Origin of the sequence: Streptacidiphilus sp. BW17 (assembly GCF_041262485.1) — a bacterium.
Lineage (GTDB): Bacteria > Actinomycetota > Actinomycetes > Streptomycetales > Streptomycetaceae > Streptacidiphilus.
In genome coordinates this window covers 1-114,141 of sequence record NZ_JBGCCR010000021.1, presented here as the reverse complement: position 1 = coordinate 114,141, position 114,141 = coordinate 1, and the positions used below count along the sequence as shown (strand labels likewise).

The 114,141-nt window shown below is 72.1% G+C and carries 96 protein-coding genes, 1 tRNA gene and 1 riboswitch (1 of these 98 only partly in view); of the genes, 50 read left to right on the top strand and 47 right to left on the bottom strand.

Annotation, left to right across the window (positions count from 1 at the left end):
* From ABH940_RS24255 to ABH940_RS24245, 3 genes are all read left to right on the top strand, one after another.
* On the top strand, nt 1–88 hold the 3' end of the coding sequence (locus tag ABH940_RS24255; protein ID WP_370106165.1) for a metallopeptidase family protein. It extends 263 nt beyond the left edge of the window; 88 of the gene's 351 nt are visible here — the last part of the coding sequence; its start codon lies beyond the left edge, outside the window; the stop codon is at nt 86–88.
* A 124-nt stretch (nt 89–212) separates the two neighbouring features.
* Nucleotides 213–707: a hypothetical protein gene (locus tag ABH940_RS24250; protein ID WP_370070434.1), complete on the top strand. Its 495-nt coding sequence runs from the start codon at nt 213–215 to the stop codon at nt 705–707.
* 198 nt (nt 708–905) lie between these two features.
* Entirely contained in the window at nt 906–3,137 is a 2,232-nt protein-coding gene (locus tag ABH940_RS24245; RefSeq protein WP_370106164.1) for a DEAD/DEAH box helicase, read from the top strand.
* Nucleotides 3,138–3,272: 135 nt separating this feature from the next.
* Here ABH940_RS24245 and ABH940_RS24240 read toward each other — a convergent pair whose 3' ends face one another.
* Complete coding sequence (locus ABH940_RS24240) at nt 3,273–4,940, bottom strand: serine/threonine-protein kinase (RefSeq protein WP_370106163.1); 1,668 nt, start codon at nt 4,938–4,940, stop codon at nt 3,273–3,275.
* A 201-nt stretch (nt 4,941–5,141) separates the two neighbouring features.
* Here ABH940_RS24240 and ABH940_RS24235 point away from each other — a divergent pair, with 201 nt between their 5' ends.
* Nucleotides 5,142–5,936, top strand: coding sequence for an FHA domain-containing protein (locus tag ABH940_RS24235; RefSeq protein ID WP_370106162.1), 795 nt, complete (start codon nt 5,142–5,144; stop codon nt 5,934–5,936).
* A gap of 71 nt (nt 5,937–6,007) precedes the next feature.
* Here ABH940_RS24235 and ABH940_RS24230 read toward each other — a convergent pair whose 3' ends face one another.
* From ABH940_RS24230 to ABH940_RS24220, 3 genes are all read right to left on the bottom strand, one after another.
* A complete protein-coding gene (locus ABH940_RS24230; protein WP_370070442.1) occupies nt 6,008–6,250 on the bottom strand; it encodes a hypothetical protein in 243 nt (80 codons plus the stop codon).
* 32 nt (nt 6,251–6,282) lie between these two features.
* Nucleotides 6,283–8,718 (bottom strand): hypothetical protein, encoded by a 2,436-nt coding sequence (locus tag ABH940_RS24225; protein WP_370106161.1) that lies wholly within the window; start codon nt 8,716–8,718, stop codon nt 6,283–6,285.
* A 78-nt stretch (nt 8,719–8,796) separates the two neighbouring features.
* On the bottom strand, nt 8,797–9,528 hold the full coding sequence (locus ABH940_RS24220) for a Crp/Fnr family transcriptional regulator (RefSeq protein WP_370070446.1): 732 nt from the start codon (nt 9,526–9,528) through the stop codon (nt 8,797–8,799).
* A 174-nt stretch (nt 9,529–9,702) separates the two neighbouring features.
* Here ABH940_RS24220 and ABH940_RS24215 point away from each other — a divergent pair, with 174 nt between their 5' ends.
* From ABH940_RS24215 to ABH940_RS24200, 4 genes are all read left to right on the top strand, one after another.
* Complete coding sequence (locus tag ABH940_RS24215; RefSeq protein WP_370070448.1) at nt 9,703–10,536, top strand: hypothetical protein; 834 nt, start codon at nt 9,703–9,705, stop codon at nt 10,534–10,536.
* Entirely contained in the window at nt 10,533–10,958 is a 426-nt protein-coding gene (locus ABH940_RS24210; protein ID WP_370070450.1) for a hypothetical protein, read from the top strand. Before ABH940_RS24215 ends, ABH940_RS24210 begins: the two co-directional genes overlap by 4 nt.
* 423 nt (nt 10,959–11,381) lie before the next feature.
* On the top strand, nt 11,382–12,092 hold the full coding sequence (locus ABH940_RS24205; RefSeq protein WP_370070452.1) for a DNA polymerase beta superfamily protein: 711 nt from the start codon (nt 11,382–11,384) through the stop codon (nt 12,090–12,092).
* Between the two features lie 391 nt (nt 12,093–12,483).
* Nucleotides 12,484–13,089 carry a DNA-binding response regulator gene (locus ABH940_RS24200; protein ID WP_370070454.1) on the top strand — a complete coding sequence of 202 codons (606 nt, stop codon included), beginning with the start codon at nt 12,484–12,486 and terminating at the stop codon, nt 13,087–13,089.
* A 131-nt stretch (nt 13,090–13,220) separates the two neighbouring features.
* On the opposite strand, the gene ABH940_RS24195 is transcribed toward ABH940_RS24200, so the two are convergent.
* The 3 genes from ABH940_RS24195 to ABH940_RS24185 all read right to left on the bottom strand — a co-directional run bounded on the left by ABH940_RS24195 (nt 13,221) and on the right by ABH940_RS24185 (nt 17,301).
* Nucleotides 13,221–14,483, bottom strand: a complete 1,263-nt coding sequence (locus ABH940_RS24195; protein WP_370106160.1) for a sensor histidine kinase — start codon at nt 14,481–14,483, stop codon at nt 13,221–13,223.
* A 261-nt stretch (nt 14,484–14,744) separates the two neighbouring features.
* On the bottom strand, nt 14,745–17,165 hold the full coding sequence (locus ABH940_RS24190; RefSeq protein WP_370070458.1) for a TOMM precursor leader peptide-binding protein: 2,421 nt from the start codon (nt 17,163–17,165) through the stop codon (nt 14,745–14,747).
* A gap of 7 nt (nt 17,166–17,172) precedes the next feature.
* A complete protein-coding gene (locus ABH940_RS24185) occupies nt 17,173–17,301 on the bottom strand; it encodes a hypothetical protein (protein ID WP_370070460.1) in 129 nt (42 codons plus the stop codon).
* Nucleotides 17,302–17,711: 410 nt separating this feature from the next.
* On the opposite strand from ABH940_RS24185, the gene ABH940_RS24180 reads away from it, so the two are divergent.
* From ABH940_RS24180 to ABH940_RS24120, 13 genes are all read left to right on the top strand, one after another.
* Nucleotides 17,712–19,409, top strand: coding sequence for an acyl-CoA carboxylase subunit beta (locus tag ABH940_RS24180; RefSeq protein WP_370070462.1), 1,698 nt, complete (start codon nt 17,712–17,714; stop codon nt 19,407–19,409).
* A gap of 32 nt (nt 19,410–19,441) precedes the next feature.
* On the top strand, nt 19,442–19,735 hold the full coding sequence (locus ABH940_RS24175) for a hypothetical protein (RefSeq protein WP_370106159.1): 294 nt from the start codon (nt 19,442–19,444) through the stop codon (nt 19,733–19,735).
* A gap of 268 nt (nt 19,736–20,003) precedes the next feature.
* On the top strand, nt 20,004–21,083 hold the full coding sequence (locus ABH940_RS24170; protein WP_370106158.1) for a 3-oxoacyl-ACP synthase III family protein: 1,080 nt from the start codon (nt 20,004–20,006) through the stop codon (nt 21,081–21,083).
* Nucleotides 21,080–23,029 carry an HAD-IIIC family phosphatase gene (locus tag ABH940_RS24165; protein ID WP_370106157.1) on the top strand — a complete coding sequence of 650 codons (1,950 nt, stop codon included), beginning with the start codon at nt 21,080–21,082 and terminating at the stop codon, nt 23,027–23,029. The genes ABH940_RS24170 and ABH940_RS24165 overlap by 4 nt, the downstream gene beginning before the upstream one ends.
* Nucleotides 23,019–23,279, top strand: coding sequence for an acyl carrier protein (locus ABH940_RS24160; protein WP_370070470.1), 261 nt, complete (start codon nt 23,019–23,021; stop codon nt 23,277–23,279). The genes ABH940_RS24165 and ABH940_RS24160 overlap by 11 nt, the downstream gene beginning before the upstream one ends.
* On the top strand, nt 23,276–24,037 hold the full coding sequence (locus tag ABH940_RS24155) for a 2-oxo acid dehydrogenase subunit E2 (RefSeq protein WP_370070472.1): 762 nt from the start codon (nt 23,276–23,278) through the stop codon (nt 24,035–24,037). The genes ABH940_RS24160 and ABH940_RS24155 overlap by 4 nt, the downstream gene beginning before the upstream one ends.
* Complete coding sequence (locus tag ABH940_RS24150) at nt 24,034–25,344, top strand: FAD-dependent monooxygenase (RefSeq protein ID WP_370070474.1); 1,311 nt, start codon at nt 24,034–24,036, stop codon at nt 25,342–25,344. The genes ABH940_RS24155 and ABH940_RS24150 overlap by 4 nt, the downstream gene beginning before the upstream one ends.
* 79 nt (nt 25,345–25,423) lie before the next feature.
* A complete protein-coding gene (locus ABH940_RS24145) occupies nt 25,424–31,762 on the top strand; it encodes an SDR family NAD(P)-dependent oxidoreductase (protein ID WP_370106156.1) in 6,339 nt (2,112 codons plus the stop codon).
* 113 nt (nt 31,763–31,875) lie between these two features.
* Nucleotides 31,876–41,049, top strand: a complete 9,174-nt coding sequence (locus ABH940_RS24140; RefSeq protein WP_370106155.1) for an SDR family NAD(P)-dependent oxidoreductase — start codon at nt 31,876–31,878, stop codon at nt 41,047–41,049.
* Nucleotides 41,050–41,057: 8 nt separating this feature from the next.
* On the top strand, nt 41,058–43,481 hold the full coding sequence (locus ABH940_RS24135; protein ID WP_370106154.1) for a beta-ketoacyl synthase N-terminal-like domain-containing protein: 2,424 nt from the start codon (nt 41,058–41,060) through the stop codon (nt 43,479–43,481).
* The gene (locus ABH940_RS24130) at nt 43,478–44,233 is read left to right on the top strand and encodes a thioesterase II family protein (RefSeq protein WP_370106153.1); all 756 of its coding nucleotides are present in this window, start codon (nt 43,478–43,480) and stop codon (nt 44,231–44,233) included. The genes ABH940_RS24135 and ABH940_RS24130 overlap by 4 nt, the downstream gene beginning before the upstream one ends.
* Before the next feature lie 220 nt (nt 44,234–44,453).
* Entirely contained in the window at nt 44,454–45,491 is a 1,038-nt protein-coding gene (locus ABH940_RS24125; protein ID WP_370070484.1) for a ketoacyl-ACP synthase III family protein, read from the top strand.
* Between the two features lie 102 nt (nt 45,492–45,593).
* Nucleotides 45,594–45,944 (top strand): YrdB family protein, encoded by a 351-nt coding sequence (locus ABH940_RS24120; protein WP_370070486.1) that lies wholly within the window; start codon nt 45,594–45,596, stop codon nt 45,942–45,944.
* An 82-nt stretch (nt 45,945–46,026) separates the two neighbouring features.
* Here ABH940_RS24120 and ABH940_RS24115 read toward each other — a convergent pair whose 3' ends face one another.
* From ABH940_RS24115 to ABH940_RS24085, 7 genes are all read right to left on the bottom strand, one after another.
* Entirely contained in the window at nt 46,027–47,658 is a 1,632-nt protein-coding gene (locus ABH940_RS24115) for an amino acid adenylation domain-containing protein (RefSeq protein ID WP_370106152.1), read from the bottom strand.
* 47 nt (nt 47,659–47,705) lie between these two features.
* Complete coding sequence (locus ABH940_RS24110) at nt 47,706–47,954, bottom strand: acyl carrier protein (protein ID WP_370070490.1); 249 nt, start codon at nt 47,952–47,954, stop codon at nt 47,706–47,708.
* A 219-nt stretch (nt 47,955–48,173) separates the two neighbouring features.
* Nucleotides 48,174–48,458 carry a DUF6059 family protein gene (locus ABH940_RS24105; protein ID WP_370106151.1) on the bottom strand — a complete coding sequence of 95 codons (285 nt, stop codon included), beginning with the start codon at nt 48,456–48,458 and terminating at the stop codon, nt 48,174–48,176.
* Nucleotides 48,455–49,558, bottom strand: a complete 1,104-nt coding sequence (locus tag ABH940_RS24100; protein WP_370106150.1) for an SRPBCC family protein — start codon at nt 49,556–49,558, stop codon at nt 48,455–48,457. Before ABH940_RS24100 ends, ABH940_RS24105 begins: the two co-directional genes overlap by 4 nt.
* A 643-nt stretch (nt 49,559–50,201) precedes the next feature.
* Nucleotides 50,202–51,023 carry a BTAD domain-containing putative transcriptional regulator gene (locus tag ABH940_RS24095; RefSeq protein WP_370106149.1) on the bottom strand — a complete coding sequence of 274 codons (822 nt, stop codon included), beginning with the start codon at nt 51,021–51,023 and terminating at the stop codon, nt 50,202–50,204.
* Nucleotides 51,024–51,296: 273 nt separating this feature from the next.
* A complete protein-coding gene (locus tag ABH940_RS24090) occupies nt 51,297–53,531 on the bottom strand; it encodes an MMPL family transporter (RefSeq protein WP_370106148.1) in 2,235 nt (744 codons plus the stop codon).
* 209 nt (nt 53,532–53,740) lie between these two features.
* Nucleotides 53,741–54,193 carry a hypothetical protein gene (locus tag ABH940_RS24085; protein WP_370070500.1) on the bottom strand — a complete coding sequence of 151 codons (453 nt, stop codon included), beginning with the start codon at nt 54,191–54,193 and terminating at the stop codon, nt 53,741–53,743.
* A gap of 279 nt (nt 54,194–54,472) precedes the next feature.
* Here ABH940_RS24085 and ABH940_RS24080 point away from each other — a divergent pair, with 279 nt between their 5' ends.
* From ABH940_RS24080 to ABH940_RS24065, 4 genes are all read left to right on the top strand, one after another.
* Nucleotides 54,473–56,233, top strand: coding sequence for a fatty acyl-AMP ligase (locus tag ABH940_RS24080; RefSeq protein ID WP_370106147.1), 1,761 nt, complete (start codon nt 54,473–54,475; stop codon nt 56,231–56,233).
* A 176-nt stretch (nt 56,234–56,409) separates the two neighbouring features.
* The gene (locus ABH940_RS24075) at nt 56,410–58,254 is read left to right on the top strand and encodes an acyl-CoA dehydrogenase (protein ID WP_370106146.1); all 1,845 of its coding nucleotides are present in this window, start codon (nt 56,410–56,412) and stop codon (nt 58,252–58,254) included.
* Entirely contained in the window at nt 58,251–59,069 is an 819-nt protein-coding gene (locus ABH940_RS24070) for a 4'-phosphopantetheinyl transferase superfamily protein (RefSeq protein WP_370106145.1), read from the top strand. Before ABH940_RS24075 ends, ABH940_RS24070 begins: the two co-directional genes overlap by 4 nt.
* A gap of 87 nt (nt 59,070–59,156) precedes the next feature.
* Nucleotides 59,157–59,229: transfer RNA gene (locus ABH940_RS24065), tRNA-Lys, on the top strand.
* Nucleotides 59,230–59,294: 65 nt separating this feature from the next.
* Here the strand turns inward: ABH940_RS24065 and ABH940_RS24060 are convergent.
* Together ABH940_RS24060 and ABH940_RS24055 are read right to left on the bottom strand one after the other, a co-directional pair.
* Nucleotides 59,295–59,831, bottom strand: coding sequence for an N-acetyltransferase family protein (locus ABH940_RS24060; RefSeq protein WP_370070508.1), 537 nt, complete (start codon nt 59,829–59,831; stop codon nt 59,295–59,297).
* Nucleotides 59,828–61,069, bottom strand: coding sequence for a hypothetical protein (locus tag ABH940_RS24055; RefSeq protein ID WP_370106144.1), 1,242 nt, complete (start codon nt 61,067–61,069; stop codon nt 59,828–59,830). The genes ABH940_RS24060 and ABH940_RS24055 overlap by 4 nt, the downstream gene beginning before the upstream one ends.
* A 208-nt stretch (nt 61,070–61,277) precedes the next feature.
* Between ABH940_RS24055 and ABH940_RS24050 the strand changes: the two genes are divergently transcribed.
* The 3 genes from ABH940_RS24050 to ABH940_RS24040 all read left to right on the top strand — a co-directional run bounded on the left by ABH940_RS24050 (nt 61,278) and on the right by ABH940_RS24040 (nt 63,028).
* Nucleotides 61,278–61,688, top strand: a complete 411-nt coding sequence (locus ABH940_RS24050) for an ATP-binding protein (RefSeq protein ID WP_370070512.1) — start codon at nt 61,278–61,280, stop codon at nt 61,686–61,688.
* An 87-nt stretch (nt 61,689–61,775) separates the two neighbouring features.
* Nucleotides 61,776–62,276: a hypothetical protein gene (locus ABH940_RS24045; RefSeq protein ID WP_370070514.1), complete on the top strand. Its 501-nt coding sequence runs from the start codon at nt 61,776–61,778 to the stop codon at nt 62,274–62,276.
* An 83-nt stretch (nt 62,277–62,359) separates the two neighbouring features.
* A complete protein-coding gene (locus tag ABH940_RS24040) occupies nt 62,360–63,028 on the top strand; it encodes a class I SAM-dependent methyltransferase (protein ID WP_370070516.1) in 669 nt (222 codons plus the stop codon).
* Nucleotides 63,029–63,088: 60 nt separating this feature from the next.
* On the opposite strand, the gene ABH940_RS24035 is transcribed toward ABH940_RS24040, so the two are convergent.
* The 3 genes from ABH940_RS24035 to ABH940_RS24025 all read right to left on the bottom strand — a co-directional run bounded on the left by ABH940_RS24035 (nt 63,089) and on the right by ABH940_RS24025 (nt 64,899).
* Complete coding sequence (locus ABH940_RS24035) at nt 63,089–63,286, bottom strand: cold shock domain-containing protein (RefSeq protein ID WP_370070613.1); 198 nt, start codon at nt 63,284–63,286, stop codon at nt 63,089–63,091.
* Nucleotides 63,201–63,722, bottom strand: coding sequence for an MmpS family transport accessory protein (locus ABH940_RS24030; RefSeq protein WP_370070518.1), 522 nt, complete (start codon nt 63,720–63,722; stop codon nt 63,201–63,203). The genes ABH940_RS24035 and ABH940_RS24030 overlap by 86 nt, the downstream gene beginning before the upstream one ends.
* A 433-nt stretch (nt 63,723–64,155) precedes the next feature.
* Entirely contained in the window at nt 64,156–64,899 is a 744-nt protein-coding gene (locus ABH940_RS24025; protein WP_370106143.1) for a DUF4236 domain-containing protein, read from the bottom strand.
* A gap of 26 nt (nt 64,900–64,925) precedes the next feature.
* Between ABH940_RS24025 and ABH940_RS24020 the strand changes: the two genes are divergently transcribed.
* Entirely contained in the window at nt 64,926–65,063 is a 138-nt protein-coding gene (locus ABH940_RS24020; RefSeq protein ID WP_370070522.1) for a hypothetical protein, read from the top strand.
* A 55-nt stretch (nt 65,064–65,118) separates the two neighbouring features.
* On the opposite strand, the gene ABH940_RS24015 is transcribed toward ABH940_RS24020, so the two are convergent.
* The 4 genes from ABH940_RS24015 to ABH940_RS24000 form a co-directional block, all read right to left on the bottom strand.
* Nucleotides 65,119–65,322: a cold-shock protein gene (locus tag ABH940_RS24015; RefSeq protein WP_042370871.1), complete on the bottom strand. Its 204-nt coding sequence runs from the start codon at nt 65,320–65,322 to the stop codon at nt 65,119–65,121.
* Between the two features lie 395 nt (nt 65,323–65,717).
* Nucleotides 65,718–65,888, bottom strand: a complete 171-nt coding sequence (locus ABH940_RS24010; RefSeq protein ID WP_370070524.1) for a hypothetical protein — start codon at nt 65,886–65,888, stop codon at nt 65,718–65,720.
* A 219-nt stretch (nt 65,889–66,107) separates the two neighbouring features.
* Nucleotides 66,108–66,521 (bottom strand): PIN domain nuclease, encoded by a 414-nt coding sequence (locus ABH940_RS24005; protein WP_370106142.1) that lies wholly within the window; start codon nt 66,519–66,521, stop codon nt 66,108–66,110.
* Nucleotides 66,518–66,787 (bottom strand): type II toxin-antitoxin system VapB family antitoxin, encoded by a 270-nt coding sequence (locus tag ABH940_RS24000; protein WP_370106141.1) that lies wholly within the window; start codon nt 66,785–66,787, stop codon nt 66,518–66,520. The genes ABH940_RS24005 and ABH940_RS24000 overlap by 4 nt, the downstream gene beginning before the upstream one ends.
* Before the next feature lie 118 nt (nt 66,788–66,905).
* On the opposite strand from ABH940_RS24000, the gene ABH940_RS23995 reads away from it, so the two are divergent.
* Nucleotides 66,906–67,109 carry a hypothetical protein gene (locus ABH940_RS23995; RefSeq protein ID WP_370070530.1) on the top strand — a complete coding sequence of 68 codons (204 nt, stop codon included), beginning with the start codon at nt 66,906–66,908 and terminating at the stop codon, nt 67,107–67,109.
* 66 nt (nt 67,110–67,175) lie between these two features.
* Here ABH940_RS23995 and ABH940_RS23990 read toward each other — a convergent pair whose 3' ends face one another.
* A complete protein-coding gene (locus ABH940_RS23990; protein WP_370070532.1) occupies nt 67,176–67,376 on the bottom strand; it encodes a cold-shock protein in 201 nt (66 codons plus the stop codon).
* 207 nt (nt 67,377–67,583) lie between these two features.
* On the opposite strand from ABH940_RS23990, the gene ABH940_RS23985 reads away from it, so the two are divergent.
* Nucleotides 67,584–68,153 carry a Uma2 family endonuclease gene (locus ABH940_RS23985; protein WP_370106140.1) on the top strand — a complete coding sequence of 190 codons (570 nt, stop codon included), beginning with the start codon at nt 67,584–67,586 and terminating at the stop codon, nt 68,151–68,153.
* A 51-nt stretch (nt 68,154–68,204) separates the two neighbouring features.
* On the opposite strand, the gene ABH940_RS23980 is transcribed toward ABH940_RS23985, so the two are convergent.
* From ABH940_RS23980 to ABH940_RS23960, 5 genes are all read right to left on the bottom strand, one after another.
* Nucleotides 68,205–68,348 carry a hypothetical protein gene (locus ABH940_RS23980; protein ID WP_370070536.1) on the bottom strand — a complete coding sequence of 48 codons (144 nt, stop codon included), beginning with the start codon at nt 68,346–68,348 and terminating at the stop codon, nt 68,205–68,207.
* A 91-nt stretch (nt 68,349–68,439) separates the two neighbouring features.
* A complete protein-coding gene (locus ABH940_RS23975; RefSeq protein ID WP_370070538.1) occupies nt 68,440–68,643 on the bottom strand; it encodes a cold-shock protein in 204 nt (67 codons plus the stop codon).
* 270 nt (nt 68,644–68,913) lie between these two features.
* Nucleotides 68,914–69,186: a hypothetical protein gene (locus ABH940_RS23970; RefSeq protein WP_370070540.1), complete on the bottom strand. Its 273-nt coding sequence runs from the start codon at nt 69,184–69,186 to the stop codon at nt 68,914–68,916.
* Between the two features lie 129 nt (nt 69,187–69,315).
* Nucleotides 69,316–70,080: a glucose 1-dehydrogenase gene (locus tag ABH940_RS23965; RefSeq protein ID WP_370070542.1), complete on the bottom strand. Its 765-nt coding sequence runs from the start codon at nt 70,078–70,080 to the stop codon at nt 69,316–69,318.
* A gap of 95 nt (nt 70,081–70,175) precedes the next feature.
* Nucleotides 70,176–70,820, bottom strand: a complete 645-nt coding sequence (locus ABH940_RS23960; protein ID WP_370070544.1) for a TetR family transcriptional regulator — start codon at nt 70,818–70,820, stop codon at nt 70,176–70,178.
* A 103-nt stretch (nt 70,821–70,923) separates the two neighbouring features.
* On the opposite strand from ABH940_RS23960, the gene ABH940_RS23955 reads away from it, so the two are divergent.
* The 4 genes from ABH940_RS23955 (at nt 70,924) to ABH940_RS23940 (ending at nt 74,685) form a co-directional block, all read left to right on the top strand.
* Nucleotides 70,924–71,466, top strand: coding sequence for a pyridoxamine 5'-phosphate oxidase family protein (locus ABH940_RS23955; RefSeq protein ID WP_370106139.1), 543 nt, complete (start codon nt 70,924–70,926; stop codon nt 71,464–71,466).
* A gap of 185 nt (nt 71,467–71,651) precedes the next feature.
* A complete protein-coding gene (locus ABH940_RS23950) occupies nt 71,652–72,104 on the top strand; it encodes a hypothetical protein (protein ID WP_370070550.1) in 453 nt (150 codons plus the stop codon).
* 50 nt (nt 72,105–72,154) lie between these two features.
* On the top strand, nt 72,155–72,412 hold the full coding sequence (locus ABH940_RS23945) for a hypothetical protein (protein ID WP_370106138.1): 258 nt from the start codon (nt 72,155–72,157) through the stop codon (nt 72,410–72,412).
* Nucleotides 72,413–72,540: 128 nt separating this feature from the next.
* Nucleotides 72,541–74,685, top strand: coding sequence for a prolyl oligopeptidase family serine peptidase (locus ABH940_RS23940; protein WP_370106137.1), 2,145 nt, complete (start codon nt 72,541–72,543; stop codon nt 74,683–74,685).
* Nucleotides 74,686–74,707: 22 nt separating this feature from the next.
* Here ABH940_RS23940 and ABH940_RS23935 read toward each other — a convergent pair whose 3' ends face one another.
* Nucleotides 74,708–75,046: a cupin gene (locus ABH940_RS23935; protein ID WP_370070556.1), complete on the bottom strand. Its 339-nt coding sequence runs from the start codon at nt 75,044–75,046 to the stop codon at nt 74,708–74,710.
* Nucleotides 75,047–75,596: 550 nt separating this feature from the next.
* On the opposite strand from ABH940_RS23935, the gene ABH940_RS23930 reads away from it, so the two are divergent.
* Entirely contained in the window at nt 75,597–76,232 is a 636-nt protein-coding gene (locus tag ABH940_RS23930; protein WP_370070558.1) for a DedA family protein, read from the top strand.
* Nucleotides 76,233–76,251: 19 nt separating this feature from the next.
* Here ABH940_RS23930 and crcB read toward each other — a convergent pair whose 3' ends face one another.
* Genes crcB through ABH940_RS23910 form a run of 4 tightly spaced genes read right to left on the bottom strand, consistent with a single transcriptional unit; the run spans nt 76,252 to nt 79,266 of the window.
* On the bottom strand, nt 76,252–76,620 hold the full coding sequence (gene crcB / locus ABH940_RS23925; RefSeq protein WP_370070560.1) for a fluoride efflux transporter CrcB: 369 nt from the start codon (nt 76,618–76,620) through the stop codon (nt 76,252–76,254).
* Nucleotides 76,620–77,042 (bottom strand): DUF190 domain-containing protein, encoded by a 423-nt coding sequence (locus ABH940_RS23920; protein ID WP_370106136.1) that lies wholly within the window; start codon nt 77,040–77,042, stop codon nt 76,620–76,622. Before ABH940_RS23920 ends, crcB begins: the two co-directional genes overlap by 1 nt.
* Nucleotides 77,039–77,521: a CrcB family protein gene (locus ABH940_RS23915; RefSeq protein WP_370106135.1), complete on the bottom strand. Its 483-nt coding sequence runs from the start codon at nt 77,519–77,521 to the stop codon at nt 77,039–77,041. The genes ABH940_RS23920 and ABH940_RS23915 overlap by 4 nt, the downstream gene beginning before the upstream one ends.
* 23 nt (nt 77,522–77,544) lie before the next feature.
* Entirely contained in the window at nt 77,545–79,266 is a 1,722-nt protein-coding gene (locus ABH940_RS23910; protein ID WP_370106169.1) for an LCP family protein, read from the bottom strand.
* Between the two features lie 272 nt (nt 79,267–79,538).
* Between ABH940_RS23910 and ABH940_RS23905 the strand changes: the two genes are divergently transcribed.
* Genes ABH940_RS23905 through ABH940_RS23895 form a run of 3 tightly spaced genes read left to right on the top strand, consistent with a single transcriptional unit; the run spans nt 79,539 to nt 82,053 of the window.
* Nucleotides 79,539–80,732: an ABC transporter ATP-binding protein gene (locus ABH940_RS23905; protein ID WP_370070566.1), complete on the top strand. Its 1,194-nt coding sequence runs from the start codon at nt 79,539–79,541 to the stop codon at nt 80,730–80,732.
* Nucleotides 80,729–81,388, top strand: a complete 660-nt coding sequence (locus ABH940_RS23900) for an ABC transporter permease (protein ID WP_370070568.1) — start codon at nt 80,729–80,731, stop codon at nt 81,386–81,388. Before ABH940_RS23905 ends, ABH940_RS23900 begins: the two co-directional genes overlap by 4 nt.
* Complete coding sequence (locus tag ABH940_RS23895; protein WP_370070570.1) at nt 81,385–82,053, top strand: ABC transporter permease; 669 nt, start codon at nt 81,385–81,387, stop codon at nt 82,051–82,053. Before ABH940_RS23900 ends, ABH940_RS23895 begins: the two co-directional genes overlap by 4 nt.
* A 139-nt stretch (nt 82,054–82,192) precedes the next feature.
* On the opposite strand, the gene ABH940_RS23890 is transcribed toward ABH940_RS23895, so the two are convergent.
* The 4 genes from ABH940_RS23890 to ABH940_RS23875 are packed head-to-tail and all read right to left on the bottom strand — an operon-like array spanning nt 82,193 to nt 86,343.
* Nucleotides 82,193–82,825 carry an ATP/GTP-binding protein gene (locus ABH940_RS23890; protein ID WP_370070572.1) on the bottom strand — a complete coding sequence of 211 codons (633 nt, stop codon included), beginning with the start codon at nt 82,823–82,825 and terminating at the stop codon, nt 82,193–82,195.
* On the bottom strand, nt 82,764–83,204 hold the full coding sequence (locus tag ABH940_RS23885; RefSeq protein WP_370070617.1) for a DUF742 domain-containing protein: 441 nt from the start codon (nt 83,202–83,204) through the stop codon (nt 82,764–82,766). The genes ABH940_RS23890 and ABH940_RS23885 overlap by 62 nt, the downstream gene beginning before the upstream one ends.
* A 53-nt stretch (nt 83,205–83,257) precedes the next feature.
* Nucleotides 83,258–83,698: a roadblock/LC7 domain-containing protein gene (locus ABH940_RS23880; RefSeq protein WP_196193584.1), complete on the bottom strand. Its 441-nt coding sequence runs from the start codon at nt 83,696–83,698 to the stop codon at nt 83,258–83,260.
* A complete protein-coding gene (locus ABH940_RS23875; protein WP_370106134.1) occupies nt 83,695–86,343 on the bottom strand; it encodes an ATP-binding protein in 2,649 nt (882 codons plus the stop codon). Before ABH940_RS23875 ends, ABH940_RS23880 begins: the two co-directional genes overlap by 4 nt.
* 391 nt (nt 86,344–86,734) lie before the next feature.
* Here ABH940_RS23875 and ABH940_RS23870 point away from each other — a divergent pair, with 391 nt between their 5' ends.
* Nucleotides 86,735–87,724, top strand: coding sequence for an ABC transporter substrate-binding protein (locus ABH940_RS23870; protein ID WP_370070576.1), 990 nt, complete (start codon nt 86,735–86,737; stop codon nt 87,722–87,724).
* 147 nt (nt 87,725–87,871) lie between these two features.
* On the opposite strand, the gene ABH940_RS23865 is transcribed toward ABH940_RS23870, so the two are convergent.
* On the bottom strand, nt 87,872–88,432 hold the full coding sequence (locus ABH940_RS23865) for a MarR family winged helix-turn-helix transcriptional regulator (protein WP_196193587.1): 561 nt from the start codon (nt 88,430–88,432) through the stop codon (nt 87,872–87,874).
* A gap of 188 nt (nt 88,433–88,620) precedes the next feature.
* On the opposite strand from ABH940_RS23865, the gene ABH940_RS23860 reads away from it, so the two are divergent.
* From ABH940_RS23860 to ABH940_RS23840, 5 genes are all read left to right on the top strand, one after another.
* On the top strand, nt 88,621–89,916 hold the full coding sequence (locus ABH940_RS23860; protein ID WP_370070619.1) for an MFS transporter: 1,296 nt from the start codon (nt 88,621–88,623) through the stop codon (nt 89,914–89,916).
* A 150-nt stretch (nt 89,917–90,066) separates the two neighbouring features.
* Entirely contained in the window at nt 90,067–90,993 is a 927-nt protein-coding gene (locus tag ABH940_RS23855) for an undecaprenyl-diphosphate phosphatase (protein WP_370070579.1), read from the top strand.
* Nucleotides 90,994–91,048: 55 nt separating this feature from the next.
* A complete protein-coding gene (locus ABH940_RS23850) occupies nt 91,049–91,594 on the top strand; it encodes a thioredoxin family protein (protein ID WP_370070581.1) in 546 nt (181 codons plus the stop codon).
* Nucleotides 91,595–91,693: 99 nt separating this feature from the next.
* Entirely contained in the window at nt 91,694–92,797 is a 1,104-nt protein-coding gene (locus ABH940_RS23845; protein WP_370070583.1) for a bile acid:sodium symporter family protein, read from the top strand.
* Between the two features lie 31 nt (nt 92,798–92,828).
* A riboswitch (cyclic di-AMP (ydaO/yuaA leader) is annotated at nt 92,829–92,956 on the top strand.
* A gap of 12 nt (nt 92,957–92,968) precedes the next feature.
* Nucleotides 92,969–93,718 (top strand): M23 family metallopeptidase, encoded by a 750-nt coding sequence (locus ABH940_RS23840; protein ID WP_370070585.1) that lies wholly within the window; start codon nt 92,969–92,971, stop codon nt 93,716–93,718.
* A gap of 291 nt (nt 93,719–94,009) precedes the next feature.
* On the opposite strand, the gene ABH940_RS23835 is transcribed toward ABH940_RS23840, so the two are convergent.
* The 6 genes from ABH940_RS23835 to ABH940_RS23810 form a co-directional block, all read right to left on the bottom strand.
* Nucleotides 94,010–94,309 carry a hypothetical protein gene (locus ABH940_RS23835; protein ID WP_370070587.1) on the bottom strand — a complete coding sequence of 100 codons (300 nt, stop codon included), beginning with the start codon at nt 94,307–94,309 and terminating at the stop codon, nt 94,010–94,012.
* Nucleotides 94,310–94,324: 15 nt separating this feature from the next.
* Nucleotides 94,325–95,914 carry a hypothetical protein gene (locus tag ABH940_RS23830; protein ID WP_370106133.1) on the bottom strand — a complete coding sequence of 530 codons (1,590 nt, stop codon included), beginning with the start codon at nt 95,912–95,914 and terminating at the stop codon, nt 94,325–94,327.
* A 175-nt stretch (nt 95,915–96,089) separates the two neighbouring features.
* Nucleotides 96,090–97,853 carry a PrsW family glutamic-type intramembrane protease gene (locus tag ABH940_RS23825; protein ID WP_370106132.1) on the bottom strand — a complete coding sequence of 588 codons (1,764 nt, stop codon included), beginning with the start codon at nt 97,851–97,853 and terminating at the stop codon, nt 96,090–96,092.
* 111 nt (nt 97,854–97,964) lie between these two features.
* The gene (gene trmB / locus ABH940_RS23820) at nt 97,965–98,765 is read right to left on the bottom strand and encodes a tRNA (guanosine(46)-N7)-methyltransferase TrmB (protein ID WP_370106131.1); all 801 of its coding nucleotides are present in this window, start codon (nt 98,763–98,765) and stop codon (nt 97,965–97,967) included.
* A 158-nt stretch (nt 98,766–98,923) separates the two neighbouring features.
* Nucleotides 98,924–100,126, bottom strand: coding sequence for an L-2-hydroxyglutarate oxidase (gene lhgO, locus ABH940_RS23815; protein WP_370070595.1), 1,203 nt, complete (start codon nt 100,124–100,126; stop codon nt 98,924–98,926).
* 190 nt (nt 100,127–100,316) lie between these two features.
* Entirely contained in the window at nt 100,317–102,017 is a 1,701-nt protein-coding gene (locus tag ABH940_RS23810) for a hypothetical protein (protein ID WP_370070597.1), read from the bottom strand.
* A gap of 622 nt (nt 102,018–102,639) precedes the next feature.
* On the opposite strand from ABH940_RS23810, the gene ABH940_RS23805 reads away from it, so the two are divergent.
* From ABH940_RS23805 to ABH940_RS23795, 3 genes are all read left to right on the top strand, one after another.
* The gene (locus tag ABH940_RS23805) at nt 102,640–105,573 is read left to right on the top strand and encodes an asparagine synthase-related protein (RefSeq protein WP_370106130.1); all 2,934 of its coding nucleotides are present in this window, start codon (nt 102,640–102,642) and stop codon (nt 105,571–105,573) included.
* 37 nt (nt 105,574–105,610) lie between these two features.
* Nucleotides 105,611–106,126 (top strand): universal stress protein, encoded by a 516-nt coding sequence (locus ABH940_RS23800; RefSeq protein WP_370070601.1) that lies wholly within the window; start codon nt 105,611–105,613, stop codon nt 106,124–106,126.
* A gap of 156 nt (nt 106,127–106,282) precedes the next feature.
* Entirely contained in the window at nt 106,283–106,921 is a 639-nt protein-coding gene (locus tag ABH940_RS23795) for a DsbA family oxidoreductase (protein WP_370106129.1), read from the top strand.
* Between the two features lie 17 nt (nt 106,922–106,938).
* On the opposite strand, the gene ABH940_RS23790 is transcribed toward ABH940_RS23795, so the two are convergent.
* Together ABH940_RS23790 and ABH940_RS23785 are read right to left on the bottom strand one after the other, a co-directional pair.
* Nucleotides 106,939–108,870: a sigma-70 family RNA polymerase sigma factor gene (locus tag ABH940_RS23790; protein WP_370106128.1), complete on the bottom strand. Its 1,932-nt coding sequence runs from the start codon at nt 108,868–108,870 to the stop codon at nt 106,939–106,941.
* A gap of 339 nt (nt 108,871–109,209) precedes the next feature.
* Complete coding sequence (locus ABH940_RS23785) at nt 109,210–109,950, bottom strand: TetR/AcrR family transcriptional regulator (RefSeq protein WP_370106127.1); 741 nt, start codon at nt 109,948–109,950, stop codon at nt 109,210–109,212.
* A gap of 303 nt (nt 109,951–110,253) precedes the next feature.
* On the opposite strand from ABH940_RS23785, the gene ABH940_RS23780 reads away from it, so the two are divergent.
* Together ABH940_RS23780 and ABH940_RS23775 are read left to right on the top strand one after the other, a co-directional pair.
* A complete protein-coding gene (locus ABH940_RS23780; RefSeq protein WP_370070621.1) occupies nt 110,254–111,645 on the top strand; it encodes an NAD(P)/FAD-dependent oxidoreductase in 1,392 nt (463 codons plus the stop codon).
* 302 nt (nt 111,646–111,947) lie between these two features.
* Complete coding sequence (locus ABH940_RS23775) at nt 111,948–113,939, top strand: SpoIIE family protein phosphatase (RefSeq protein WP_370106126.1); 1,992 nt, start codon at nt 111,948–111,950, stop codon at nt 113,937–113,939.
* Nucleotides 113,940–114,141: the final 202 nt, after the last annotated feature.

Below are 114,141 nucleotides of genomic sequence, written 5' to 3'. Positions count from 1 at the left end.
GCGCGAAGTCGGGGTGACGGTCGTGCATGAGATCGGTCATCACTTCGGGATCGACGAGGAGCGCCTGCACGAGCTCGGGTACGGGTGAGCGGTGGGGTGGGAATCGCGCGGGCGGGTTGACGCGTGCGTGTCCTTTGGCCGGGGGGCGCGTTGGAGTGGGAAGGGATTGTCGGGGGCAAGGACGCGCAGTAGAGGAAGCGGGGCCGGACGCGGTGGGAAAGGTCGAAGTCGGGGCGCGCCGGGCGCTCGCGTTCGTGGTGGTGGCCGGGGCCGTGGTCGGTGCGGTGCCGACGCTGGCCGGGTGCATGGAGGTGGGTCCGGCGGCGACGCCCACGGGCGCCGGCGTGCCGACGGCCGCGCCGGCGGGTGCGGGCGGCTCGCAGGACGGCGTGACCACGCGGACGACGGAGCAGCCGCGCCACCGCGGCGGCGACCGTCCCAGCGCGGCGCCGGGCATGAGCGCCCCTGCCGGCGCCCCCACACCGGGCGCACGCCCCAGCGGCACTCCCTCGCCCCAGGTCGGCGGTCAGCCGGTCGGGGTCACCCCGCTGCCGAGCACCAGTGCCGTCCGGCCGACGGTGACGCCGCCCTCGCAGCCCACCCCCAGCCCCTCCCGGGTGCAGCCGTCCACTCCGGCTCCGTCCACCCCGCCGCCCTCGCCGTCGCCGAGCTCCGCCAGCCCCTCTGCCAGCGCGTCCGGGAGCTGAGGAGCGTGTGATCCGGGTCTCCACCACGTCGTTTGCTCCGCCCGTGGCGGCTGGGCTATCTTGGTAGATCGTTGTTCAATTTGCCCGGCGCTGGAAGAAAAGGCGCCCTTGGCGCGTTCCGGCACTCCGTGGCTGACCGCATAGAGGCGGTTTGGAAACCTGCGGATTTGGCGCGTGCCAATATCCGGAAGGTTTTGCATGTCCATCGTTGACGATGCCCGCTTCGCCATGCCCGAAAACACCGAGGCCGCGGAGCACGAGGCCCTCACCGAGATCCCGGCGGACGCCGCCGACATCACCAACTCCACTGTCAACACCACTGATTCCGCCGAGAACGCCGACGAGGCTGTCGAGCCCGCCGAGAAGACGCTCACCTTCGGCGACCTGGGTCTGCCGGACGAGATCGTCCGCACCCTGGCCAAGCGTGGCGTGACCACCCCGTTCCCGATCCAGGCCGCGACCATCCCGGACGCGCTGGCCGGTAAGGACGTCCTCGGCCGTGGCCGTACCGGCTCCGGCAAGACGCTGAGCTTCGGCCTGCCGCTGCTGACCCGCCTGGAGCAGGGCCGCACCCGCGCCAAGCGCCCGCGCGGCCTGATCCTGGTGCCGACCCGCGAGCTGGCCATGCAGGTCTCCGACGCGCTCGAGCCGTACGGCTCGGTCCTCGGCCTGAACCTCAAGGTCGTCTGCGGCGGTACCTCCATGCCGAAGCAGATCTGGGCCCTGGAGCGCGGCGTCGACGTCCTCGTCGCCACCCCCGGCCGCCTGCGCGACCTGATCGACCGCAACGCCTGCTCGCTCGAAGAGACCGAGATCGTCGTCCTCGACGAGGCCGACCAGATGGCCGACATGGGCTTCCTGCCCGAGGTCACCGAGCTCCTCGACAAGGTCCCGGCCGGCGGCCAGCGGATGCTGTTCTCCGCGACGCTGGAGAACGAGATCGGGACGCTGGTCAAGCGCTACCTGGTCGACCCGGTCACCCACGAGGTCGACCCGTCCGCCGGTGCGGTCACCACCATGACCCACCACGTCCTGGTCGTGAAGCCCAAGGACAAGGCGCCGGTCACCAACGCGATCGCCGCCCGCAAGGGCCGCACGATCATCTTCGTCCGCACCCAGATGGGCTGCGACCGTGTCGCCGACCAGCTGCGTGACGCGGGCGTGAAGGCGGACGCGCTGCACGGCGGCATGACCCAGGGCGCGCGTACCCGCACCCTCGCCGACTTCAAGGACGGTTACGTCCACGTCCTCGTCGCCACCGACGTCGCCGCGCGCGGCATCCACGTCGACGGCATCGACCTGGTGCTCAACGTGGACCCGGCCGGTGACCACAAGGACTACCTGCACCGCTCCGGCCGCACCGCGCGTGCCGGTCGCTCCGGCACGGTCGTCACGCTGATCCTGCCGCACCAGCGCCGCAGCACCTTCCGTCTGCTGGAGGACGCCGGTGTCGAGGCGACCCGCCACATCGTCGGCGGCTCCTTCGACGCGGACCTGGTCCGCATCACCGGTGCCCGTTCGCTGACGGAGGTTCAGGCCGAGTCGGCCGCGACCCAGGCCAAGCAGGCCGAGCGCGATGTCGCCTCCCTGACCAAGGAGTTGGAGCGGGCCACCCGCCACGCCACCAACCTCCGCGACGAGGCCGAGCGTCTCGCCTCCCGTGCCGCCTCCGAGCGTGCCGAGCTGGGCCTTACGGACGAGCCGGTCGCCGATGGGGCGGAGGGCGCGGAAGCGGCCGAGGGCACCCCGGTTGCGGTTGCCGAGGCTGCTGACGCTCCGGTCGCCGTCGAGGCCCGCGCGCCGCGTGCGGACCGAGGCTTCTCGAGCCGTGAGGAGCGCAGCCGTGACGACCGTGGCGGCTTCCAGCGTCGGGACGACCGTGGCGGCGACCGCGGTGACCGTGGTGGTTTCCAGCGTCGGGACGATCGTGGTGGTGACCGTGGTGGTTTCCAGCGTCGGGACGATCGTGGTGGTGACCGCGGTGGTTTCCAGCGTCGGGACGACCGTGAGGGCTTCCGCCGTGACGACCGTCGGGACGACCGCGGTGACCGTGGTGGTGACCGCGGTGGCTTCCAGCGTCGTGACGACCGCGGTGGTTTCCAGCGTCGGGACGACCGTGAGGGCTTCCGCCGTGACGACCGTCGCGACGACCGGGGTGACCGTGGTGGTGACCGCGGTGGCTTCCAGCGTCGCGAGGACCGTCCGTCCTTCGGCGCGGGCCGTTCCTTCGGCGGCGACCGCGACCGTCGTCCGTCCTTCGGCGCCGCCCGTCGCGACGACCACCGTCCGGCGTCCGGCAACTTCCGTCGCGACGACCGCCGTGACGACCGTGGTGGCTTCCAGCGCCGCGAGGACCGTGGCCCCTCCGGCTACCGCGCCGGCGGCTCTGCCGGTGGCTCCGCCGAGCGCAAGCCGCGCTGGAAGAACTGACCTCACTGAGGCTCGCCGACAGGCGGGCTCACCGACAGGCCGTCCCCGTTTCGGGGGCGGCCTGTCCGCGTTCCACTCAGACCTGTTGGACCTGTTGGACCTGTCGGCAGCGGCGCTCGCCGCCGTTGCGTGATTTCACTGCATGACCGGGGTGTGGCCGTTCATGCCGAAGCGCGGGGAGCACTTCTCGTCGGACTGGTCGCCCGCCTTCCAGACGCAGATCCACATCGCGTGGCCGGCGTCCGGGATGAAGTTCGTCTTCGCGGCGCCGAAGGAGGCGTAGAAGCCGTATGCCATGCCGCCGGTGCGGTAGAGCTCGGCGTCGCAGGTCTCGCCCATGGAGGTGTTCACCACGCCTGCGAGCCCGCCGGAGCCGTTGTCGTCCAACCAGGCGGAGCAGGCCGCGTCGTTGGCATACCAGTCGGTGTCCGCTTCGGAACCCCTGACCTGCGTCGTGTCGTCGCCGCCGCTGATGCCGCTGATCGACGACGCGGTGGGGCTGGGGCCGGGCGCCGCGGGTGGGGTGCTCGTGACCGGGCCGGGGGCCGGGCTCGTGCCGGGCACGCCCGGTGGGGTGGCCTGGCCGCCGGTGGCACTGCCTGTGCTGCCGCCTGTGCCGCCCGTGCCGCCCTGGGCGGTCGGGAGTCCCGCCGACGCGGAGGCGGACCCGGCGGGGGACGAGGCGTTGCGGCTCGGGCTCGCGGAGGACGACTGCGACGTCCGGCCCACGGGCTGGACGGTGTCCGTCGCGCCGCCGGACGACCGCGGACTGCCGTTGTCCGCGGGCGCGGACGGGGAGAACACGACGGCCGCGACGACGCCCAGGGCGACCAGTCCGGCGGTCGGCAGCAGGAGCAGGCGCGTGCGCCGCCGGTGCGCTGCCGTGGGGGCGTTCGGCACGGTGTCCGGTTCGGGATCCGGATCCGGCGGCGGGACGGTGTCCATCTTGCTGACCGGTGTGGCGGCGAAGTCACGTCGCGCGGCGACGCGTGCCATGACCTCCGAGGGCCAGGTCGGTGCCGGAACCGGCAGCTGCGTGCGTGCGGTGCCGGCCAACTCGCGGGCGGTGGGGCGGTCTTTGGGGGCGGTGGCGAGGCAGGACGCGACGAGGTCGGCGAGGTCGGCGTCCACGGCGCGCAGCGGTTCGACGTCGGGGACGACGCCGGGCGTGCGACCCGAGGCCGCGTAGAGCAGAAGCGCCCCGAGCCCGTACACGTCCGCGGGCGCGCCCACGTTCTCGTCCCCGGACTGCTGTTCCGGTGCCGAGAAGCCCTGAGTACCGTAGCTGCCACCGGTCTTGGTGAGCCTCGCCTGGTCCGCGGCGCGGGCGATGCCGAAGTCGATCAGCTTCACGCCGTCGCGTACCAGCATCACGTTGCCGGGCTTCACGTCGCGGTGCGTGATCCCGGCTTCGTGCACGGCGGTCAGTTGGGCCGCCGCCTCGGCCAGCAGCAGCCAGAGTGCCTCGGCGGGCAGCGGGCCGCGCAGCCGGACGGCTTCGTCCACGGTGAGTCCGGCCACGTACTCGGTGGCGAACCATGGGCGCTCCGCGGTGCCGTCGCTCGCCAGCACCCGCGGCCCGACTCCGACCGGTACGCGGTAGAGGAGCCCGACCTCGCGTTCGAAGCGCTCGCTGGAGACCAGTCGCGCCCGGACGCGCTTGACGGCGGCGTAGCCCCGGTCCGACACCCCGAGGTAGACCTCGCCCATGCCGCCGGTGCCGAGCACGCCGATGACGGCGAAGCTGCCGATCTCCTGCGGATCGTCCGCGCCGAGCGGCTCGGCGATCGTGCTGTCCATCATCAGCAGGTCCCCCGGCTGCTTGCACTGACGCCGGGCAGGCTATCAGCAAGTTGACTGCCGGCATGGCGGGTTGACGGCGAAGGCGCGGGCCTGTGCGCCGGACCTCGCACATCTGTGAGACCGGTGCTTCGCATACTGTGTGAGGACCGGTCCCCACGGTGCCTTCGTACACTGGCGCGAGCCGAGCCGGAGGTATATGACATGGCGTCAGGAAGCTTCCCACCCCAGATCCTGCCACCGGGCAGTCCCGCCGACCGAGTGCCGGCGGCGCCGCCGGGGACGATCTTCGTACTGGGTCCGGAGGGCGGGTACGCCGTGCCGCCGCGCCGGTACACGCTGCTGTTCGGGCGCGATCGTGAGGACGTGCACGTGCCGGTGGGCGTCGACGACCCGACGGTCAGCCGTCGGCACGGCGTCTTCACCTGCACGGGTGCGGACGGCGACTGGTGGCTGGTCAACACCGGAAACCTCCCTATCGAACTGCCCGACGGCGTGCTGATGCTCACCGGGCACAAGCGGATCCTCGAGGCCGGGTACACCCCGCTGGTGATCAACTCGTCCAAGCAGCGCTCCCATCTGGTGGAGGTCCGTCTGGTGGACGAGGACGACCGGCACCCCCGCTCCACGAGCAGCGCGGAGACCGTGGACCCCGAGACGGTCTACGAACTCTCCCCGCATGAGCGGCTGGTGCTCACCGCACTCGCCCGGCGTTACCTGGAGGGCCACGACGCCTTCCCGCTCCCGCTGCCGTGGGAGGACACCGCGCGTCTGGTCAACGCCTCGCCCTACGTGACCAAGTCCTGGACGTACAAGACCGTCGCGAACGCGGTCGAGGACGTGCGCGAACGACTGCACCGCCGGGGCGTACGGGGCCTCCTGCGCGACGAGGTCGGCGAGCCGGTCGGCTCGACGCTCAGCGTCAACCTGATCAGGGAGCTGCTGAAGACGGCGACGCTGAGTGCGCAGGACCTGGAGCTGTTGAACGAGCAGGACTGACTGGGTGGCCAGCACGGACAGCAAGGTGCGTGCCCCGGGCGATGGACGTCGCCCGGGGCACGCGGGGTTTCTCAGTCTTTCCCCTCAGGCTCCGGCTCGGGCTCGGCGGCAGCTGTGTGGTGGACGGTCATGTCGCCGTTGTAGACCGAGAAGACGGCCGCCTGGTCCTCCGCGGAGTTCTGTTGACGCGGGTGCGGCGGCTGCGACGGCTCGGGGTGCTGCTTCGTGGTCGTCACGCGGTTGTTGTCGCCGACGATCGCGGTGCCGGAGACGTCTCCGATGCGGACGTTCCCGTGGGTGGGATCTGCGGACATGGTTGGCCCTTCCTGGGTGGTCCCGGCTACGGTCAGCCGCCGCAGTCGGTCTGCAGGCTCTGTGCGGCGGAGTTCAACGAGGAGACCTGGCTCGACCCGTCGAACGCGTTGTTCTGCGGATCGTTCTCGTAGGCCTGATACATCTGCACCAGCTGCTGATCGGGCGTCAGGATGTCGTCGAGGTCCGTCTGCACGGAGCTGGACTGAGCCTGCCCCTGGGCCTCCTGCACCGTGGAGGCCATCGTCTGCAGGTCGTTGATCTCGCTCTGCACGTCGGAGAGCAACGTGCTGTCGTCGGGAGGAGTGGACGTCTGACCCGCGTTGTAGGAAGCCATGGCGCTGTTGTAGGCATCGAGCGCGCTGGTCGCGGTGGTGTAGTCGAAGTTGTACTGGTTGACCTCTGACGACCAGGTGGAGGCGATGGCCGTGCACGCGGGATCGACTGAGGGCGAGGTGTCGTCGGTCGGGGTCGTCGTGTCGGTGGGGTTCGTGGTGTCCGTGGGGACCGTCGAGACGACCGGGGCCGAGACCGGCTGGTTGTCCGCGTAGACCGTGACACCCACGCCTACCACGGCGGCGAGGCCGAGCGTGCACGCGAAGGCGAGCCCGGCGATTCCGCCCTTGCCCGCCACGCCGGCGACGACCACGGGCTTGCCCACGACGGTGGTCCCGAGGTGCGACGACGCGGTGGCGTGCGTGGAGGCCTGAGTGCCCGTCATGTGCGAGCCGCCGGCCTGCGACTGCGAGGCGGTCTTGGAGGCGACGTTGGAGCTGACGTTGGAGACGCCCGGCCCCGGGGACGTCGGCACGGACGGTGTCACCTGGACCGGTGGCGTCACGTGGACGGGCGGTGCCACGTGCGCGGGCGGCGGTGTAGCGGGCGGAGCGGCGGGCGGCGTGGTGGCCGGGGTGACCGGCGGGTGCACCGTGGGCACGGTGGGCGCCGGGCTGGGCGGCGTGGGCAGCAGGTGGACCGGCGGCGGGGTGAGGGCCGTCGCCGCGTTGGAGAGGTTCTGGGCCGCTGCTGTCTTCGCGTGCAGGGCGGCTAGTTCCTTCCACAGCACTTCCGCTTCGACCACCAGGGCCGTGGTCAGCGCGACGCGGGTGATCGACTTGCGGCGGGTGCGTGCCTCGCGCAGGAAGAACTCCTCGCCCTGCTTGTCGCCGACGTGCTTGGCCACGGCCCACCCGGCGCCGAGCAGGCTGCCCCAGGCGTCGAACTGCCGGGAGAGGGCCAGCTTGGGCGAGGCGGCGCGGGCCAGCGACACGCCGAGGTCGGCCTGGCCGAGTCGCTCCGCGCGTAGCACCGCGATGTCCAGGGCCTGGAAGTGCGCGGCGACGTCGTCCGGGGTGGTGGCCTGGTCGTCGACCCATGCGGTGAGCGTCCGGCAGAGCTGGTCGGCGGGGAACTCCGACTTCCGAGTGGCCAGCACGCACTCAGCGACGTCCGGTGGGCAGCTGTAGCCGGTCTCCGAGGTGAGCAGCAGGCCGTGGCGGACGAGTCCGGCGGCGAGCGTGTCGGCGTCCGTCCGACCGAGCAGGTCGTTCAGGTGGCGTGCGGCCAGCTCGGCTCCTTCGATCGAGCCGAGCAGGTGCAGCAGGTCGCGCTCCTCCAGCCGGAGTTGCTTCACCAGTGCGGGGAGCAGCTGGGGCAGCGCGGTGATGCTCGGCAGCCCGTTGCCGATCGCGGCCGACATCGCAATGCGTCGCAATTCCAGCGGATTGCCGCGGACCGCGTCGCACAGCGCCTTGACGATCCGCGTCTCGTCTCGTCCCAACTCGCGGTCCAGCAGCGTGTTCACCAGCTCCGCGGCGGCCGAGTCCGTCAGCCCGTCCAGCTGGACCGGGTGCACGTCACTGAGCACGGTCGGCTGCTGTGAGGTGAAGACGAATGTGGACTGCTCGGCCATGTCGAACAGACGACGTAGGTCCTTCTCGTCGAGTCCTGCGTCGTCCAGGTAGATCCGCAGCTTGAGCGTCTGGAGGTGCTCCTTCAGCACCTCCAGCGACGGCTTGTAGTTGAGCGTGTCGAAGCCGATGTCGAAGCTGACGTCGAAGATCGCCTGCGCGAGGTCGTCCGCCGTACGGCCGCCGGCCTCGATGTAGGCGACGCCCTCGGGCCCGCGCGGCAGCGTGCGCGACAGGTGGCGCAGCAGCGCGCTCTTGCCGACCCCGGAGACGCCCCAGAGCTGCACCAGCTGACGGGTCTCGACGGCAGCCTGCATGATCCGGACGTCGTGCTCGCGGCCGATCAGCGGATCGGCGACGGAGCGCGGGAGTTGGGCGATGGGGTGGCGCTTGGCCGGGGCCGGCCGCGGTCCCGGGTGGACGATGATCTTCGAGCCGCGGCGGGCGGTGATCTCCAGGGTGTTCACGGTGTTGTCGTGGCCGACGATCATCGTGCCGCTCACGTCACCGGCCTGCACGTGGGTCTCTTGGATCGCTTCGTTGTCAGGGTTCTCTGGCATCTGCTTCCCCCGTTTCTTCCACGCCCGGGTCCGGCGCTCGGTCATGCTGACAGCAGGACCGGCGGGCAAACCCGATGCTTATACGTGTTTGGAGAGATTCGCTTCCAGCGGGACCGCCTCGGCCGCGATGCGGGAGAGGAGGTCCAGGTCGAGGATGGTGATCCTGCGGTAGCCGGTCTCGACTGCGCCCGACTCCCGCAGTGCTCGCAGGGCCTTGTGGACCGAGGACTCCGCCGCGCCGACCAGGGTGGCCATCTCCGGCTGTGACAGCGGGAGATGGGCCTGGGTGCGACCGGGGCGTCCATAGATGACGGCCAGGTGGTGCAAGATCCTGGCCAGCCGTCCGAGCACGTCGCAGCCGGTGAAGTCGACGATGCGCCCCGTCGCTGTGCGGAGCTTGGCGACGACGCTGGCGTTGAGCGCAAGTGCTATGGCGGGGTGCTGTTTCGTGCACTCCGCCAGCTCGGAGCGCAGGATGTAGCGGGCCAGCACCTTGCCGCAGGCGGTCACGGTGCCGACGCGCGGCTGACCGTCGATCCCGGCGAGTTCGCCGACCAGGTCCCCGGCCATCCGTACGGCCAGCAGCGCCTCGCGGCCGTCGTGGGCGTGCGCGGTGACCTTCACCGTGCCGCCGACCAGGAGCAGCGCGTAGTCCGAGGTGTCGTTTTCGCGAATGGTGATCTGACCGGCCGGGTAGACCACGCCGTGGCCGAGCCCCAGCAGGATCGCGCGGTCGCGCTCGTCGACCCGCCCGAGCAGTCCCGCCGGCGGCCAGTACGTCGCGGCCCCGCGAACCCGTGCGTTGCTCATCGGCCACACCTCTCGTCCTCGTCCGGCCGAAGCCGAACAAGCCGTATTTGTAGCCGTTCTACCCGAGGACCCCTCCCCTACGATCTCGTCAATCATCTTGTCGGCAGCGGAAATCCGGTGCCGAAGGCAATCGATCTTCGACTTGCCGGCCCTCGTCGTCGTCGCGGAGGGAACGTGAATCCGAGGTACGAGTACCGAGCGCTGCTGGCGTGCGACATCGCGGGTTCCGCGGGGCGTGGCGAGCAGCGGCTGCAGGAGGTCCGCAGCGTGCTGCGTTCCGCGCTGGCCAGCGCCATGGGCATCGCGGATCTGGACGAGCGGGACTTCGCCTACGTCGACACCGGTGACGGCTGCCAGCTGGTGGCCCCGGCCGGACTGCCCAAGGCGAGACTGCTGGTCCCGCTGCTGCCGGAGCTGAACTCGCGGATCCGCGAGCACAATCGGCATGCAGCAGCGGAGTCCCGGGTGCGGGTGCGGGTCGCCGCGCACGCGGGGGAGATCCGGGTGGATCGGGAGGACACCCGGGGGATCCACGACGCCGTCTCCGGCGCTCCGTTCGAGGCGCTGGCGCGGCTGCTCGACTCGGCCCCGCTGCGGCAGGCGGCCCTGGCCGGTACCAGCGGCACCCCGGTGGCCGCGATCCTGTCGCACCACTTCCACGAGGAGACGGTCGGGCACGGCCACGAGGGGCTCGAATCCGACGCCTTCAGCGTGGCCACGGTCCAGGTGAAGGAGTACACCGCCAAGGCCTGGCTCTGGTATCCGGGCAGCCCCGTCGGGCCGCGGGTCGATGCCGACCTGGACGGCAGCGGCGACGCGGGCCGGGACGGTGGAGGCGACCCTGGTGGGGTCGCAGACCCCGGCTCCGGGGACGCCGAGCGGCCTGCGCTGCCCGAGCAGCGGGCCGCGGAGCAGTCCGTCCATGCCTCAGGACACAGCCGGGCCTATGTCGTGCACAGCGGCGTCCAGCACATCCACAACAACGAGCGGGTGGAATCGAGCCGATGAACGAGGAACTCGCCGAGCTCGCCGCCGGCGGAGCCACCGCGCTGGTCGCGGCGATGGGCACGGACCTCTGGGGTGAGGCGAAGACCCTGATGAGTGGCGTCATCGCGCACGCCCGCCGCAGTCACCGCAGGGAGCTGACCGTAGCGCTGGACCAGGCGTCGACCGCCACGAGGGGAGCGGTCGACGCCACGGTCCTGGACTACTGGACCGAGGTTCTCGCCCAGTTGCTCGACCGGAATCCGGCGCTCGCCCGGGAGGTCACGGCCCTGGCCTCGCTGCGCGGCCAGGAGAGGCCGGGCTTGGCGATCCAGGTCAATTCCGCCACCCACTCCGGGGAGGTGTTTGCCGTGCAGTACGGGAGCCAGCACTTCGCGTCCGGACCGAGATCCCGCGACGCCGAGGACCCCGGGGAACCTGAGTAGTCCGAGGAGCCCTGGCCACCCGGGTAACGACCGTGATCGGAACAGCAGGCGGCCCGCAGGCTTGCTCCCATCCCCGACCTAGGAACGGGGACGTGGGCACCGGAGGACGATCCGGTGGGCCTGCGGGCCGGGTGACTGCTGTGAATTGCGCTTGCGCGCTGTGGAAGTGCCCGCTGCACCAGCCGCTGCGGGCGGGGCGGCGCTAGCGCGCAGCCACCTCACGCGTCCTGAATGTACTCACTACAGGATCACCTCCCTTCGGTGTGCTGCCACGGTAGGCAGGTCGCCTTGGCGATCGCAACGGCTTTTCGGTCGATAATCCGGTGGGCCCGGCCCCGGGCGGCGCGGCAGACTCGCCGCAGACGGAGCAGGGCTGATCAGGGAGGCTGATCAGGCGGGCTCACCAGGCGGGGGGAACGGGGCATGGGCGCGGGACAGGGGCGGGTGCTGCTGGAGGGCGTGGTCGGGTCCACCGCGTACGGGCTGGCGCACGCCGGGTCGGACGTGGACCGGCTGGGCGTCTACGCGGTGCCGACGGAGCGGCTGTTCGGCCTGCACCGGCCCGGGGAGTCCGTGGTGACGACCGCGCCGGACCGGACGCTGCACGAGGCGGCCAAGTGGTGCCGGTTGGCGCTGAGCGCGAACCCGACCGCGTCGGAGCTGGTCTGGCTGCCGGAGGACGGCTACCTGACGCGGACGGCGCTGGGGGAGGAGCTGATCGGCATCCGTCGGTCGTTCCTGAGCGCGCGGGCGGTGCGCAACGCGTATCTCGGCTATGCCACGCAGCAGTTCCGCAAGCTGGTCGCCAGGGAGAGCCGGGAGGGGAGCGGCGCGGTCCCGCCCGCGCGGTTGGCCAAGCATGCCCGGCACCTGCTGCGGCTGCTGGAACAGGGCGTCCACCTGCACCGCAGCGGCGACCTGCGGCTGCGCGTCGACGATCCGGAGCGGCTGCGGGCCGAGGGGGAGCGGATCGCGGCCCGGCCGGGCGAGGCGGAGGCGCGGCTGGCGGCGGCGGAGCAGGCGTTCGCCGCGTCCGGCGTGCTGCCCGCGGCGCCGGACGAGCGCCCGGCGGAGGCCTGGCTTCTCCGGGTGCGCCGCGCGGTGCTCGACGAGCAGGAGTGCACAGCGGGCTGAGGCGCCGGGCCGAGACAACCGGCCGAGACAACCGGCCGAGACAACCGGCCGAGACAACCGGCCGAGACAACCGGCCGACGTAGCGGTCCGACGCGGCGGGCAAGGCGGCAGAGGAAGCATTGGCCGTGGGCCAGTCCCGCTTTCGGAGAACCCTTCGCGGGCGTCTCACCGGTGGTTGGCGGGTGCTTCGTGGACGGATTCAAAGGAAATGCAGAGAAACGTCACAGGTGGAATCCCGCGGGCGAAGCGGAAGCCCAAGTCGGTTGCCGCGAAGGAATGTTCGCCGCTGTTCGGACCTCGGTCAGACGCACGAACTCACCGTATGCTGACATGGCATCAACGGGGGGAATTCCTCCCGCGCATGCGCGTTGACGGAAGGCGGTGGTGGAGCGTGATCAGCATCCTGATCGCTGAGGACATGCTCATGCTTCGGAAGGCCCTGGTTTCACTCCTGAGCCTGGAAGACGACCTGGAGATCGTCGGCGAGACCGCGCGGGGAGACGAGATCCTGCCGCTGGCGCTGAGACTCAGACCCGACGTCGCGGTCCTCGACATCGAACTGCCCGGCATGGACGGCATCACCGCGAGCGAGTGCCTGCACAAGCAGCTCCCCAGCTGCCGGACGATGATCCTCACCAGCCTCGGGCGTCCGGGGAACCTGCGTCGGGCGCTGGCCGCGCACGCGGTCGGCTTCATGCTCAAGGACGCCGAGCCGGACGTGCTGGCGAACGCCATCCGCTCGGTCGCCGCGGGCGGCCACGCCATCGACCCCAAGCTGGCGCTGGCGGCCCTGGAGGCCGAGACCAGCCCGCTGACGCCGCGCGACATCGAGGTGCTGCGGCTGACCGCCGAGGGGGAGGACGTCGGGCAGATCGCGGCCCGGCTCTTCCTGGCCTCCGGTACGGTCCGGAACTACCTGACCAACATCGTGACCAAGCTCAACGCGCGCAACCGCCTGGACGCGGTGCGGATCGCGAAGGAGTCCGGCTGGCTCTGAGCCGATCGGCGCTGGGCGGCCGGTTCTGGGCCAGCCGGTTCTGAGCAGGTCGGTTCTGAGCAGGTCGGCGCGGCGGTCGGAGCTGCAGAGCGGCCTGTCGGCCGCCCGCCGGGTTCAGCACACTGCCGGGTTCAGCACACTGCCAGGTCGGCCGAGGCGGGCGTCGACTCGGCCTCCGACTCCGCGGCAGGCGCGGCGGGCTCCGAGGGGAGTTCGACGACGGCCCGGAGCAGGTAACCGTCGTCGGCCGTGCCCGCGCTGAGGGAGCCGCCGAGCTCACTCAGGCGCTGTGTCAGGTTGACGATCCCGCTGCCGCCGGGCCCACCCGAGCCGCTGTCCGAGACGTGGCCGTCCTCGTGCTTGTGCCCGTGGCCGTGATGTCCCCGGCCGCCGCGTTCGACGGACGGCGGGATGCCGGGCAGGGCTGCCGCGCCGTCGTTCCACAGGGTCAGCGTGACCATCGGCGGGGCCAGGCGGAGGGCGATCCGGCAATGGCCCGCCTTGCTGTGGCGCAGCATGTTGGTGACGCCCTCGCGCAGCACCGCGACCAGCGTGGCGTCGACCTCGGTCGGCAGCTGCAGGCCGTCCGGGATGTCGACCTCGGCGTCGATGCCGACCGAGGTCAGCATCGACTGCACCGCCAGGGCCTCCGGAAGGACGGTCTTGGAGCGGTAGTTGCTGGCCAGCGTGCGCACGTCGGAGAGGGCCTGACGGGAGATCTGCAGGATCTCCTCCAGCTCGTGCTGGGCCCGGTCGGGCTGGCTGGTGACGATCCGGTGCGCGAACTCGCACTTCAGGGTGACCGTGGAGATGCTGTAGCCGAGCAGGTCGTGCAGGTCGCGGGCGAAGCGCAGCCGCTCCTGCATCACCGCGACGCGGGCCAACTCGATGCGGGCCAGGTGCAGTTCCGAGACGAGGTCGGACATCCGGCTCAGACCGGTGACGATGGCCGCGGTCAGCGCGACGGCGACGATGTTGTAGAGCATGTCGCCGACCGGGTAGCCGACCAGCAACTGCACCGGAGCGGCGGCGGCGACGACCAGTCCGAAGACCGTCCAGCCGGCCGCCGCGGGCAGCACCAGCAGCGCCGAGGAGGCGAGGAACCCGGGCATGCCGAGCCAGGCGTCCCCGTAGAAGAAGAACGGCACGTAGGTGAGCACCGCCTGCAGCGCCAGGCTCTCGCGTCGGTACGGCGCCAGGCGCGGGGCGATCGCCGGGAAGGAGTGGAGCGTCTGCAGGGCCAGCAGCACGCTGAGGATGATGACGAATCCCAGCAGCCCGATGGCCGAAAGGCGGTTGCTCACCGCGTAGCTGAGCGCGATCAGGAAGAATCCGACGATCACGACGCCGGTGATCACCTGCGCCGTTCGTGGGGCGAAGTTCGCCAAGCCCATGGCCGGTTTACCGGATCCGGATCCCGAACCGGTTCCAGAACCCGAACCCGATCCGGACGTAACGGAACCGGTCTTGTGGAACTCCCCCACGACTACCCCCCACCAACTCAGGCCAGCGGTGTGCGCGACGAGGTCATCCTAGGAGAAACAACGTCGGAAGTGTGTTGCCGAAGTATGTGCTTTCGGCCCTTTCCGTTACGGGAACACTGTTGCTGGAACCAATGGCGTACCGGGAGTTGACTGCGGTAGAGCGGCACATGGTCAGAGGAAGAACGGGATGGGGTTGAGGTCCTCGTAGCGGGTCGGGGTCTGCTGCCAGCCCAGTCGGACCGGTACGTCGTAGAGCCGCCCGGCGGCGAACCGGGCCCAGAACGGGCGCAGACCGGGGACGATCACCTTGGCCACCGGGATGCCGAGGTCGGGCCGGGTCTGGTCGAGGACCAGCAGTTCCAGACCGTGGCCGCGCAGCAGTTCCACCACGTCCAGCACGTCGTCGCGCAGGTCGGCGCGGGGCCGGTAGGGGAAGTCGGCGGGTGAGCGGGTGGGCGCGGCCGGGTCGGGCAGCAGGTAGGGCTGGTTCTCCGTGGTGGCGCGCCGGAACCAGTCGAGGGTGACCGGGTCGTCGCAGCCGTAGCCGGTGCCGTCCTTCGCGTCCAGGACGGCGGGCAGCATCTGGTTGCTCTCGGACAGCGCGCGGCGCAGCGCGACCCGGGAGTCGAAGTGGGCGCCGAAGCCCATGACGATGTCCTGGGGAGACGCTGTCCGGCTCTCCGTGAGGGCCGTGAGGGCCGAGAAGGCGGCGAAGACGGGGATGCCGAGGTCGGCGGTGAGGTCCAGCGCCCAGACGGTGCGGCCCATGTCCTGATGGACCGTCAGATGCTCGGCGATCCACGGGTCGGCGTAGGCGGCGAGGTCCACGGCCGGGCGGCGCAGCCGGTTGTACCACCACAGGGCGACGCTGTCCCGCTCGACCAGCTCCAGGAAGCCCTGGACGATCGCGTCCTCCAGGCTGCTGCCGGCGGCGGTGCCGTTGGACGTGGCCTGGCAGACGACGCGTCCGGGCGGTTGCGGCGCGCGGTAGTAGAGGAGGGCGGTGGGCAGCCAGCGCTGACGATTTCCGGTCAGCGACCAGACCGGCGTCCAGTCGAGCTGCTCGTCCTCGTCCACGGGGTCGCAGAGTTGGTTGAAGGCGCCGCGCGGCGCTGCGCCGGGTGCGCTCCGCTCGGCGTACCACTCGACGACCTGGCGCGGGTGGAAGAGCTGGACCAGGTCCGGGTGGAGGGCGTCGGGGCCGAGTTCGCGGAGGGAGGCGCGGACGACGGTCTCGTCGCCCTGGTAGTGGCCGCTGTGCCGTTCCAGCGCCTCGCACAGCGCGCTGACCTTGGCGTGCAGGGGCGTGGCGCCCTTGCCGGAGCTCCACGTGCGCAGCCCCGCGCGGACGGCGGCGTGGTCGCGGGCGACAGTGGCCGGATTGTCGCCCGCGCGGTAGCAGTTGAGGAAGGCGGGCCCGCGGCTGTCGCGGCGCAGTTCGCGGACCGCGCCGGTGACCGGGCTGACCAGGTGTCCGTACGCGTCCAGGACCTGCTGCGGCGAGGCGGAGCGGTGGTCGCCCCCGTCGAGCCGGACCTTGGGCCGGGAGACCGGGACCACCGGTGCGGTGATCCGCTCGGCGACCAGGGTCGGGTTGCCGCAGCAGGGGCACTGCGGGCGGCGGACGACGGTGTGGCGGCGGCTCTCCAGGGTCGTCGTGTCCAGGGTGACCAGGTCCGCCTGGTGCGGAGTGCGGAGGCCGCCGAGCCACTTGGCCGCCTCCAGGGCGGCGAGGTGGACGGCCGCCGCCGCTCCGGCGGGGTGGGCGCTCGGCGGGTGCGGCACCGGGCCGCTGCGGCCGAGGAGTTGCTGCAGGCGGGTCTCCGGCTGGCGGTTGAGCCGCAGCCGGTGGGCCATGCAGTGCCAGCAGGCGTTCTGCTGCGGGACCAGGACGGGCCCGATCCAGCAGGACGGGCCGCTGGGCTTGAAGAGCAGCCAGGGGCGACCGGTGGCGCGCTGTTCGGCGTCGATCCGGTCGAGGGCTGCGTCGAGGTAGTCGTCACAGGCGACGACGGTGAGGTCGGCCGCCGCAGCGGCCGTCGCCGTGCCGGACTGCTGTCCGGTCGCGTCGTCCGCGACCACGGTCAGTCCGGCCGTGCGGAAGGCGGCGAGGACGTCGTCCCGGTCGGTCGAGCCGAGGCAGAGCAGGCGGACCGAGGCGTCGGCCACCGTGCGGGCGGCCTGCTGGCCGTTGAGTCCGGCCAGCTCCCAGTAGGCCAACTCCGAAGCGTCGTACGGCCGGTCGGCTGGCTGCCGGTCGCCCGGATGCCGACCGGCGGGCCGGTGGCGGGGAGGGGCGGTGTCGGTGAGGAGACCAGCGCGGGAGAGCCGGGTGAGGACCTCGCCGGTCCGTTCCGGATCCAGCGCCGGACGCAGCGCGGCGGCGTCGGCCAGCAGCCGTTCCCGGTTCCGGGTGCCGTCGAGCAGCGGGGCGAGTGTCGCGATCAGCGTTCCGCGCAGCACGGTCACGCCGTGGGCGGAGATCAGGTAGACCCCCTCGCCGGGGACGGTCTCGACGCGGAGGTGCGGCTTGAAGCCGACCCCTGCGGCGGCCGACGGGAGGGCGAGCGTCCGGTGCTCCAGTCTCCTCACCGGTGGGTCACTCGTTCTCGGAGCCGGTGTTGAAGCAGAAGCACATGCCCAGGGGAGTGGTCTCAGCGGGGATGTACTGCAGGTTCTCGATGACGAGGTCGGTGGTCTCGGTGCACAGCAGCGTCTCGTTCAGCATGGCGAACTCCTTGGTTTCTGGGGGAAGGACTTCTCTGGAGCGCGTGCGATTCCGGGTGTGCACGGGCAACGGGGTGCGGGGTGCGGCCTGGCGCCTGGCTGCACCGGAGTAACCCGAGAGCGCTTCTCGTACTGCTGCTCAAAGTTCGTACTGCTGTGTGGCGAGACCACTGTGCCGCTCAGGAAGGACGCGGGGCCAGTGCCCGGGTCACCGGTCCGGCGTGCAGAAATCACGGATCCGACAATTGCGGTGACGGTGCGCGTACGGTCCGTCACAAGACCGGTCGTCCGCCCTGGTTGGGACAGTGCCGGGGCGGGATTCGAGGATGGCACGAGCAGTGGCCGCGATGCTCCCCAGCCCCACGGGCGGTACGCGAGGAGGCGCCCGTCTGCTTACGGGAAGGGCCTGGCATGACTGTGATCGACGAAGGCCGGACGGTACTGGCGGCCGAGCGTCCGGTCCGACTGCACGTCGCGCCGCAGCACGACGTGCAGGAGGCACCGGAGGCTCCGGCGGCATCAGAGGCTCCCGAGGGAGAGGAGCAGCCGGCGGCGCGGCCGAACTCCGCGGCGCTGGCCGCCGAGTTGGCCGCGCGGAAGGTGCAACTGGAGGCGGGACCGAGCGAGCAGGCCACCGCGGCCCAGCACGCCAAGGGCAAGCTGACCGCCCGTGAGCGGATCGACCTGCTGCTGGACCCGGACACCTTCGTGGAGGTGGAGGGCCTGCGCCGGCACCGCGCCACCGGCTTCGGGCTGGAGCACAAGCGCCCCTGGACCGACGGTGTGGTGGCGGGCTGGGGCCTGGTCGACGGACGCCAGGTGTTCGTCTTCGCGCACGACTTCCGGATCTTCGGCGGGGCGCTGGGCGAGGCCCACGCGCAGAAGATCCAGAAGGTGATGGACATGGCCGCCACGACCGGCTCCCCGCTGGTCGGCCTCTGTGACGGGGCGGGCGCGCGGATCCAGGAGGGCGTCACCGCGCTCACCGGCTACGGCGAGATCTTCCGGCGCAATGTCCGCAACTCCGGGGTGATCCCACAGATCAGCGTGATGCTGGGCCCGTGCGCCGGTGGTGCGGCGTACTCGCCGGCACTGACCGACTTCGTCTTCATGGTCCGCGACATCGCGCAGATGTTCATCACCGGACCGGACGTCGTCCGGGCCGTGACCGGTGAGGAGATCAGTCAGAACGGGCTGGGCGGCGCGGACGTGCACGCCGCCACCACCGGCGTCGCCCACGCCGTCTTCGACGACGAGGAGACGTGCCTGCTCGAAGTCCGCTACCTGCTCTCGCTGCTGCCTGCCAACAACCGCGAACTGCCGCCCGCCGAACCGGTCGTGGACCCGGCCGACCGGTCCTGCCCGGCGCTGCTGGACCTGGTGCCCGCCGATCCGGTGCGCTCCTACGACATGCGCGCGGTGATCCGGGAGATCGCTGACGACGGCGAGTTCTACGAGGTCCACCAGCAGTGGGCGGGCAACGTGCTCTGCGTGCTGACCCGGCTCGGCGGCCAGGTGGTGGGCATCGTCGCCAACCAACCGCAGGTGCTGGCAGGAGTGCTGGACATCAGCGCCAGCGAGAAGGCGGCGCGGTTCGTGCAGTTCTGCGACTCCTTCAACATCCCGCTGGTGACCCTGGTCGACGTCCCCGGCTTCCTGCCCGGCGTGGTGCAGGAGCACGGCGGGGTGATCCGGCACGGGGCCAAGCTGCTGTACGCGTACTGCAACGCGACGGTGCCGCGGATCTCGCTGATCCTGCGCAAGGCCTACGGCGGCGCGTACATCGTCATGGACTCCCGCTCGATCGGGGCCGACCTGGCGCTGGCCTGGCCGACCAACGAGATCGCGGTGATGGGCGCGGAGGGCGCGGCCAACGTGGTCTTCCGCCGCGAGATCGCCGCCTCGGACGACCCGGACGCGACCCGCGCGGAGCTGATCGCGCAGTACCGCGAGGATCTGATGCATCCCTACTACGCGGCCGAGCGCGGGCTGGTGGACGACGTGATCGACCCGGCCGAGACCCGCAGCCGCCTGATCAGCGCCCTGGCCATGCTGCGGACCAAGGACACCGTCCTGCCGGCCCGCAAGCACGGGAACCAGCCGCAGTGAGCGGCGACGCGTACGTCGGGGGCCACGCGTCCGTGAGCGACCACGCGTACGTCGGGGGCCACGCGTCCGTGAGCGACCACGCGTACGTCGGGGGCCACGCGTCCGTGAGCGACCACGCGTACGTCGGGGACGACAGTCTGCGGATCGAGCGGGGGCAGCCCTCGGCAGAGGAGGTGGCCGTGCTGGCCGCGCTGCTGACGCTACGTCAGACACAGCCTGAGGAAACACAGTCCGACGCCGGTGCGGACGGCAGGCGTCCGGGACGCGGCCGGGCCCGATGGAAGTCGTCAGGATCGCGTCAGCCGGGTGGGTGGGGCGCGCCGTGAGGCGTTGCTCTACGCGCGTGGCGAGCGTCACACTTTCGGGCCCGGCGGGGTGGGGCGGTCCGTGCAGGAGTGGTGAACCCGCAGGTCAGCGGCTCGAAAGTGCCTCAAGTTGCCGTCGAGAGGCCCGCCTTAGCGTCGAGCACGCCGCCAGCGGCCTGGTGTTCGACCAGGCCCGACACGGGTCGCGCGCGCAGGGACAGGCCCCGGGACGGCCGGTGGCGCCGACCGAACAGTCCGTATCCACCTTGAGTCGAATGAGGTGACTCCTTTGAGAATCTCCGGTCTCAGTGAGGTACTTCCGGGCGAGCCGGTCAGCAACGCCGACATGGCCGAGCGTTTCGGCCTGCACGAGCGCTGGCTCGACCGGATGACCGGAAACCGCGCCCGGTATTTCTGTGAGCCCGACAGCCCCGACGGTGTGCCCAAGAACACCGGCGACCTCGCCACCGCGGCGGGCGAGCAGGCGCTGCGGGCCGCAGGCGTAGAGCCGGGGTCGGTCGACTTCCTGATCCTGTCCACCGGTTCGCCGGACTTCCTGATGCCGGCCACGGTGAATACCGTCGCCGACCGGCTCGGACTCAACGAACTGCCGACGCTCCAGCTCTCGGCCGGGTGCGCGGGCGCGGTGCAGGGGCTCTACACCGCCCAGGCGCTGCTGACCGCGGGTGCCCGGCGCGGGCTGGTCATCGGCGCCGACAGCGTCGTCAAGCTGTGGCCCGCCAACCGGCAGTTGGGGAAGATCAGCCCGGCCGAGCTGGCCAACTTCGCGCTGTTCGGCGACGGCGCGGGCGCGGCCGTGGTCGAGGCCGAGGAGGACGGGCCCGGGCTGCTCGTCGAGCGGATCGTGCTGCGTGCGGTCGGCAAGGGCCGGGCCCCGGCGCAGACCGTGCGCTGGTACGGGGCGGACGGCGCGCCGTTCGTCACCGGTCCGGACGGCAAGGAGCGCCGCGAGGCGATGGGCCAGGAGGACTACAAGGCGATCGAGCGCCACGTCCCCGAGCTGGCCGACAGCCTGCTGCGGGAGCTCTCCGCCTCGGTCGGCTGGCCGGTCGAGGAGGTCGAGCACGTGCTGACGCCGCAGCTCAACGGCGTGATGGCGGAGAAGATCCGGGAGCGCCTCGGGGTCCGTCCGGAGCAGGCGGTGCACTGCGTGGACGTGACCGGCAACAGCGGCAACGCGCTGCCGCTGATCCAGCTGTACCGGGCCTTCCGCCGCGCGGAGGAACAGGGCGTGGACGGCGCGCGGATGCTGGCGACGGCGATCGAGTCGTCCAAGTGGATCGTCTCCGGTCTGGCCATGCGCTACCAGGCTCCCTCCGATGCGGCTGCTTCGGAGGGGAACCGGTGACCACGACACCCGAGGCCCCCTCGACCCAGGTCCGGCGGAGCGCGCTGCGCGAGCTGCGCGCGCTGAAGAAGACCGGACTGCACGGCGCGGGCGACGCGGTCGTCGCGCTGCTGGACGAGATGGACGCGCAGGGCGACCCGCTCGTGCTGGAGTCCGCCGGGGCACTGCTCGACGCGGGCCAGCGTGAGGCGCTGCAGCAGGAGAACCGTTTCTCCGACTACCGGATCGCGCTGCTCGGTTCCTCCACCCTCGACTCCCTTCCGCACCTGCTCGCCGCCGAGTTGGTACGCCGCCGCACGCTGCCGGAGATCCGCTCCGCCGGGTTCAACCAGTGGCGGCTGGAGATCCTCTCCGGCGCGCCCGCGCTGGCCTCGCTGCAGCCGCAGCTGGTCGCGCTGCTGCTCGACGAAGCGGCAGTCTTCGAGTCCGTCGCCGACCCGCTCGACCTCGACGAGGTCGAGCGTCGTTGCGCGGCCTTCCCTCAGGAGCTGGCCGACTGGGCGGAGCAGTGCCGCGCCACCCTCGGTGGACTGCTGGTGCTGGCCACCGTCCCGCTGACCGCGCTGCGTTCGGACCGGCTGGTGGACTACCGGGGAAAGGCGCGGCTGGCAGCCGCCTGGCAGCGGATGAACGCCGAGATCCTGGGCCTGGCCACCCGGTTGGAGCGCACCGTGGTGCTCGCCTGGGAGACCGTGGCGCAGCACGCGGGCGGCGGCTTCGCGGCCGGCGGTTTCGCCGCGGCCGACCGGATGCGGCACGCCGCCGGACACGCCTACGCGCCCGAGTACCTGCACGCCTACGCCGCCGAGCTGGCCCGCGTCGTCCGCGCGGACCAGGGCAAGGCCCGCAAGTGCCTGGTGCTGGACCTGGACCATACGCTCTGGGGCGGCGTCGTCGGCGACGACGGCGTGGCCGCGCTGCGGATCGGCGGGGCCTTCCCCGGCTCGGCGCACCTGGAGCTCCAGGCGCTGGCCGCCGACCTCAAGGCGCAGGGCGTGATGCTCGCGGTCTGCTCCAAGAACGAGGACGCGGTGGCTCGCGAGGCCATGGCCACCCACCCGGAGATGCTGCTGCGCCCGGACAGCTTCGTGGCCATCGCCGCCTCCTGGGACCCCAAGCCCGAGGCCGTGGGCGGGTTGGCCCGGACGCTCAACATCGGCTCCGACGCGATGGTCTTCGTCGACGACAACCCCGTCGAGCGCGGCCTGATGCGCGAACTGCGGCCCGAGGTCGCCACGGTGGAGCTGCCGACCGACCCGGCCCGCTACGCGTCCACCGTCGCCGCGCGCGGCGAGTTCAACCTGCTGACGCTGACCGACGAGGACCGGGTCCGCACCCAGCTCTACCGGGCCGAGGCCGACCGCGCCGAACTCCAGCGCAGCACCGGCAGCCTGGACGAGTACCTGGCCGGGCTCCGCTCCGAGCTGACGGTCGAGCCGATGAACGAGCTCAGCCGCGCCCGGATCGTCCAACTCTTCGGCAAGACCAACCAGTTCAACCTGACCGGCCGCCGCTACGCCGAGGACGAGGTGGTCTCGCGCTCGGACGCGGGCGAGGCGGTCTTCCTCAGCGGACGGCTGCGCGACCGCTTCGGCGACAACGGCCTGATCGCCGCGCTCGCCGTCGGCCGGGACGCGCAGGGCGTCTGGGAGGTCGAGAACTTCGTGCTCAGCTGCCGGGTCTTCTCCCGGTACGTCGAGCAGACGGTGATCGGGCTGGTGCTGCGCGCCGCGCTCGCCGTCGGCGCGCACGAGGTGCGTGCCTCCTACGCCCGCACCGCCAAGAACGGTGCCTTCGCCGAGTTCTGGACCGGCCTCGGCTTCGCGGTCGACGACGCCGCGTCCACTCCCGAGCGGCAGGTCTACGTCCATGACCTGAAGTCGCTCTCCGACCTGCCGAGCTCGGTCTCGGTCGACTCCACGAAGGAGCCCCTCGATGTCTTCTGACGCCGCAACTCTGGTGATTGAGGTCGTGGCCCAGGTGCTGGACCTGGACGAGGACGAGATCTCCGTGGACGCGAACTTCGCCGACCTGCCCGGCTGGGACTCCGTCAACGCCATGCGCGTACTGGTGCTGCTGGAACGCGAGTTGGGCGCGCCGGTGGACTACGACTCCTTCGCCACCGCGCACACCGTGGCCGACATGGTGGAAGCGGTCGCCGAGGTCTCGGGCGTCTCGGAGGTGAGCAGAGGATGAGCGCCGCGCTCCAGCCGCTGCCGGTCGGACGACGCGGCACCTGGACCTTCCTCCACGACGCCCGCAGCACCTGCCACGTGTACCTCGACACCGAGGTCGACGCGACCCGGATGCGCGAGGTGCGCAAGGCCGCCGACGGCAAGGTCGGCTATGTCAGCCTGCTGGTGAAAGCCGCCGCCGAGGTCGTTGCCGAGGTGCCCGAGGCCCGCTCGGTGCTGCGGCCCGGATGGCTGCGGCCCAGTATCGCCGAGGCGCAGCAGATCCACGCCAAGGTGCTCTTCGACCGGACCGTCGCCGGAGCACGCTGCGTGCTGTCCGGCGTGGTCGAGTCGGTGCCGGAACTCTCCGTGCTCCAGGTGCAGGAGGCCGTCGACGCCTTCAAGGACGCCGATCCCGAGGACCCCCAGGGCCCGTTCGCGGCGCAGAGGAAGATGCGCGGCCTGCCGCTGCCGGTGGCCCGGCTGATCTACAAGGCGGCGATGCGCGATCCCGGTCGCCGGGCGGCACTTCAGGGCGTCTTCTCGGTGACCTCGGTCGGCCAGGAGCAGGTCCGCGTGATCTACCCGATGATCTCGGGCACGTTCGGCTTCGGCATCGGCCGGATCCGGGACGTCCCGGTGGCGGTGGACGGCCAGGTCCGGATCGGACCGGTCTGCACCGTCTCCCTCGCCTTCGACCACCGCGTGGTCGACGGAGCCGTGGCCTCGGACGTCCTGGCCCGGACCAAGAACCGTCTCGAGACCCTGGAGATGCCATGAGTGACCGCACTGATCGGGCCGAGCGCGAGCTCACCACGGACGTCCTGATCGTCGGCGGCGGCCCGGCCGGAGCCCTGCTGGGCTGCCTGCTGGCCCGGCGCGGCATCGACGTCGTCGTCGCCGAGAAGCAGGAGACGCTGGACCGCGAGTTCCGCGGCGAGACCATCGCCGCGCCGTCCGTGGTCACCCTGCAGCGGCTCGGCTTCGGACCGGCGCTGCGCGAGCACGGCTACCTGTCCACCAACGGCGTCAAGATGCGGATGGAGGGCCACGACGTCTTCCAGGTCGACTACAACCGCTTCGATGTCGGCGTGCTGCCCATCGACATCCCGCAGCCCTCGCTGATCGGGATCTTCCACGAGGCCGCGGCGGCGCTGCCCAACCACAGCTACCTGCCCGGCACCTCGTTCACCTCGCTGATCGAGGAGGACGGCGTGGGCGGTGCCGTGCGCGGCGCGGTGCTGCGGCACCGCGACGGTTCGCGCACCCGCGTCCACGCGCGCCTGGTCGTCGGCGCGGACGGCCGGTTCTCCAAGGTGCGCAAGGCGGCCGGGATCAACGCCGACGTCACGCCGATGGAGCGCGACTTCCTCTGGATCCGGCTGCCGCGCCCGGCCGGCTGGGGCGACGACGCGGACCTGGTCGTGCGCGGCGACCGGCAGTTGGTGATCCTGCCGACCTTCCCCGACCTGCTGCGCATCGGCCACAACCTGCCCAAGCGCGGTCTCGGTGAGCTGCGCAGCGAGGGCATCGCCACGTTCCGCGACAGCATCGCGGAGATCGACCCGCGGCTGCGCCCGCTGCTGGACGAGCACCTGACCGACTGGGAGAACACCGGCTTCCTGGAGATCTTCACCGCCGAGGTGGAGCAGTGGGCCAAGGACGGTCTGGTGCTGATCGGCGACGCCTCCCACACCTGCACCCCGATCCTGGGCCAGGGCGTCAACCTGGCCATCCAGGACGCGGTCTGTCTGGTCCCGGCGGTGGCCGAGGCGCTGACGAAGGGTCAGGAAGTCCGCCAGCCGCTGCCCGCGTCGGCGTTCGCGGAGTTCGCCGCGTCCCGCAAGAAGCACAAGTCGTTCGTCACGCGCTACCAGCGGATGCAGGAGGGCGCGCTCGCCCAGTCCAAGCCGCTGGCGGTGCTGCTGCGCCGGACCCGGTTCCGGCTGCTCAACGCCCTGCCGCTGAAGTACCGGATCTTCGGCAAGGTCATCAACGCCCCGCACCCGATCGACGCGGAGGACCTGCGTCTGGCGCGGATCGACACGTCGACCGCCCCGGCCCAGCCGCCCACCGCCACCGCCTGAAGCCAGGCCAGGCCGAGCCAGGCCGAGCCCGCTCCCCGCTACCCGTACTCCCGCCCTTCGTGACGTGAGGTCATCCACCATGTCCAAGAACCCCAAGTCCCTTGACCGTCCGGGTGCGGCCGACGACCCGGACCAGTTGATCGCCATTGTCGGCATGGCCGCCCGGCTTCCCGGCGCGCCGGACACCGACGCCTTCTGGCAGCTGCTCACCGAGCGCGGCGACGCGGTCCGTCCGATCCCCGGCGACCGCTGGGACACGTCCGCGCAGCTCGACCCCGAGCGTCAGATCCAGTCCGTCGGCGGCTTCCTCGACGGCGTGGACCTCTTCGACGCCACCTTCTTCGGCATCTCGCCGCGCGAGGCCGAGAGCATGGACCCGCAGCAGCGGCTGATGATGGAGTCCGCCTGGCGCACCCTGGAGGACGCCGGGCGCTCCGCCGCCGAGCTGAAGGGCAGCCGCACCGGCGTCTACGTGGGCGTCTCCTGGCACGACTACGAGATCCGCCGCAAGGAGCACGGCGTCGGCGCGACCCAGCACAGCGCCGTCGGCAACGCGCTGGACGTCGTCGCCGCCCGCGTCTCCTACTACCTCGGCCTGACCGGGCCGAGCCTGGCCGTGGAGACCGGCTGCTCCTCCTCGCTGGTCGCGCTGCACCTGGCGGTCCAGGCGCTGCGCGGCGGCGACATCGACGGAGCGCTGGTCGGCGGCGTCAACCTGATCACGGCGCCGGACGTGTCGATCGGCCTGACCCACTTCGGCGGGCTCTCGCCGACCGGCCGCTGCCAGGCCTTCTCCGCCCAGGCGGACGGCTTCGTGCGCGGCGAGGGTGTGGTGACGGTCTATCTGAAGACGCTGTCCAAGGCCGTCGAGGACGGCGACAAGATCCGCGGCGTCATCGTCCGCACCGCCGTCAACAACGACGGCGGCGGCGAGAGCCTGGTCACCCCCAATCCGGACGGCCAGGAGGACCTGCTGCGTCAGGTCTACGGCGACGGCTCGATCCCGCTGGACCGCGTCGGCTACATCGAGGCGCACGGCACCGGCACCTACCGCGGCGACCCGATCGAGGCGCGCGGCATCGGCCGGGTGATCGGCCAGCGCCGCGACCGGGCGCTCGGCCCCCTCGGCATCGGCTCGGTCAAGACCAACATCGGTCACCTGGAGGCCGCCGCCGGTATGGGCGGCATGGCCAAGGCGATCCTGTCGCTGGAGCACGGCGTGGTCCCGCCGAGCCTGCACAGCGCCGAGCTCAACCCGGAGATCCCCTTCGACGAGCTCAACCTGAAGGTGGTCCGCGAGCCGCTGGAGCTGCCGCAGGACGGCCCGCTCTACGTCGGCGTCAACTCCTTCGGCTGGGGCGGCACCAACGCCCACGTGGTGATCGGCCGCGCGCCGGAGACCACCGCTGTGGTTCGGGCCCCCGACTCCGGCCTGCCGGTGCTGCTGCCGCTCTCCGCCCAGGGCGACGAGGCGCTCCGCGCCCGCGCCACCGAGCTCGCGGACTCACTGCCCGAGGACGCCGACACCGCGACCCTCCGCGCGATCGCCGGGACGCTCGGCCACCAGCGCGACCAGTTCCCGGCCCGGCTCGCCGTGGTCGGCGCCGACGCCGCCGAACTCGCCGCCGGACTGCGGGCCTTCGCCGCCGAGCCGGAGGGTGAGGCGCCCGGTGTGGTCACCGGCCGCGCCCACACCCAGGGCCGTACCGCCTTCGTCTTCCCCGGCCAGGGCTCGCAGTGGAGCGAGATGGGCAAGGAGCTCTACACGGGCAGCCCCGTCTTCGCCGCCGTCATCGACCGCTGCGCCAAGGCCCTGGCCCCGTACGTGGACTGGAACGTCGCCGACGTGGTCTCCGGCGCGGCGGGCGAGGAGTGGCTGGAGCGGATCGACATGCTCCAGCCGGCGCTCTGGGCGATGTCGCTCGGCCTGGCCGAGGTCTGGCGCGCCGCGGGCGTCGAGCCCGACGTCGTGATCGGCCACAGCCAGGGCGAGATCACCGCCGCCACCCTCGCCGGGATCCTTTCCTACGAGGACGGCGCGATGGTGATGGCCCGCCGCAGCGCCATCGCCCGCCGCACCTCGGGCCGCGGCCTGATGCTCGCCGTCGACCTCAGCGTCGAGCAGGCCCGCGCCGCGCTGGAGGGCTTCGAGGACCAGGTCGCGCTGGCCGTCAACAACGGCCCCTCCTCCTGCGTGCTCTCCGGCTACAGCGACGCGGTGCTGATGCTGCGCGAGATCCTGGAGGCCGACGGCGTCTACTGCCGCCTGGTCAAGGTCGACTACGCCTCGCACAGCCCGCAGATGGACGAGCTGCGCGACGACCTGATGGTCGCCCTCGCCGACGTGGCCCCCAAGCATGGCGAGATCGCGCTGATGTCGACCGTGCGCACCGCCCTGCTCGACGGCCCCGAGATGGACTGCGCGTACTGGGTGGAGAACCTGCGCAGCCCGGTCCTCTTCGCCGACACCCTGGGCAAGCTGCTGGACGACGGGATCACCCACGTCGTCGAGATCAGCCCGCACCCGGTGCTGGCCCCGGCGATCGAGCAGCTCGCCGAGCTGCGGGACGAGCCCGCCAAGGTGCTCTCCACGCTGCGGCGCGGCCACGGCGCCCCCGCCGACCTGACGCTCGCCCTGGCCCGCGGCTACGTCGCCGGTCTTGAGCCCTTCGGCCTGCTGCCGCGTGCCGCCCACGCCGCCGTCCCCGGCTACCCGTGGAACCGCACCAGTCACTGGACCGCCCAGGGCCGCCGTCGCCAGTCCGCGGGCGGGGCGCTGGAGTTCGAGCTGGCCCCGCGTCCGGGCGAGGAGGATGCCTGGCAGGGCGAGCTGGAGCTCGACCTGGCGGAGTACCCGTGGCTGCGGGACCACCAGGTCCACGAGGCCGTGGTGCTGCCCGGCGCGGCGATGCTGTCGCTGTCGCTGACGGCCGCCCGCGCCCGCACCGGCGAACTGCCGCGCACGGTCGAGGGTTTCGTCTTCCGCGACAACCTGACCCTCGGCCAGGCTGCGTCGGGTCAGGCTGCGTCGGGTCACGACGTGGTCCGGCTCTCCGCACTGTGGCGCGACGACGTCACCGAGGGCGGCAGCTTCACGCTGCTCTCGCTGGCCGTCGGCACCACCGGCTGGACCCGCCACGCCACCGGCCGGCTCACCCGCCGTGCCCAGCAGCGCGAACTCCCGGCGTTCCCCGAGGCGCTGCTGGAGATCGAGGCCGAGCAGCCCGCCGACTTCTACGCCGCCTGCACCGCACGCGGCCTCAACTACGGCCCGGCCTTCCAGGGCGTCACCGCCCTGCACGCCGAGGGCGTCCAGGCGCTCGGCGCGCTGGAGCTCCCGGCCCGCTGCCGCGCCGGCGCCCGCCCGTCCGCCCTGCACCCGGCGCTGCTGGACGCGGCGCTGCAGGTGTCGCTGGCGCTGGTCGGCGGCGACGAGACGGTGGTTCCGGTCGCGGTGGAGCGGGTGCTGCTCCACAGCGAGCTGGCCGAGCCGGTCGTCGCGGGCTGGTCGCACGCGGTCCGCCGCGGGGCCACCACCTTCGACGTGGTGCTTTTCGGCGCCGAGCGGGAGCCGCTGGTGACGCTGGAGGGCCTGACGCTCCAGGTGCTGGCCGCCGAGGAGATCGACGAGTCCGACACCGAGCTGCTGCACCGGCTCCGCTTCCGCGCCGTGTCGCGCCCCGAGGCTTCGGAGGCTTCGGAGGGTTCCGAGCCTTCGGCCGAGCCGGTCACCGGCTCCTGGGCCGTGGTCCACGCCGCCGCCGACGGGGAGCGGGCGAAGGCCCTGGTCGCCGCGCTGGCCGAGGCCGGAACCACCGCCGCCGCCCTGGCCGTTGAGGCCGCGCCGGACGAGACCGCGCTCGCCGCCTCGCTGCGCGAGCACGAGGGCCTGACCGGCCTGGTGCACCTCGTCCCCGCCGCCGACGCGGGCGAGCCGGCCCAGCGCGCCGCGCTGCACACCCTGGCCTGCCTGGTCCGCGCCACGCTGACGCTGCCCGAGTCGCCCCGGCTGACGGTGCTCACCGTCGACGCCCAGGCCGCCGCCGACGAGGACCGGCCGGACCCCGGCGCGGCCCTGTTCTGGGGCTTCACCCGCGTGCTGCGCCGCGAACACCCGGAGCTGCGCCCGCAGTTGCTCGACGTCGCCGCCGACTGGACCGAGTGGGCCGCCGAGACCGCCGCCGAACTGCTCTGCGGCGACGAGGAGGACCAGCTCGCGCTGCGTCCCACCGGCCGGCTGGCGGGCCGCCTCACCCGGGGCGCCGCGCCCGGCGAGGAGCACGCCTACCCCTGGCACAGCCGCCTCCAGCCGTTCCGGCTCGTCGCCGCCAAGCCCGGCTTCTGGGACAGCCTGGAGTTCCGCCCGCAGAGCCGCCGCACCCCCGGTCCGGGCGAGGTGGAGGTCCAGGTCACCGCGTCCGCGCTCAACTTCATCGACGTGATGAAGGCGATGGGAACCTACCCCGACGGCACCGCCGGGGCCGACCTGCTGGGCGGCGAGTGCGCCGGACGCGTCGTCGCCGTCGGCGAGGGCGTCACCGGCGTGCAGGTCGACGACCGGGTGGTGGCCTGTGTCTTCGGCTCGCTCGCCTCGCACGTCACGGTCCGCGCCGACCACACCCGGCCGATCCCGGACGGCATGGCCGACCAGGACGCGGCCGGGCTGCCGCTGGTGCTCGCCACCGCCTGGCACGGCCTGGTCGACCTGGGCCGGCTGACCGAGGGCGAGACCGTCCTGGTCCACTCCGCCGCCGGTGGTCTCGGCCTTGCCGCGATCGCGGTCGCCAAGTCCGTCGGCGCCCGCGTCATCGCGACGGCGGGCAGCGAGCGCAAGCGCGACTACCTGCGCTCGCTCGGCGTCGAGGACGTCTTCGACTCCCGCGAGCTCACCTGGGCCGACGAGGTGCGCGCGGTGACCGGTGGCCGGGGCGTCGACGTCGTGCTCAACTCGCTCACGGGCGCGGCGATCCCGCTGGGTCTGATGGTGCTGGCCGAGGACGGCCGGTTCATCGAGGTCGGCAAGAAGGACATCTACGCGGACCGCGGCATCGGCCTCGGCGACTTCCGCAAGAGCCTGACCTTCGCCTCGGTCGACCTGGCCGGGCTGATGGACCGTCGCCCCGAGCGCTTCGCCCGCCTCTTCGCGGACGTCTGGGCGCGGGTGCTGACCGGCGAGATCAAGCCGCTGCCGGTCCTGGTGCACACCTTCGCGGAGTCCGCCGAGGCGCTGCGGGAGATGTCGCACGGCAGCCACATCGGCAAGTTCGTGCTGGTCGGCCCCGGCCAGGTGACCGGGATCCGGCCCGAGCCGCTGCCGGGCGGACGGTTCCGCGCCGACGGCAGCTACCTGATCACCGGTGGTCTCGGCGCCCTCGGCCTCTCCCTGGCCGAGCACCTGGCCGCCAACGGCGCGGGCGGGCTCGCCCTGCTCGGCCGCCGTACCCCGGACGCCGAGACCGCCAAGCGGATCGAGGCGCTGCGGGCGGAGGGCGTCCGGGTGGAGAGCTACTCGGTCGACGTGGCCGACACAGCGGCGCTGGCTGCGGTGCTGTGTCGGGCGCGGGCCGAACTCCCGCCGCTGCGCGGGGTGTTCCACGCGGCGGGTCTGCTCGACGACGCCACCGTGCTCAACGTCAGGGCCGAGCAGATCGAGCGGGTCATCTCCCCGAAGATCGACGGCGCCCGGAACCTCAACAAGCTGACCGAGGACGACGACCTCGACCTGTTCGTGCTCTTCTCCTCGGCGGCGGCGCTCTTCGGCAACGCCGGTCAGGCCGCCTACGCGGCGGGCAACGCCTACCTGGACTCGCTGGCCGACGCCCGGCGCCGTCGCGGCGTCCCCGGACTCAGCGTCCAGTGGGGCCCGTTCGAGGACATCGGTCTGGCCGCCTCCGACGCCAACCGTGGTGCGCGCCTTGAGGAGCGCGGCATGGGCGGCTTCGGGGCGGAGGACGCCTGGCGGGCGCTCGGCCAGTTCCTGGAGGAGGACGAGCGGGTGCTCGGCTTCGTGCCGCTGAACCTGCGTCAGTGGTTCGACGCCTACCCGGACACGGCTGCCCTGCGCAGCTGGCAGGTGCTGCGCCAGGCCGCCGAGCAGGGCGGCGGGCAGAGCGCCGGCAGCGAGTTCCTGGCCGGGCTGCTGGCCGCGCCGGTGGGCAGTTGGCCGGAGTCGGTCGAGTCGAAGGTGCGGGAGCTGGCCGGGCGCGTGCTGCGGCTGGAGACCACCGCCATCGACCGGGAGACCCCGTTCAAGGCCCTCGGCCTGGACTCGCTGATGAGTCTGGAACTGCGCAACCGCCTGGAGGCCGCGTTCGGCCTCAAGCTCTCGCCGACGCTGCTGTGGACGTACGGCAACACCAAGGCCCTGTCCGGAGTGCTCTGCGAACGGCTCGCCGAGTCGGCCACCGCCGACAACTGAGCGCTGCTGTAAGCCCGGTACCCCTTGCCCGGCTTCGGCTGGGCGGGGGTGCCGGGCACCCCCGCGCCCGCGCCCGGGAGACCCGATCCCTTCCTGTGAGGACGTGCAGACCCATGCAACCGAGCTCCGACACCACAACCGCCGCGGCTGCCACGCCTTCCGGCGCACCTTCCGGCGCACCGGCGACGACGCCGCTGACCCGGGCGATGGACACGATCCGCCGCCTCCGGGCCCAACTCGACGCGGCGAGTGGCCCGCAGCCACTCGCCGTGGTCGGCATCGGGCTGAGGTTGCCCGGCGGCATCGAAGATCTCGACGGCTTCTGGCAGGCCCTCTCCGGCGGGGCCGACCTGGTCCGCCCGATGCCGCGCGCCCGGATGGGCCGTTTCGCCCCGGAGTGGGAGAAGCTGCCGCACCGCGGCGGATTCCTCGACGAGGTCCTGGAGTTCGACGCCGACTACTTCGGCATCAGCCCCCGTGAGGCCCGCGGCCTGGACCCGCAGCACCGGCTGCTGCTGGAGGTGGCCGCCGAGGCGCTGGACGACGCCGCGATCGTCCCCGAGACGCTCGCCGACGCGCGCACCGGCCTCTACGTCGGCATCACCGGCCAGGACTACCGCGACTGGATGCAGGGCGAGCCGGACGCCTACTGGGCCACCGGCAACGGCCACTGCTTCGCGGCCGGCCGCCTCTCCTACACCCTGGGTCTGACCGGTCCCGCCATGGCCGTCGACACCGCCTGCTCGTCCTCGCTGGTCGCCGTCCACCTGGCCCGACAGGCGCTGCGGCGCGGCGAGTGCGACACCGCGCTGGTCGGTGGCGTCAACCTGGTGCTGTCGCCGCGCTCGACGCGGCTGGTGGAGCAGACCCGCTCGCTGGCGCCGGACGGGCTGTGCAAGCCGTTCGACGCGCGCGCCAACGGCTTCACGCGCGGTGAGGGCGCGGGAGTGCTCGTGCTCAAGCGCCTGGACGACGCCGTCCGGGACGGGGACCGGATCCACGCCGTGATCCAGGGCTCCGCCGTCAACCAGGACGGTCGTTCCAGCGGTTTCACCGCGCCCAACGTCCTCGCCCAGACGGCCCTCATCGGCGACGCGCTCAAGGACGCCGGCCTTACGCCCGCCGACATCGGCCTGATCGAGGCCCACGGCACCGGCACCTCGCTCGGCGACCCGATCGAGATGGAGGGCCTGGCGGGCGCGCTCGGCCGCCGCAACAGCGGTGCGCCGCTGCACGTCGGCTCGGTCAAGGCCAACGTCGGCCACCTGGAGGCGGCGGCGGGCATCGCGGGCCTGATCAAGGCCGTGCTCTGCCTGAAGGAGAAGGCGGTCCCGCCGCTGGTCCACTTCCGCACCCGCAACCCGCGGATCGAGCTGGACGGCACGGGCATCACCTTCCCCACCGAGCTGACGCCGTGGCACCCGACCGGTTCGGGCGGTCGCTACGCGGGCGTCAGCTCGTTCGGCATGAGCGGCACCAACGCGCACATCGTGCTGGGCGCTGCTCCGGAGGCCGGTGCTGCTGATGCACAGGCTGTGGACAACGGTGAGCCGACCGGCTTCGAGCTCTCCGCCGCGACGCCGGGCGCGCTGCGTCAACTCGCCCGTCGCCACGAGGAGGCGCTGCGGGCGGCGACGGACGCCGACTACGCCGCCTACGCGTACACCGTGACGCTCGGCCGCTCCCGGCAGGCCGTTCGCGCGCGAGTTGCTGCCGGTGACCGGGCCGCCGCGCTGAAGGCGCTCGCCGCGCTGGCGGCGGGGACGCCGGACACCGCCGTCACCCTGGTCGACGACGCCACGCCGGAGGCGCTCGCCGCGCTGCCGCGCCGGGTGCTCACGCTGCCCGCCTACCCGTGGCAGCGTCAGCGCCACGCCCCGGAGGAGACGGCGGTCGAGACGGCTGCGGTTGCCGCCGCTCCGGCGTTGACCCGGCAGGCCCTGGCGTGGCGGCCGTGGGTGGCCCCCGCATCCGACACTCCTGCGGTCGACGGCACAACGGGCCTGCTGGTACTGGCGGGTGACGAAGCGTCGGTTATCGCATCCATTGCCGCCCGCGCCGGGCGGACCGGGACGGTGCTCGCCCCGGCCGGCATCGCGGACCTCGCGCTGCCCGACGGCTGGGACCGCGCCGCACTCCCGCAGTCTCGCGCGGAATGGGAGCAGCTCTGGGCCGCCCGCCCGGCCGGGCCCGTGACGCTGGCGCTCGCGTTCCGCGCCACCGCGCTGCCCGAGGCCGCAGGTGATTTCGACCCGGCCGCCGCCGGAGCCGCACTCTGCGCGGCCACGACCGACGCCGTGCTCGCCCTCGCCACCACCGACGGCCGCGCCTTCGCGCTCACCCGGGGCAGCCGTCCGGTCCGCGACGGGGACGTGATCAGCGCCACCGACCACGGTCTGCTGCACGGCCTCGCGCCCGTGCTGGGCCTGGAGTCGCCGCGCAGCTGGGGCGGTGTCGTCGACCTCCCGGCCGAGCCGACCGCGGCCGACGCCGACGCGCTGCTGCGCCTGCTGGCCGCCCCGGACGGCGAGGACCTGGCGGCCGTCCGCGACGGCGAGGTCCTGGTCGCCCGCGTGACGTCGTCCTCCGAAGCGACGACCGTCGAGCCGCTGACGATCCGTCCGGACGCCACCTACCTGCTGACCGGTGGCCTCGGCGGCGTCGGACGCGCCCTGATCGCCGACTTCGTCCGACGCGGCGCGCGACACCTGCTGCTGCTCGGCCGCCGACCGGAGGGCGAACTCGCCGAGCCCGCACGGGAACTGCTCGCCTCGCTGCGCGCCGACGGCGTCCAGGCGCGCTACGCCGCCGCCGACGTCGCCGACCCGCGCGCGCTGGCGCAGGCCCTCACCTCGGCCGCAGCCGAAGTGCCGGGGCTGCCGGAGATCCGTGGCGTCGTCCACGCCGCCGGTACGCTCCCGCAGGGCGCGCTGGCCGACGCCGATACGGACGCCTACCTGGCGGCCCTGCGCGGCAAGTTCGACGGCGCGTGGTGGCTGCACCTGCAGAGCATGAGCAGTCAGTGGCCGCTCGACTTCTTCGTTCAGACCTCCTCCGTCTCCGCCCTGTGGGGCACCGACGGCTACGGCGCCTACGCGGCGGCCAACGGCGGTCTGGACGCGATCGGCGCGGTCCGCGCCGCTGCGGGCCTGCCCTCCAGCGTCGTCGCCTTCGGGCCCTGGGCGTTGGACGGCATGGCCGACGCCGACAGTCGCGCCGACCTGGCCCGGATGGGCGTCGTCTCGCTCACCCCGGAGACCGGCGCGGCAGCCCTGGCAGTGCCCGCCTCGGGCAACGACCCGCTGCTGCTGGCCTGCGAGGTGGACTGGCCGCGCTTCGTCCCGGTGATGTCCTCGCGCCGGGCCCGCCCGCTCTTCGACGAGGTGGCACCGAAGCCGGCTGCCACCGCTGTCGTGTCAACTCCGCACGGTACGGGTGCCGCGGAGGTGCTGGCGCTGCCGGAGGCGGTCCGCGCGGCGGGCCTGCGCTCGCGCGTCGGCCGCACGGTCGCCGCGATCCTCGGCCACGCCGAGGGCCGGACGATCGAGGAGGACCGGGGCTTCCTGGATCTCGGCCTCGACTCGATCATGGCCTCCGACCTGGCCACCGCCCTCGCCGACGAGTATGCCGTGCCGCTCTCGGTGACAGATGTCTTCGACCACCCGACGGTCGCCGAACTGACGGAACGACTCCTGGAGTTGATCGCTCCGGTGACGGTCGAGCCCGTGGTTCCAGTTGCTGTCGCGCCCGCGCCCGCGCCGTTGCCGGTCGTCGGAGCGGCGCCGGTCGTGACTCCCGTCGCGCCCGCGCCTGCTGAGCGCGTGGTTCAGCCCGAACCGGTGAGGCCCACCGCCCACGAACCCATCGCCATCGTCGGCATGGCCGGTCGCTTCCCCGGCGCGGACTCCACCGAGGAGCTCTGGACGCTGCTGCGCGAGGGCCGGGACGGCGTCGGCGCGGTCACCACGGACCTGTGGGACCGCGAGCGGCTGACCGACCCCGACCCGGTCAAGGCCGGGCGGATCACCACCGACCAGGGCGGGTTCCTCACCGACCGGGCCCGGTTCGACGCCGGGTTCTTCGGCATCCCCGCCCGCGAGGCGCGCAGCCTGGACCCGCAGCACCGGCTGCTGCTGGAGGTCGCCTGGCACGCCCTGGAGGACAGCGGCACCGACCCGCACGGCCTCAAGGGCAGCCGCACCGGCGTCTGGCTCGGCATCTCCAACTCCGACTACGCCCGCCTGCTGGAGCGCGACGGACTGGACCAGCTCGACGCGTACTACTCCACCGGCACCGCGCTCAACGCCGCCGCCGGTCGCCTCGCCTTCCTGCTGGGCCTCAACGGTCCCGCGCTGGCGATCGACACCGCCTGCTCCTCCTCCTTGGTCGCGCTGCACCTGGCGATGCGCTCGCTGCGCGCCGGGGAGACGGACGCCGCGCTGACGGCCGGGGTGAACGTGATCGCCTCGCCCGAGTGCTCGGTCGCGGTCAGCCGGGCGCACATGCTGTCGCCCGAGGGCCGCTGCAAGACCTTCTCCGCCGAGGCCGACGGCTTCGTCCGGGCGGAGGGCTGCGGCGTGCTGGTGCTGAAGCGGCTCAGTGACGCCGAGCGCGACGGTGACCGCGTGCTGGCCGTGCTGCACGGCAGCGCGGTCAACCAGGACGGCGCGTCCTCCGGGCTCACCGCCCCGAGCGGCAAGGCCCAACAGGCCGTCATCGCCGCCGCGTTGGCCGACGCGAACGTCACCGGCGCGGACATCGACTACCTGGAGGCGCACGGCACCGGGACCGCCCTCGGCGACCCGATCGAGCTGAGCGCCGCCTGGTCCGCCTTCGGTGGCGGCCGGGAGCCGGGTCGGCCGCTGATGATCGGCTCGGTCAAGAGCAACATCGGCCACTGCGAGTCCGCCTCCGGTGTCGCCGCCGTCATCAAGACGGTGCTGGCGCTGCGTCACGGCGTGCTGCCGGCCAACCTGCACGCGGACACCCGCAACCCGCGGGTGCCGTGGCGGGAGATGAACCTGCGCGTCGTCGACGAGGCGATCCCGTGGCGGGCGGGTGGGAACGGTGCCAGGCCGCGCCTGGCCGGGGTCTCCGGCTTCGGCTTCTCGGGCACCAACGCCCATGTGATCGTGGGCGAGGCCGCACCGCGTCCGGCCTCCGGTGCGGGCCAGGAGGTGGCCGAGGGGCCGTTCCTGCTGCCGCTCTCCGCACCCGACGCGGAGGGACTGACCCGGGTCGCCGACGGCTGGCGCGAGCGCCTCGCGCAGGCGACGGACGCGCAGGTGGCCGGGCTGGCCGTGACCGCCGGTCGCGGCCGGGCGCACCTGGGCATGCGGCGCGCGGTCGTCGGCCGCACCCGCGAGGAGCTGGCTGCCGCGCTGGAGAAGGAAGAGGCGCACGGCCCGGCGGAGCGCGCGCCCAAGGTGGCGTTCCTCTTCTCCGGCCAGGGCAGCCAGTACTTCGGCATGGGCCGCAGGCTCTACGAGAGCGAGCCGGTCTTCCGCGAGACCTTCGACGCCTGCGACCGGATCGCGGCCCCGGCGCTGGGCATCTCGCTGCACCAACTCCTCTTCCACGGCGTGGAGAAGGACCTGGTCAACCAGACGCAGTACACGCAGCCCGCGCTGGTCTCGCTGGAGCTGGCGCTGGCCGAGCTGTGGCGCTCGTGGGGCGTGACCGCGTCCGCCGTGATCGGGCACAGCGTCGGCGAGGTCGCCGCGGCGATCCACGCCGGGGTGCTCTCCCTGGAGGCGGGCCTGGCCCTGATCACCGAGCGGGCCCGGCTGATGCAGGGCACCGAGCACGGCGGCATGCTGGCCGTCGCGGCGACGCTGGAACAGGTCACCGAGTGGCTCGCCGAGAGCGGCCTGGGTGCCGAAAGCGGGCGGGGTATCGACATCGCCGCCGTCAACGGTCCGTCGTCCGTGGTGGTGGCCGGTGCGCCGGAGCTGCTGGCCGAGTTCGCCGCGCGGATGAAGGAGCGGAAGGTCCAGGCACGCAACCTGGTCGTCTCGCACGCCTTCCACTCGCGGCTGATGGAGCCGATCCTGCCGCAGCTGGAGGCGGTGATGGCGCCGTTCTCCTTCGCCGCGCCGCGCATCCCGATCGTCAGCAACGTCACGGGCAAGCTGGCCCGCCCGGACGAGTACGACCCGGCCTACTGGGGCCGTCACGTCCGGCGTCCCGTCCTGTTCCACCAGGGCGCGGCGCAGCTGGCCGAGTTGGACATCGACTTCTGCCTGGAGATCGGCCCGGACCGCACCTTGGGCAACCTGGTCTCCGCCGCCGGTCTCGCTCCGGCGGGTGGGGTGGCGCCGTCGCTGCGACGCGGCGGTGACGAGCGGGCGGTCATGCTGGCCGCCGCCCAGGCCCTGTACGAGCAGGGCGCGGAGTTGAACTGGACCGCCGTCCAGGCGGCGACCGGCGCGGACCGCGCCGAGGCCCCGCGCTACCCGTTCGCGGCGACCCGCTACTGGACGACCTCTGGTGCTGAGGGCTCACGTGTCCCGGTTGAAGCGGGCCCGCGCAGTACCCGGCACTGGGGGAGCGAGCTCCACTCGCCCGCCCTGTCCGGTCGTGCGTTCTCGTTCGAGCGCCGCTCGGACTTCCCCGCCTACCTGACCGACCACCGCCTCTACGGCACCGTGGTCACCCCGGCCGCTTCGCACCTGGCCACCGTGCTCTCCGCACTCGCGGGCGAGGGACGGCCGTTCGCCGTCGAGGACCTGGTCTGCCCGCGCGCGCTGGTCATCAAGGACGGCGAGCGGTACGAGACGCAGATCCTGGTCGGCACCGGTTCCCACGGTGGCAAGGACGCGCGTGAGCTGAGCGTCCACTCGCTGCTCGACCCGGAGCGCGGCGTCTGGCAGCGCCACATCAGCGGTCGGGTCGGCGAACCCCGCCGGGCCGTGCACCCGACGCCGGACCGCGCGGCCTTCCAGGCCTCGGCGGACCGGCACATCACGGGCGCGGAGTTCTACCAGTACTTCCGCGAGCTGGGCTACACGCTCGGCCCGTCCTTCCGCTGGATCGCCGACGTGTGGATCCGCGGCACCGAGGCGCTGGTCCGCTACGCCCAGCCCGAACTGCCGGACCCGGTGGGCAACTACGAGATCTACCCGGGCCTGATCGACTCCTGCTTCCAGTCCATCGCCGGCTTCATGGTCGACGACGTGGCGGAGGAGGCGCCCTCGCTGGCGATCCCGTTCGCCGCGACCAGGATCTCCTTCCCGGGCCGTCCCGAAGCGGGCGAGGAGCTGTGGGGCCACGTCAGCGTGACCCGCGCCGAGCCGCTGCCCAACGGCCGCAGCCGGGTGGAGACCGCCGACCTGCACATGTTCCGCGCCGACGGCGGCAGCGTGATGGTCGCCGACAGCTTCCGGGTCCGGCACGCGCCGCGTGCGGTGCTGGAGCAGAGCCTGCGCGGCGGCGTCGCGCACGCCTACACGCTCGGCTGGTACCCGCTTCCGAAGGCCGACTCGGCTGAAGCAGCCCCGCTGCGGATCCGGCTGGTCGGCGGGACCCACTCCCGTGCCAAGGCGCTGACCAAGTCCCTGCGCGGCTTGGGCCACACGGTGACGACCAGCGCCAAGGGCAGTGCCAAGGGCAGCGCCGACCTGGTGCTCGACGTCCGGCTGCTGGCCTTCGGCGACGACGCCCCGGCCGGTGCCGCCGAGGCGCTCGCCGCCGCGACCGGTCTCGCCGCCCAACTGGCCGAGGAGACCGGCAGGCAGACCCCGTACGTGGTGCTGGCGGGCGCCGACGCGGCGACCGCTCCGGCCCGCGAGAGCGTCTGGGGCATGCTCGCCGCCCTGGAGGTCGAGGACGCCCAACGTCGGCTGCTGCGCGTCGCGTTGGAGCCGGAGCGGGACGCTGCCGAGCTGTCCGCGCTGCTGACGCGCGCGGTCTCCGCCGATCTCTCCGAGTCCCGGTTCGCGCTCGGCGCGGACGGGGTCCGGGTGGCCCGGCTGGAGGCGGCCGAGGACGCGCCGGAGGACCCGCAGTGGCAGGGCGGCGTGCTGATCACCGGCGGCCTGGGCGCCCTCGGGCTCAGCGTGGCCCGCACCGTTGCTGCCCAGGGCGCTCCGGCGCTGACCCTGATGGGCCGCTCGCAGCCCGACGAGGTGGCCCGCGCGGTCATCGCCGAGCTGGAGCAGGCCGGAGTCGCGGTCACCGTGGTCGCCGGGGACGTCACCCGGGCCGAGGACTGCGTCGAGGCGGTCCGCAGCGCACGTGCCGCGACGCCGCTGCGCGGGATCTTCCACCTCGCGGGCGGCACCGACGACCGGCCCTTCGACCAGCTGACGCCGGAATCCTTCGACCGCGTCTTCGCGGCCAAGGCCTTCGGCGCGGAGAACCTGGCGCACGCCGTGGCCGAGGCCGGACAGGAGCTGGACGCCTTCGTCCTCTTCTCCTCCGTCTCCGCCCTGCTGGGCTCCGCCGGGCAGGTCAACTACGCCGCCGCCAACGGCTACTTGGACGGTCTGGCCCGGCGTCTGCGGGCGTCCGGCGTGCCGGCGACTGCGGTCAACTGGGGTCCGTGGGTGCCGCAGGACCGTCCCGGCCTGGCGGGCAACGCGGTGGTGAGCCGCGCGGCGGAGCGGATGGGCGTCAAGCCCCTCAGTGACGAGGAGGCGCGTCCGCTGTTGGCACTGGCCGTAGCCGGTGACCTGCCGCGGCTGGCGGCCGTGGCGCTGGATCCCGCCCGCTACCGGGAGCGGCTCGCCGGATCCCCGGCGTCCGCGCTGGTCGAGCGGCTGATCCCGACGGACGCCCCGGCCCGATCGGGCCTGTCCGCCGCATCGGCCGCCGCTCCGGCGGCGGGTGACCGGGGCGGGCTGCGCCGCCGCCTTTCGGAGGTGCCCGGCCCGGTCCGCGAGGAGCTGCTGCTGGAGTCGGTCCGCGAGCTGGTCGGCCGCCTGCTGGGCGACCCCGGCGCGGTCCGCGACTCGGTGGGCTTCGCCGACCTCGGACTGGACTCGATCATGGTGATCGACCTGCGGTCCGAGTTGGAGCACGCCCTCGACCTGGACCTTCCCGCGACGGTGGCCATCGACCACCCGACCGTCTCCGCGCTGACCCGCTGCCTCGCCGAACTGCTCTCCGAAGAGGACCAGTCGGCGGCGCAGTCGGACGGGCCCGCGTTCGCCGCGCCCACCGCGCCCGTCACGTCCGTCACGTCCCTCCCTGTACCGAACACCGAGCCGGTCGACCCCGACGCCGACCTCGGCGGGCTCAGCCTGGACGAGCTGCTCGAAGCCGTACGACACGACCTGTCGAATTGAGGACGACCATGCAACTCGAAGAGATCCGTGCCCTGATGGAGGACCAACTCCGGCTCTCCCGCACCCTCAGGAACCGGGTGCGCGAGCTGGAGGACGCCCGGCACTCCCCGCTGGCCGTCGTGTCCGTCGCGCTCCGGCTGCCGGGCGGCGTGACCACCCCCGAGCAGTACTGGAACTTCCTGACCTCCGACGCGGACGGCCTCGGCCCGATCCCCGCCGACCGTCCCGGGCTGCGCGCCGTCCACGACCCGCAGCCCGGGCGGCCCGGCCGCTCCTACGTCGACCGCGCCGGATTCCTTGACGGGATCGGCGAGTTCGACCCCGCGTTCTTCGGCATCTCGCAGCGCGAGGCCGAGGCGATCGACCCGCAGCAGCGCCTGCTGCTGGAGACCTCCTGGGAGGCCTTCGAGCGGGCCGGCATCGCGGTGCGCCGCCAGGAGCGGCTCGACGCCGGGGTCTTCCTCGGCATCATGACCTCGGAGTACGCGGAGCGGTTCGCGGGCCGCGAGGACAAGTCCGCGATCGACCCCTACTACGGGATCGGCGCGGGCCACTCGATGGCCGCCGGGCGGATCAGCTACGTGATGGGCTTCTCCGGCCCGGCGCTCAGCGTCGACACGGCCTGCTCGTCCTCGCTGGTCGCGCTGCACCAGGCGACGCAGAGCCTGCGCCGTGAGGAGTGCCGCTACGCGCTCGTGGCCGGTTCCAACCTGCTGATCTCGGCGGACCTGATGGTCTCCCTGTGCCAGAGCCGGGCCCTGGCCCCGGACGGCCGGTCCAAGTCCTTCACGGCCGCCGCCGACGGCTACGGCCGGGGCGAGGGCATCGGCACGATGGTGCTGATGCGGCTGGCCGACGCCGAGGCGGAGGGCCGTCCGGTGCTGGCCGTGCTGCGCGGCACCGCCGTCAACCACGACGGGGCCTCCTCCGGCCTGACGGTGCCCAACGGACCTGCTCAGCAGCAGGTCATCCGGGCTGCCTACCAGGACGCCCGGGTCGACCCGGCCGAGGTCGGCTGGGTCGAGGCGCACGGCACCGGCACCTCGCTCGGCGACCCGATCGAGGCCGGTGCGCTGGACGCGGTGGTCGGCTCCGGCGCCAAGGGCCGGACTGCGCCGCTGGCGATCGGCAGCGTCAAGTCCCGGATCGGCCACCTGGAGGCCGCCGCCGGACTGGCCGGGCTGATCAAGGTGGTGCTGATGCTCGGTCACGGCGTCATCCCGGCCGCGCTGTCGGAGGACGACGGCGAGCTGAACAGCTTCATCCCGTGGCAGCGCACCCGGCTCACCGTTCCGCGCCGGTCCGCGCCGTGGCCGGAGGCGTTCGCCCGCCGGGTGGCCGGGATCAGCGCCTTCGGCATGAGCGGCACCAACGCCCATGCGGTGCTGGAGGCGTACGAGCCCGTGCCTGCAACTGGCGCCGCCGACACGGAGGCCGGGCCCGAGCTGGTCGTGCTCTCCGCACGGCACCCGGACAGCCTCTACCAGTTGGCTGTCGGCACCGCCGAGGTACTGGAGCAGGCGGACCGCGCCCGGCTCCACTCGGCCTGCCACACGCTGCGCGTCGGCCGCACCGCCTTCGAGTACCGGATCGCCGTCACCGGCGCCACCGGGACCGAGCTGGCGCAGGCGCTGCGCACGGCCGTCGAGCAGCACCCTGCCGCACCGGTCGGCGAGGCGCCCGCGGTCCGGCTCGGCGTCGCCGAGGGCCCGCAACTCGCCGCCGCGCTGGAGGCCTTGGGGGCGACGTACCCGGGCCTTCTCCAGGCGGGGAGTGGCCTGCGCGAGCTGCTGGTCGGGCTCGGCATCCGCGTCCAGTCCGGCGAGGTGGCGCTGCCCGGCGGCGTCCACGCCGCGCTGGAGGTGGACGGCGGCACGCTCCTCCCGCTGGTCGGCGCGGACCCGGCACGGACGCCGGAGCTGCTGCTGACCGCGCTCGGCGCGCTGCACACCGCCGGAGCCGAACTCCGCTGGGAGGCACTGCGTCCGGCCGGGGCCGAGCTGCTCGGCGACCTGCCGACCTACGCCTTCCGCCGTCGCCGCTGCTGGGTCGACGAGATGCCGCCCGCGGGAACGGGCGGTGGCCACGGTGTCGAGGCCCAGGAGCACGGCACGCCGGACGAGGAGGCCACCCCGGCGGCGGAGAGCACCCGGGAGGTTGAGGAGTTCCTGCGCGCCAAGCTCGCCGAGGTCCTGCGGGCCGACGAGCTCGACGGCACCCGCCCGTTCGCGGAGGTCGGCGGCGATTCGTTCTGCGCCATGCAGCTCACCATCGCCATCGAGGACGAGTACGGCGTCGAGGACGTCCCGCTCGACCACTTCCTGGAGGAGATCCCGCTGGACGAGCTGTTCCTGCGGCTCAGCACCTTCGTCGTCAGCAGCGTCTCCGTCAGCGAGGCCTCCCTCAACAAGGATCTGGAGCAGAGCGCATGACCCCCTTCGTGCGACCGCGTCCGGTGGAGAAGCCGAGACTGCGCCTGATCGGTTTCCACCATGCGGGCGGCTCCGCGTCCGTCTACTACCCCATGAGCCGGGCGCTGCCGGAGGACTGGGACCTGGTCCTGCTGGACCTGCCCGGCCGCGGCAAGCGCCACGGCCAGCAGCCGCTCCACGACATGGAGGAGCTGATCGACCTGGCCGTCGCGGACGTCCAACCGTGGCTGGACGCCCCGTTCGCGGTGTTCGGGCACAGTCTCGGCGCCATTCTGGCGGTCGAGGTCTCGCGTCGGCTCCAGGCGAGCGGCAACGCGCCGTCCTTCGTCGTCGTCTCCGGCCGGGCCGCCCCGGCCTACCAGGCGCAGGTCTCGCGCGGCCTGCACGAGTTGGAGGACGACGAGCTGCTCGCCGAGCTGCTGGCGCTGGGCGGCACGCCGGACCGGATCCGCGAGGTGCCGGGCTTCGTCGAGCGCTTCCTGCGGATCAGCCGGGCCGACCTCAAGGCCGTCGACTCCTACCGGCCCTCGGCCGGCCGGGAGCCGCTGGGCTGCCCGATTCTCGCCTTCGGCGGTATGGGTGACGCCTGGGCGCCGCTGGACATGGTCCTGGCCTGGGAGGAGGAGACCAGCGGGGACTTCCACACCCGCTTCTTCCCCGGCGGTCACTTCTACTTCCTGGGCGAGCCGTTCGCCGGCTTCACCCGCCAACTGGTCTCGGACGCACGAGAGCTGGAACTGGTCCCGGCCTGAGGCAGGAACGGTGACGGCGCCGACCCGGCCTGGGTCGGCGCCGTCACGCGTGTGTGGACGTGTACCCCGGTTCGAGGGGCGTTCGAGGACGGACGCCGATGCTGGGACCGTCGGCTGGCGCAGGCCGACCGCAGACAGACCCCGCAGACAGATCCCGCAGACAGACCCCGCAGACAGATCCCCGGACAGTCCGGCTTTCCAACCACACGAGGAGCACGCCATGCGCTGGCAGAACCTGTACATCGCCGGTCTCGGCGCCTACCTGCCGGAGCAGGTCTTCACCGCCGAGCAGGCGGTCGCGGACGGCCTCTACGGCGAGGGCGAGCGCGAGGCCAACGGCTACCGCGGCGTCCGCGTCGCCTCCGAGGAGGAGACCGGGCCGGTCATGGCCGCCGCCGCCGGGCGCCAGGCCGTCGAGCGCTCGGGCATCGCGGCCGAGGAGTTCGCGGTGACCGTCCACGCCAGCGTCGGCCACCAGGGCCAGGACGTCTGGACGCCCGCCCACTACGTGCAGAACGAGACCGTCGGCGGCCACGGCGCGGCCTTCGAGGTGCGCCAGGGCTCGAACAGCGGCCTGGCGGCCACCGAGGTCGCGGCCTCCTGGATCGCCGCCCGTCCGGAGCACACCGCCGCCCTGGTCACCACCGGCGACGCGTTCAAGCTGCCCTACTGGGACCGCTGGAAGGCCGACGACCAGGTCGTCTACGGCGACGGCGCGGGCGCGGTCGTCCTCTCCACCCAGGGCGGCTTCCTGAAGGTCCGCTCCACCGCCAGCCACGGCGACCCGTCCCTGGAGCCGCTCTACCGCGGCAGCGACGCGTGGACCCCGGCGCCGTTCCACAACGGCGAGGCCGTCGACCTGGCCGGCCGCAAGAAGCACTGGCTGACGCGTAACGAGGGCGGCTACGACGAGGCGATCGCCCGCATCAACAAGAACTTCGGCGCGGTCCTCACCCAGGCCCTCACCGACGCCGACACCGAGCTCGGCGACACCCAGTGGTTCATCCACGCCAACATGTCCAAGACCATCGTCGAGTGGGGCTTCCACGGCGCCCTCGGCCTCGACCCCGACAGCACCGTCTACGACTGGGGCCTCGACTACGCCCACATGGGCGGCGGCGACCAGATCATCGGCCTGAACCGGCTCGTCGAGACCGGTCGGCCCAAGCCCGGCGACCTGATCGTCACCGCGGGCGCAGGCATCGGCTTCATGTGGACCGTCGCCGTGCTCGAGGTGCTGGAAACCCCCTCCTGGTGACCGTCGTCCCTCAGTAGCCTTGTCCCAATGACCCGCCGACCGGCCGGCCCCGCAGAACCATGTCGGGACCGGCCGGTCGGCCTGCCTGGAGGGTGACCTTCCGTGCTTGAGCTGGCCAAGAACGCCAACGCCGGTCTGGCGTTCCTGCTGGAGCTTGTGGTGTACGTGTCCGTCTGCGGCTGGGGGTTCACCGCCAGCCCCAAACTGCTGCCCCGTCTTATCCTCGGCATCGGCGGGCCGATCCTGATGATCGTGCTGTGGGCGCTGTTCGGCGCGCCCAACGGCGCGCCGTACCCGCTGCACGGCGTGCCGCGCATCGGGTTCGAGATCGTCTGGTACGGCCTCGGTGTCGCGGCGCTCGCCGCCTGGTGGAAGACCGCGCCCGCGGCGGTCTTCGCCTTCCTGGTCGTACTCAGCGGCGTCCTCGCCCGCGTGTGGGGCCAGGAGCACTGAGGACCGCCGCTCACCACCCGGCCGAACCACGAAGGCGCCGCCCGGAGTTGCTCCGGGCGGCGCCTTCCGTACGTGGCTCGTCTCATCCCAGCAGAGCCAGCAGCGCCTTCTCGTCGACCTTGCCGTTGGGCGTCATCGGGAACTCGGCCACGACCCGGATCACGTCCGGCACCAGGTACGGCGGCAGGCCGGTCGCCAGGGCCGAGGCGAGGCCGGCCGGGTCGTTCTCGGTCGCGCCCGCCGGGACGTCGCCCTCCAGCGCGTCGTCCAGCCCACCCGGCACGTAGAAGAGCGCGATCTGCTCCCAGGCCGCGGTCTTGCCCGGGACCGGGACCACCACGGCACGACGGACGCCCGGCACGCGCGTCGCCGCGCTCTCTATCTCGCCGGGCTCGATCCGGTAGCCGCGCACCTTGACCTGGCGGTCGGACCGGCCGCGGAAGTGCAGCACGCCGTCCTCGTCGTGGAAGCCCAGGTCGCCGGTCTTGTAGACGCGGATCGGACGGCCGTCCAGCAGCAGCGTCGGGAACTTCTCCACCGTCAGCTCGGGCAGGCCCAGGTAGCCCTGGGCGAGTCCGGCACCGCCGATGCAGATCTCGCCCTCCTCGCGCGGCGCGGCCGGGCGGCCGTCGACCACGACCAGCACGTCCGTGGCGGCGACGGGGACGCCGATCGGCAGGCCGCCGGGGGTGCCCAGGTCGGCGAGGCCCAGCTCGTGCGTGGTGGCGTAGATGCAACTCTCCACCGGGCCGTAGGCGTTGAAGAGGCGAGCCTGCGGCAGTTCCGTCAGGAATCGCTCGATATGGGCCACCGAGAGCCGCTCGCCGCCGGTGTAGACGGCGTCGACGCCCTGGAAGCACTCCAGGTCCATGTCCACGAAGAGGTTGAACAGCGAGGAGGTGAGGAAGACGATGTCCACGCCGTGGTCGGCGACCGCGTCCCGCAGCACGCCGGGGAGCAGGTAGTCGTCCTCGCTGATCACCACGGTGCCGCCGGTGGTCAGCATGCCCCAGACCTCGAGGCTGAACGCGTCCCAGGCACACGGCGCCGCCTGCAGCGTGCCGCCACCGGGACCGTAGCCGGGGAGGCCGTCAGGGCCGCCGAAGAGGCGGGTGGTGGCCTGGTGCGTGGAGACCACGCCCTTGGGCGTGCCGGTGGTGCCGGAGGTGAAGAAGACACAGGCGGCGTCGGTCGCGTCGACCTCCACCGGGCTGGGACGACCGCCGCGCTCGGCCGCCTGGGTCAGCGGCTCGACCGGCGGCTCCCAGCGCGCCATGGCCTCGCGGACGCCGTCCTCCAGGCTCGTGACGGCGGCGTCGGCCACCTCGGCGGCGTCGGAGACGAACACCTTGGGCTGGAGCTGTCCCAGCAGCCCGGCCACGCGGTCGGCGGGCCAGCGGTGGTCGAAGGCGGCGTAGGCGGCGCCGGTGGCCAACACCCCCAGCAGCACCGCAAACTGCTGCGGCGAACGCGGCATCCGGACCGGGACGACGTCCCCGGGACCGACCCCGAACTCGGCGAGCCGGGCGGCGTACGCGCCGGCCGCGGCGTCCAGGGTCCGGTAGTCGACGGCGTTGCCGCGGAAGACGACGGCGGTCGCCTCGGGACGTTCGGCGGCCTGGGCGGCCACGGCCGCGTGGATGGTCGGGAACCCGGCGCCCGGGTTCGCCTCGGCCCCGCCGGACTCCGCCGGGGCCGTCAACAGGTCGGTCATGTCAGCATCCTTCGTAGGGGGCGCGAGGCGGTGACGCGTCAGGCGCGTCAGGCGGCGGGGACGGCGCCCTGGATGGTGGTGAAGATGGCGCCGAGGCGCTTGTCCGCCAGCAGCGGGCCGACCGGCATCCGGTGCCCGGTCTCCTTCTCGACGGCGGCGACCAGACGCAGCACGTGCAGCGAGTCCCAGGCGACCGCGCCGCCGTCGGCGGGCAGGCCGTCGGTCAGGTCGATGCCGTTCAGCGGCAGCTTGAGGTCGTCGCGGACGATACGGATGAAGGTGGTCTCGGTGATCATGCGGACCTCTCCGGAGGACGGGAGCGAGTAGGAACGGACGGGCGTGCAGAAGCGGGCGTGCAGAAGCGGGCGTGCCGGAACGGGCGTGCAGAAACGGCGCAGACCCGGACCGCCACAGACTGCGGCAGACCGCTGGAGCCGGGCTCGCGCCGTGCAGGTACGGGGTGGTCCGCGGTGGCCCGGGTTGGTCCGGGGTGGTCCGCGGTGGTCCGGGTGGGCTCAGTGCGCGGATTCGGGCCAGAGGTCGGCCAGTTCGGCCAGCTGCTCGGCGAGGTCCGACTCGGCCGCGGTGAGCGGCACGTTCCCGCAGAGGCGCTCCGGATGGCCGGCGGACGGTCCGCACAGACGGCGACGCCGCTCCGGGGTGACGGGCGCGGCCCAGCGGCCGTCCCAGCCCTCGTGAGGCGGGACCAGCGTGCAGAGGCCGACCGAACCGAAGACCGTCAGCGCCCGCAGGACGTGCAGCAGCGCCCGGCGTCCCAGCCGCAGCACCGCCCGCCTCACGTCGGCTCCTCCGCGTCGGGGACGACCAGGTCGCGCAGACCGTCCAGCAGCAGCTCGTCCTCGGTCAGGACCGCGTCGCGTACCTGCTGCCTGGCCTGAGTGAGGGTCACATCGGCGCCGAACTGGGCGAAGACGCCGACCGCGTCGAGCGTGACCGTGTGCCGCACGGTGACCAGCGCCTTGTCGGCGGCGATCGCGCGGACCGACCAGCGTCCGGTGTGCGCGGCGACCGAGGGCGGCGGGTCCAACTCCTTGAAGACCAGCTCGTGGGTGACCCGCTCCAGGTGGTCCGGCTCCGGGTGGTCCGACTCCAGCTCTTCCGGCTCCAGTTGTTCCGGCTCCAGTTTTTCGGGGTCGGGGGTCTCCGGCTTGTCCAGCCGGAACGTGGTCGGGGGCAGCACGATCTGCATCTGCTGTCGCTGCGCCGACCCGCCGTCCGGGTCGACCCGGTCGAGCTTGAGCACGGTCACCCGGTGGCCGCCCGCGTTCCACAGCCCGTGCGCGCCGTGCGCCTCGGCCGACCGGACGTGCGGCAGCCGCGTCCACAGCTCCGGCCGCGCCAACTGCGCGATCGCGTCCGGACGGCGGGGGCCGAACGGCAGCACGGTGGTGGCGCGGACCTCGAACTGCAGGTCCGCATGGCCGGATCCGGTGTGCACCGAGGACCGCAGCGCGTGCAACTGGCCGACGGCAGCCGCGCCGAGTTGCTCCTGCAACCGCTCGTACTGCTCGTCGTCGCGCACCTCCGCGGTGAAGTCCTGCCGCAGCAGCACCCGGCAGCGTCCACTGCCGCGGTCCACGACGTGCCACTCACCGTAGGTGAACGCGATCGGCTCGACGGGTTCCACCCGCTGGAACGTGATGCTGCGGCGCGCCCAGTCCAGCCGCCTGGTGGAGGTCCAGGCGTGCGGCCTGCCCTCGGTGACCGACCAGATCCGGCCGAGCTGGCGAGTGCTCTCGTCCTCGAGCACCTCGGTGTGCACCACCTCGTCGAACAACTGCGGCCAGGTGGCGAGATCGGCGAGCAGACCGAAGACGCTGGTGGCGTCCATGAGGAGGTCGACCCCGTTCGCGGTGGTGAGTCGCCTTGTGTCCGGCATGGTAGGAGGAGTCCCTTCGGAGGCCGGCGTTCGCTTCTCCCCATGGGCGCCGGCCGGTGACGGTGCTGTGGGTGGGGTGGGGAGGGGAGAGCGTGGTCTCAGAGCGCGTGGCGCGCGCGAGGGCCGCGCGCGGACCTGTCGCCGAAGGGTGTGCGAAGGCCGGCCTCCGGCCGGCGGTGGCCGACGTGCGCGGTGTTGCTCCTCATGTCGACCGACCTCCCGGGAGTGCCTCGGCGTTCCGTCCTCTCCTTTGCTCCGCCGCCATACCGATCGCGTACGTTCGAGGCAGCTCCGCCATGGTGCTTGCGCACCCTTGAACCGTGCTTGAGATCTGGCAGACGGGACGTTGCACCACCAGGGGCGCGAGGCTCTGCTGTTCGCTCCCGCAGGAAGTTGCAGCACGCTAGGGGCGCGGGGCTCTGCTGATGTGCGGCTCCGCCGCGTGGGCGCGACAAGCCGGTGCTTCGCTGCCGCAGGTGGTTGCAGCACCAGGGGCGCGGGGAACTGCGCGATAAGCCACCCTGTGACGTAGAGCCCGGAACGCGCAGGGCCATCCGCTGATCAGTGGTTTCTCGCGCAGTTCCCCGCGCCCCTGTTGGCGCTCGGCGCCCCCGCTCCGCGCCCCCGGTCCGCGTCAACGCCGCTACGCGGCGAAGAGCTCCAGCAGCGGGCGTTCCCGGGTGTGCAGGGTGTTGTCGAGCGCGGGATCCGCGGACAGCATCGCCTGGTGCAGGCGCTGAAGCCCACTGCACGGCTCGATGCCCAGCTCCTCGACGATGCGGCGGCGAAGCCGCTGGTAGACCTCCAGCGCCCGCCACTGCTTGCCCGAGCGGTAGAACGCCGTCATGCACTGTGCGTGCAGCCGCTCGTTCAGTGGGTGACGGGCCGTCAGCTCGATGAGCTCGGTGAGCATTTCGGAGTGGTGCCCGAGCCGCAGCTCGGCCTCCACCCGGCACTCCAGGACGCCCAGCCGGCTCTCCTCCAGGCGGGCCAGCTCGATCTCCAGCACCGGGCCGACAGGGACGTCGACCAGGCCCGGCCCGCGCCACAGCTCCAGCGCGCGGGTGTAGAGGCGGACGGCCTCCGCGTCGTCGCCGGCCTGGAACTCGGCGTGGCCCTCGGCGGCCATACGGTCGTACTCGTGCACGTCCACCGCGCCCGGCTGGACCTCCAGCAGGTAGCCGCGGTGGCGGGTGGAGAGGATGCCCTTGGCGGCGCCCGGGTTCAGTTCACCCAGGGAGGCCGCCAACAGCCGCCGCAGTTGCAGGATGTAGGTCTGCAGCGTGGTGAGGGAGCTGCGGGGCATGTTGCTGCCCCAGATCTCCTCGATGAGCGTGGGGACGGGGACGACCTGGTTGGCGTAGACGGCCAGCAGGGCAAGCACCTGGCGCGGCTTTCCCGCACTAGGGACGATGGATCTGCCGCCGGCCTCTGCGGACAGGGGTCCCAGAATCCCGATCTCCATGGTTCCTCCGTGGTGAGCCGACCCGCTGTTGATGCGGGCTTGACGTCGTGTCGAGATTCCCGACGTCACGACTGTCACATTCCGGGGATGTGCGGCGACAGTGTCAGGTACCGCAGTCGACCGTGAGTTCCCAACGTCCGGATCGTGAAAGATTCACGACCGATCGTTCGGTTGCGCGCAACCGCCCCCGTCGCAGGCAGGACGACGGGGGCGGCGCGGCGTGCGGAAGCGGTGTGGGGAAGCGGTGAGTGGAAGTGGTGCGTGGAACAGGGCTCAGCCCGCGGCCACGGGCTCTCCCGCGTCCTCCGCGCTGTCCTCGCCCGCCCCCGGACGCTCGCCCGCCGCCGGACGCTGGGGCGCCACCGTGCCCGTGTGCCGCTCCGAGCGGCGCCAGTTGCGCTCGCCCAGCAGCGTCATCACCGAGGGCAGCAGCACCCCGCGGATGACGGTCGCGTCGACCAGCACCGCGACGGCCAGGCCGACGCCGACCTCCTTCATCGAGGTCACCGAGAGGGTGCCGAAGATGGCGAACACGCCCACCATGATCAGCGCGGCGCTGCTGACCACGCCCGCCGTGCTGCCGATGCCGCGGGCGACCGCGGTCTTGGTGTCCAGGCCCTGGTCGTGGCCCTCCTTGATCCGGGACACCACGAAGACGTGGTAGTCCATGCTCAGGCCGAAGAGGATGACGAAGAGGAAGAGCGGCAGCCAGGACGTGATCGCGCCGACCGTCCGCGCCCCGATCAGCGAGGCCCCGACGCCGTGCTGGAAGACCAGCGTCAGCGCGCCGTACGCCGCCCCGACGGAGAGCAGGTTGAGCAGCGCCGCCGTGATCGCGATGACCACGGAACGGAACGAGATCAGCATCAGCGCGAAGGCCAGCGCGATCACGAAGGCGAAGACCGGCAGCGCGCTGTGCGAGAGCTGGTTGCTGAAGTCCACCGACGCGGCGGCGTCGCCCGCGACGTCGACCTCGGCGCCCGGCAGCTTGCCGAGCGTCGCCGGGATGACCTGGCCGCGCAGCACGTTCAGCGCGGCGACGCTGGGCGCGTCGGTTCCGGTGCCGTCCAGGGTCACCGAGATGACCGCGATGCCCTTGTCGGCGTGGACGGCCTCGGTGATCGGCTCGTGCAGCTTGCCGGTCGCCAGCGCGGCCCGCTTGAAGGCGGCGAAGGCCTGCGTCTGGGCGGGGTCGCCGACCGCGGAGGAGCGCACCACCACGGTGGCCGGCAGCGGGCTGCCGGGGAAGGCCTTGGCGATCTGCTCGCCGGTGCGCACCACGGCGTTGGTGCTCGGCAGTTCCTGAGCAGCCGTCAACTGCGCGGTGTGCATGCCCAGGACGGGCACGGCGAGGCCCAGCAGCGCCAGGGTGGCGACCAGGGCGGAGATCAGCGGCCGGGCCAGCACCGTGCGCAGCACCGGCGCCAGCAGCCGTCCGCCCTCGGGGGAGGGACGACGGCGGCCCAGGAACGGAATGCGCAGCCGGTCCACCTTGTCACCGAGCATCGACAGCAGCGCCGGAAGCACCGTCAGCGAGCCCAGCACCGCGACCAGCACGACCACGATGGTGGCCACGCCCATGGCCCGGAAGTCGGCGATCCCGGTGAGGAACATGCCGGCCATCGCCACCATCACGGTCAGGCCGGAGACCAGCACCGAGTGGCCGGAGGTCTCCGCCGCGATCCGCAGTGCGGTGTGCGGGTCCTTGCCCGCGGCCCGCTCCTCGCGCTCCCGGCTGAGGTAGAAGAGGCAGTAGTCCACGCCGACGGCCAGACCCACCAGCAGCATCACCGAGGAGGCGTCGGAGCTGGTGGGCACCAGCCGGGTGGTCAGCGCGACCAGCCCGAAGGCGCCTGTGAACGCGGTGACCGCGAGTACCACCGGCAGCAGTGCGGCGACCAGCGCGCCGAAGACGATCAGCAGGATGCCAAGCGCCAGCGGCACGGCCGTCCACTCCGCGCCCGCGAAGTCGCTGTTGAAGGTGTCGTTGAACTCCTTCGTCGCACCGGCGGTCCCGTACTCGACGACGGTCGCCTCCGGGTGCTGCGACTGCACCTTGGCGACCGCGTCGAGCACGGGCTGCACCCGGTCGGCGGCGGTGTCGGGGTCGCCGGTCATCACGAACTCGACCAGCGCGGAGTGGCCGTCGGCCGAGAGCGCGCCGCTGGTGTACGGGCTCTGCACCTGCGCGACGCGGCCGGTGGCTTCCACGGCGGCGACGGAGGCGTCGACGATGGCGTGGAAGCGCGGGTCGGTGGCGGTGAAGCCCTGGGCCTGGATGAACACCGACTCGGCGGCGGGCTGGGCGAGCCCGGCCGCGGCCAGGGCGTGCACGGCACGCCCCGACTCGCCGACGCCGTTGTCGGCGTCGGTGGTGTTCTTCGTTCCGGCCATGCTGCCGAGCGTCGTCGCCAGGACCACGAAGAGCAGCCACCCGAAGACGGCGGTCTTGCGGTGCCGGGCGCTCCAGTCGCCTACGGCGACCGTGAGCCTGGACCTGTTGGACATGGGAGGAGCCTCCTTGAGGATGGGTCCGCAAGGGGGATCGGTCCGCCAGTGCCCTCATCGGGCACGCCCCTGCGGTGGAGTCGGATCGACCGGGCAGTCACCGTCGTCGCAGGGCCGCCGGCCCGGCGGGGGTCCGGACCTCTGTTTCGAGGAGGACCCTGATGGCGTCGCCCGGCCGGACCGTGGTGCGTGATCGCGTACGCGGGACGTCAGCCGGCCAGGCAGGTGACGGTTCCCGTGTGCTGCTCGCCGACCTGGTTGCCGGAGCTGTCGGGGTAGGTCCAGAACAGGTGCATGGTTCCGGAGTTGAGGTTCTGCGCCTCGCTGACGGTGAAGTTGCCGGGCTCGATCCAGCTGACGGTGTAGACGCCGTCGGCGACCTGGGCCGTCGACACGCTCTCGGTCAGCACGGTGCCGACGGCCAGCCCGAACGGGCCGGGCGAGGTCACCGTCGCGGTCAGCTGGGTACCGGCGGCGTTGTAGGCCATCTTCTCGTTGAAGCCCACGTCGGTGGTCGCCTGGAAGGTGTGCCCGTCCAGGGTGTGGCAGCCCGCACCGGACGCCCGGGTGGTTGCGGCAGAGGCCGTGGTCACGGCCGCGGTGGTGGTGGCTGCGGTGAGCAGGGTGGCAGCCGCCGCGAGCAGGACGGGTCTGGTTCTCATCGGGCGTCTCCTGACTTGTCGGGCATGGTTGATGTCCACCGTGCCGCCCGTCGCTCGAACGCTCCTTGAGCCCTGCTCGGCGGCGTGCGAACGGATTTCCGTGCGTGTCGAAGCGGGGTGCGGATTTGCTTGTGACACCCGGAAGTTGCAGCCGATTGCGCTGTCCACGGCCCGACGAGTGCGCGTCCAGCCGCAATCCCGGTTGCGTTCGAGGTCCTTCCGAGCCCGTGCGCGCAGACTTCGCAGAATCACTCGCACGGCCTGCAATGGGGGTATGGCATGCACGCGGAGCGAACTCTCGTCGCCGAGGTCATCGCGGCGCTGCGGACGCGTTCGGACCGGGAGGCCCTCGTCGTGGTCCGGCCGGACGGCCGGGACCAGCGCGTCACCGCAGGCGAACTCGACCGCGACGCACGGGCGGTGGCCGCCGAACTGCAGGCCCGCCGGGCGGCCGGACGCCAGGTGCTGGTCGCCATGAGCCCCGGACGGGACCTTGTCGTCGCCCTGCTCGGCTGCCTCTACGCCGGATCCGTCGCCGTCCCCGCGCCGCTGCCCGGCCTCTCCCGCGCGGCGGGCGAGCGGACAACCGCGATCGCCAAGGACTGCGCCGCCTGCCTGGTCCTCACACGCGCCGAGTCGGCCGCCGAGATCTCCCGCCTGCTCGCCGCCGCCGGACGCCACGACGTGCCGTGCCTGGTCGTCGACGCCGTCGCGGCCCGGCGGGACCCGGGGGAGTGGACGCCGCCCCGGCTCTCCGGCGGTGATCTCGCGCTGATCCAGTACACCTCCGGGACCACCGCCGTGCCGCGCGGCGTCCGGATCACCCAGGCCAACCTGGCCGCCGCCATGGACGCGGTCCGTGCGGTCTTCGACACCGGCCCGCAGTCGCGCATCGGCGGCTGGCTGCCGTACTACCACGACCTGGGCCTGATCGGGCAGTTGCTGCACCCGCTCTGGCTGGGCGCGACCGCGGTGCTGATGCCACCCGAGCTCTACCTGGACGACCCTGCCGCCTGGCTGCGCGCCATCGGCCGGTACGGGGTGACCACCGCAGCCGCGCCCGACTCCGCGTACGCCCGCTGTGCGGCGGAGGTGACGGATGATCAGCTGGCGTCCCTGGACCTGTCCCGCTGGCACGCCGCCGTCAACGCGGCCGAGACCGTCCAGGCGACCACTCTCGCCGCGTTCCGCCGCCGCTTCGCCGCAGCCGGACTGCCGGAGGGCGCCCAACGCCCCGCCTACGGCCTGGCCGAGGCCACGCTGCTGGTCGCCGCCGGTCGGGAGTCGGGTGGTCGGGAGTCGGGGGACAGGGTCTGCCTCGCCGACCGCCGCCAGCTGGGACGCGGGCTGCTCCGGCCCACGTCGGTCGCGGCCGACGGCCGGGCCGTGGTGGCGAGCGGAGCGCCCGCGCCGGGCGTGGAGATCGTGGTCGTCGACCCGCTCACGGGTGCCGAACTCCCGGACGGCGCAGTGGGGGAGATCCTGGTCGGCGGCCCGTCCGTGGCCCCCGGCTACTGGGGACGCCCGTTGGAGACCGCCGAGACCTTCGGTCGGCGCACCGACTCCGGAGGCAGCGGCCTCCTGGCCACCGGCGACCTCGGCGCGCTGCTCGGCGGGCAGCTCCATGTGCTGGGCCGTCAGCGCGAGTTGCTGAAGGTCGACGGCCGTTCGCTGCACCCCCAGGAGATCGAACGCCAACTGCTGGAGTGCGGCGGAACGCTGGCGTCCGCCGTGGTCTTCGCCGTCGGCGGCGGCAGCGAGCACCTGGTCGTGGTGCAGGAGGTGCGCGGCACCGTGCGGTCCCACGGCGGCCACCCGGAGCTGGTGGCCCGGGTCCGGCGCTGCCTGGCCGAGGAGTTCGGCGCGGTCGCGGAGGGCGTGGTGCTGGTCCGACCGGGCACGGTCCGCCGAACCACCAGCGGCAAGGTCCGACGCTCGGTGCTCCGGGAGGACTTCCTGCGCGGTGAGCTGCGCGCGCTCTACGCCGAGTGCACCACCCAACTGCACTGTGATGCACCGGAGTTCATTGCTACCGCGTAGGTGACCGACCGGCCGCTCCGCTGTCGGGGAGCCGGACGAGTCGTGTACGAGCCGAACTCCAGCCCCGCCCCAGCGGAGCGCGATGTCCCGCCCACAGACTCGCGCCTGCCGGCCCCCGAACGGATCATCGTCCGTGCCGGAGGGCAGGGCCTGCACCAGGGAGTGAGGGACATGCCGTGACACTTCAGCCCACCTGGACCGCGAGCGGCACCATGAGCGGCACCATGAGCGGTGCCGCGCCGCACGCACGACGCCGAGCGGCGCAGGCCCGGTTCGCCGAGATCGAGACGGCGTTCGGCGATCCCTGGGACGCGGCCGCCCCGCTCGGGTTCCGCGCGCTGCTGGCCGCCGACCGGGCGGGCACGGTCCCGAAGGCCGCCCTCTCCCTCACCCGGGACCTCGGGCTGGCCGCGGAGTTCGTGCCCACCGTGCTCGGCGGCAACCTCGACGGCGTCGACGTGCTGGGCCTGCTGCTGCGCCCGGTCTTCCGCCGCGACGTGGCCCTGGCCGTCCGCTCCGTGCTGACCTCCTTCCTGGCGGCCACACAGGTGTGGATCAACGGGGACGAGGAGCAACAGCGGCTGACCGCCGACACGCTGCGTGCGGGCGGATCGATGGCCGTCGCCTTCCAGTACTTCGCCCACGCAGCGGACTTCGCGGGTGACGAAGTCGCCGTCACCCGAACCGCCGACGGCGGTCTGGTCTTCGGCGGCGGCAGGCAGGTGGTCTGCAACGCCGCCGACGCCGACCTGTTCGTCGCCTTCGCCCGCGCCGACGCGGCGAATGCCGTAACAGCCCTCCTGGTACCGCTGCGTGACCTGCGGGCCGGAGGCGCACGACCGCTCGAACGCGTCTCCACCGAGGCCGTCCCGGGCCTGGAACTGCGCGTCCTCGCCTTCGACGACTGCCCGCTGCCCGCCGCCGCGCTGCTCGGCACCTGGGGCCGGGGCGTCGAGGAGGGCCTGCGCGCCTACCCCGTGGTCCACGCCGCCGCGCCCGGCATGCTGATCGGCGTCGCCGACACGGCGCTGCGCACGGCCGCCCGGTTCGCGGTCCAGGTCGGCGTCGCCGGACGCCCGCTGGCGCGGGTCCGCAACGCCCGCCACGCGCTGGCGGCGACCTTCGTCGACCTGCTGGTCGGCGACTGCGTCAGCCTGGTGGCCGGTCGTGCGCTGCACCTGCTGCCGGAGCGGTGCAACGCGCTTGCCGCCGTGGCGACGTATCTGGTCCCGCCGATGCTGGAGGAGGCGCTGCACCACCTCCAGGTGGTGATGGGCGGAGCCCTCCACGACGGTGGCGACTCCTACGGCATCTTCGCCAAGCACCTGCGCGACATGGACGCGGTCAGCTTCTGCCATGTCAGTCGCGCCGTCTGCCAGGTCGCGATCGCACCCTGCCTGCCCGGCATCGCCGCCGACCCGGCCCGGTCCGGCCTCGCGCCGGAGGCGTTGTTCCACCCCTACGGCGCGCTCCCGCCACTGGACCCGCAGCGCCTCTCCGCCGGCGGCGGCCACGACGGCTTGGCCGCCTGGTTCCTGGCCCTGCCCGACACCACCTGCGCCGACGACCCGCTCGATCTCCTGTTGTCCAGTCAACTTGTGGCCCTACGCGACGAGTTCGACGAGATCTTTGCAGCGGCGGCAGCGCTCCCGGACGCCGACGCCGACGCCGGCGCAGGCCCCGACCCCGACCCAGGTGCCGCCCCGGCCCCCGATGTCGACGCCGACGCGGATGCCCTCGCCCTCCCGCTGGTGGACCGTTACGCGCTGGCCCTCGCCGCCGTCTGCTGCCTCGGCGTCCACCGACAGGCCAGCCTCGGCGGCCCGTTCGAGGAGCGGGAGCAGCCGTTCCTCGCCGACCTCGACTGGCTCGTCACAGCCCTGGACCGGCTGCTGCGCCGAGCCGGACGGTCAACCCCGCCGGTCCCGAAGGAGGTGACCGAGCGGCTCTGCGCGGAGGTGCTGCGTCGTGACCGCGAGGCCCGCAGCCTCGACCTCTACGACCTGGAGCTCGCCGGATGACCCGGCCGGTCCCCGTCATCGTCCACCTGGTCAGCGGTCCGGACGGCCCCTGGGACCCGGTCCGGCGCGACTTCGCCCGCACCGGCGCCGCCCTGGTCCACGGCTCGACGGCGCAGTGGCAGCAGCAGGACGGTGAGAGTCTCCGTGGTCTCCTCGGCCGCGACTTCGACCGCGAGCGCCGGAGCGGCCCGGGCGGCGCCCAGTTCGTGGCCACCCGCCTGATGGTCAAGCACCTGGTGGCGCGGCTGCTTGGCACTCCCCCCGGCACGGTCGAGCTCGGCCAGGCCCTCACCGGGCGCCTCTACGTGCGGGGTTGCGACCAGATCGACCTCAGCCTCAGCCACACCGGCGACGTGATGCTGGCGGGGATCACCTCCCTCGGCCGGATCGGCGTCGACGTCGAACCGGCCGACCGCCCGCTCAGCGGCAGCGGCGTCGAGCGGCAGATGTCCACGGCCCCGGAGCTGGCGGAGGTCGCCGACCTGCCCGAACCGGCCCGCAACGACCGCCTGGTGCGGCGTTGGACCCTCAAGGAGGCCTACACCAAGGCGCTGGGTCTCGGCCTGGCCTACCCGTTCAACGGCTTCGGCTTCGACCTCGACGCGGAGCCGCCCCGCCTGCTGACCGCCGCCGGCTCCCCGCTCCCGGGCCGCTCCTGGTCCTTCCGCACCCTGTCCGTCGGCCCGTCCCACGTCGGCGCCCTCGCCCTCCACGACCGCGGCTTCGCCGGAGCCAACGAGGTGGACCTCTCCACCTCCCTCGACCCCCGCGCCCTCCTCGCCGTCCGCCGCGCCCTCCGCCCCCACCCGGCCTGACCCGCCGCGCCCCGCCACAACCCAGGAGCCCGACCCCGACCGGGTAGGCTACGCTCTGGCCGGTCCAGCCTTCTCCGGACTGCGCACGGGGCGCTAGCTCAATTGGCAGAGCTGCGGACTTTTAATCCGTAGGTTGTGGGTTCGAGCCCCACGCGCCCCACAATCTCGATTCCCGGTCGGGGCATACGACCTGGGGATAAGGGGGTCGCTACCGATGGCACCCCTTCAGCCGAGGGCTAGCAGCATCACGTCGTGGACAGCCGCGCCCTCCCAAGGGACTGCAGCCCCCACACGCCGGTACCCCCACGCACAGTAGGCCGCCTGAGCGGCCGTTGCCTCCGGCCGCGTATTCAGCATGACCCGCTCGTTCGGCAACCCCTCGATGAGCGCCCGGTGCATCGCCGTCGCAACCCCCTGCCGGCGGACAGACGGACGCACCGCCAACTCGAACAGCCCGAACGTCCGCGTCCCGTCCTCACAGCGAACCGCGTCGGGGACCTGCTCCAGTAGCGTGTCCCACCAGCCGGTCGACGCCGACAACGGGTATCCGTACGCCATCCCCACCGCCCGGTCACCGTCGAACGCGACTGCGGCACGGAAGCCCTTCCGGCGCGTCTGGGAACGGAAGCGGCGAAATGCCCGGTCGACGTCGGCAGGCCCTTCGCCGTACGGCGGTTCGGCGAACGCCTCTGCGAACACCTCGCGCAGCTGCGACTCCAGCTCCGCCGTCTCCGTGCCGTCCAGCACCCGCACGTCGATCACGCTCGCCTCCCAGCCGTCACACCCAGACCGCGCAGCCGCTCCACGCAGTCCCTTGCCGCCGCAGTGTCCACCTGTTCCGCGACGGTTGCCACCGTTCGCAGCCGTTCCGCGAGCCGGGCCGACGTCATGCCCTGCGCGGCCTCGGCGCTGCTGATCGCCTCGGCGCACGCTTCCTCGACCTCACCGGCTGCCAGCAGCACCTCCGCCAACCTCGCCCGGTACAAGGCGCGGTTGCGGGAGTAGCCATCGCTGAGCTGCGCCAGGACGGAGCGCAGGAACGGCACGGCGTGACCGGGATGCCCTGCGTCGACGTACCACGCCGCCGTGGCGTAATCGACCTCACGCTGACCCGAGTAGGCGGTCCACGCCGGCGCGTCCGTATCGGTGTCGGAGCGCTCCTGCCATCTCAGGGCCTGCGTCAGCGCGCGCCGCGCGGCTGCATGGTCGCCCGCGGTGCCCAGTGCCCGCGCCTGGCGCAGAGACACGATCGTCCGCACCCGTGCGCCTGCGGTCCGGGCAAGGTCACCAGAGGCGCGCGATGCCGCCACCGCCTCCCACGGGCGCCCCTGCTCGACAGCCAACAGCGAGAGGGCGTCCAAGGCCCTGATCTCCAACAGCCGGTCGCCGACGAGGCGAGCCGACGCCAGTGCCTCCGTGCACGCAGCCCTCGCGGCAGCAGGCTGGCCGCCGTCGTGGTCGAGCCACGCGAGGTGACTGTGCACCGTCCCGACGAGGGCATGGAGCTCCCGGCCGACGCGCTCCAGGTAGCTGCCCTGAGTGAGGTTCCGGTCGATCCGGCCGAGCAGCCGAACGGCGTGCGCCCGCGCAGCCGCGCCACCCTGGGTGTGGTCGATCCGGTACAGGCCCACTGCGGTCTCGCGCAGCCGCTCGACGTCGGAGGCTCCAACCCGCCGACCACCGGGACGCGGGAGCACGGCCGCGCCCGCGACGGCGGCGACATCTATGACGAACTGCCTGCGCTGCACTTCTTCTCCGGTGGTCCTGCGCTGGGGCGGGACGTCGAACCCCATCTCCTCCAGAGGCACACCCAGCATCGCCTCCAGCACTACCTGCTGCGTTGGTTGCGGCAAGGGAGGATTCGGCCCCTCCCAACGCCGCAGCTGCCGCACCGTCACCGACGCGGCGACGTCCAGCTCCTCCGCCATCAAGCCGAAGCTCACCACGAACTGCTCTTGCGTCAGCTTCGCGTCGCGCCGCAGGTCCGATAACCGCCGCACTGCTGCTCCCCGTGTCCGAAAGGCGTCGCCTCCCAGCGTGGCACCAGGTCGAACCCCGCGACCCCAAAAGTCCGGTGGAAAGTCCGGTCGAGTGATCTGCCGCGCCCGTTCCCGCGTCGGTTGACTGGTCACAGGCCGCTCGGGGCGGAGAGCCCCCGTCTCTCCTGGGCGCTCCGGGCGGCCAACCCCGACGACTGGAGCTCACACGATGACGACCACCGCGGAGCCCGAGACGCAGCCGCTGCGCGCCGTGGTGCGCACCCTGCCCGGCACCGTGGAGTCCGCCAGCCACGCCCGCCGCCTCGTCGCCGACAGGTTGATCGGATGGGGACGTCAGGATCTGGTCGACGCCGCGGAACTGGTGGTGTCCGAGCTCGTCTCCAACTCCGTCAGGCACACGGGATGCCGCCGCGTCGGCGTCGCCATCCAGCTCGACGGTCGCACCGTCACCATCGCCGTGCGCGACACCTCCACGGAACTGCCGTTCGTCATCCAGGCCGGACAAGACGACATCCACGGCCGAGGCATGGCCCTGGTCGCCCGTATCGCCCACCGCTGGGGCGTAGTCCCACAACCGCGCGGCAAAACGGTGTGGGCCGAGCTGCGCCACCCCCTATGACCCCTCCCCGCCGAGCCCTTCACCGGACAGCCCTCGGCGGGGAGGCAGCACCACCGCCTTATCCGCGACAACGGAAGGAGCACCACCGTGACCGCCACACTGGACAGCCCCGTCGCCACCCGCACGCGGGACCCCAAGGAGCTGCTCAACGCCGTGCAGCCCCACATCAAGCAGCTCTCCATCAACGTCCTGGACTCCGGCATGACCATCTGGGACCGCGAGGTCGCGCTGCTCATGCGCGACGAAGTGCCCGTCCGCGACCTGGCCGAGCGCATCCTCGGCAACGCCGTGATGTACATGCTCGCGTCCATGGAGCACCCCGAGGTGCACATCGGCGTCGGCAAGCTCGTCGACATCGGCGTCCACCAGGTCATCCTGGATACCCCGGTGTACTTCGCCCTGTGCGAGCTCTACAACGGCGGCGCCTACAAGCACCACGCGCCGTTCATCCAGCGCCGCGGCGACGGCACCGTCAACCGCACCTTCGAGTTCCTGCAGTCAATCGGGTTCCAGCCCGACGAGGAGCTGTGGAGCCGCGACAGCACCAACTGCTCGCCGTGCGACAGTAAGGTCCCGGACAGCCACTGACGATGCGTCACCAGCACTGATCGAAACGGGGCGGCCCGCCTGGGGGAGGGCCGCCCCGCCCACTCACCGATTGGACGAGCCCAGTGTCCGCACCGCACAACTATGACCATGAACGCCAGCTGTGGGATGCCTTCGCCGACAGCGCTTTCCGTGACGACATGACGCCGTCGTTCCACTGGACTCAGTACGCCGACCATCCCTCCGCGCCCGGTCCGGAACTACTCGGTGACCCCGCGAGTGTGCTGGAGATCGGGTGCGGGACCGGCCGGGCGCTGGCCTACCTCGCCGAGCGCGGCGTGAAGGGGACAGGCGTCGACATGTCCCCGGTGATGGTCGACAAGACCAGCAGGCAGTGGGCGCACCTCGGCGTGGAGTTCGTCTGCGCGGAAGTCCTCGACCATCTCACCGAGTCGGAGCTCATGGTCGACGCGGTGTACTCGATTTTCGGCGCGGCCTGGTTCACGGCCCCCGAGCTGCTGTTCCCGCTTGTCGCCCGCCATCTCAACCCGGGCGGCGTGTTCGTGTTCTCCCAGCCGCCGGCCATCCCGGGTGCCTACGGGCCCCAGGGCATGTACAAGGGCGGTTTCGCCGGCCCGGCGATGTACACCTATCGCTACTCCTACACCCCTGACGACTGGTGGGCGTTCCTGCTCCATGCGGGGTTCGGGGACATCTCGGTCGAGGTGGTCGATGCGCCCACGCCCGGTCACATCGGCACGCTCGTCGGACGAGCGACCAGGCCCGGCCTGTGAGTCGCTCAAGATGCGGTGATGCCCCGCCCGGTTTGGTGCGGGGCATCGTGCTGTTCTAGATCAGCCGCGGACCACGTTCGCGGCCTGCGGACCCTTCGGCCCCTGCGCGACGTCGAAGAAGACGCTCTCGCCCTCGGCGAGCTCACGGAAGCCCGCCGGGGCCTCTTGCTGCTCAGCCGGCGTTGGCGTCCTGCCAGCCGCCGCCGAGTGGGTCCTGCATGACCTCGCACGAGGCGATGTTGTAGCCGCCGGACGCAGTGCCGTGCGAGATGACCTTCCCGTTGATCTCGATCTCGCAGGACACGTCCCCGGAGCCCTGCAGCTGCGCGTTGATCGAGTAGTACGCCGCGGGGCTGGAACCGATCGGCTGGGTGACGTGCAGGGGCGCGTGACCCTGGGTGTTGGACCCGGCAGGCCCGTACTGAATATCGGCGTCTGAGGCGCCGGTCACGACGTACGTGATCGTCTGCGGGCTGGCGGGGGCTGCGGCCTGGGTGGTCTGGGTGACCGTGGTGGTGGTGCCGCTGCTGGCAGTCGTGGAGTTGTTGCTGTCCTTGCTGGCGGCAACGCTGACGATGCCGATGATCACGACGATGGCGAAGAGACCGAGGCATCCGAACTTGGCGCAGCCGCTGCCCTTCTTCTTCTGGGGCGCGGGCGGGGTCCAGCCGGGTGGCGGCGGTGGTGTGGTCATGGAATGCCCCCCTTTACTTGTGGCGGTCGTGTGAAGCCGTCAGCGTTGCAGGGGGTCGGCAAGTGACTGGCGCGTAGTGCCTATCCGTTGCCCAAGGGTGACCAACTCGACTTATCCGACAAAGCGTTGAGCATTCGATGACGCGCTCAGGCCTTGAGTGCGGCGTAGGCCGACGACCAGCCGATCTTCAACGTGCCGGGTGTAGCTCCCAGGCGGGTCAGTCGAGGTCGGGTGGGTTCTGTCCGCCGCGCCCACTGCACGTCGTACACGCTGGCCGGTCCTCCCCGGTGGTGCCGGGCTCGACCCCCCAGCCACGGCAGTCAGGGCACAGGTCACGGTCGGGCGGCGGGCAGGTGCAACTGGTCATGCCAGGTGAACGAGGCGACGATCGCCAGGTTGCTCACTGCCGCTACGACTGCCGGGCGTTCTAACGCTAGCGTCCGAGCAACCGCTCCCGGGCCGCCGTGTACTCCTGCGGCGTCAGGATCCCGCGCCGCAGCAGGTCGTCGAGGTTGGCCACCTCCGAGGCGACAGAGGCACGGTCCACCATCACCTGCAGACGCAAAGCGGCACTCGCCTCCAACATGCCCTTGAGCTGCCGGTAGGTCTCCCGCTGCTGCCAGGTGAACATCAGCGCGTGCGGCTGACGTGCCGTGGCCGCGAGCCGGTTCCCGTTACCGCCACTGGTCAGGCCCCGTGGGTCACCGGAGACGACGAAGTGGATGTAGCCGTTCTTCGTGATGGTCGGGTCCCGGAAGTCGGCGGCGACGACCTGGTGCCACGGGATCGTGCCGGACCGGTTGCCGTTCATCCTTCCTGCGAAGGTGCGGGCGATCTCGATCCGGTCCGGGTGCAGAGTCACCGTGGCCAGGTAGCCCTTGAAGACCAGCGGGCGTGTACCGGCGGGCGGCGGGGTGGGGGTGGTACTGGTGATGCCGATCAGGGTGTTCGGGGCGACGGCCACCACGCGCTTGGCGGTGCGGCGGGTCGTGCGCTTGCCGTTGGTCGACGTGTAGCGCAGCCCGGTGCCCGGGGTTGAGAGCGTGGTCTGGACGCGGCCGTTGGCGCGTTTGGTGACCCGCATCCCCTTCACGCCGGCGCTGTAGCTCATCCCGGACTTGGACGCGGTCACGCGGAACGGCCCGGTCTTGAACGACTTGCGGTTGCTGAAGCCCATGTGCCCCCCAGCTGTCGCCCACCGCGGTGAAGCTCCTGGCGCTGTACCTCAAGCCGGTTAACCGCTGGACTCGCGCCTACGAGGCGCGAGCGTTCGACCTCGTCCGCGACTGGACGAGCGAGGATCACATGGCGTTCGCCACGTTCATTAAGGACCGGCTCTGAGCACGAAGGCCCCGGTGCCCGTGATGGGCGGCCGGGGCTTTCTGCGTTGCTTAGGTCAGCCGCGGACGATGTTCGCCGCCTGCGGGCCCTTCTGGCCCTGCTCGACGTCGAACGTCACGGTCTCGCCCTCGACGAGCTCGCGGTAGCCGTTGCCGGTGATCGCGGAGTAGTGGGCGAAGACGTCCGGGCCGCCGCCCGCCTGCTCGATGAAGCCGAAGCCCTTCTCCGAGTTGAACCACTTCACGGTGCCCTGAGCCATGCTGATCTCCCATTCGGGATCGCGGGGTCAGCACTATCTGCGGACCCCTGGGTGTGATCGCCCTGGGTCCTCGGATCTGCGGTGAAGCAACTTCGGCACAGCGCGTTCGAACAGCACCGTACAGTCCCGGTGACTGCCTGACTACGGGGTGTCTCGCCGACTGGGCTGGGACACCATCAGATCCGTGTGAGATCGCGGCGCCATCAGCCGCGGGTGACGTACACGGTCCACGCGCACCGGGTGCAGATCTCCAGTCGATGCACGTCGGCAGTGGTCCGCTGCTCCGTGCGGAAGCCGCCGATGTCCGTCTGGTCGACGAACGCAGGCCCGCTGCTGTCGGCGACGGTGAACCGGCCGCGCCAGCGGCTGCTGCTGTCGTAACGCCAAGTGACAGTCTACGGGCCGCTCGTGGTGAACTCGGCAGTCGACTGGTGCCCGTGGCCAGCGTTGTACATCCGGATGAGCGGCTTCGCCGGGGTGTTGCTGGAGCAGGCGGTGAGCGTCAGCACGACCGCAGCCGCAGCGAGGGTAAGCGTGGGAGTGCGGCGCGCCGACCCGGGACTCACCAGTCATCCGTGCTGTCGTCCTCGCAAGGTTGGCCATGCCTGGGTTCGCTGGAGCGCCTGCTTCGTCGCGAACACCGCCTGGCCCCTCGCTCCAACTCATTGCGGCAGGGCCGGAATTCACGCGCCGTCCTTTCGTCAGCTCTCGGCATGTGGATTGCGGGTCTCGGATGCTGCAGGCGCGGCGAAGTAACATCCGTACGGGCGTTTGGTTCGGTGCGGTCAGCGCAGCGGCGGTGCGGCGAGCATGTGGGTGGGCTGGCCCGTGTGCTTGGCGATGGTCTCGAAATCGCGGTCGCAGTGCAGGAGCGTCAGGCCCGCGAGTTCCGCGGTGGCGGCAACGAGCAGGTCGCCGGGGCTGGCGCTGCGGTGTTCGCCGACGTCGGTGAGCAGGTGTTGGACTTCCCGGGCTCGCCGGTAGACGCCGTCGGGGGTGGGCGTCCAGGCGTATGCGGCGTTCAGGAGCCGGAGGACGGCGGCCCGGTCGGTGGCCGAGCGGGCCGAGTGCAGGACCTCGAGTTCCGTGATGTCGTAGATGGCGACCAGGCCGGCGTTGCGGGCTTCCAGCCAGCCATAGGTATCGGTGACGTCCGGGATCAGCCGGGCGAGTGCTGAGGTGTCGGCAAGATACCTCACGCCAACTCGTCCTGGGCGGAAGGTTCCTGACGGCTGCCGCCAGTGGGGGGTGTGGGCCGGTAGGCGGACTTGTCCTGGAGCAGGCCGAGGTCGAGTGCACCTTCTGCGGCGAGGCGGGCGAGTTCGGCGTGCGCTTCCGCGCGGTTGATGCGGGTGACCGCTTCAGTCAGCGCCCGGTTGACCGTTTCCTTCTTGGTCTTGGCCCCCAAGGCCTTCTGAGCTGCGTCCAAGGCTTCATCGTCGATGTCGATGAGCATTCGCGTCATGCCGCACCTCCTCGTATGTACATAAGCGCATAACGTATAGATTGCCTGGTTCGCCTCGTCGCCTGGCCACCTCGGTCGGGTTGTCGCCGTCTTCAAGCCGATCAACGAGCTGGCGTCCATGCTCTCCGCCGTGGTCGCCGGTTGGCTGGCTAACAGCGCGCTGTCGCACTTCCACGCCGACTATGCGGGCCTCAGCCTCGGGCCGATCGACACGATCTTCCTGGCGTCCGGAATCCTGATCGTGCTGGCGGGGTGCTTCGCCGCCACAGCTCCTCCCCGGAAGGACGCCACGGCAGCGCTCGTCGCGCGTGCGACCTCATGAAAGCCCGCAAGACGCAGCGACCCCGCCACCCGCAGTGGGCGTCGGGGCCGGGCGTGGTGGTTCGGGTCAGGCGCGAACGACGTTCGTGGCCTGCAGGCCACGCTGGCCCTGCTCGACGTCGTACGACACGATGTCGCCTTCGTTGAGCTCCTTGAAGCCGGTGCCGATGATCGCGGAGAAGTGCACGAACACGTCGGGGCCGCTGTCCTGGGCGATGAAGCCGAAGCCCTTCTCGGCGTTGAACCACTTGACGGTGCCGCTGGCCATGCTGCTCCCATACGGGATATGGGGCACAGATGAGTTGTCGGGTGCCCCTGGGTGATGCCCTGGGTCCTCGACGTGCGGTGAAGCGTTACCGCGGAACCATGACTTGAAATGCCAAGGGTACGGGACACAAAAGCGTCCACGCACCGGCCGAGTTCTGTCGGCCAGCTCAGTACGATGGCATGAGGTCAGCGTCGGCGAGGAGGCGTCATGGGCGTCATGTATCCGGAGTACGAGCAGTGGCTGCGTAACGTCCGCCGGTCGATGCGTCTGCCCAAGGCGGTCAAAGTCGTGTTCGATCAGGGACGCCTGTATATGGCCCCGGTGACTGAGGCGCACAGCGAGGCCGACGACTCCATTCGCAGTCAGCTGGCGGAGCAACTGAGCACGTCCTCCAGCGGCCTGCACGTGACTCGGGACAAGGGGATCCTTCCCGACCTTGACGGGTACACCCCTGAGCCCGACGTTCTTGTGGTCGACGCGGAGGTCCTCAGGCCCGGCGATGCATTCGTCGACCAGAAACACGTGCACTTCGTCGCCGAGAGCGTTTCGCGGTCCACCGTGGGCAACGACTACGGCCGCAAGCTCAACCAGTACGCGGCGCGCGGCATCCCGACGTACCTGATCGTGGATGTGCTGACCGGTGAGTGCGTGCTCTACCAGGCCCCGAAGGGTGACGAGTACACCTCGGCGGTTCCATACCGCTTCGGAGAGCCGATCGAGTTCTCGATCGGGGGCGTGCCTGTGACGATTCGGACGAACTTCAAGAAGATCACCTGAGCGACGGCGAATGAAGACGGCGGCCCTGGGCCCAAGCTCACGCACTCCGATTCAGGAACCACCCGCCGCGTTGAGATTCGCCACAAGGACCGAGAGTGCGTCCAGCGAGTCGATGCGGAACAGGCACTGCTCGGAGACGGCCGGGATGTCGAGGATGTGGCCCCACGGCCCGCACCGGATCAGGTAAGTCCTCATCCCGGCCTCCTGGGCCACAGGTGGCGAACGCGCCGACGCCCGGCCCAGAGGAGATCCTCCGGTCCGGGCGTCGCCGATACGCTCGGTTGCGTCAGCCGCGGACGACGTTCGCGGCCTGCGGGCCCTTCGGGCCCTGCTCGACGTCGAAGGTGACCGACTCGCCCTCGTTGAGCTCGCGGTAGCCGGTCGAGCTGATCGCGGAGTAGTGGACGAACACGTCCGGGCCGCCGCCCTCCTGAGCGATGAAGCCGAAGCCCTTCTCGGCGTTGAACCACTTCACGGTGCCCTGAGCCATGGCGTTCTCCCTGTCGGGACGCGGGGCGCTCGCTGATGAGCCCCCCTGGGGTCAGTCGCGTCCTCGAACAGCAGGTGAAGCAGTACCGCGGACAGCGAACTACGAGATCGGCTCTACCCCGGCAACCACCCCGCCGAAACGCGTCGGACACAGGTACTCGGCATGCCGTCCCGGTATCGGATCACAATTGCGGTACAGCACAGAAAGCCCAGTTCATACCCGTTCTGTGCATATGCACTGCACGTATATGCAGCGCACCCGGTGAAGGCGTCAGCTCTCCCGGAGGGCACGGGAGCAGGCCTTGCACTCCCACGGGGTGAGGTTCGGTGGGTACCAGCTCGCCCCCGGACCCGACGGGTGGTAACTGTGCTTCTCCATCCCCGTCGTGGCCAGGCCGCAGAGTGTGGTCTCGGCCGGATCGTCGGGTGCGTCGACGGCCGTGTGGGCGGCGTGGACCGCTCGAAGGCCGCCGACCACCCAGCTCTTGCCCTCGACGTCGGGGGTGTGTTCGGCCTGCGGCTCGATCATCACGATGACGCCCATGTCTCCACGATCACTCGTGGCCCGGTCGCGCGCATCCCGGCCGTCTTGCGGTACCGCGCGCCGCGTGGGTGGTCACCTTCGACGCGCCCACCGCGATCGGCGTGCTCGCCTACCTCTGAGACGCCGGGACTACTGACCCATCACGTACTTGACCGTCGGCCCCGTGGTCCAGCCGCCGTCGACGGCCAGCTCCGCGCCGGTGACGTAGGACGCGGCGTCGGAGAGAAGGAAGCAACTGGCCGCGGCGATCTCGTCGGCCTCGCCGACGCGGCCCATCGGGGTGTTCGGGTAGTTGCCCTCGCCGCGCTGGATGCCGACGCCGGCCGTCATCGGGGTGTAGGTCATGCCCGGGTGGACCGAGTTGACGCGGATGCGGTCCGTGCCGAGCTCGACCGCGCCGATCTTGGTGAGGCCGCGGACGCCCCACTTGGACGCGCCGTACCCGGCGGTCAGCGCCAGGCCCATCAGCCCGGCCGCCGAGGAGATGTTGACGATCGAGCCGCCGCCCGCCTCGCGCAGGGCGGGTATCACCGTCTTCATGCCGATGAAGACGCCGGTCAGGTTGATGTCCAGGACGCGGCGGAAGTGCTCGACCGACTCGTCGGCGAGGAAGCTGCCGGTGGAGATGCCCGCGTTGTTGACCAGGCCGTGGACGCCGCCGAAGGTGTCCAGCGTGAAGGTCAGGACGTCGGCCCAGTCCTGCTCGGAGGTCACGTCGTGGTGGTGGTAGCGGGCGCGGTCGCCGAGCTCGGCGGCGGTGGCCGCGCCGTCCTCGTCGAGGACGTCCGTGATCACCACGTTGGCGCCCGCCGCGACCGCCTGACGCGCGGTCTCGGCGCCGAGGCCGCGGGCGCCGCCGGTGATGATGACGGTCTTGCCGTCGAGGTCGAACATGGTGCGCTCCTTCGGTGGGGGTGGCACGTCGGTGGGTGGCACGTCCGTGGGGTGGCACGCCGGTGGCGTGGCACGGGGGTGGCGTGGCACGGGTGTTACGAACCCGACGTACGGGACGGCGGATGCGGTGCGGTCAGCAGCGCCGCGGTCATGGAGACGAGGTCGGCCAGGAAGACCGGCTCGTCGGTCAAGGGGCTCTCGCCGTCGGCCAGTTGGCGGGCGCGTTCGGCGAGGGCGGCGCCGACCAGGGTGAGCGCCAGGTCGATGCGCTCCAGCCGGACGGGCTCCGGCAGCGCGTCGAGCGGGCGCTCCAGCTCGCAGATCAGCCGCCAGTAGCCGGTTCCCGCGAGACCGGGATGGGGCTCCCGGGTGCGGATGCCGCTGCGGTGGCTGATCTGGGTGGAGATCCGCAGGCAGTGACGTCCGCGCTCGGTGCGCAGCTCCGTGCCCTCGGCGGTGACCAGCGCGTCGAGCAGCTCGACGAGGGGGAGGCCGGTCGGGTCCGGCTGGTGCTGAGCGAGCACGGCCTCGACGCGTTCCTGCCGCTCGGCCATCAGCGCGAGCAGCAGGTACTCGCGCGAACCGAAGTGGTACTGCACGGCCGAGGGGTTGGCCTGACCGGCGAGCGCGACGATGTCGCGGAGCTGCGCTCCGTCCACGCCGCGCGTCGCGAAGAGCTGCTCGGCCGCGAGGATCAGGCGTTCGCGGGTGCTGGGGCCGTCGGATGGGGTACGTGCCATGCATCCACAGTAATGCTGGCCATTATTAGTGGCGAATGGGCAGGTCAGAGCCGCCGTGGACGGCCCCCGAGCGGTACCGGCGGGGGCTGCGCAGACTGGAGCCATGGCGGAGAACGCGGAGAACAGTGCCGCGCCGCAGCGTGTGCGCATCCCGATGACCTGGCCGGAGGTGCGGACCCGGCTGGCGACGGCCCGCAGCTACTGGATCTGCACCGCCTCGCCGGACTCCGGCCCGCACGCGATGCCCGTCTGGGGCGTCTGGGTCGGCGGACGCCTCTGGTTCAGCACCGGCGCACGGACGCGCAAGGCGCGCAATCTTGCGGCAGATTCCCGCCTCAGCGTCCATCTGGAGAGCGCTGCCGAACTGGTCTCGCTCCAGGGCGTCGCCGAGCCCGTGCCGGTTGCCGACCGGCCGCCGAAGGTGGACGCGGCCTACTCCGCGAAGTACGCAATGCCCAGGACCGGAGCCCCGGGCAGGATCGTGATCGGCGACTCGCCGGTCTTCGCGGTCACGCCGCGCCTCGGGTACTCGTGGTTCGAGGGCTCGTTCGCCGAGTCGATGACCCGCTGGCGTTTCCCCGAAGCAGCCCACGTGACAGACGAGTTGGGCGAGCCGACCGGCGAGGCCGCGTCGTATCCGGTGTAACTCCCTCTCCGGTGGAGCTGCCTCTCTGATCTACCTGACTCTCCCGATGTACCTGCCCTGGGCGGCCACTGGCGTACTTCAGTGCGGACCACAGAGATTCCACAAAGTGCCTTCCTATGCTCCGCGAGCGGTTGGGCGACAGTTCCGGTCGTCCAGCAGCCCACGGAGTTCGAAGGAGTCGTCTCATGATCCGTTTCAAGAAGAGCGCACGCGTTGCCGTGGCCGGAGTGGCCCTCACCGGAGCCCTGCTCGCGGGTGGGCCCGCCTTCGCCGCGAGCGGGAGCGCGACCGCCAGCTCCACCGGCAGCTCGACCACCGCGGCCACCGCTCCCGCCGCGCACGGCCCGAAGGGCGACGGCGCCCACGCGCTCTGCGTCCGCGTGCCCAAGCTGGAGAAGCGCATCGAGCGCGAGCTGCACCGCCTGAACGCGGGCGTCAACGTCACGGGCTCGGTCGCGCGCCTGGAGCAGCGCGTCGACAACGCGAAGAAGGCCGGGCACACCGCCATCGCCACCTACCTCCAGGACCGGCTGAACTTCCGCAAGTCGCTCGTCGCCACGCTGCAGCAGCGTGAGAGCGACCTGCAGGGCGTGCAGAGCTGGTGCTCGGCGAACAACAACGGCAAGGGAGCCAGCTGAGCATGCGACCCCTGCGATCCGGGCGTGCTGACGCCCCGACACGCGCGTCCGTGCGCACGACGCTGACGCGTGCCGCAGTCGGCTCGGTGCTGGCGGCGGCGGTCCTGCTGGGCGCGACCGCCTGTGGTGGTGGCTCCGCCGGATCGGCCGGATCCGCGCCCGCGTCGGGCACGGCCGCGTCGGTCGGCGCGACGCCGAACGCGGACCAGACCGCGACGCTCCAGCAGGAGCAGGCGAAGGTCAACGCCGCCCAGTCGGCCGCCGACGCGGCGGACTCGGACGCGGCGAACGACCCCACCCAGCAGTAGCCGCACAGCACGGCCGGAGCACGGTCGGAGCGCGCAGCCGCAACCCTCTCGCGCAACGCACGCCGCAACGCAACTCCCCGCGCCAAAAGCCGTGGAGGGTCCGCAAGGGGTGTGTCAGTGTGCCTCACATGGCCACCGACACACCCTCCCTGCCGCGTCAGCTCGCCCGCACACGTCGCTTCTCGCTCGGCGTACCGGGTCAGTTCACGCTCACCTCCGACGGTTCGACGGTGCTGTTCCTGCGCAGCCGGGGCGGTACCGACCCCGTGGACTGCCTCTGGGCACGCGAGGTGACCACCGGCGCCGAGCGCCTGCTCGCCGACCCGGCCGCGCTCGCACCGGAGCAGGGCGGCAGGAGCGGCATCGGCGCCTACGCGACCGACACGAGCGGACGCCGAATCGCGTTCGCTCTCGCCGGGCGGCTGTGGACGGTGGAGCTCAACGAGAAGAACAGCGACGCCACCGCCCACCCGCTGACCCTCGATCCCGCCGCCACGCCGCCCGCAACGCTGCTCGCCACGCCGCCCGCAACGCCCCCCGCAACGCCCCCCGCAACGCCCCCCGCCACGCCGCCCGTCGAGCCGCGTCCGGACCCGACCGGGCGCCGGATCGCCTACCGCAGCGGGCCGACCCTGCGCGTCGTGGAGTGGGACGGCACCGGCGACCGCGCCGTCGCCGCGCCCGAACCGGCAGAACTGGGCGGTGAGTTCGGCGACGACGTCAGCTTCGGTGCGCCCGAGTACGTCGCCACCGCGTCCATGCACCGCAACCGTGGCTACTGGTGGTCCCCGGACGGGGAGCGGCTGCTGGTCGCCCGGGTCGACGTCTCCGGTGTGCAGGGCCGGTGGATCGCCGACCCGACCGACCCGACCGTCCGGCCCCGCGCCGTCCGCTACCCGGCGGCGGGCACACCCAACGCGGACGTAAGCCTCTTCCTGATCGACGCCGATGCAGCGAAGAGGCGTCAAGTAGCTTGGGACCGCGCCGCGTTCGAGTACCTCACCGAGGCCGGGTGGGACGAGCACGGTCCGTTCGTCTCCCTCCAGAGCCGGGACCAGCGCACCGTGCACGTCCTGGCGGTCGACCCGGCGGACGGCACCACGACCCGCCTCGCCGAGGAGCGCGACGACGCCTGGGTCCAGCTCGTCCCCGGCCTGCCCGCGCGGACGACGTCCGGTGCCCTGCTCACCCACCTCGACCGGGGCGACACCCGTCACCTGGCCGTCGACGGCGTCCCCGCGACCCCGGCCGGGATCAACCTCGGTGCGGTCCTGGCCGTGGACGGCGAGTCCGTCCTCTTCGCCGCCGTCCCCGTCGAGGACCCCTTCTCGACCCACCTGTTCCGCCTCGACGTCCCCACCGGCGCCACGGAGCAGCTGACCCACGAGTGTGGTGTCCACGAGGACGGCGTGCTGCGCGCCGGGACGCTCCTGCAGCCGGCCGACGTGCCGTCGTGCGCGGAGAAGCCGGTGGGGGAGCTGCGCCGCAGCCTGCTGCGGGTCGGCGAGCGGTCGCTCTGCACGGCGGTCTTCCTGCCGTCCTGGTACGAGCCGGGCAGCGGCGAGCGGCTGCCGGTGCTGCTGGACCCGTACGCGGGCCCGGCGATCCAGCGGGTGACCGAGGGCCGGTTCTGGGTCGACGACGTCTCGCAGTGGTTCGCCGAGCAGGGCTTCGTCGTGCTGGCGATCGACGGGCGCGGCGTGCCGGGTCGGGGCCCGCGCTGGGAGCGCGAGGTCCACCTCGACGTCTTCGGCCCGGCGCTCCAGGACCAGATTGACGCCCTCCACGCGGTCGCCGCCGAGCACCCGGAGTTCGGGCTGGACCTGGACCGCGTCGCCATCCGCGGCTGGTCCTTCGGCGGCTCGCTGGCCGAGGCTGCGGTGCTGCGGCGACCCGACGTCTTCCACGCCGCGGCGGCCGGGGCCGGCGTGACCGATCAGCACCTCTACGACACTCACTGGCGCGAGCGCTTCCTCGGCCACCCGGACGCCGAGCCCGCCGCGTACGAGGCCTGCGACCTGCTCCGGGACGCGCCAGCGCTGCGCCGTCCGCTGCTGCTGATGCACGGCCTCGTGGACGACAACGTGTACCCGGCCAACACCCTGCGCCTCTCGACCGCGCTGCTGGCGGCCGGTCGCCCGCACGAGTTCCTGCCGCTGACCGGCTCGGGCCACCGCGTCACGGACGAGGCCCTGGCGGAGGGCATGCTCATGCACCAGCTCGACTTCCTGCACCGCGCCCTGGGCCTCACCCCGCGCGGCGGGGAGGCGTGACGGACGGAGATCCGGACAGGCCCTAGAAGTCCGGCCCGGACACGCCGGTGACGGTGGTCAGCAGCACCACGGCGTCGCTGATCGCCAACAGCTCGTGCCGCTCCTGCGGCATCTCCGCGAGCTCGCCCGCGGCCAGCTCCAGCGTGCCCCCCGACTCCAGGCTGACCCGGACCTTCCCCTGCAGCACCTGGAGCGCCCCGGCGTGCGGGGCCTCGTGCTCGTCCAGCACCGAACCCTTGGTCAGCGCGATCAGCGAGGTCCGCAGCATGTTCATGTGCAGCAGCAGGCGTGAGGAGCGGCCGTGACTGGACGACCGCGCCTGCTGCAGCTGCGTCGCGGCAACGAGCGGAAGTTCGTGCATGTGATCAGTGTGGGCGCGCCCGATCGGTCCTGCCATCGGACCCTGGCACAGGGCATGGGTCTGCTGGGCACCGAGGCACCGGAACGGCTGTAGCGGCTGCGGCGGAGCCGCCGCGACGGCCGGTGATCCACAGGCTGTCGCGGTGGCGCCGGTTCCTGGGGAAAACGGGATTACGGGCGCGTCCGGAGGAGGGAGCACTGCCGGGCAAGCTTGTCCTCGTTCGCAGCCAAGATTGCATGATGGATCGTCAGTTCGCCTGAAAAAAACCAGAGTTGGGTGATTCTGGAGCCATGCGCGGGCAGTGGACGGTTGGGCCGGTGGATGGCGCGGGGACGGCTTGGGTCGACAACCACTTCCCGGCTCGGCCGAACGGGTCGAGTGGAGATATCCACAAAACGATTTCCAGCCCTGTGGATAACTCGAACGGCTGCTTTCCCGGGCCGCAGCTATACCCGACCGGGGTGTCTCCACCCTCGGGAGGAGACCCGGACGGACCAGATCAGCACCATGGGCTGATGAACCCTGCCGCCGTTCGGGCTACGGTTCAGAAGTGTTGACGAACCTGCTCGCAGCGGTGAACCCGATGAACGGGTCCTCACTGCTGTCCGCGTTCGGTGCGCTCGCCGTGCTGGTCGTGACCTTCGCTGAATCCGGCCTGCTCATCGTGGGCTTCTTCCTGCCGGGCGACACCTTGCTGTTTCCTGCGGGAGTCCTGTGCGCGACGGGGGCCGCGCACGGCGGGAGCGGTCTCTCGTTGTGGCAGGTGATGGTCTGCGCGGCGGTCGGCACCTGCGTGGGCGCGCAGGTCGGCTACTACATCGGCCGCCGCGGCGGACGCGCGATGCTGGCGCGGTCGCACTCCGTCCGCCTCAAGGAGGTCGTGACGCGGGGCGAGGAGCTTCTCGCCCGCTACGGGCAGCGCAAGGCGATCCTCATCGGCAGGTTCATCCCGATGGTCCGCACGGTCCTCGGCCCGGTGGCCGGGGTCCTCGAGGTCCCGGTGAAGACGTACACGCTGTGGCAGCTGGTCGCGGGGATCTTGTGGTCGCAGAGCCTGGTGCTGTTGGGGTACTGGCTCGGCGCGGCGATCCCGGGCGTGGACAACTACCTGCTCCCGCTGGTCGCCCTGGTGGTCGTCGTCTCGTTCCTCCCGGTGCTGCTCCAGCGCCGCAAGCGGACCCGTTAGGTCGGCCCTTGCGCGCCGACTAGAGCACCGAGATGAGGGCGAAGCCCGCCGCCGCTGAGGCGAGTCCCGCCGCCAGCGAGCCGCAGGCGTTCAGCGCGGCCTCCGCCCGCGAGCCTGCCGTAAGCAGCCGCCAGGTCTCGTAGCCGAAGGTGGAGAACGTCGTCAGGCCGCCGCAGATGCCCGTGCCGGCGAAGAGGGAGATGTCCGGGGACCAGCCGTGGTGGGCCACGCCGGAGGCGATCCCGCCGAGGACGAGGGAGCCCACGACGTTCACCGCGAACGTCCCCCACGGGAAGACGCTGTCGTGGCGGGATTGGACCGCGCGGTCGGTCAGGTAGCGCAGGGGCGCGCCCAGCATGCCGCCGACGAAGACGAGCAGGACCGCCATCAGCCTTCGCTCCCCGTCCCGTCGTCCGGGCCGACCGGGCCGGCCGCGTCGGTCGGGGCAGCCGGGACGGCCGCGTCGTCAACGACCTCGACGCGCTCCAGCGTGATCAGCCCGTTCCCCGCGCCCAGGACCTCCTGGACAGAGGGGACGAAGGCCCGCACCTTCCGCTCCTCGTCGACGATCAGGATCACGAGCGGCAGGTCGCCCGCCAGGTCCAGCAGGCGAGCCGTGTGGACGCGCCCGCCGTGGCCGAAGCCCTCGACGCCGCGGAAGACGCTGGCGCCGGCGAGGCCCGCGACGTGGGCGCGGTGCACGATCTCGGTGGCGGCCGGGCGGTGGCGCCACTGCGCGTCCTCGCGCAGATGGACCGTCAGGCGCAGATGCCCCGTGGTGTGTCCGGTGGCGCTCACTGGTTCTGTCATGGCTGCCGTCCGTCCGTCGGTGTCGGCACCGGCACTGGCTCCGACGCGGGATCCGCAGGTCCGCGACGGGGCAGCGCACGGCTGGACAACTGGGCCAGCGCCATGCCCGCCGCGACCGCAGCGAGTCCGGCGAAGAGGCTTGCGGCCAGGTACGCGAAGGCGGTCGGCACGTGGCCGCCCGCCAGCAGGCCACGGCTCTCGACCATGGCCGTCGAGAAGGTGGTGAAGCCGCCGCAGATGCCGACGCCGAGAAACGGCCGGCGAAAGCGGGACGGCGGCCAGACCTCCAGGACCAGGTACATCAGCGCGCCCAGCACCGCGCAGCCGATCACGTTGGTCAGGAACGTCGCCCACGGAAAGCCCCCCGCAGGGGTCGGCATCGCACGGCTCAGGCCGTACCGGGCGATGCTGCCGATCCCGCCGCCGAGCGCGATCGTGCCCAGCACGTCGAGTTCCCTGGGTCCCTTCCGCGCTGTCACGCCTGCATGTTAACCGTCTGCCGTCAGGGTGCCGAGTTCGGCACGGTCGGGCTGAGCGCGTACGCGCGGGTCGGGGTCATCGCGCCGTAGCCGGGGAGGCTGACCGTGGCGAAGGTGCTGACCTGGGCGCAGCCGTCGCGCTGGGCGGCGGTCTGCGCATGGGCGTTGTCGAGCGCCGACTTGGTGTCGGCGGGCGCGGGCGCTCCGCCGCTGCCCGCCGGGAAGGTCGTGCCGGAGGGCCAGTCCGCGCCGATCAGCAGCACGATCGAACCGACCGCGCTGTCCTGCTTGACCGCGCCCGCCGGTAGGCCGAGCGACTTCGCGACCGCCTGCGCCTGGGCGCTGCGACCGGCCGGGTAGCGCAGCGTCGTGGTCGTGGCGGGCGGGCCGGTCAGGGCCGTCGTCTGCTGGCTGTAGCCGTCGTCGAGCAGGGTCTGGGCAACCGCACTGGCCCGTCCGGTGACGCTGGTGCCGTTCTCGACCTTGACCGCGACCGCGCTCTTGTCCACGGCGGCCGCAGGGGTCGGCGTCGGAGACGCGCTCGGCTTCCCGCCGCCCTGCCCGCCGCCCTGTCCGCCGCCCTTCGTACCGACCGCGCTGAGCGACTCGTCGTTGGCGATGGCGTTGAACATGTCCTGCGCGCCGGGCGCGATGACGACCCGTGAGTTGTCCGTCGGGTCGGCCATCGTCTGCATGGTGGCGAAGGTGATGTTGCCGGTCGGGACCTTGTTCAGCTCGTCGCCCAGCCCGAGCAGGCTGGTGATGCTGCCGAGCCCGTTGTCGACGGTCAGCGCCTTGGTCGCGGCGTTGGCCAGGTTCCACATGGCGCCGACGTTGGTCAGCGTCCCGGCGTCCTTGAGCTTGTTGACCATCTGCGACAGGAACAGGTGCTGCGCGTAGGTGCGGCCCAGGTCGCTGCCGTCGCCGAAGCCGTGGCGGGTGCGGACGAACTCCAGCGCGGCCACGCCCTTGAGCGTGTGCGTTCCGGCGGAGAGCTTGAGGTGGGAGTAGGGGTCGTAGACGTTCTTGTCGACGCAGACCTGGACGCCGCCGATGGCGTCGGACATGTTCACCACGCCGCCGAAGTCGACCTTCATGAAGTGGTCCACATGGATGCCGGTCAGTTGCTGCACGGCGGCCACGCTGCAGCCGGGGCCCCAGTTCAGGGCGCTGTTGATCATGTCGGTGTGGGCGGGCTCACTCGGCTGGTTCGGGGCCGCCTTGCACTGCGGGACGGTCGTCTCCAGGTCGCGCGGGACGCTCATCACGGTCGCGTTGCTGCGGTCCGCGGAGACGTGCAGCACCATCTCCACGTCGGCGCGGGCGCCGGGGGAGTTGCAGTCGCCGCCCAGACTGCAGTCGGCGGAGCTGCTGCGCTCGTCCGAGCCGATCAGCAGGATGTTGATCGGGCTGCGCCCGAACGCGTCGACCTTCTCCGCGCCGCCGCTGCCGGTGCCGGAGAACAGGTCCGAGGAGCTGATGTTGCCGTTGAGCGTCTGGTAGGCCCACACCGCGCCCACGCCGCCGATCAGGGCCAGCGACAGCCCGACGGCCCCGGCGATCCGCAGGTTCCTGCTGCGCGGCCCGCGACGGACCAGGCGGCCCAGCGTGCCGGGGCCCTTGTCACGGCCCTTGCCGCCGTCCTTGCCCCCGCCCCTCCCACGACCGTGTCGCCTTCCCGAACGGCCACCGACCGCGACGGCCCCGTTCAGGGTGTCGGACTCGTCCTGGCCCTCGGTCCGCATCTCGGTCACGCTCAGTTCCTGTCGTTTTCTTGTCGTTTTCGGGTAGACGGCGACTCTGCCACAGCTACGGACCGCTCCGATGCGGCGAGGGTCACATCGGGGGTGCAGAAACGGTTGGATAAGGGCGTTTTGTCGCGGCACGCCCGGCAGCCGATCGTTGACGCCTTCCGAGGGCCACTGAAAGATGAGTGGTCGTTGTCCCGTCAACACCCGGGAGAGACCTGCGGGGCGGGGGAGTCGAGAGGTACAAAGCCCGAAGGGCGCACGCACTCGTGATAGAGATCGACGCCGTCAGCAAGCGCTACCCGGACGGGACCACCGCGGTCGACCGGTTGACCCTGGAGATCCCCGACGGATCGATCACGGTGCTGGTGGGGCCCTCCGGCTGTGGCAAGACGACCACGCTCCGCATGATCAACCGCATGATCGAGCCGACCGACGGCAGGATCCTGCTGGACGGTCAGGACATCCGCGAGCGGCCCGTCAACGCGCTGCGCCGGTCCATGGGTTACGTGATCCAGCACGCTGGCCTCTTTCCGCACCGCACCATCGTCGAGAACATCGGGACCGTTCCGCGCCTGCTCGGCTGGGACCGGCAGCGCAGCCGCAGCCGTGCGTTGGAGCTGATGGAACGGGTCGGGCTGGACCAGTCGCTGGCCAAGCGCTACCCGTACCAGCTCTCCGGCGGCCAGCAGCAACGCGTCGGCGTGGCCCGCGCGTTGGCGGCGGACCCGCCGGTGCTGCTGATGGACGAGCCGTTCTCGGCCGTCGACCCGATCGTCCGCAAGGGCCTCCAGGACGAACTGCTGCGGATCCAGGCGGACCTGGGCAAGACCATCGTCTTCGTCACCCACGACATCGACGAGGCCATCAAGTTGGGCGACATGGTCGCGGTGCTGCGCGAGGGCGGGCACCTGGCCCAGTACGCGCCGCCGAACGAGCTGCTCTCCGCGCCCGCGGACGAGTTCGTCGAGGACTTCCTCGGCGCCGACCGCGGCATCCGTCATCTCTCCTTCTTCGACACGTCCGGCCTGGAGCTCACCTCCGAACCGATCGTTGCCGAGGACGCCACGCCGGAGCAGGTCCGCGCCCGGACCGTGCCGCAGACCCCGTACCTGCTGGTCACCGACAGGGAGGGCCGCCCGCTCGGCTGGGCCCGTGCTGCCGACCTGGCCGCGGGCACGGACGCCGGTGCCGGTGCCGGTGCCGGTGCCGGTGCCGACGCCGACGCCGGTGCCCACGCCCGACTGCTGCCGTACGGCCACGCGTTCCGCCTCGGCCACGACTCGCTCCGCGCCGCGCTCGACTCCGCCGTGCTGTCGCCGACGGGGTGGGCCGTGGCCGTCGACGACGAGGGCCGGGCGGCCGGCGTGGCCGCGCAGGAGACCATCGCCGAGGCGATCCGCGCGGCGCACGCCGAGCGGGCCGTGTCCATGGTCACGGCGGACAAGGGTGGGCGGCGGTGAACTTCCTCCAACGGTTCTTCGAGGTCCCCAGTGACCTGCAGAACACCTGGTGGGGGCTGATCCTCTGGCAACTGCAGCTCACCCTGGTCCCGGTCCTGATCGGCCTCGCGCTGGCGCTGCCGCTGGGCATGCTCTGCGCCCGGTTCCGCTGGTTCTACCCTCCGGTGCTGGGCGTCACCACGATCTTCTACGCGATCCCCTCGCTGGCCTTCTTCGTCTTCCTCATCGACTACACCGGTGAGACCAGCCTCACCGTCGAGATCCCGCTCACCGTCTACACGTTGGTGGTGCTGGTCCCGGCCATCGTCGACGGCATGCGCTCGGTCTCCGAGGACACCCGCGCCGCCGCCACGGCCATGGGCTTCGGCACGCTGCGCCGCTACCTGCAGGTGGAACTGCCGATCGCGGTCCCGGCCATCATCGCCGGCCTCCGGGTCGCCACGGTCTCCAGCGTCAGCCTGGTCAGCGTCGGCATGCTGATCGGCAACGAGGGCGCGCTCGGCAACCTGCTCTCCGACGCCCTGAACTACCACCGCCCGCTGCTCGCCTGGGACGCGGTGCTGACCATCGCGGTCCTCGGCGTCGTGCTGGACGGCCTGTTGGTGCTGGCCCGACGGATCCTCACGCCCTGGGCGAGGAAGGCGGCCTCCGCGTGAACATCTTCGGCTTCGCCCAGCAGTTCTTCGACGACCCGTCCCGCTGGACCGGCCCGGACGGCATCCCGACGCGACTCGCCGAGCACGTCGAGTACTCGCTGCTGGCCCTGGCGATCGCGATGCTGATCGCCCTCCCGGTCGGCCTGGTCACCGGCCACACCGGCCGTGGCGGCAACGCGCTCGCCGCGCTGGCGACCGCGGCGCGGGCGCTGCCCAGCTTCGGCCTGCTGGTGCTGCTCACCCTCCTGATGGGCCTCGGCCTCATCCCGGTCATGGTCCCGCTGGTGGCCCTGGCGGTCCCGCCGATCCTGGTCACCACGTACGAGGCGATGCGGGGTGTCGACCCGTCACTCGTCGACGCGGCGAAGGGCATGGGGATGTCCCGGTCCCGCGTGCTGTGGCAGGTGGAACTTCCCGTGGCGCTGCCCCTGATCCTGAGCGGGATCCGCTCGGCGGCGATCCAGATCGTCTCGACGGCGACGATCGCGGCGTACGTCTCCTTCGGCGGCCTGGGCCGCTACATCGTCGACGGGCTCTCCCAGTTGCGCTACGAGAAGGTGGTCGGCGGCGCGATCCTGGTCGCGGGGCTGGCGCTGGTCACGCTGGGCCTGTTCTGGGCGCTGGGCAGGGTGCTGGTCTCCCCGGGCGTCCGCCGTTCCCGCTGACGATCACCCGAGGGGCGCGGGGAACTGTGCGATCAACGACCCTGTGCGGATGGCCCTGTTCGTTCGGCCTGCCGGCTGCGTGGGTGGCTTGTCGCGCAGTTCCCCGCGCCCCTGAAGAAGTTGCAACGTCCCTTGGAACTCAGCTCTCTGCCCGCTCCAGCGCCAGTTCCAGAACCACCAGCAACGCGTCCCGCACGCTGCCGCGTTCCCGCGCGTCGAAGAGGACCAGCGGGACCGAGTCCGGAATGTCCAGCGCCCAGCGGACCTCGTCGAGGTCGTGGTCGAGGTTGCCGTCGAAGACGTTGATCCCGACCGCGAACGGCAGGCCCTTGTTCTCGAAGTAGTCCACGGCGGCGAAGCAGTCGTCCAGTCGGCGCGTGTCCACGATGACCAGCCCGCCCAGCGCGCCCGCGACCAGGTCGTCCCACATGAAACCGAAGCGGTCCTGGCCGGGCGTGCCGAAGAGGTAGAGCTTCAGCGTCGGGTCGAGGGTGATGCAGCCGAAGTCCATCGCCACCGTGGTGGTGGTCTTGTGCGGAGTGTGCGTCAGGTCGTCGACGCCGGCGGCGACCTCGGTGATGGACGCCTCGGTCGTCAGCGGCTCGATCTCCGAGATGGAGGCCACGGTCGTGGTCTTGCCCACGCCGAAGCCGCCCGCGATCACCATTTTGACCGGCAGCGGAGGGCGGTGCGCGCCGGACGCGGAGGGGTTAGGCAGGACTGTTGTTGTCACGCTTGAAGCCTCGTGAGTCGGGGACGGCGCGCAGACCATCGATCACCCGGCGGAGGACGGAGAGATCGTTGGCGGTGCCGACCTGGGGTGCGTGGACGGTCAGGTGGTTCGCGGAGCGCAGGTCCCCTGCGACCACCCGGACCACGTTGAGGTGCAGGTGGAGTCGGGCCGCGAGCTCCGCGAGCGACAGCGGATCCTGGCAGGCGGCGATGATGTCGTGCTGTTCGAACGTCAGGGTGGGCAGGTCGGCCAGGCCTTCCGGCGTCGCGACGACCTGCGTCTCCAGCGGGAGGTAGGTGTCGTCGCTGACCCGCCCGGCAGTGACCAGGAACGGGCGCACGGACAGGCTGCGTCGCGGAGGCTCCGCCGTGGTCGCGGCGGAGCCGGGTCTCGGAGGGTCGTCGTCCGACTCCGGCATCACGTACGGGCGCAGTGGACGCGTCAGCGCGTCGCTGCCCGTGTCGCTCGCGTTCACGCGCCCACGCCGTTCTTGAGTTCCATGATCAGCTGCGGGCTGAGCGCGGCTCCGGACCGGTTGGCGAAGAGCGTCATCTCGTAGGCGATGTTGCCGAGTTTGGCCTCCTTGGAGGCCACCACGCCCAGCACACAGCCGCTGCCGATGGCGCAGACCAGCAGGTGGCCGCCCTCCAGGTCGATGATGACCTTGTTGAGGCCGCCCAGGCCGTAGTTGCCGGAGGCTCCGGCCGCCAGGCTGGTGATGCCGGAGACGATCGCGGCCAGCCGCTCCGAGTCGGCGTGGTCACGCAGTCGGGAGACGGCGATGAGCAGGCCGTCCGAGGAGACCGCGATCGCGTCCACGACCCCGGCGGTGTCGGTGGCGAAGCGGCGCAGCAGCCAGGTGAAGTCCGCCGCGGCACTCTGCAGGTCCTGCACGGTGGGCTCGGTGGTCACTGTCCCACTCCTTCCGTTTTCTTGGGATTGCTGGTGGAGCGCTGGCGCAGGGACGCCACGGCGGACGCCAGCGTGGTGGGCGTCGCGCTGTCGCGCTCGGCCCGACTGACGGCGTCTTCGAACTCCTCGAGCGAGGAGCGGACTTCGTCCGGATCGGGCGGACGGGTGGCGATCCGCTCGGCGCCGACGAGGTTCTCCCGCAGCGTCGCGCCGCGCACCCGGCGCTTCAGCCCGCCGGGCCGGGAGTCGGCGGACGCCGCGTCCGGAGGCGTCGCTGTCGCCGTCGGCCGGGTGTCGACGACGGGGCGCGACACCGCGTCCCCGGCCGGAGCGGCGGGGCGGCGCCGCGGCAGACCGGAGTCGGTGGCCACCCCGGCCCCCGCTTCCCGCTCGCCACGGCCCCGGTGCACCGGCTCGTCGGAGGCGGACCCGGACCGCGACCCTGAACCCGCACCGCGTGGGGTGAAGAAGTCGGCGCCGGTCTCGAACTCCGGCTCGCGCGGGCCGTTCGTAGCCCCCGGCGACCGCGTCGGCAGCGCCGCGCGCACGGGCGTGGCGGACACCGCACGAGCAGCAGGCGTGGCCGAAACAGCCGCCGGAAGCGCCGCCGGATCCGCCGCCGGAACCGCTGCCGGAACCGCTGCCGGAGCCGACGGCGACCAGCTGCGGCCCGAGCGCGGCAGCGACGGTGAGACCCAGTCCGCCGGGATGGCGACCCGGCTGGTGACGCCGCCGCCGGGGGTGCGGGTGAGGGTGACCTGGATGCCCCAGCGCCGTGCCAGTGCGCCGACCACGAAGAGGCCGAGCACCCGGGTGGGCGCCAGGTCCAGCCGTTCGCGGCGGACCAGCCGCGCGTTCTCCTCCGCCAGCCGCTCCGAGCTCATGCCCAGACCGTGGTCGACGATCTCCAGCACCGCCTGCCCGGCCTGCTCCCGGACGGTCACCTGGACCTCGCTGTGCGCGGGCGAGAACGAGACCGCGTTCTCCAGGAGTTCGGCCAGCATCAGCACCAGGTCGTTGACCACGTCGGGGGCGACGGTGGCGTCCACGTCAGCGGACAGCCGGACCCGCTCGAAGCCCTCGATCTGGCCGAGCGAGGCACGCACCACATGGGTCAGCTCGGCCGGACGGCCGTCCAGCTCGGTGTCGCGGATCCCGGCCAGCAGCATCAGCGAGTCCGCGTTGCGCTGGAGCCGGACGGCGATGTGGTCGATCCGGTAGAGCTGGTCCAGCAGTTCGGGATCGGTCTCGCCGCGCTCGACCGAGTCGATCAGGGCCAGCTGACGCCCAGTCAGGTTGGCCACGCGGCGGCCGATGTTGCCGAACATCTCGGCGATGTTGTGGCGGCTCATCGCCTGACGTTCCAGCAGGTCGCCTGCGGTGCGCTGGACCTGGTTGAACGCCTTGGCCAGCTCGCCGATCTCGTCCTCCGCCAGGATCGGCAGGTCCTCCAGGCGCGGCGGACCGTCGACGCCGACGGGAGTGTCCTCGTCGGCGACGCGCGCGAGCTCGGCCGCGGACAGCTCGGAGACGCGGCGCGCGGCCTGGGTCACCCGCCGCAGCGGCCGCAGGATCGACCGCCGGATCAACGCCAGCACGGCCACCCAGAGCAGGAGCAGCACCGCGGCCGCCCCGAGCAGGATCCCGGCCCGCCACCAGGACTGGACCGACGCGGCGTTGGACTGGTCGGCGATCCCGGTGATCAGCTCCTGCGCGATGGCCAGCCGGACCGTGGACTCGCTGTCGACCGCGGGCTGCAGGTCGAGCGCCGACTGGTGCGCAATCTGACGCCGCTTCACGTCGTCGGTCGGGATGATCAGCTCGGTGGTGCTGAGCGCCAGCCCCTGCAGCGCGTCGGTCAGCTGCACCTGGTACTGGTTGAAGCCGATCTCGGCGAGCCGTCCGGCATCGGCGGCGGGCGCGATCGCGGTGTAGCGCTGCAGCTCGAACTGGTAGAGCTGGAGCGAGCCCACGGCGTTGTCGAACTCCAGCATGGCGTTGGCGTCGCCGGTCTCCGCGGAGAGCACCGCCGTCTCGAAGGACGCGTGCGCGACCTCGGTACGCAGCAGCGCGTCCAGCTGCTGCTCCAGCCCGGATGCCTCCGCCGTCTGCTGCGGCGCGCTCAGCCCGAGGCCGTCGATCAGTGCCTCGCTCAGCGGCCCGTAGGCGGAGTCGATGTCGCTCGGCGGCAGCTTTCCGTCGGCGATGGCGGTGCGCGGCGTCGACAGGACAGACATGTTGTCCAGCGCGTCCGACTCGGCGTCGGGGATGAAGTGGCCGAAGGACTGACGGACCTTCCCGACCTGGGCGTCGGTGGCGCGCTGGGCGGCCAGATAGGCGGATTCGTCGGGCCGGACGCGGCTCTTGGCGTAGGGCTGGTCGAAGTAGCTCTCGAAGTAGAGCAGCGCCTGTCCCTGCTCCCGCTGCAGGTCGTTGACCAGTTCCGCGACCTGAAGTCCGGCCCGCAGTTGGTGCGCCTGCCGCCACGCGCCCGTGGCCTGGGCCACCTCGCCGTATGCGTAGACGGAGATCAGCAGGCAGATCAGCGCGAGCGGAACCGCGATCAGCACGTTCAGCTTCCGTCGGAGCGGCAGCCGGGTCAGGCGCCGTCCGAGCCGGTCGGCCAAGGTGTCCAGGGAAGACAACAGGAACTCCTAGTTCCCTGCGAGACAACTTAGTTGATGGTGCGACGACCGGGATCGAACCTGAGTCCGCCCCCCGAACCCGCGACCGCGCGGCGAGACTACCGGGTTCCCCCGAGGTTTGTCAGAGGCCGTTGTGAACATCTCACGACAAATCCCGTCGTGACCTTCCGATTTTGTCCTGGGATGGATCAGGATCGGTCGGTCGTCGGCGCACATTGTGACCCGCGGGACGTTGACTCGACTCGTCAGCGGTGGATTTGATCAATCGTGAGAATGTCGGGATCCAGAGGATCCCGGGATCCCGAGGAAGAGGAAGACGAGAGAACAGCCCGACCGACAGCGAATACGTCACGCGCGTCAGCGAACGCGTCTCAGATGCTGGATTGGAACCGTGAACTCAACCGCCTTCTCCACCGACTCCTCCGCCCACGTCAGCCAGGCGGGTCGGGGCCGCGCCCGGACGGCCGCCGCGCTGGTCGCCGTGGCCGCCGCCGTCGCCCTCTCCGCGTGCGGCTCGTCGAGCAGCAGCTCCGGCAGCAGCAACCCGCTGGCTCCGTCGTCCGCCGCGTCGGGCGGCACGATCGTGATCGGCAGCAACAACTTCGCGGAGAGCACGATCCTCGCAGACCTGTACGGCGCGGCGCTCGCGGCCAAGGGCTTCAAGGTCTCGTACCACCCGAACATCGGCAGCCGGGAGATCTCCTACGGCCTGGTCAAGAGCGGCCAGATCACGCTGATGCCGGAGTACAACGGCGCTCTCCTCTCGTACCTGGACAGCACCGCCGCGCCGAAGACCGAGGCCGACACGGACACTCAGGCGTCCGCGAAGCTCGCCTCCAACCTGCAGCTGCTGACCGCGTCGCCGGCCGAGGACAAGGACTCGCTCACGGTCAACGGGGCGACGGCCAAGCAGTACAACCTCACGGCGACCTCGACCATCAGCTCGCTGAAGTCGATCGCCGGCGGCCTCGCGATCGGCGGTTCGCCGGAGTTCCAGACCCGGCAGCAGGGCCTGGTCGGCCTGCAGTCGGTCTACGGCCTGAAGTTCAAGAGCTTCAAGGCCCTGGACGCGGGCAGCTCGCTCACCGAGGCGGCGTTGAAGAACAACGACGTCCAGGTCGCGGACATCTTCACCACGGACTCGTCGATCCAGAAGAACGGCTGGACCACCCTGGTCGACGACCAGCACCTGTTCGGCTTCCAGAACGTGATCCCGCTCGCCGCGAAGTCCCTCCCGGCGGGCGCGGCCGCCGCGGTCGACGCGGTCCAGGCCAAGCTGACGACCGCGTCCCTGATGACCCTCGACGCGGCGGTCAACGGCGGCGGCCAGGACCCGCTCGCCGCTGCGCAGGCGTGGCTGAAGTCCAACGGCCTCGGCTGAGCCGACAGGGGCGCGGGGCGCGGGGAACTGCGCGACAAGCCACCCTGCGTGGTGAGTCGCTGAACGGGCAGGGCCATCCGCATCGGGTGGTTGCTCGCGCAGTTCCGCGCGCCCCTGATGGTGCAACTACCTGCGGCAGCGCAGAGTTCAGCTCTCTTCCAGATCCTCGACCCGCCCGACGCCGTCGGGCTGGTCCTCCTCCACGCGGCGGAGCATCCGCCCCAGCGCGCCGGCCAGCTCCGCGCGTTCCTCCGGTGCGGCATCCTGCAGCAGGCTCTCCTCGAAGACCGCTGCCATCCGCATCGAGTCCAGCCACTTCTCGCGGCCGAGCTCGGTCAGCTCGATGTTCACGCGCACGCGATTGCTCTCGTCCCGGCTGCGGGTGACCAGTCCGGCCGCCGCCATCCGGTCGACCCGGTGGGTCATCGCCGCCGGGGTCAGCCCGATCCGCTTGGCCAGCTCGCCCGGCCCCAGCCGGTACGGCGCGCCCGCGACGATGAGGGCCTTCAGCACCTCCCAATCGGCGGAGGAGATCCCCAGGTCGTTGAGGTGTCGGCCGTAGGCGACGGACATCCGCCTGGTCAGCCGGTTGAGCGTCGAGACGATGGTCTCGACCTGCGGGTCCACGTTCGGGAACTCGCGCTGGTAGACGGCCACCTGCTCACTGATCGCGAGCTCTTCGGGTGGCTCCTGGGACGACTCGGTCATACCCGTCAGTATCTCATGCTCAAGCCTACCGGGATTAAAAGTTTCGCTCAGAAGACTTTAGTAGTGTACTCTTTCGATCGAAACGTAAGAGGGACGACGGACCACGGCGGCAGACGACCGTGGTGACCGCGGGAAGCGGGAAGGCGGTGCGCGTGATGGCGAAGGCGATGGCTGGGGAGACGACGACGATGCAGGGGGCACTGCGCCGCGTCCAGGTGGGGAACGCGCTCAGCGCGTTCGGCAGCGGGTTCACGCTGCCGTACATGTTCGTGTACGTGGAGCAGGTGCGCGGTCTCGGTTCGATGACCGCGTGGCTGGTCTTCACGCTGTTCGCCGCGGCCGCGCTGGCCGTGCTGCCGGTGGGCGGGCGCGGCATCGACCGGTACGGGCCGCGTCCCGTGCTGGTCGCAGGCGCGGTGCTGACCGCCCTCGGCGCGCTGTCCTTCGGGCTGGCGACGACGCAGTGGACGATCCTGGTCGCCGCGTTCCTCTTCGGGGCCGGCGTCACCACCTGCCAGCCCGCGCTGGCGACCATGGTGGTCCGCTGCTCGACCCGGGCGACCCGCGCGCACGCTTTCGCGCTGCAGTTCACCCTGGTGAACCTGGGCATGGGCATCGGGGCGATGATCGGCGGCCAGATCGTCGACGTGTCGCGTCCTGCCAGCCTGACGCTGCTGTTCGGCATCGAGGCGCTGATGTTCCTGGTGCTGGCCGCGGTGACCGGCACGGTCAAGCTGCCCGCTCCGGTTGTGGAGGCCGCTTCGGCGGTCGCGGACGCCGCGAAGGGCGTGAAGGGGAAGTCCGACTTCCGCACGCTGCTGGGCGACCGGGCGATGGTGAAGCTCTGCGTCCTCGCCGGGCTGATCTTCTTCGCCTGCTACGGCCAGTTCGAGAGCGGCGTCGCCGCCTACGCGACGGGCACGGTCGGGATCTCCCCGTCCGCGCTGGGCTTCGGCCTCGGGGCGAACACCTTCGCCATCGTGGTGCTGCAGATGTTCGTGGTCCGGATGACCTCGCGTCGCCGTCGGACGACCGCGATCGCGGCGACCGGCCTGGTCTGGCTCGCGGCGTGGGTCTTCGCGGGCATCGCGGGCCTCTTCCACGGCGGGTCCGGCCTGGCGGTCGGCTCGATGATGATGACCTACGTCCTCTTCGGCGCGGGTGAGGCCCTGCTGGCCCCGACGCTCGGCCCGATCGTGGCCGACCTTGCTCCGGCGCGACTGCTCGGCACCTACAACGCCGCGTTCTCGCTGGTGAAGCAGGTCGCCATCGCGATCGGCCCGGCCGTCGGCGTGCTGCTGGTCGGCGCCGGACTGTCGACGGTCTACCTGGCCACGCTGGCGCTCTGCTGCCTCGGCGTCACGGTCGCGGCGGTGCGTCTGCGCCGGGTCCTGCCGAAGGCCGCGGACAACGCGGCCCCGGTCGCGTCGACGGTGGTCACCGGCTCGGTGCCGCGCGTCGAGGAGCTCAGCACCGCGGCGTGACGCCGCCTGAAGCTCAGGAGAACCTTGGGGCGGATTGACGGTGAACTTCGACCATCGCGTCGATGAACAGCCGTCATATCCGCCCTTTCCGTCTACATCTCTGTAGTACTTTCGGGCTGCCCCTATCCCTCCCAGCAGCCCAGGGTCGTCATGTCGTCCGTGTTCACCTATCCCGAAGCGATCGGCGTCGGCCTGCTCCAGGGCGTCTCCGAGCTGTTCCCGGTCTCCAGCCTCGGACACAGCCTTCTGGTGCCCGCGCTGCTGGGACCGCCCTACTCGAACGACCTCAACGTCTCGGCGCCCGGGTCCACCTACCTCAACGTTCTGGTGGCGCTGCACGTCGCGACCGCGCTGGCGCTGGTCGTCTTCTTCTGGCGGGACTGGGCACGGATCCTGCAGGGGCTGTTCAGCTCCGTCAAGGAGCGCCGGATCGAGACGGTCAACCAGAAACTGGCCTGGCTGCTGATCGTGGCGACCATCCCGGTCGGCGTCGCGGGCATCGCCCTGGACAAGGTCTTCCGCGAGATCCTCGGCAAACCGACCGTGGCCGCCCTCTTCCTCATGCTGAACGGGTTGGTCCTCTTCGGCGCCGAGCGCCTCAAGCGCGGCGGCACGGGCCGACGCCGCGCCAACGACGCGGCGCTGATGCCCGGCGACGAGCACCTGCACCCGGACATCCTCTCCGACCGACGCATCGTCAAGCTCGGCTGGTCCAGCGCGATCATCGTGGGCGCGGCGCAGATCCTCGCCCTGCTCCCCGGCATCTCCCGCTCCGGCGTCACCATGAGCGCAGGCATCTTCAAGGGCCTCCGCCACGAGGACTCGGCCCGGTTCGCCTTCCTCCTCGCCACGCCGGTGATCGGCGGTGCGGCGCTGCTGAAGGTGCCGTCACTGCTGGGCTCCGCGGGCAACGGCATCCACGGCCAGCTCCTTGTCGGCGGGGTCTGCGCGTTCGTCGCGAGCTACGTCGCGGTGCGGTTCCTGACCAAGTACTTCGAGACGAAGACGCTGACCCCGTTCGCGATCTACTGCTTCGTCGCGGGCGCGGGAAGTCTCGCCTACCTGTCCATGAACTAGGCGAACGGCGCGTCGAAGCCGGGCCGTTCCGCGTCGCGGTGTTGCACTGGGTGACGTGCGTTCACTCCGTGCGTTGCTCCTCGGCCTCCTGCCGCTCGCGCTGCTCGCCGCCTGTGTGCAGGTCTCCGGTCGGGCGCCAGGCCCGCACTACGCGACGCCGTTCGTCGCCCTGCCGAGCGTCTCGCCCGCGCCCGTGCCGACGGGGTACAACCCCGCCGCCGACGCCACGGCCGAGCTCGCCGCCGCGCAGGCGGCCTCCCGGAGGGACGGGCGGCCCGTCATCGTCGAGTTCGGCGCCGGCTGGTGCGCCGACTGTCAGGTGCTGGCGCAGCGTTCGCTCAGTGCCGGGGCGTGGCTGGTCCTGTCGCGCGACTACCACCTCGTCACCGTCGACGTCGGGCACTTCGACCACAACACCGCCCTCGTGGCCCGCTGGATCGACCTCAGGAAGAGCGGTATCCCGGCCCTGGTGGTGCTCAACCCGAACGGCAGCGTCCGCGCCACGACCCAGGACGGATCGTTCGCCAACGCACGCACCCTCTCCTCCGACGACGTCGCGAATCGACTTGTCGACTGGCTCTATCCCGCTTCCCGATCATGACGGAATCCACTCGATGTCATGAATCGCCCCAGCTCAGCGGGACAGTGCGGATGCGAACCTGATCTGATGCCGCCACAAGCACGAAAGGCGGTGCCCCTCATGCGTCCGCTCTCCACCCTCCTCGCCGCCGTACAGCGACGCCTGCTCTGGATCATGCTGCTCGCCTACGTCCTCGCGGCAGTGTGGCCGGGGCCGGGGATCGCGCTGCGCGGGGTGGGCCTGGCGCATGTCGGCGGGGCCGATTTCCCGCTCCAGGCCGGGCTGCTGGCGCTGATGGTCTTCAACGCCGGCCTCACCGCCCGTGCCGAGACGCTGCCCTCGCTGCTGCGGCGTCCCCGCGCGCTGCTGGTCGGGATCGCCTCCAACGCCCTGCTGCCGACGCTGCTGCTCGGCGTCGGCGCGCTCGCGGCCGACGGCTGGCACAACCCGCGCGAGGCGCAGAGCCTGCTGGTCGGGCTGGCCCTGGTCGGGGCAATGCCGGTCGCCGCCGGGGCCACTGTCTTCGCCCAGGGCAGCGAGGGCAACGCGACGCTCACGCTCGGCCTGGTCGTGGGCAGCACGATGCTGAGCCCGCTCACCATCCCGCTCGGTCTGCACCTCGGCGGATTCCTGGCCTCCGGTCCGTACGCGGCCGACCTGCATCGTGTGGCCGAGCACGCGTGCAGCGCGTTCGCCGTCCTGGCGGTCGTGCTGCCGTGCGCGGCAGGGTTGCTGACGGGTCGCCTGCTGCCGTCCGGCGCGGCGCGGGAGCGCTGGCTGCCGGCGGTGAAGGCGGTCAACCTGCTGGTCGTGGTGACCCTCAGCTACACCAACGCCTGCGGCGCGCTGCGTCAGGTGATCGAGCGTCCTGATCCGGACTTCCTGGTGCTGGTGGTCGTCGCGGCGGCGGCGATGTGCGCGGGCTCGTTCCTGATCGGGTGGGTGCTGGCGGTCCGGCTCGGGGTTCCGCGGGCGGACGCCATCGCGTTGACGTACGCGTCGGGCATGAACAACAGCAGTGCGAGCGCGGTCGTCGCGGCCACCAGGATGCCCGGCAACCCGGCGGTGCTGTTGCCGATCCTGGCATACAGCCTGCTCCAGAAGGTGCTGGCGGGCTCCGTCGGCGCACTTGTCCGAAATGACCGACTTGATGACGAAGGTTCAGCTGGAGGCGCTGCCGTCCCAACTGCACCCCGGGAAGTACTTGGTTTCAGACGGCTTTAGTATTAACTTTCAATAACAGTACGCGCGGCCGTCGCGCGGATCGCCTAATCCTCACGGAGCCGGGGACCCACGTACCCCGGGGTGAATCGGCCTCACAGCCGTAGGAGACCGCCCTCTCCGAACCCGTCAGCTAACCCGGTCGGCGAAGGGACGGAAAGGAGCACGCCAGTCATGGCGTCATACCCGGTCGAGACCGTCGCCGAGCCTACGGCCACGGTGCCGCGCCAGCGCGGTGCCGCACTGGGCCTCGCGGCCATGGCGGTCGGTGCCAGCAGCGTCATCGGGCTGGCCGGTCCCGCCCTCGCGGCGGACCACTCCGAGCACGGCGGCCCCACCGGCACGATGCGGCTCCAGGACGACGAGCAGGTTCCGGCCAGCCACGGCTCGGACGCCGGTGTGGCCCTTGCGGACCGCATCCTCGCCCAGGCCGTCCCGCAGCGCGCCGCCGAGAACACCGCCCGCAGGGAGGCCGCGAGCGCGGCCACCGCGAAGGCGCAGGCGGTCGAACGCGCCCGCCTGGCGGAGTCGTTGGTGGCCCCCCTCACCGCGGTCCACAGCGACACAGGCCGTGGCGCGGTGGGCTCCTACTGGGCCCACCTGCACGCCGGCCTCGACCTCGCGGCCCCGGCGGGCACGGCGGTCCGCGCGATGGGCACCGGCACGATCACCGAGGCAGGCTGGGCGGGCAGCTACGGCTACCGCGTCGTCCAGACCCTGCCGGACGGCACGGAGATCTGGTACTGTCACCTCTCCGCGATCACGGTCGCGGGCGGCGGTTCGGTTGCAGCGGGCCAGCCGCTGGGTCGCGTGGGCGCGACGGCCAGCTCCACCGGCCCCCACCTCCACCTCGAGATCCGCCCGGACGGCGCCGAGCCGGTCGACCCCACGGCGTGGCTCGCTTCGCGAGGCGTGAACCTCTAGAAGCTTTCTGCAGCTGAGGTAGTTGCACCGTCTCAGGCTGCGCAGGCGGGGAAGTTGCACTATTCAGGGGCGCGGGGAACTGCGCGAGAGACCACCCCATGCGGATGACTCAGTTCGTTGAGGACCATCTGCCCCGAGTGGCTTGTCGCGCAGTTCCCCGCGCCCTGAATCGTGAAACTTCCTGCGGGAGCGCGGGCTCAGCTGGTCGCGCCCACGCGGCGGAGCCGCAGATCAGCAGAGCCCCGCGCCCCAGGGGTGTTGCCACGCCCCCTGCTTCTGACTTCTGGTCGACTACTTCCGGTCCGCCAGGGCCCAGGACGCTGCCGCCATGCCCGTGGCCACCGTCAGAACGGACGGCCAGGCGCCGATCTTCTTCGCCAGCGGGTGGGAGCCGGCGAACGCCGCCGCGTAGAGGCCGCCGAGCGCGGCGGCCGTGCGCGGGCCCGCGGACTTGCGCCACTGCAGAGCCGCCGCGCCGCCCGCCGCGGCGAGAGCGACCCCGCCGAGTTCCCTCCGCTTCGTCGCGCGGGCGACGGCAAAGCCGCCGATGAGTCCGCTCGCGGCAATCAGCGAGGAAGGGACCTGAGCCATGACCGTGAACCTCCGTCAGTTCGTGCGTGTGTTGTGCAGATGCAGGCCGATGTATCCGACATAGACCCGGCCCGTGTTCGAGCAGTCATCGTGATAGTGCAGGCGCGGCGCCGTTCCACCGCCGCCTATCCGCAGGTGGGCGCCCATGAAGACGCGGCCCGACGGGTCGACCGTCGTCGGGACCGGCAGCAGGCGTTCGCGCTTCCACTTCGCGTTGGTGCTGACGGTGCGTGACTCGCCGCGGATCACCTTGCGGGGCGGGAAGGGGTGGCAGTCCGGCGGGGTGTTCTCGCACCAGCTGCGGAAGTCGCCGCCGGACGCGCCCTCCTTGGCCGCCTCCGCGTAGTCCTGGAGGGCCAGCAGCGCGTCCCAGGTCATCCGGACCCAGGTGGGGTGGTCGGTCTGCTCGTCCAGCTCCTTGGTCAGGCGGGGGTCGCCGGTGTACTCCAGCAGCGGGAACTCGTCCCAGCGCTCCAGCAGTTCGGCGAAGGTGCCGGGCTCGGAGTCCTGCGGACGGGCCGGGCGGCCGGAGAGGGAGCGCAGCTCCGTCCGCGCCGCGCGCAGTTCGCTGTACTGCTCGTCGTACTCCGCGGCCAGCTGCGACTCGCGCTCCTCCGCCGCGCGGAGCCAGCGGCGCACCTCCTGGAGCTCCTCGGCGCGGGCGCGTTGCTCGTGGAGCTCCTCCTCCTCGTGGTCGACCAGCAGCCCGCCGGGCACGATCGCGTCGGCCTCCGGCAGGCCCTCGGGGCGCAGCGGCGGCAGGCCGACCAGCTGGTCCGGCAGGGGGGTCTGGACAGCCAACCGACGCGGCAGCCAGGCCAGCAGTCCGGAGGCCCGGCGCAGGTTCTCCTCGATCGTGGACCGGGACATCACCCGGTGCCGCGCCGCCTCGGGCGCCCAGGCCGGGTCGAGGCCGGGGAGGTACGTGCGGACCGCGCCGCCGTACACGCGGTGGTGTTCCAGCGCGGCGTTGAAGGTGCGCTCGGCGCCGGGAGCCAGCGCGTAGAGGACGGCCAGACCGCTGCAACTGCGGAGCAGCGGGTCGACGGTGTCGTTGAGCCAGTCCTCGAAGTCGGTGTGCAGGGGAGTGCTGGCGACCACGATCGGCAACCGCCGGTCCGGGTCGCACAGTTCGTCGAGGATCTCGTCGACGTCCTGCTTCTCGATGATGCCGGGCAGCGCGTGGACGCGGGCCGCGCCGGTCTGCTCGCCCTCGACGGCGTCCAGGACGTCCAGCAGGCCGCGGGCCAGTCCGGGAACGGGGGCCTTGGCGGGCTCCTCGCCGCGGACCGGCAGTTGCTCCGCGTCGAGCTGCACCCAGGTGCGGCCGTCGCGGGCGGACGCCACGGTGAGCGAGGTCTGCCAGATGCCCTGCACGGTGAACTCGCGCAGCCGCCATCGGGCGAGCCGCCCCTGGACCGCCTTGCCCCGGGCCACTTGGTCCAGGACGGCCTGCGGTCCGACGCGCCGACGACCGTTGCCCGAGCCGGGCTCGTCGTAGTGCAACGCCTTCAGCCACTGCCGGAGCTGCTGCTCGGCGAGGGCAACAGTCTCCTGGTGGCCGTGTCCACTGGTCACGGCCATCCGATAGATGCCATCGGTCACTGGCGCTGCCTCCTGACGCTGTGTCGGCGTCGCCGCACCTCCGTGTGCGGATATTGGGACAACGCGACAGGGGTGGCAGATGGTTCCGGTACGCCCGACGCACAGGCGATGCCGGGATGTACGGAGGATGAGCCGGGCGTGTGCGTCGGGCGTCAGCCCCGACGTCAGCCCCGACTCAGCTCTCGGCCGGAGGCTGCTCGGCCGCGGGGCTCGGCTGTGCCTGGGACGGCACCGCCGGCTGCTGCGGCGGCTGCTGCGGTGCGTACGGCGACGGCTGTTGTGGCTGCGGTGCGTACGGCCACGGCTGCTGCGGAGCGTATGCCCGCGGAGCGTACTGCTGGCCGCCGTACTGCTGCGCCGCGTACGGCGGTCGGCCGTACTGCGGCGGCGTCTGCTGCTGCGGCACGAACGGCTGCTGCCCGTATCCCGGCGGCTGGGTGTGCGGGTAGGGCGCGTAACCGGGACCGGGACGCTGCGGGTAGGGCGTGTAGCCCGGACGCTGCGGGTACGGATACCCGAAGCCCGGCGTCGGAGCGCCGGCCCAGGCCGTGGCCAGCGGCGGGTGGGTGCGGTACCACTCCTGCTCGCCGACCCGGTCGAAGACGCCCTCGACCGTCTCCTTGCGCTCCCACAGGTGGTGCAGCAGCTCCTGCTCGCGCTCCGCGAAGTCCTGCACCGCGAGGCCGCGGGCCACCCGCTCGCGCAGCAGCGCCAGCGAGGTCGCGAAGCCCTGGTACTCGCGCATCGCCTTGTCGCCGGTCGGCCCCCGCTGGAAGCGGGCCAGCGCCCGGGCCTGCTTGCGGGTCCGCATCGACGCCAGCACCAGCGGCACCGGACGCGCGATCCAGCCCGCCGCGACGTAGACGGCCAGCTGCTTGCCGACCACCCGCAGCTCGTTGCCGCGCGACCAGATCACCAGCCAGACCATCAGCGCGAAGACCGGCATCATGAAGAGGAAGTAGACGCCGAAGAAGCCCAGCGGGCCGAGCACCGGCGCGCTGTTCCAGGTGCCGTGCATCAGCATCGCGAAGATCCAGCCCGCGATCGGGGCGCAGATCCGCTGCCAGCGCTTGCGGCTGATGGCCGCGAGCCCGAAGCCCACCGCCGTCATCGAGGTGAAGAGCGGGTGCGCGAACGGCGACATCACCTCGCGCATCACGAAGGTCATCACGGTCGCTGCTATGCCCGTGCCGCCGTCGTTGCTTCCGTCCATCACCGAGCGGCCGATGTAGAGGATGTTCTCGGTGAAGGCGAAGCCGGTCGCGGTGAACCCGGCATAGACCGCGCCGTCGACGATGCCGGTGAAGTCACGGCGGCGGAAGAGGAAGATCAGCAGCAGCGGCGCGGCCTTGGACGACTCCTCGACCAGCGGCGCGACCAGGCTCGCGCCCAGCGTCTCGCCGCCGCCCACCTGGTGGCTGATGAGCAGCGAGGTGGCCCAGTCGTTGGCCAGGATCGCCACCAGCGTGGCCGCGCACGCGCCCCAGCCGAAGCAGAAGAGCAGCAGCCGCGCGGGCTTCGGCTCGACCCGGTCCAGCCAGTGGTAGGCGCCCAGCACCAGCGGCACCGGCAGCACGGCGAGCGCGACGCCGACGACGAACCCGGCGGTCCCCGTCTGGGTGTGGACCATGTTGAGGATCGCCGCCCCGCACGCGGCGAAGGCGATCACCACCAGCGCGATACGCAGCCAGCGGTTCTCCAGCAGGTTGCGGCGGACCTTGTAGCGAAGGGCGCGCGGCGGCTCGAAAGGCAGCCCGGCCGTCCCCGGCTGGGGAGCCGTCGGCAGACCCTCGGGCAGCGGCACGTCGACGGCCACGGGTGCGACCGGTTCGGCGGAGCCGGTGGGCGGGAGGGGGGTTTCGGTGCCGGTGCCGGATATCGGCCCGGTCGAGTCCCCGGCGGTGCTGTTCGCCGGGGGTTCGTGCTGCGCGCTGCTCACCCCATGACCTTAGCGGGGCGGCGGATCAGCGGGTAAGGACTTGTGCCCGTACGGTCACCGCACGATCACCACAGGGGTGCGATGCACGCGCGCAGGCGCCCGGACCGCAGCTCAGCGTCGACGGAAGAGCAGGTCGCGGACGACGTGGCCCTTGGCCAGCCCCTGGCGCTCGAACTTGGTCACCGGCCGCCAGTCCGGACGCGGCGCGAAGTCGTCGTGCAGGTTGACCAGGTCGAGGGAGGCGGTCAGCACCTCCAGCATCTGCTCCGCGTAGGGCTCCCAGTCGGTCGCGCAGTGCACCGTCGCGCCGGGGCGGAGCCGGGACGCGGCCAGCGCCGTGAACTCGGGCTGGATCAGCCGCCGCTTGTGGTGGCGGGCCTTGGGCCACGGGTCCGGGAAGTAGATCCGCAGCCCGTCCAGGGACGCGGGCGCCAGCTGGTCCCGGAGCAGCACCACGGCATCCCCCTCGGCCAGGCGGACGTTGTCGAGGCCGTCGGACTCGATCCGGCGCAGCAGGTTGCCGTGGCCGGGGGTGTGCACGTCGGCCGCGAGTATGCAGCGCTCGGGCTCGGCGGCGGCCATGATCGCGGTGGCGTCGCCCATGCCGAAGCCGATCTCCAGCACCACCTCGGCGTCCGTCCGCCCGAACCAGGCGTCCAGGTCCAGCTGCCGCTCGCCGTCGATCCGGATGCCCCACGCGTCCCAGGAGCGCTCCAGCGCGTCGTACTGCGCGGTGCTCATCCGGCCCTTGCGCGGGTGGAAGCTGCGGATCCGGCGCTCGGTGTGGAGCTCCGGCGAGACGGGGTCGCCGGGACGCGGCGCGTCAGTGCCGGTGCCGGTGCCGGTGCCGGTGCCGGAGGCCTCGGGGCGTGCGGCGGCCGGGGGAACGAGGGCGGTGGGCTGGCTGGTCACAATGCGCCCCAGTCTACGGAACCGTCGCCACGGACCGGCGGCTCGGCTCCGACTGTCGGCCCAGCTCCGAGCGTTGGCCCATCCCTCGGTCGGCCCAGGTCCGTCTGGCCGAGGTCCGTCCGTCCGCTCGGTTCCGACGGCCACCGCGGCGCGCCCGCTCAGCTGCGGTCGAGCGCGGCCCTTGCCCGTCCGGCGATCTCGCGGCCGATCGCGAGGGACGCGGTTGCCGCCGGGGAGGGGGCATTGAGCACGTGGACGGTTCGCGGGCCCTCGGCGAAGGCGAAGTCGTCGACCAGCGCGCCGTGCCGGTCGACCGCCTGGGCCCGGACGCCTGCCGGGGCGGGCAGCAGGTCCCGCTCGGCGACGGCGGGCAGCAGGCGCTGGAGTGCGCGGGTGAACGCCCGGGTGCTGAGCGAGCGGCGCAGCTCGACCGCCTCCGCGCGCCAGTGACGCGAGGCGAGCGACCAGGTGCCCGGCCAGCCGGCGGTGGCGAGCAGGTCGCGCGGGCTGACCGTGCGCCAGTCGTAGCCCTCCCGGGCCAGCGCCGGGACGGCATTGGGGCCGACGTGCACGCCGCCGTGCAGGTCACGGGTCAGGTGCACGCCGAGGAAGGGGAACGCCGGGTCCGGCACCGGGTAGACCAGCCCGCGCACCAGCGACGCCGCCTCCGGGGCCAGCTCGAAGTACTCGCCGCGGAACGGGACGATCCGCAGCCCGGGTTCGTCGCCCGCCATCCGCGCCACCCGGTCGCTCTGCAGACCCGCGCAGTTGACCAGCACCCGCGCCCGGACCTCGCCCAGCGTCGTGGTCACGGTGACGCCGTCGCCGCGTCGGTCGATGGCGGTGACCGCGTTGCCGGTCCGGATCCGTGCCCCGGACAGCTCCGCGTAGCGGGCGGCCACGGCCGGGTAGTAGGCGAGGCCGGTGGTGCCGACGTGCAGCGCGGCCACGCCGCTGATGTGCGGTTCCTGTTCGGCGATCTGCGCCGCGCCCAACTCGCGCGTGGGCAGGCCGTGTTCGCGTCCGCGCTGGGCCAGCGCGTGCAGCCGCGGCAGCTCGGTGCGGTCGACGGCGACCACCAGCTTGCCGGTGACCTGGTGGGGGAGGCCCTGTTCCTTGCAGAATTCGACCATCTCCGCGGCTCCGGCCAGGGCGAACTTCGCCTTGAGGGAGCCCGGTCGGTAGTAGAGGCCGCTGTGGATCACCCCGCTGTTGCGGCCGGTCTGGTGGGCCGCCAGCCGCGGCTCCTTCTCCAGCACGACCACGTCCAGCTCGGGCGCCTGCTGGGAGAGCGCGTACGCGGCGCTCAGCCCGACGATGCCCGCACCGATGATCACGACGTCGCAGTCAAAGCCCCGCACGCAAGCCCTTCCGACGGTTCGACGAGGTTCTGCCGGTCACCTTACGCGGCCATGACCGTCCGCAGCAGGGCGCGTCCGAGGTCAGGGACGTGGTCACACACGTGATGGGGCCACGCCACGCCACGGCGTCCGGGCGGCGGCACGGAGACGTGGTTCGGGCGGGCGTCCAGGCGGGTGATCGGACGTGGGTTCAGGCCGGCGCGGCGAGCGTGAGGCGGGCGCGTTCCACCAACTCCTGGGCTATCCGTTCGCCCTTGAAGCGGTCCAGCCGCTTCAGCATCTCCGCCAGGTACTCGCGGGTGCGCTGCGAGGAGATCCGCCCGGCCACGTCGAGGGCGCGGTTGCCCGCCGCCACCGCGCGCTCCAGCTCGCCCTGGTCCAGCTCGGCCATGGCCGAGACGATCAGGCGCAGGCCGTGCGAGCGGACGTACTCCTCGGTGGGCGTGGCCAGCGCGCGTTCGGTGAACTCGCGGACCTTGCCCGGCATGCCGAGGTCCCGGAAACCCTCCGCCGCGTCCGCTGCCAGCCGGTCCCAGGTGTAGAAGTCGATCCAGGCCGGATCGCCGTCGCCCGGACGTGACCGCTCCAGCCAACTCTCGGCCGCGGCAAGGGCGGAGGCGCAGGCAGCCGCATCCCCGGCGCGGGCGTGGGCCCGCGACTCGACCAGCCGGAAGAAGCTCATCGTCCGCGCCGTCGCCAGCCCCCGGTTGCGCTCCACGGCGGCCTGGGCGAGGTCGACGCCCTCGTCGGCAGCACCCCGGTAGGTCGCCTGCAGGCTCATCGACGCCAGCACATAGCCGCCGAGCGGGACGTCCGCCGCCGCGCGGGCCAGGCGGAGCGCCTGGATGTAGTAGCGCTGTGCGGCCTCCTGCTGTCCGGTGTCGAACGCCATCCACCCGGCGAGCCGGGTCAGTTCGGCGGTCGCGCCGAACAGTGCGCGGCCCACCTCGTCGCTGTAGCTGGCGAGCAACAGCGGTGTGGCGTCCCGCCGCAGGCACTCGGGGACCATGGACGAGCGCCAGTCGCCGCCGCCGTAGCGGGAGTCCCAGCGTCGGGCCTCCTCGGCGGCCTGACGCAGCTTGGCCGCGTCCGCATGGCCGACCCGGTAGCTGCCGCGGACACCGTCGGCGAGGCCCAGCGGCGCACCCGCATGCCCGAACTGCCCCTCGTGCCGGGTCTCGTAACCGTTCTCGTGCCCGGTCGACAGGGACGGGGACGTCGCGTCCGCAAGGCCACCAGGCTCCGGAAGCTCCAGGGAACCTGCCCGCGCGCCGGGAACGGTCGGCGCGGACCGCCGTCCCTGGACGTGTGCGTCCGCCGCCGCTGTGTCCGTGCGGTCGTTGTCGTCCGCGTGGTCCTGGGCGTCCTTGTGGTCCTTACGGTCCTTGTCGGCGCTCGGCGCCTCGCGCGCGACCGAGCCGTCGACGGGCGTGATCAGCCAGCGCGCGACGGGGGTGGTGTAGGCCGCGACGGAGAAGCTCCCGGCCAGGGTGTCCCACCAACCGCTGCCCGGCGCACCGGGTTTGCGCGTGCGCCCGGGGTCGAGCCGCCACAGGTCGGTGGCGCTCTGCACCGCTGCGGGAACCGCGCGCGGAAAGGTCAGGCCGATCTCGGGTGTCGGATCGGTGCTGCCCAGGCCGATCTCCTCGAGCGGGACCGCCCGGCCCAGCTTGCCGCCGATCGCCGTGGCGATCAGATGCGGCACCGGACCCTGCGGCACCATGCCCTTGGTGACCCAGCGGGCCACCGAGGTCTTGTCGTAACGGAAGGTCAGACCGCGTTGCGCGCCCAGGTCGTTGACCCGGCGGGCCAGCCCGGCGTTGCTCATCCCGGCAAGGGTCAGCAGGGTGCCCAGTTTGTCGTTCGGCCCGCGACTGCCAGTGGTCGTCATGCCCTCCTGCCACCCCCTCCCGGATCCCGCACGTCGCCCTGTTGCACCCAGAGTAGTTCCCTGCCTTCCCACGGTTAAGGGGTCTTGTTCCAGATGGCGGGATCCGGTGGCGGAGATGGCAGTTCCGGGGTGGTCTATGCCCCTGGCCCGTGCGGCGGTGCGCCCCGGTGTGCCCCCTCCCTTGCCCGGGGTTCCGGCGTTTGCATGGTGGCGTGGGTCGGCCTGCCGTCGAGGACCCGGCGGGTCGGGGGATGCCGCCGCCGTACATCCCCGCGCGGCGGCGGACCGGCTCGGGGGGTGTGCGGACACCTCCCGAGCTGTGGTCCGTTCGTTCCGGCCGTTCGTTCGGTCAGTTCTTCTCGTGCGGACGGGCGCGCGGCGACTGTGCCTGGGCCGGACCTAGGGGGTCGGGGTCCGGGCCCGGGAGGGGAGGGTCCGGACCGCGCTCCACGCCCTGCCCGCTCCCGTCCCTGTCGTGTTTGTGGTGGTCAGCCCTGTTTGTCCGACAACATTGCGTCAACTTCCGGAATTTGCCTGCCTCGATGCCACAGCCGAACACGCCGTTGGCTGACACGATGGGGAGCTGACGGTGCGGCACCGTGCCTTTGGCGTGGAGGCGACGATGCGATGGTTGGTGGGTTGGAGCGGTCTGGGCGGAAAGACCCGAGACGGCACTACCGCCCTCGCTGACGTGCGCGCGCTCCGGCCGGTCGGCGGACGCCTGCTCTGGCCCGGTTCCGATCCGCTGTGGGCGGTGGGGGACTGGCGTTCGGACGAGATCCGCAGCGTCACGCTGCACCGGTGGCGGCGCCACTCCAGCGCGGTCGTCCGCCACGGCTTCCCCGACCTCGTCGACGATCCGGTCGCCGGTGAACTCCCGCCCGACGACGGCGCGTCGGCGCGTCTGCTGGTCCTCGGCCGCTGCGGGGCGGCGGACGCAGCGCTGCGCACCGCCCTGCTGGCGACGTCCGGTGGTGCGCTGCGGCACCTGACCACCTGGTCCGGCAGCTACGTCGTGGTGCTCCAACTGGGCTCGCGCGTCTCGATCCTGGGCGATCTGGCCGGAGTCCACCCCGTCTACCACACGCCGTTCGGCGGCGGGACCGCCTACGCCACCGCCGCACTGCCGCTGGCCGACCTCGTCGACGCGCCCCTCGACCGGATCCACCTCGCGGCGCGGTTGGCCCTGCCCGACGCACCCGAGGGCGTCGGCGACGGAAGCCCCTTCACGGGGGTGCTCCGGGTCCCGCCGGGGCAGGCGCTGACCGTGCGCGGCGGCGTCCCGGCCGTCGGCGTCTACGAGCCGGTGCCCGGTGGAGTGGGGAGCTACGAGAACAGCGAGGCGTCGGCGACGGCCGAGGTGACCCGGTCGCTGCTGGAGTCCGTCCGGCTACGGGTGCGCACCTCGCAGCAGGTGCCGCAGCCCGCCTTCGGCGTCGGCGGCCTCGGCGGCCTGGCCGGCCAGGCGGTTGCGGCGGGGGACATGTCGGCCGAGCTGTCCGCCACCGTCTTCGTCACAGGTCCCGGCTCTGCGGGCCGGGGCTCCGTGCCGGAAGCGGGAGTTGGGCCGGGGTTCGATCTCGGCCTCGCGCCGGACCTCGGTCTCGGGCCCGATCTCAGCCTCGGGCACGGCCTCGGCATGTTCGTCGGCCGGCCGCACCGCCGGGGCGCCGAGGCGCTGTCCGGCTCCGGCGAGGGCCTGCCGGACGAGATGCTGTTCGAGGGCGGCATCGGCTACGACTGTCCCGACGAGGCCGGAGAGCTCGTCGTCCGCCGACGGGACGTCAGCGTCGACCTGTCCGGCGGCAGCGCCTCGACGGTGTTGGCACTGCTGGCCGCGACGATCCCTCGCGTCGCCAAGGTGCCGGCCGCACGCGCCACCGAACGCCCCAGCGGCGCACCGGGCTCGCCCCGTGACCCCGGCAGCGCAGGCCTGGCCCCCGGCGCCGCCACAGGCGCCACCACAGCGCCGGAGCCGCCCGACGCGCGGTCCTCCGAGTCCTCCCGGTCCTCCCAGTCCACCCGGCGTACGGAGCGCGCCACCCCTGACGGCACTGGGGCGCCCAACGGCAGCGCCCCGCCGGTCCGCCACCCGGCCCTCGGCACCTTCAGCGAGGAGCGCTGGGGCGACCCCCGCAGCTACCGCACCCTCCACCACGGCCCGCCGACGCCGCCGTCCTCGTCGTCGGCCGGACCGGACGCCGCGCGCCGGACCGGTGCGGTGCGCGGATCCTGGGCCCGTCGCGTCACCGCGCCCGAAGCCGAGCCGACCGGGCTGCTCGCGATCACCTGGACCGACGCCGAGGGCGCCACCGGAGCGCCGCTCACTCCCGCGCGTGAGGCGGAGCTGCTGCGCGCCCGCTCCGTTGCCGAAGCCGCCGCGGACCGGCTCGACCACGTCGTCGTCCCCGGCGGCGAGGACGCGCTCCCGTACGCGGACCTCGCCGACGACCCGCTGGCCGGACCGCTGACCGACGAGCCCGGCCCGGCGCTGGTCGCCGCGCTGCGCCACCGCGCGCGGCTGGCCGCGGCAGGCACCGACCACATCAGCGGCCACGGCGCCCGCCAGGTCCTGGACGGCCACCCGGCCCGACTCGCCGACCTGCTGCTGGAACGCCGTCGAAGCCCACTGCTGCGGCCGGTCGCGGCCCTCGCCCGCGCGGACAGCGCCATGGTCGGCACGCCCGTCGCGGTCGTGCGCGCGGCCCGGCGGCTCGCCCGTACCGGCTACACCGACGGACTGCGGGACGCCGCCGCGGCCCTCGTCGGCGGTCGCGCCGTCGGCGCCCCGCCCGGGACCGCAGGGGAGGCGTCCACTCGTGCGCTCGCCTGGTGCACGCCCGGTCCGGCTGCGGCCTGGCTCACCGCCGACGCTCGTGGCGCCGTCGCCCAACGCCTCCACCTGGCCGCCCGCGCCGGGGCACCCGACGAGCGGCCGGGGGCCCGGCGTGCCCGGCTGGCGCTCCAGCGGCGGGCGGCGGAGTTCCGTGTGCTGGCCCAGGTCGTCGAGAGCGCGCCGGACGCACGCGGGCAGCGTCTGCACGCGCCGTTCCTGGACAACCAGGTGGTCCGCGCCTGCCGTCAGGTCCCCGACCGGGCCCGGATCCAACCCGGTGCGCGCCACGGCATCCTCCGCGCGGTCCTTGCCGGGGCAGGCGTCCAGGAGGTCCCCGACGGCTGGGGCAACGGCCTCCCGCCCGACCCCTACGCGGCGGCCGACAGTGTGCGCGCGGGCCTGCGCCGTTCCGCCGACGCGCTGGACCGGCTCTTCGCCGCATCCCTGCTGGGCGACTGGGGCCTGATCGACGCCGAGGGCGTCCGAGCGGCACTGCGCGCGGCGGCGTCGGATGCGCCGGCCCCGCTGGACGGGCTGGCGGACGTGGTCGCCATGGAGCTGTGGCTGCGCCGTCTGCGGGCCCGCCGCGGCTCCTGCTGGACCGGACTGCCACCGCTGCCCCGCCCCGCCGTCACCTCCGGGGCCGGGCAGCCTGCCTCGGCAGCTTCTCCTTCTCCGGCGGGGCGAGCCGCCACCGCGTCGGCGTCACACGTGTCTTGACGCCGGGTCGGGTCTACCCGCCCCGATGATGGGACGCATGCACGCCATGCCCGTCTCCCACGAGCCTCCGCCGGCCCACGCCCAACCCGGCGTCCTGGTCGGCGTCGACGGTTCGGACGGTTCGTTGTGGGCGCTGGAGCGGGCGCTCAAGGAGGCGCGGGCCCATGCGGTGCCGGTGCGGGTGCTCGCGGCGGTCAATCCGACGCCGCTGGCCGACACGGCCGTCGGCCTGGACGACGTGGTCCAGGACAGCGTCGGCCGCCTGCTGGCGGGCATGACCGACGTCGTCCAGCGCGGCGTCACTGCGGCGACCGCCCGGCTGGAGGCTGAGCCGGACGCCGGGCAGGAGCCCGTCCCGACCCCGGAGCTGTACGTCGTCGCGGGCGACCCGGTCGCGCTCCTGCTCCACGCGTCCGAGGACCAGCACACTCTGGTCCTCGGCACCCGCGGCAACGGCGGCTTCCCGCGTCTGTTGCTCGGCTCGGTCGCCTCCGCGCTGACCTTCCACGCGCTCTGCCCGGTGCTGCTCGTCCCGGGCCCCAAGCGGGCGTGACCGCGCGGGTGTGGCCGAGCAGGCGAGACCGTGCGGGCGACACCGAGGAGGTGTGACTGCGGTCTCGTCGAAGTCGCGTCGCGTCCGGAATTCCGACGGGTGGCTCCGCGTTGGCATTGTCTGAGCGCGCAGACGATCGAGAGGAGCCGTGCTCTCATGAAGGTGGAGATCTACAGCGACATCGCCTGCCCGTGGTGCTTCATCGGCAAGCGCCGGTTCGACCAGGCCCTTACGGCCTTCGCGGGAGCCGACGACGTCGAGGTCGTGTACCGCCCGTTCCAGCTGGTGCCCGACGCCCCCATGGAGCCGACCCCGCACCGCGCCTGGCTGCAGGAGCGCTACGGCCCGCAGTCCCGCGCCATGGACGACCGCGTCGCGGCGATCGGCAAGGACGAGGGCATCGACTACGACTTCGACGCCGCCCTGCACGTCAACACCGTCCACGGCCACCGCCTGCTCTGGCTCGCCGAGCACGAGTACGGCCCGGAGACGCAGGTCGACCTCAAGGAGCGGCTGCTCGCCGCGCACTTCTCCGAGGGCGTGGACGTCGCCGACTTCGCCGCGCTGACCGAGATCGCCGTGGCCGCCGGGATGGACCGGGCCCGCGTCGAGGCCTTCCTCCCGTCCGACGAGGGCCGCGCCGAGACCGCGAGCGAGCTGGAGCACGCCCGCGCCATCGGCGTCAGCTCCGTCCCGACGTTCGTCTTCGAGGGCAAGTACGCCGTCCAGGGCGCGCAGGAGACGGAGACCTTCCTGCAGGCCCTGCAGCAGATCCAGCAGATGCAGGGCCAGTGATCTGGTGGCGTCAGCCCTCAGCAGCTGAAGCGGGCGTCGGCCCAGTCGGCGACCTGGCCGCCGATGAAGCCGTGCGATCCCCGGACCACCAGCTTGATCTTGGTCAGGCCCTTCAGTGACACGCTGACGTTCTCGGCCGGGTCACCGCCGTGGATGACGCCGGACTGCCACAGCACCGCGCCCGTCGTCCCGTTCTCGACGGTGAACTTCGCCGAACCGAGGCCCATGGTCATGTCGTCGATGCCCACCCACGCGGAGAAGTTCGTGCAGGCCCGGTTCAGGTCGACCACCGCGTTCGACGGCGCCATCACGGTGATGCCGCGCGCGTAGGACTTCTTGCCGATGCTGACGCCGTCGGGCCGCTGCCACACCCAGTTGAAGACACTCGGCGGCGCCAACGCGGGCCCGGTGGCCGGGCCGCTGCCCTGGTAAGGCAGCGTATCGACGTAGTAGCTGGTCACGGGGGGCGGCGGAGGCGGGGGCGGCGTCGGCTTGGGCGTCGGTCTCGGCGGAGGCGGCGTCGGACGCGGAGTCGGCTTGGGAGTCGGTGTCGGGGTGGGCGTGGGGCTCGGCTTGACCACCGGCGGCGGGGGCGGCGGAGGAGTCGGCTTGGGCGTCGGCTTCGGGGCCGGTCTGGCCGGGACCGTCGCCACCGGAGTCGGCTTCGGCTTGGCCACCGGCACGGGCTTCGGCTTGGCGTCGCTCCCGGTCAGCGCGAACGCCAGCCCGGCGGCAGCGGCGACGACGACGGCCGTGGCGATACCGATCTTGACCGGCAGCCCCACCCCCTCCGAGGCGGCGCCACCACCGGCAGCGCCGCCCGCGGCACCGCCCGACGAACCCGCCGCGCCCGCGGCTCCGGCCGCACCGGCCGTGGTCGCCCCGGCGGTGGTTGCGGAGCCACCGGCAGCCGCCGTGACGCCGACCGCCGCACCGGCGGTGGCCGCACCGGCCAACCCCGCCGCGAGCACCGTGAAGTAGCCCGAGCCGAGCCAGACCAGCAGGCCGGAAGGCAGCAGCTCGCGCAGGCTGTGGTTGAGGTCGACCAGCTCCAGGTACGCCGCCGAGCAGCGGTCGCACTCCTGCAGGTGCGCCCGCACGTCCGTCGACGCCCGCTTGCCCAACTGCCCGCGCGCGAAGCCGCCGAGCTTCGCCGCGTGCTGCTCGCAGTCGGACGCCTGGGTGTCCGAGATGTGGGCCTGCAGGAACGCCGTCGCCAGCCGTTCACGTGCGCGGTGCGCCTGCACGGCGGTGGCGTTGGCGGTCTTGCCCAGCAGCACCGCGACCTCGCGCGGCGGCTCCTGCTCGACCTCGGTGTGCCAGAGCAGCAGCCGGTCGTCCGCGTCCAGGTTCAGGAACGCGCGCACGATGAGCGACTGGTCGACCCCGGTCATCGCCCGCGCGTCCGCGCCCGGGTCGGTCACGTCGACCGTGGCGACCACGGCGTTGTTGGTCGCGAACAGCTGGAAGTCGTCGATCAGTTGCTCACGCCGGTCGCCCCGCGTCCACGACGCGGCGATGTTGCGCACAGCGGTCAGCAGGTACGCGCGGACCGCGATGTCCGGCCCCTTGCCGGCGCGGAGCGCCTGCAGCGTGCGGGCGAAGACCTCCCCCGCGAGGTCCTCGGCCGTGAACGAATCCCGGCAGCAGGTACGGGCGTAGCGGCGGACGGCGGCGACGTGGCGCCGGTACAGCTCCTCGTACGCGGCGTCGTCCCCGGCCCGTACGGCGGCGGTGAGATCGGCGTCGGACGTGGTCAGCGGTTCGTCGTCGACGGGCCCGCCGGGTGGGGGCACGCTGGGCGGCGCGGCGGCCTCGACGCGGTCGGCCGCGCCGTGCTCATGCGGCCCCTCCCCGCTGTCGCCGCGCTGGCGCGGCAGACCCTCGGCACCGCCGACTCCCTGCGGCGGCACGTGCGCCGCAGGCGCGTCCGGTTCCTCAGTGGGCATGACCCAACCCCCGCTTCCCTCGCTCAACCGGGGTCAGGTTCCCACAGATCCGTCCCGCCAACGAGAGCGAACGATTCGGCACCACCCCTTCGGGGGCCAAGGTCCAGCCGTTCGAGCAGAGACGATAAGCGGAACGCACAGTTCAGGGGGCGCGGGGGTGCTCTGTGAGGGTCAGCAACGCCGTACGGCTGAGGCACAGAGCCCCGCGCCCCCTGAGGTGAGTGCAACTTCCTGCGGGAGCACAGGTCCACCTGCTCGCGACCATGCAGCGGAGCTGCACATCAGCACAGCCCCGCGCCTCCAGCCAAGTGCAACTACCCGCGGGAGCGAACGTGCGCGTCAGCCCGCCCGCAGCCCCTGCAGCAGAAGCTGCAGCAACCGCCCCGCCGCGCTGCCGTCGGCAGACGCATGCGCGGGCACCGACGCCGTCAGCACCAGCACCACGTCGGCGACGCTGACCCCGCCCCGCAGCTCCCCGCAGCCCGCCGCGCGGTCGACCAACTGCCCCAGCAGTCCCAGCAGTCGGACCGGGTCCGCGTCCTCCCCGAACTCCTCGTCGACCGAGGTGATCGGGGTGGACGTGCTCGGCACGGCACCGGAGAGCAACTCATCCGACGTCGCCGACCGCGGGGCGGGGACCCGCACCATCGCCTCGGCCTGGCGGAACGTCTCGGGCGGCAGCAGCCGGCCCGCGCCGCTCGTCGCCGCGCGAGCGAGAAAGTCCGCCAGCGACTCCCACGCCCCCGTGGAGTCCGAGTTGAGCGCCTCGCGGGCCTGCGTGGTCAGCCAGACCACCTCCTCCGAGGCGATCCGCCGCACCAGCACCTCCTTGCTCGGGAAGCGCCGGTAGACCGTGCCCACGCCGACGCCCGCGCGCCGGGCGACCTCCTCCATCGGCGCGCCGTAGCCGAGTTCGCCGAAGACCTCGCGCGCAGCGCGCAGCACCGACTCCAGGTTGCGGCGCGCGTCGACGCGAAGCCGTCCGCCGCCGTTCGTCGTCAGCCCCTTCGCCACCAGCCCCCGCTGCACCGGAATCGTCCCCTCGACTGCGCGCTGCAGTACCTGCTCCTGCTGAACCATGAGGTTCGTCCTCCCCCGTACGACAGATTCAACGACCATAGTTGACGGCACATCGACGGGACCAGGGGAGTCGGGCAGGAATCCCACCGTCCGCACCGACCGTGCGCACACGACGGTCGTTGCGCAGCGTAGGGCATCTGCGCTGATCAATGGAGTCGAAGCGCCAATTCCGTGCCGCCGTGTCCGCGTTCGACGACGGGGCATCGCCGCCACCGCCGTGGCGATCAGCGTCACATCCGTATCCACTCATTCAGGTACGGAGTATGGACGTGCACCCACTCACGGGTGCGGAATGGTTGAGTGATCCCACCTGCGTCCCCACACGCGTCCTCACCGGAATCGGCCGGGCCGTCCTCGGCCGCGCGCATCCTGCTGATCGGTGGCGGGCAGGTCGGCGTCAACGCCGCTCTGCGGCTGCGGGCACGCCTGAAACCGGGAGAGGCCGAGCTCACCCTGGTCGACCCCACCTCGTACATGACGTACCAACCGTTCCTCGCGGAGGCCGCCTCGGGCGCGATCGACCCGCGCCACGTCGTCGTGCCGCTGCGTCGCGCGCTGCGCGGGGTGAAGGTGATGCAGGGGCGGCTGACGTCGTTGGACCAAGCCAACGCGCGAGCTCATCTGCTGCTCCCGGCACCCGTCTACGGCGCATCACCCATCGAACTGACACTCCCTTACGACCTGTTGGTGCTCGCACCCGGTTCGGTCTCGCGGATCCTGCCCGTGCCCGGGCTCGCCGAGCACGGAATCGGCTTCCGCAGTGTCGAAGAGGCCGTCAAACTGCGCAACCACGTCCTCTCCCAGCTCGACGTGGCGTCCTCCACCCGTGATCCCGAGCTGCGTCAGGCCGCGCTGACCTTCGTCTTCGTCGGTGGCGGCTACGCGGGCACGGGCGCTCTCGCCGAACTCGAGGACATGGCCCGGCACGCGACCAGCCACTACCACAACCTCCGCCCGGAGGACCTGCGCTGGGTGCTCGTCGAGGCAGGCAAGCGCATCCTCCCCGAGACCGAGCCGCAGGCCGCCGAGCGCACCACCGCCGAGCTGCGCGAGCGCGCCATCGACGTCCGCCTCGGCACCCGCCTCGCGTCGGTCGGAGCGGACGGAACCGTCCAACTCACCGACGGAAGCCGCTTCGCAGCCCGGACCCTGGTGTGGACGGCCGGCGTGCGGGCCAACCCCGTGCTCAAGCAGACCGGCCTGGCCGTCGACGCGCAGGGCCGCCTGCGGTGCGACTCCCATCTGCGCGTCCTCGGCACCGAGCGGGTCTTCGCGGCCGGCGACTCCGCCGCCGTCCCCGATCTGGCCCGCCCCGGCGAGACCTGCCGTGCCAACGCCCAACACGCGGTCCACCAGGCCATGGTGCTCGCCGACAACCTGGTCGCCTGCCTGCGCGGCCAGCCGACCACCGCCTACCGGCGCGAACTCAAGGGCACGATCACCTCGCTCGGGCTGCACCAGGGTGTCGCCCAGCTGCGCAGCCGCTCGCTCCACGGCCGCTCCGCCTGGCTGCTCCACCGCGCCGTGCACCTGCGCCGCGTACCGACCTGGGAGCGCAAGGCGCGGGTGATGTCCGACTGGCTGCTCGCCAGTCTGACCGGTCGCGAAATCGTTTCACTGGGGGAGCTGGAGGAGCCCCGTGCGGGCTTCGAGCACCTGTTGGACGAAGGTTTGAGCGAAGGGGGGACGATCTAGATCTAGCCGAATCGGTTCACCTGTTGTGCCGCCTGATGTGTCGCGGACGCCCTGCTTGTGCCGCGATGCGCTGTACCGGAATAGACCGACTCGGACTGCTTTGTAAAGGTGATGTGTCCCGTCTCGCCGGATTTGCCGATCTTCAAGACACCCCACGGCAGCTGATTCCCCGTGAGCGCGGTTTCAGCCACACTGGACCCCGACTCCGCGACCTGAAGCCTGCCTCGCATCCCCGTACCCGGCGTCCTGACGTACCCAGACGTCCCGACGTACCCCGACGACCCGCAGCCCGAAGGACTCCGTTGAACCTCACACGCTGGAGCGCCCGGCTCCCCGGCGGACAGCGGCGCGCCTCCGCGCCGCAGGACCGTCCCTCCGGCCCCACGCCCAGCGTCCCCGCCACCCGGGAACTGCCCGAGGCACGGATCGCCCACGAGCACGCCGGCCACCAGCACCTCGCCGTCCACGACGTGCTCGGGCACCTGCCCGCGCTGGTCGCCATCAGCTACGGGCCAGGCCACCGGCTCGGCTACCTCAGCCGCGCCTACACCGAGGTCTTCGGCCCGCGCCCAACCGGTGTCCCCGCCCACCAGGTGATGCCTGAGCTGGAGGAACTCGGCCTGCTGCCGCTGATGGACCAGGTCTACCGGACCGGAAGGCCGCGCACCGTCAAGGCCCGCAAGGTCCAACTCCCGGCCCTGGCGGGCGTCGAGCCGCCGCGCTACTACACCTTCGTCTGCGCGCCGGTCCGGGAGACCGAGGACCTGGGCCAGCAACTGGCCCAGCTGACCGGGGGCGCCGGGAAGGCCGCCATGGTCCCCACCCCCGCCGACAGCGGCGCGAACACCCAGGCAGGTACCGACGCGGGCAGGGATGCGGGCGACTGCACCGCTGACTTGGCCACCGATGCGGTCGCCGACTCGGCCGCCGGTGCAGCCGCTGACTCGGCCGCCGGTGCGGTCACAGATGCAGCCGCTCCGCAGTCCGTGCGCACCGCGCTCGGGCTGTCCTCGCTCGGCCTCGGCAGCTTCGCCTCACTGCGCCGCAGTACGGGTGCGTCCGACGTCTGCGGGGTGCTCGTCTTCGGCGCCGAGGTCACCGACCAGGTCCGGGTCACCGAACGGCTCCGGGAGAGCGAACGCCGACAGCGCGAGGCAGCTGTCACCCTCCAGCGCAGCCTGCTCCCGCAGAAGCTGGAGCAGCCCGACGACCTCCGCGTCGCCGCGACCTACCAGCCCGGCGGTGCGGACACCGCCGTCGGCGGCGACTGGTACGACGTGATCACCCTCGGCGGCGGGCGCACCGCGCTGGTCATCGGCGACGTCATGGGCCGCGGGATGCGTGCCGCAGCGGTCATGGGTCAGCTCCGCACCGCCGTCCGTGCCTACGCGCGGCTCGACCTGCCGCCGCACGAGGTGCTGCAGCTCCTCGACGGCCTGGCCTCGGAGATCGACGCCTCCCAGATCGCCACCTGCGTCTACGCGGTCTTCGACCCCAGCGAGCAGTGCCTCAGCTACGCGTCGGCCGGACATCTGCCCCTCATGGTCCGCCTGGCGGACGGCACCATCACCCGTCCGGAGGAACCTGGCGGCCCGCCGCTCGGTACCGGCGGGTGGATGCACACCTCCAGCAACCTCCCCTTCACGGCCGGCTCGACCGGCGTCCTCTACACGGACGGCCTCGTCGAGCGCCGCGACCAGGACATCGACCACAGCCTGGACACCCTGGCCGGCACCCTCGCCGGCGCCACGGGCGCGCCCGACGTGATCTGCTCGCGACTGCTGCGCGCCATGGGCGTCACCCCGGAGCACGACGACGATGTGGCGGCTCTGGTCTTCCAGCTCCCGCAGCGCGACAACGACACCGCCGAACTGTTCCGCACCGCCTCCCTCGACCTGCTCGGCGGTGCGGAGGCGGCGTCGAGCGCCCGTGCCTTCACCCAGGGCGTCCTCACCAGTTGGCGCGTGGGTGAGGAACTCCAGGACCTCGGGGTACTGGCCGTGAGCGAACTGGTCTCCAACTCCCTCACCCACGGCCACCCCCCGATGCGCCTCCGCCTGCGCCGCACCGACCGCCGCCTCACCATCGAGGTCACCGACGCCGACGACCACCTCCCGCGCCGCAAGCGCGCCCTCCCGGCCGACGAGTCGGGCCGCGGCCTGGAGATCGTGGCGACCATCGCCTCGAACTGGGGCACCCGCCGCACGCCGGACGGGGGCAAGGCGGTGTGGTGCGAGTTCCTCCTCAAAAGATCTTCGACGGGAGGGGTTGACCCGGCTCCCGGGGATGCGTAGTGTTCTCCGAGTTGTCTCCCCTGCAGCGGGTACCGCGCAGGTCCGGAGGCAGCGAACCCCCTGAAGTTGATGATCGTACGAATTCATTTTCGTGCTGCCATTTTTCAGGACCGGCTGGTGGATTTGGTTAACGCCGGAGAAACCAGCTAGAGTTTCACTCGTCGGAACGGGCCGGAGCGAAAAGCGAAGGCCGAAACGTTCT

What these genes read in the sequence shown, in the direction of transcription:
- ABH940_RS24135 (WP_370106154.1), top strand. Translation starts at nt 41,058, where the DNA reads ATGCAACTCGAAGAGATCCGTGCCCTGATGGAGGACCAACTCCGGCTC.
- ABH940_RS23860 (WP_370070619.1), top strand. Translation starts at nt 88,621, where the DNA reads ATGCAGGGGGCACTGCGCCGCGTCCAGGTGGGGAACGCGCTCAGCGCG.
- ABH940_RS24140 (WP_370106155.1), top strand. Translation starts at nt 31,876, where the DNA reads ATGCAACCGAGCTCCGACACCACAACCGCCGCGGCTGCCACGCCTTCC.
- ABH940_RS23985 (WP_370106140.1), top strand. Translation starts at nt 67,584, where the DNA reads ATGGGCGTCATGTATCCGGAGTACGAGCAGTGGCTGCGTAACGTCCGC.
- ABH940_RS23910 (WP_370106169.1), bottom strand. Translation starts at nt 79,266, where the DNA reads ATGCGGACCGAGGGCCAGGACGAGTCCGACACCCTGAACGGGGCCGTC.
- ABH940_RS23885 (WP_370070617.1), bottom strand. Translation starts at nt 83,204, where the DNA reads ATGCCGGAGTCGGACGACGACCCTCCGAGACCCGGCTCCGCCGCGACC.
- ABH940_RS24235 (WP_370106162.1), top strand. Translation starts at nt 5,142, where the DNA reads ATGGCGTCAGGAAGCTTCCCACCCCAGATCCTGCCACCGGGCAGTCCC.
- ABH940_RS24115 (WP_370106152.1), bottom strand. Translation starts at nt 47,658, where the DNA reads ATGACCGACCTGTTGACGGCCCCGGCGGAGTCCGGCGGGGCCGAGGCG.
- ABH940_RS24245 (WP_370106164.1), top strand. Translation starts at nt 906, where the DNA reads ATGTCCATCGTTGACGATGCCCGCTTCGCCATGCCCGAAAACACCGAG.
- ABH940_RS24145 (WP_370106156.1), top strand. Translation starts at nt 25,424, where the DNA reads ATGTCCAAGAACCCCAAGTCCCTTGACCGTCCGGGTGCGGCCGACGAC.
- ABH940_RS24070 (WP_370106145.1), top strand. Translation starts at nt 58,251, where the DNA reads ATGACCCGGCCGGTCCCCGTCATCGTCCACCTGGTCAGCGGTCCGGAC.
- ABH940_RS23980 (WP_370070536.1), bottom strand. Translation starts at nt 68,348, where the DNA reads ATGAGGACTTACCTGATCCGGTGCGGGCCGTGGGGCCACATCCTCGAC.
- ABH940_RS24205 (WP_370070452.1), top strand. Translation starts at nt 11,382, where the DNA reads ATGGGCGCGGGACAGGGGCGGGTGCTGCTGGAGGGCGTGGTCGGGTCC.
- ABH940_RS23890 (WP_370070572.1), bottom strand. Translation starts at nt 82,825, where the DNA reads ATGGTCTGCGCGCCGTCCCCGACTCACGAGGCTTCAAGCGTGACAACA.
- ABH940_RS23935 (WP_370070556.1), bottom strand. Translation starts at nt 75,046, where the DNA reads ATGCACGAACTTCCGCTCGTTGCCGCGACGCAGCTGCAGCAGGCGCGG.
- ABH940_RS23955 (WP_370106139.1), top strand. Translation starts at nt 70,924, where the DNA reads ATGGCGGAGAACGCGGAGAACAGTGCCGCGCCGCAGCGTGTGCGCATC.
- ABH940_RS24100 (WP_370106150.1), bottom strand. Translation starts at nt 49,558, where the DNA reads ATGCCGGACACAAGGCGACTCACCACCGCGAACGGGGTCGACCTCCTC.
- ABH940_RS23990 (WP_370070532.1), bottom strand. Translation starts at nt 67,376, where the DNA reads ATGGCCAGCGGCACCGTCAAGTGGTTCAACGCCGAGAAGGGCTTCGGC.
- ABH940_RS24225 (WP_370106161.1), bottom strand. Translation starts at nt 8,718, where the DNA reads ATGCCAGAGAACCCTGACAACGAAGCGATCCAAGAGACCCACGTGCAG.
- ABH940_RS23845 (WP_370070583.1), top strand. Translation starts at nt 91,694, where the DNA reads ATGCGTCCGCTCTCCACCCTCCTCGCCGCCGTACAGCGACGCCTGCTC.
- ABH940_RS24125 (WP_370070484.1), top strand. Translation starts at nt 44,454, where the DNA reads ATGCGCTGGCAGAACCTGTACATCGCCGGTCTCGGCGCCTACCTGCCG.
- ABH940_RS23975 (WP_370070538.1), bottom strand. Translation starts at nt 68,643, where the DNA reads ATGGCTCAGGGCACCGTGAAGTGGTTCAACGCCGAGAAGGGCTTCGGC.
- ABH940_RS24085 (WP_370070500.1), bottom strand. Translation starts at nt 54,193, where the DNA reads ATGAGAACCAGACCCGTCCTGCTCGCGGCGGCTGCCACCCTGCTCACC.
- ABH940_RS24080 (WP_370106147.1), top strand. Translation starts at nt 54,473, where the DNA reads ATGCACGCGGAGCGAACTCTCGTCGCCGAGGTCATCGCGGCGCTGCGG.
- ABH940_RS23840 (WP_370070585.1), top strand. Translation starts at nt 92,969, where the DNA reads ATGGCGTCATACCCGGTCGAGACCGTCGCCGAGCCTACGGCCACGGTG.
- ABH940_RS23965 (WP_370070542.1), bottom strand. Translation starts at nt 70,080, where the DNA reads ATGTTCGACCTCGACGGCAAGACCGTCATCATCACCGGCGGCGCCCGC.
- ABH940_RS23855 (WP_370070579.1), top strand. Translation starts at nt 90,067, where the DNA reads ATGTCGTCCGTGTTCACCTATCCCGAAGCGATCGGCGTCGGCCTGCTC.
- ABH940_RS23805 (WP_370106130.1), top strand. Translation starts at nt 102,640, where the DNA reads ATGCGATGGTTGGTGGGTTGGAGCGGTCTGGGCGGAAAGACCCGAGAC.
- ABH940_RS23970 (WP_370070540.1), bottom strand. Translation starts at nt 69,186, where the DNA reads ATGGGCGTCATCGTGATGATCGAGCCGCAGGCCGAACACACCCCCGAC.
- ABH940_RS24195 (WP_370106160.1), bottom strand. Translation starts at nt 14,483, where the DNA reads ATGGGCTTGGCGAACTTCGCCCCACGAACGGCGCAGGTGATCACCGGC.
- ABH940_RS23790 (WP_370106128.1), bottom strand. Translation starts at nt 108,870, where the DNA reads ATGCCCACTGAGGAACCGGACGCGCCTGCGGCGCACGTGCCGCCGCAG.
- ABH940_RS23920 (WP_370106136.1), bottom strand. Translation starts at nt 77,042, where the DNA reads ATGACAGAACCAGTGAGCGCCACCGGACACACCACGGGGCATCTGCGC.
- ABH940_RS23960 (WP_370070544.1), bottom strand. Translation starts at nt 70,820, where the DNA reads ATGGCACGTACCCCATCCGACGGCCCCAGCACCCGCGAACGCCTGATC.
- ABH940_RS24155 (WP_370070472.1), top strand. Translation starts at nt 23,276, where the DNA reads ATGAGCGCCGCGCTCCAGCCGCTGCCGGTCGGACGACGCGGCACCTGG.
- ABH940_RS23995 (WP_370070530.1), top strand. Translation starts at nt 66,906, where the DNA reads ATGCTCTCCGCCGTGGTCGCCGGTTGGCTGGCTAACAGCGCGCTGTCG.
- ABH940_RS24000 (WP_370106141.1), bottom strand. Translation starts at nt 66,787, where the DNA reads ATGACGCGAATGCTCATCGACATCGACGATGAAGCCTTGGACGCAGCT.
- ABH940_RS23800 (WP_370070601.1), top strand. Translation starts at nt 105,611, where the DNA reads ATGCACGCCATGCCCGTCTCCCACGAGCCTCCGCCGGCCCACGCCCAA.
- ABH940_RS23810 (WP_370070597.1), bottom strand. Translation starts at nt 102,017, where the DNA reads ATGACGACCACTGGCAGTCGCGGGCCGAACGACAAACTGGGCACCCTG.
- crcB (WP_370070560.1), bottom strand. Translation starts at nt 76,620, where the DNA reads ATGGCGGTCCTGCTCGTCTTCGTCGGCGGCATGCTGGGCGCGCCCCTG.
- ABH940_RS23785 (WP_370106127.1), bottom strand. Translation starts at nt 109,950, where the DNA reads ATGGTTCAGCAGGAGCAGGTACTGCAGCGCGCAGTCGAGGGGACGATT.
- ABH940_RS24095 (WP_370106149.1), bottom strand. Translation starts at nt 51,023, where the DNA reads ATGGAGATCGGGATTCTGGGACCCCTGTCCGCAGAGGCCGGCGGCAGA.
- ABH940_RS24025 (WP_370106143.1), bottom strand. Translation starts at nt 64,899, where the DNA reads ATGGGCTTCAGCAACCGCAAGTCGTTCAAGACCGGGCCGTTCCGCGTG.
- ABH940_RS24240 (WP_370106163.1), bottom strand. Translation starts at nt 4,940, where the DNA reads ATGATGGACAGCACGATCGCCGAGCCGCTCGGCGCGGACGATCCGCAG.
- ABH940_RS23865 (WP_196193587.1), bottom strand. Translation starts at nt 88,432, where the DNA reads ATGACCGAGTCGTCCCAGGAGCCACCCGAAGAGCTCGCGATCAGTGAG.
- ABH940_RS24220 (WP_370070446.1), bottom strand. Translation starts at nt 9,528, where the DNA reads ATGAGCAACGCACGGGTTCGCGGGGCCGCGACGTACTGGCCGCCGGCG.
- ABH940_RS23940 (WP_370106137.1), top strand. Translation starts at nt 72,541, where the DNA reads ATGGCCACCGACACACCCTCCCTGCCGCGTCAGCTCGCCCGCACACGT.
- ABH940_RS23950 (WP_370070550.1), top strand. Translation starts at nt 71,652, where the DNA reads ATGATCCGTTTCAAGAAGAGCGCACGCGTTGCCGTGGCCGGAGTGGCC.
- ABH940_RS24185 (WP_370070460.1), bottom strand. Translation starts at nt 17,301, where the DNA reads ATGCTGAACGAGACGCTGCTGTGCACCGAGACCACCGACCTCGTCATC.
- ABH940_RS24110 (WP_370070490.1), bottom strand. Translation starts at nt 47,954, where the DNA reads ATGATCACCGAGACCACCTTCATCCGTATCGTCCGCGACGACCTCAAG.
- ABH940_RS24160 (WP_370070470.1), top strand. Translation starts at nt 23,019, where the DNA reads ATGTCTTCTGACGCCGCAACTCTGGTGATTGAGGTCGTGGCCCAGGTG.
- ABH940_RS24015 (WP_042370871.1), bottom strand. Translation starts at nt 65,322, where the DNA reads ATGGCTCAGGGCACCGTGAAGTGGTTCAACTCGGAGAAGGGCTTCGGC.
- ABH940_RS23835 (WP_370070587.1), bottom strand. Translation starts at nt 94,309, where the DNA reads ATGGCTCAGGTCCCTTCCTCGCTGATTGCCGCGAGCGGACTCATCGGC.
- ABH940_RS24150 (WP_370070474.1), top strand. Translation starts at nt 24,034, where the DNA reads ATGAGTGACCGCACTGATCGGGCCGAGCGCGAGCTCACCACGGACGTC.
- ABH940_RS24050 (WP_370070512.1), top strand. Translation starts at nt 61,278, where the DNA reads ATGACGACCACCGCGGAGCCCGAGACGCAGCCGCTGCGCGCCGTGGTG.
- ABH940_RS23795 (WP_370106129.1), top strand. Translation starts at nt 106,283, where the DNA reads ATGAAGGTGGAGATCTACAGCGACATCGCCTGCCCGTGGTGCTTCATC.
- ABH940_RS24130 (WP_370106153.1), top strand. Translation starts at nt 43,478, where the DNA reads ATGACCCCCTTCGTGCGACCGCGTCCGGTGGAGAAGCCGAGACTGCGC.
- ABH940_RS24030 (WP_370070518.1), bottom strand. Translation starts at nt 63,722, where the DNA reads ATGACCACACCACCGCCGCCACCCGGCTGGACCCCGCCCGCGCCCCAG.
- ABH940_RS24090 (WP_370106148.1), bottom strand. Translation starts at nt 53,531, where the DNA reads ATGTCCAACAGGTCCAGGCTCACGGTCGCCGTAGGCGACTGGAGCGCC.
- ABH940_RS24210 (WP_370070450.1), top strand. Translation starts at nt 10,533, where the DNA reads ATGAACGAGGAACTCGCCGAGCTCGCCGCCGGCGGAGCCACCGCGCTG.
- ABH940_RS24180 (WP_370070462.1), top strand. Translation starts at nt 17,712, where the DNA reads ATGACTGTGATCGACGAAGGCCGGACGGTACTGGCGGCCGAGCGTCCG.
- ABH940_RS24230 (WP_370070442.1), bottom strand. Translation starts at nt 6,250, where the DNA reads ATGTCCGCAGATCCCACCCACGGGAACGTCCGCATCGGAGACGTCTCC.